The 115343-nt window shown below is 41.4% G+C and carries 108 protein-coding genes and 1 tRNA gene (1 of these 109 running past the window's edge); 68 read left to right on the plus strand and 41 right to left on the minus strand.

The annotated features are described in order from the left end of the window. Both FTU79_RS05515 and FTU79_RS05520 read left to right on the plus strand, forming a co-directional pair. A partial coding sequence (locus FTU79_RS05515; protein WP_179994364.1) for a zinc ribbon domain-containing protein occupies positions 1 to 110 on the plus strand: 110 nt, incomplete at its 5' end. Between the two features lie 204 nt (positions 111 to 314). Beyond that, a complete protein-coding gene (locus FTU79_RS05520; protein WP_180049157.1) occupies positions 315 to 1286 on the plus strand; it encodes a cation diffusion facilitator family transporter in 972 nt (323 codons plus the stop codon). A 25-nt stretch (positions 1287 to 1311) separates the two neighbouring features. Here FTU79_RS05520 and FTU79_RS05525 read toward each other — a convergent pair whose 3' ends face one another. The 4 genes from FTU79_RS05525 to FTU79_RS05540 all read right to left on the minus strand — a co-directional run bounded on the left by FTU79_RS05525 (position 1312) and on the right by FTU79_RS05540 (position 3945). Next, positions 1312 to 1653: a hypothetical protein gene (locus FTU79_RS05525; RefSeq protein WP_078189395.1), complete on the minus strand. Its 342-nt coding sequence runs from the start codon at positions 1651 to 1653 to the stop codon at positions 1312 to 1314. Positions 1654 to 1807: 154 nt separating this feature from the next. Then, positions 1808 to 1883: transfer RNA gene (locus FTU79_RS05530), tRNA-Glu, on the minus strand. A gap of 91 nt (positions 1884 to 1974) precedes the next feature. Beyond that, positions 1975 to 3483, minus strand: a complete 1509-nt coding sequence (gltX, locus tag FTU79_RS05535) for a glutamate--tRNA ligase (protein ID WP_180049159.1) — start codon at positions 3481 to 3483, stop codon at positions 1975 to 1977. A 168-nt stretch (positions 3484 to 3651) separates the two neighbouring features. Beyond that, positions 3652 to 3945, minus strand: a complete 294-nt coding sequence (locus tag FTU79_RS05540) for a hypothetical protein (RefSeq protein WP_180049161.1) — start codon at positions 3943 to 3945, stop codon at positions 3652 to 3654. 382 nt (positions 3946 to 4327) lie between these two features. Here FTU79_RS05540 and FTU79_RS05545 point away from each other — a divergent pair, with 382 nt between their 5' ends. The 9 genes from FTU79_RS05545 (at position 4328) to FTU79_RS05585 (ending at position 14803) form a co-directional block, all read left to right on the plus strand. Continuing rightward, the gene (locus FTU79_RS05545) at positions 4328 to 5335 is read left to right on the plus strand and encodes a sulfate ABC transporter substrate-binding protein (protein ID WP_180049163.1); all 1008 of its coding nucleotides are present in this window, start codon (positions 4328 to 4330) and stop codon (positions 5333 to 5335) included. A gap of 248 nt (positions 5336 to 5583) precedes the next feature. Beyond that, entirely contained in the window at positions 5584 to 6600 is a 1017-nt protein-coding gene (locus FTU79_RS05550) for a sulfate ABC transporter substrate-binding protein (protein ID WP_078189545.1), read from the plus strand. Positions 6601 to 6785: 185 nt separating this feature from the next. Further along, positions 6786 to 7697, plus strand: coding sequence for a 16S rRNA (cytosine(1402)-N(4))-methyltransferase RsmH (gene rsmH / locus FTU79_RS05555; RefSeq protein WP_180011304.1), 912 nt, complete (start codon positions 6786 to 6788; stop codon positions 7695 to 7697). Between the two features lie 10 nt (positions 7698 to 7707). Then, on the plus strand, positions 7708 to 8040 hold the full coding sequence (gene ftsL / locus FTU79_RS05560; RefSeq protein ID WP_078189390.1) for a cell division protein FtsL: 333 nt from the start codon (positions 7708 to 7710) through the stop codon (positions 8038 to 8040). Positions 8041 to 8052: 12 nt separating this feature from the next. Continuing rightward, positions 8053 to 9879, plus strand: a complete 1827-nt coding sequence (ftsI, locus tag FTU79_RS05565) for a penicillin-binding protein PBP3 (protein WP_168378186.1) — start codon at positions 8053 to 8055, stop codon at positions 9877 to 9879. 10 nt (positions 9880 to 9889) lie between these two features. Next, complete coding sequence (locus tag FTU79_RS05570; RefSeq protein WP_180049165.1) at positions 9890 to 11386, plus strand: UDP-N-acetylmuramoyl-L-alanyl-D-glutamate--2,6-diaminopimelate ligase; 1497 nt, start codon at positions 9890 to 9892, stop codon at positions 11384 to 11386. Positions 11387 to 11395: 9 nt separating this feature from the next. Next, positions 11396 to 12805, plus strand: coding sequence for a UDP-N-acetylmuramoyl-tripeptide--D-alanyl-D-alanine ligase (murF, locus tag FTU79_RS05575; RefSeq protein WP_180049167.1), 1410 nt, complete (start codon positions 11396 to 11398; stop codon positions 12803 to 12805). Continuing rightward, a complete protein-coding gene (gene mraY, locus FTU79_RS05580; protein ID WP_078189386.1) occupies positions 12805 to 13923 on the plus strand; it encodes a phospho-N-acetylmuramoyl-pentapeptide-transferase in 1119 nt (372 codons plus the stop codon). Before murF ends, mraY begins: the two co-directional genes overlap by 1 nt. Positions 13924 to 13999: 76 nt before the next feature. Then, positions 14000 to 14803 (plus strand): putative RNA methyltransferase, encoded by an 804-nt coding sequence (locus FTU79_RS05585; RefSeq protein WP_180049305.1) that lies wholly within the window; start codon positions 14000 to 14002, stop codon positions 14801 to 14803. Between the two features lie 54 nt (positions 14804 to 14857). On the opposite strand, the gene ponA is transcribed toward FTU79_RS05585, so the two are convergent. After that, positions 14858 to 17398, minus strand: a complete 2541-nt coding sequence (gene ponA / locus FTU79_RS05590) for a penicillin-binding protein PBP1a (RefSeq protein ID WP_180049169.1) — start codon at positions 17396 to 17398, stop codon at positions 14858 to 14860. Positions 17399 to 17563: 165 nt separating this feature from the next. Between ponA and FTU79_RS05595 the strand changes: the two genes are divergently transcribed. The 16 genes from FTU79_RS05595 (at position 17564) to FTU79_RS05670 (ending at position 39553) form a co-directional block, all read left to right on the plus strand. Beyond that, the gene (locus tag FTU79_RS05595; protein ID WP_078189383.1) at positions 17564 to 18622 is read left to right on the plus strand and encodes a pilus assembly protein PilM; all 1059 of its coding nucleotides are present in this window, start codon (positions 17564 to 17566) and stop codon (positions 18620 to 18622) included. Then, entirely contained in the window at positions 18622 to 19308 is a 687-nt protein-coding gene (locus tag FTU79_RS05600) for a PilN domain-containing protein (protein ID WP_078189382.1), read from the plus strand. The genes FTU79_RS05595 and FTU79_RS05600 overlap by 1 nt, the downstream gene beginning before the upstream one ends. Continuing rightward, positions 19305 to 20027: a type 4a pilus biogenesis protein PilO gene (locus FTU79_RS05605; protein WP_078189381.1), complete on the plus strand. Its 723-nt coding sequence runs from the start codon at positions 19305 to 19307 to the stop codon at positions 20025 to 20027. The genes FTU79_RS05600 and FTU79_RS05605 overlap by 4 nt, the downstream gene beginning before the upstream one ends. Beyond that, entirely contained in the window at positions 20024 to 20551 is a 528-nt protein-coding gene (locus tag FTU79_RS05610) for a pilus assembly protein PilP (protein WP_078192530.1), read from the plus strand. The genes FTU79_RS05605 and FTU79_RS05610 overlap by 4 nt, the downstream gene beginning before the upstream one ends. Before the next feature lie 61 nt (positions 20552 to 20612). Next, positions 20613 to 22736 (plus strand): type IV pilus secretin PilQ family protein, encoded by a 2124-nt coding sequence (gene pilQ / locus FTU79_RS05615; RefSeq protein WP_180049307.1) that lies wholly within the window; start codon positions 20613 to 20615, stop codon positions 22734 to 22736. 36 nt (positions 22737 to 22772) lie between these two features. Next, a complete protein-coding gene (gene aroK, locus FTU79_RS05620; protein ID WP_078189378.1) occupies positions 22773 to 23318 on the plus strand; it encodes a shikimate kinase AroK in 546 nt (181 codons plus the stop codon). 15 nt (positions 23319 to 23333) lie between these two features. Beyond that, on the plus strand, positions 23334 to 24416 hold the full coding sequence (aroB, locus tag FTU79_RS05625; protein ID WP_180049171.1) for a 3-dehydroquinate synthase: 1083 nt from the start codon (positions 23334 to 23336) through the stop codon (positions 24414 to 24416). Positions 24417 to 24423: 7 nt separating this feature from the next. Then, positions 24424 to 25263, plus strand: a complete 840-nt coding sequence (locus tag FTU79_RS05630; RefSeq protein ID WP_180049173.1) for a hypothetical protein — start codon at positions 24424 to 24426, stop codon at positions 25261 to 25263. Positions 25264 to 25708: 445 nt separating this feature from the next. Further along, positions 25709 to 30184: a glutamate synthase large subunit gene (gltB, locus tag FTU79_RS05635; RefSeq protein WP_180049175.1), complete on the plus strand. Its 4476-nt coding sequence runs from the start codon at positions 25709 to 25711 to the stop codon at positions 30182 to 30184. Positions 30185 to 30253: 69 nt separating this feature from the next. Then, on the plus strand, positions 30254 to 31675 hold the full coding sequence (locus tag FTU79_RS05640; protein ID WP_078189374.1) for an FAD-dependent oxidoreductase: 1422 nt from the start codon (positions 30254 to 30256) through the stop codon (positions 31673 to 31675). 239 nt (positions 31676 to 31914) lie between these two features. Next, the gene (locus FTU79_RS05645) at positions 31915 to 32799 is read left to right on the plus strand and encodes a metal-dependent hydrolase (RefSeq protein ID WP_180049177.1); all 885 of its coding nucleotides are present in this window, start codon (positions 31915 to 31917) and stop codon (positions 32797 to 32799) included. 161 nt (positions 32800 to 32960) lie between these two features. Continuing rightward, positions 32961 to 33551, plus strand: coding sequence for a LemA family protein (locus FTU79_RS05650; RefSeq protein WP_078189372.1), 591 nt, complete (start codon positions 32961 to 32963; stop codon positions 33549 to 33551). Positions 33552 to 33580: 29 nt separating this feature from the next. Continuing rightward, positions 33581 to 34648 carry a TPM domain-containing protein gene (locus tag FTU79_RS05655; RefSeq protein ID WP_180049179.1) on the plus strand — a complete coding sequence of 356 codons (1068 nt, stop codon included), beginning with the start codon at positions 33581 to 33583 and terminating at the stop codon, positions 34646 to 34648. Continuing rightward, the gene (locus FTU79_RS05660; protein WP_180049181.1) at positions 34642 to 35202 is read left to right on the plus strand and encodes a TPM domain-containing protein; all 561 of its coding nucleotides are present in this window, start codon (positions 34642 to 34644) and stop codon (positions 35200 to 35202) included. Before FTU79_RS05655 ends, FTU79_RS05660 begins: the two co-directional genes overlap by 7 nt. 204 nt (positions 35203 to 35406) lie before the next feature. Then, positions 35407 to 35838, plus strand: a complete 432-nt coding sequence (locus FTU79_RS05665; protein ID WP_180049184.1) for a pilin — start codon at positions 35407 to 35409, stop codon at positions 35836 to 35838. Between the two features lie 67 nt (positions 35839 to 35905). Next, positions 35906 to 39553 (plus strand): fused MFS/spermidine synthase, encoded by a 3648-nt coding sequence (locus FTU79_RS05670; RefSeq protein ID WP_180049186.1) that lies wholly within the window; start codon positions 35906 to 35908, stop codon positions 39551 to 39553. A gap of 90 nt (positions 39554 to 39643) precedes the next feature. Here the strand turns inward: FTU79_RS05670 and bfr are convergent, their stop codons facing one another. The 6 genes from bfr to gmk form a co-directional block, all read right to left on the minus strand. Further along, a complete protein-coding gene (bfr, locus tag FTU79_RS05675) occupies positions 39644 to 40108 on the minus strand; it encodes a bacterioferritin (protein WP_180049188.1) in 465 nt (154 codons plus the stop codon). A 257-nt stretch (positions 40109 to 40365) separates the two neighbouring features. Continuing rightward, entirely contained in the window at positions 40366 to 40560 is a 195-nt protein-coding gene (locus FTU79_RS05680; protein ID WP_218945411.1) for a bacterioferritin-associated ferredoxin, read from the minus strand. 217 nt (positions 40561 to 40777) lie between these two features. Beyond that, a complete protein-coding gene (locus FTU79_RS05685; protein ID WP_078189365.1) occupies positions 40778 to 41161 on the minus strand; it encodes a RidA family protein in 384 nt (127 codons plus the stop codon). 52 nt (positions 41162 to 41213) lie between these two features. After that, positions 41214 to 43319 carry a bifunctional (p)ppGpp synthetase/guanosine-3',5'-bis(diphosphate) 3'-pyrophosphohydrolase gene (locus FTU79_RS05690; protein WP_180049191.1) on the minus strand — a complete coding sequence of 702 codons (2106 nt, stop codon included), beginning with the start codon at positions 43317 to 43319 and terminating at the stop codon, positions 41214 to 41216. A gap of 218 nt (positions 43320 to 43537) precedes the next feature. After that, positions 43538 to 43819, minus strand: coding sequence for a DNA-directed RNA polymerase subunit omega (rpoZ, locus tag FTU79_RS05695; RefSeq protein WP_067762989.1), 282 nt, complete (start codon positions 43817 to 43819; stop codon positions 43538 to 43540). Between the two features lie 76 nt (positions 43820 to 43895). Then, the gene (gene gmk, locus FTU79_RS05700) at positions 43896 to 44519 is read right to left on the minus strand and encodes a guanylate kinase (protein WP_078192517.1); all 624 of its coding nucleotides are present in this window, start codon (positions 44517 to 44519) and stop codon (positions 43896 to 43898) included. A gap of 133 nt (positions 44520 to 44652) precedes the next feature. Here gmk and ispH point away from each other — a divergent pair, with 133 nt between their 5' ends. The 12 genes from ispH (at position 44653) to rplS (ending at position 56087) form a co-directional block, all read left to right on the plus strand. Further along, a complete protein-coding gene (gene ispH, locus FTU79_RS05705; protein ID WP_078189362.1) occupies positions 44653 to 45603 on the plus strand; it encodes a 4-hydroxy-3-methylbut-2-enyl diphosphate reductase in 951 nt (316 codons plus the stop codon). Between the two features lie 164 nt (positions 45604 to 45767). Beyond that, positions 45768 to 46190: a Tfp pilus assembly protein FimT/FimU gene (locus tag FTU79_RS05710; RefSeq protein WP_180049193.1), complete on the plus strand. Its 423-nt coding sequence runs from the start codon at positions 45768 to 45770 to the stop codon at positions 46188 to 46190. Positions 46191 to 46206: 16 nt separating this feature from the next. After that, positions 46207 to 46695: a type IV pilus modification protein PilV gene (gene pilV / locus FTU79_RS05715; protein WP_111884162.1), complete on the plus strand. Its 489-nt coding sequence runs from the start codon at positions 46207 to 46209 to the stop codon at positions 46693 to 46695. A gap of 25 nt (positions 46696 to 46720) precedes the next feature. After that, a complete protein-coding gene (locus tag FTU79_RS05720; protein WP_373685650.1) occupies positions 46721 to 47680 on the plus strand; it encodes a PilW family protein in 960 nt (319 codons plus the stop codon). Further along, positions 47680 to 48366 carry a pilus assembly protein PilX gene (locus FTU79_RS05725; protein WP_180049197.1) on the plus strand — a complete coding sequence of 229 codons (687 nt, stop codon included), beginning with the start codon at positions 47680 to 47682 and terminating at the stop codon, positions 48364 to 48366. The genes FTU79_RS05720 and FTU79_RS05725 overlap by 1 nt, the downstream gene beginning before the upstream one ends. A gap of 17 nt (positions 48367 to 48383) precedes the next feature. Continuing rightward, positions 48384 to 52721 carry a pilus assembly protein PilC gene (locus FTU79_RS05730; RefSeq protein ID WP_180049199.1) on the plus strand — a complete coding sequence of 1446 codons (4338 nt, stop codon included), beginning with the start codon at positions 48384 to 48386 and terminating at the stop codon, positions 52719 to 52721. 133 nt (positions 52722 to 52854) lie between these two features. Next, positions 52855 to 53415, plus strand: coding sequence for a pili assembly chaperone (locus tag FTU79_RS16665; RefSeq protein ID WP_373684231.1), 561 nt, complete (start codon positions 52855 to 52857; stop codon positions 53413 to 53415). After that, positions 53415 to 53825 carry a type IV pilin protein gene (locus tag FTU79_RS05740; protein WP_180049203.1) on the plus strand — a complete coding sequence of 137 codons (411 nt, stop codon included), beginning with the start codon at positions 53415 to 53417 and terminating at the stop codon, positions 53823 to 53825. Before FTU79_RS16665 ends, FTU79_RS05740 begins: the two co-directional genes overlap by 1 nt. Before the next feature lie 144 nt (positions 53826 to 53969). Beyond that, entirely contained in the window at positions 53970 to 54227 is a 258-nt protein-coding gene (rpsP, locus tag FTU79_RS05745; RefSeq protein WP_078189354.1) for a 30S ribosomal protein S16, read from the plus strand. A 17-nt stretch (positions 54228 to 54244) separates the two neighbouring features. Then, positions 54245 to 54793: a ribosome maturation factor RimM gene (gene rimM, locus FTU79_RS05750; protein WP_180049205.1), complete on the plus strand. Its 549-nt coding sequence runs from the start codon at positions 54245 to 54247 to the stop codon at positions 54791 to 54793. 42 nt (positions 54794 to 54835) lie between these two features. After that, entirely contained in the window at positions 54836 to 55576 is a 741-nt protein-coding gene (trmD, locus tag FTU79_RS05755) for a tRNA (guanosine(37)-N1)-methyltransferase TrmD (RefSeq protein ID WP_180049207.1), read from the plus strand. 139 nt (positions 55577 to 55715) lie between these two features. Beyond that, a complete protein-coding gene (rplS, locus tag FTU79_RS05760) occupies positions 55716 to 56087 on the plus strand; it encodes a 50S ribosomal protein L19 (protein ID WP_078189351.1) in 372 nt (123 codons plus the stop codon). Between the two features lie 61 nt (positions 56088 to 56148). Here the strand turns inward: rplS and FTU79_RS05765 are convergent, their stop codons facing one another. The 4 genes from FTU79_RS05765 to FTU79_RS05780 all read right to left on the minus strand — a co-directional run bounded on the left by FTU79_RS05765 (position 56149) and on the right by FTU79_RS05780 (position 60745). Further along, positions 56149 to 57114: a triacylglycerol lipase gene (locus tag FTU79_RS05765; RefSeq protein WP_180049210.1), complete on the minus strand. Its 966-nt coding sequence runs from the start codon at positions 57112 to 57114 to the stop codon at positions 56149 to 56151. Between the two features lie 201 nt (positions 57115 to 57315). After that, a complete protein-coding gene (locus FTU79_RS05770) occupies positions 57316 to 58326 on the minus strand; it encodes a triacylglycerol lipase (RefSeq protein ID WP_168378161.1) in 1011 nt (336 codons plus the stop codon). 367 nt (positions 58327 to 58693) lie between these two features. After that, complete coding sequence (locus FTU79_RS05775; RefSeq protein WP_257224257.1) at positions 58694 to 59638, minus strand: triacylglycerol lipase; 945 nt, start codon at positions 59636 to 59638, stop codon at positions 58694 to 58696. Between the two features lie 78 nt (positions 59639 to 59716). Continuing rightward, complete coding sequence (locus FTU79_RS05780; protein WP_180049214.1) at positions 59717 to 60745, minus strand: lipase secretion chaperone; 1029 nt, start codon at positions 60743 to 60745, stop codon at positions 59717 to 59719. Positions 60746 to 60898: 153 nt separating this feature from the next. On the opposite strand from FTU79_RS05780, the gene truB reads away from it, so the two are divergent. The 3 genes from truB to FTU79_RS05795 all read left to right on the plus strand — a co-directional run bounded on the left by truB (position 60899) and on the right by FTU79_RS05795 (position 63192). Continuing rightward, positions 60899 to 61807, plus strand: coding sequence for a tRNA pseudouridine(55) synthase TruB (gene truB, locus FTU79_RS05785; protein ID WP_180049217.1), 909 nt, complete (start codon positions 60899 to 60901; stop codon positions 61805 to 61807). Between the two features lie 24 nt (positions 61808 to 61831). After that, a complete protein-coding gene (locus FTU79_RS05790) occupies positions 61832 to 62605 on the plus strand; it encodes a TSUP family transporter (RefSeq protein ID WP_180008735.1) in 774 nt (257 codons plus the stop codon). 125 nt (positions 62606 to 62730) lie between these two features. Further along, the gene (locus tag FTU79_RS05795; RefSeq protein WP_180049219.1) at positions 62731 to 63192 is read left to right on the plus strand and encodes a hemerythrin domain-containing protein; all 462 of its coding nucleotides are present in this window, start codon (positions 62731 to 62733) and stop codon (positions 63190 to 63192) included. A 143-nt stretch (positions 63193 to 63335) separates the two neighbouring features. On the opposite strand, the gene FTU79_RS05800 is transcribed toward FTU79_RS05795, so the two are convergent. The 3 genes from FTU79_RS05800 to serA form a co-directional block, all read right to left on the minus strand. Next, positions 63336 to 64205 carry a DMT family transporter gene (locus FTU79_RS05800; protein ID WP_180008737.1) on the minus strand — a complete coding sequence of 290 codons (870 nt, stop codon included), beginning with the start codon at positions 64203 to 64205 and terminating at the stop codon, positions 63336 to 63338. A gap of 241 nt (positions 64206 to 64446) precedes the next feature. Beyond that, positions 64447 to 65316: an EamA family transporter gene (locus FTU79_RS05805; protein ID WP_180004763.1), complete on the minus strand. Its 870-nt coding sequence runs from the start codon at positions 65314 to 65316 to the stop codon at positions 64447 to 64449. Between the two features lie 117 nt (positions 65317 to 65433). Continuing rightward, complete coding sequence (gene serA, locus FTU79_RS05810; RefSeq protein ID WP_180049221.1) at positions 65434 to 66666, minus strand: phosphoglycerate dehydrogenase; 1233 nt, start codon at positions 66664 to 66666, stop codon at positions 65434 to 65436. A gap of 373 nt (positions 66667 to 67039) precedes the next feature. Between serA and FTU79_RS05815 the strand changes: the two genes are divergently transcribed. The 4 genes from FTU79_RS05815 (at position 67040) to FTU79_RS05830 (ending at position 71719) form a co-directional block, all read left to right on the plus strand. Next, the gene (locus tag FTU79_RS05815) at positions 67040 to 68449 is read left to right on the plus strand and encodes an FAD-binding oxidoreductase (protein WP_078189543.1); all 1410 of its coding nucleotides are present in this window, start codon (positions 67040 to 67042) and stop codon (positions 68447 to 68449) included. Positions 68450 to 68641: 192 nt separating this feature from the next. Continuing rightward, entirely contained in the window at positions 68642 to 69013 is a 372-nt protein-coding gene (locus tag FTU79_RS05820) for a hypothetical protein (protein ID WP_180049223.1), read from the plus strand. A gap of 344 nt (positions 69014 to 69357) precedes the next feature. After that, positions 69358 to 70239, plus strand: a complete 882-nt coding sequence (locus FTU79_RS05825) for a pirin family protein (RefSeq protein WP_180049311.1) — start codon at positions 69358 to 69360, stop codon at positions 70237 to 70239. A 250-nt stretch (positions 70240 to 70489) separates the two neighbouring features. Continuing rightward, positions 70490 to 71719: an MFS transporter gene (locus FTU79_RS05830; protein ID WP_180049225.1), complete on the plus strand. Its 1230-nt coding sequence runs from the start codon at positions 70490 to 70492 to the stop codon at positions 71717 to 71719. 79 nt (positions 71720 to 71798) lie between these two features. Here the strand turns inward: FTU79_RS05830 and FTU79_RS05835 are convergent, their stop codons facing one another. The 6 genes from FTU79_RS05835 to FTU79_RS05860 all read right to left on the minus strand — a co-directional run bounded on the left by FTU79_RS05835 (position 71799) and on the right by FTU79_RS05860 (position 77682). Next, positions 71799 to 72098, minus strand: coding sequence for a DUF3817 domain-containing protein (locus FTU79_RS05835; protein WP_078189335.1), 300 nt, complete (start codon positions 72096 to 72098; stop codon positions 71799 to 71801). Between the two features lie 142 nt (positions 72099 to 72240). Continuing rightward, the gene (locus FTU79_RS05840) at positions 72241 to 72807 is read right to left on the minus strand and encodes a hypothetical protein (protein WP_180049227.1); all 567 of its coding nucleotides are present in this window, start codon (positions 72805 to 72807) and stop codon (positions 72241 to 72243) included. Positions 72808 to 72825: 18 nt separating this feature from the next. Next, positions 72826 to 74976 (minus strand): YccS family putative transporter, encoded by a 2151-nt coding sequence (gene yccS / locus FTU79_RS05845; RefSeq protein ID WP_373685648.1) that lies wholly within the window; start codon positions 74974 to 74976, stop codon positions 72826 to 72828. A gap of 124 nt (positions 74977 to 75100) precedes the next feature. Next, entirely contained in the window at positions 75101 to 75649 is a 549-nt protein-coding gene (gene sodC / locus FTU79_RS05850; protein ID WP_180026077.1) for a superoxide dismutase family protein, read from the minus strand. Between the two features lie 116 nt (positions 75650 to 75765). Next, a complete protein-coding gene (locus FTU79_RS05855) occupies positions 75766 to 76887 on the minus strand; it encodes an AI-2E family transporter (RefSeq protein WP_180049315.1) in 1122 nt (373 codons plus the stop codon). 150 nt (positions 76888 to 77037) lie between these two features. Beyond that, entirely contained in the window at positions 77038 to 77682 is a 645-nt protein-coding gene (locus FTU79_RS05860; RefSeq protein ID WP_180021560.1) for a ParA family protein, read from the minus strand. A gap of 132 nt (positions 77683 to 77814) precedes the next feature. Between FTU79_RS05860 and FTU79_RS05865 the strand changes: the two genes are divergently transcribed. Both FTU79_RS05865 and FTU79_RS05870 read left to right on the plus strand, forming a co-directional pair. Next, the gene (locus FTU79_RS05865; RefSeq protein WP_078192492.1) at positions 77815 to 78285 is read left to right on the plus strand and encodes a Holliday junction resolvase-like protein; all 471 of its coding nucleotides are present in this window, start codon (positions 77815 to 77817) and stop codon (positions 78283 to 78285) included. 55 nt (positions 78286 to 78340) lie between these two features. Then, positions 78341 to 78934, plus strand: a complete 594-nt coding sequence (locus FTU79_RS05870; protein ID WP_180049229.1) for a hypothetical protein — start codon at positions 78341 to 78343, stop codon at positions 78932 to 78934. 47 nt (positions 78935 to 78981) lie between these two features. On the opposite strand, the gene FTU79_RS05875 is transcribed toward FTU79_RS05870, so the two are convergent. Then, positions 78982 to 79608 (minus strand): class I SAM-dependent methyltransferase, encoded by a 627-nt coding sequence (locus FTU79_RS05875; protein ID WP_180049231.1) that lies wholly within the window; start codon positions 79606 to 79608, stop codon positions 78982 to 78984. 304 nt (positions 79609 to 79912) lie between these two features. On the opposite strand from FTU79_RS05875, the gene FTU79_RS05880 reads away from it, so the two are divergent. Both FTU79_RS05880 and FTU79_RS05885 read left to right on the plus strand, forming a co-directional pair. Then, a complete protein-coding gene (locus tag FTU79_RS05880) occupies positions 79913 to 80473 on the plus strand; it encodes a hypothetical protein (protein WP_078189325.1) in 561 nt (186 codons plus the stop codon). Positions 80474 to 80546: 73 nt separating this feature from the next. Then, entirely contained in the window at positions 80547 to 80978 is a 432-nt protein-coding gene (locus FTU79_RS05885) for a protease inhibitor I42 family protein (RefSeq protein ID WP_257223984.1), read from the plus strand. 89 nt (positions 80979 to 81067) lie between these two features. Here the strand turns inward: FTU79_RS05885 and FTU79_RS05890 are convergent, their stop codons facing one another. Further along, positions 81068 to 81400, minus strand: coding sequence for a HopJ type III effector protein (locus FTU79_RS05890; protein ID WP_078189323.1), 333 nt, complete (start codon positions 81398 to 81400; stop codon positions 81068 to 81070). Positions 81401 to 81568: 168 nt separating this feature from the next. Between FTU79_RS05890 and crcB the strand changes: the two genes are divergently transcribed. After that, a complete protein-coding gene (gene crcB / locus FTU79_RS05895) occupies positions 81569 to 81952 on the plus strand; it encodes a fluoride efflux transporter CrcB (RefSeq protein WP_078189322.1) in 384 nt (127 codons plus the stop codon). Positions 81953 to 82073: 121 nt separating this feature from the next. On the opposite strand, the gene FTU79_RS05900 is transcribed toward crcB, so the two are convergent. Together FTU79_RS05900 and FTU79_RS05905 are read right to left on the minus strand one after the other, a co-directional pair. After that, a complete protein-coding gene (locus FTU79_RS05900; RefSeq protein WP_078189321.1) occupies positions 82074 to 82328 on the minus strand; it encodes a type B 50S ribosomal protein L31 in 255 nt (84 codons plus the stop codon). Between the two features lie 107 nt (positions 82329 to 82435). Further along, complete coding sequence (locus tag FTU79_RS05905) at positions 82436 to 83734, minus strand: AarF/ABC1/UbiB kinase family protein (RefSeq protein ID WP_180049233.1); 1299 nt, start codon at positions 83732 to 83734, stop codon at positions 82436 to 82438. Between the two features lie 201 nt (positions 83735 to 83935). Here FTU79_RS05905 and FTU79_RS05910 point away from each other — a divergent pair, with 201 nt between their 5' ends. Beyond that, complete coding sequence (locus FTU79_RS05910; RefSeq protein WP_078189319.1) at positions 83936 to 84148, plus strand: DUF1737 domain-containing protein; 213 nt, start codon at positions 83936 to 83938, stop codon at positions 84146 to 84148. Here FTU79_RS05910 and FTU79_RS05915 read toward each other — a convergent pair. From FTU79_RS05915 to FTU79_RS05925, 3 genes are all read right to left on the minus strand, one after another. Continuing rightward, the gene (locus tag FTU79_RS05915; RefSeq protein ID WP_180049235.1) at positions 84145 to 84576 is read right to left on the minus strand and encodes a hypothetical protein; all 432 of its coding nucleotides are present in this window, start codon (positions 84574 to 84576) and stop codon (positions 84145 to 84147) included. The genes FTU79_RS05910 and FTU79_RS05915 overlap by 4 nt on opposite strands. Positions 84577 to 84699: 123 nt before the next feature. Beyond that, the gene (locus tag FTU79_RS05920; protein WP_368856480.1) at positions 84700 to 86058 is read right to left on the minus strand and encodes an MATE family efflux transporter; all 1359 of its coding nucleotides are present in this window, start codon (positions 86056 to 86058) and stop codon (positions 84700 to 84702) included. A 41-nt stretch (positions 86059 to 86099) separates the two neighbouring features. After that, positions 86100 to 86558, minus strand: coding sequence for a DMT family transporter (locus FTU79_RS05925; protein WP_180003411.1), 459 nt, complete (start codon positions 86556 to 86558; stop codon positions 86100 to 86102). A 125-nt stretch (positions 86559 to 86683) separates the two neighbouring features. On the opposite strand from FTU79_RS05925, the gene hemW reads away from it, so the two are divergent. Beyond that, on the plus strand, positions 86684 to 87838 hold the full coding sequence (hemW, locus tag FTU79_RS05930) for a radical SAM family heme chaperone HemW (protein ID WP_180026074.1): 1155 nt from the start codon (positions 86684 to 86686) through the stop codon (positions 87836 to 87838). Positions 87839 to 87971: 133 nt separating this feature from the next. Beyond that, entirely contained in the window at positions 87972 to 88379 is a 408-nt protein-coding gene (locus FTU79_RS05935; RefSeq protein ID WP_180026073.1) for a hypothetical protein, read from the plus strand. A gap of 43 nt (positions 88380 to 88422) precedes the next feature. Here the strand turns inward: FTU79_RS05935 and FTU79_RS05940 are convergent, their stop codons facing one another. Both FTU79_RS05940 and FTU79_RS05945 read right to left on the minus strand, forming a co-directional pair. Beyond that, the gene (locus FTU79_RS05940; protein ID WP_180026072.1) at positions 88423 to 88725 is read right to left on the minus strand and encodes a hypothetical protein; all 303 of its coding nucleotides are present in this window, start codon (positions 88723 to 88725) and stop codon (positions 88423 to 88425) included. Between the two features lie 344 nt (positions 88726 to 89069). Then, positions 89070 to 90893, minus strand: coding sequence for an acyl-CoA dehydrogenase C-terminal domain-containing protein (locus FTU79_RS05945; RefSeq protein WP_180049237.1), 1824 nt, complete (start codon positions 90891 to 90893; stop codon positions 89070 to 89072). A gap of 230 nt (positions 90894 to 91123) precedes the next feature. Between FTU79_RS05945 and FTU79_RS05950 the strand changes: the two genes are divergently transcribed. Next, on the plus strand, positions 91124 to 93634 hold the full coding sequence (locus FTU79_RS05950) for a hypothetical protein (RefSeq protein ID WP_180049239.1): 2511 nt from the start codon (positions 91124 to 91126) through the stop codon (positions 93632 to 93634). Positions 93635 to 93720: 86 nt separating this feature from the next. Here FTU79_RS05950 and aroE read toward each other — a convergent pair whose 3' ends face one another. From aroE to hemF, 3 genes are all read right to left on the minus strand, one after another. After that, positions 93721 to 94509: a shikimate dehydrogenase gene (gene aroE / locus FTU79_RS05955; protein WP_180049241.1), complete on the minus strand. Its 789-nt coding sequence runs from the start codon at positions 94507 to 94509 to the stop codon at positions 93721 to 93723. Between the two features lie 102 nt (positions 94510 to 94611). After that, on the minus strand, positions 94612 to 94833 hold the full coding sequence (locus tag FTU79_RS05960; RefSeq protein WP_078189308.1) for a hypothetical protein: 222 nt from the start codon (positions 94831 to 94833) through the stop codon (positions 94612 to 94614). A 231-nt stretch (positions 94834 to 95064) separates the two neighbouring features. Then, positions 95065 to 96006 (minus strand): oxygen-dependent coproporphyrinogen oxidase, encoded by a 942-nt coding sequence (gene hemF, locus FTU79_RS05965; RefSeq protein WP_111884196.1) that lies wholly within the window; start codon positions 96004 to 96006, stop codon positions 95065 to 95067. A gap of 277 nt (positions 96007 to 96283) precedes the next feature. Here hemF and hemN point away from each other — a divergent pair, with 277 nt between their 5' ends. Beyond that, positions 96284 to 97657 carry an oxygen-independent coproporphyrinogen III oxidase gene (gene hemN, locus FTU79_RS05970; RefSeq protein WP_180049243.1) on the plus strand — a complete coding sequence of 458 codons (1374 nt, stop codon included), beginning with the start codon at positions 96284 to 96286 and terminating at the stop codon, positions 97655 to 97657. Positions 97658 to 97751: 94 nt separating this feature from the next. Here the strand turns inward: hemN and ribA are convergent, their stop codons facing one another. Beyond that, positions 97752 to 98354, minus strand: coding sequence for a GTP cyclohydrolase II (gene ribA / locus FTU79_RS05975; protein ID WP_180026067.1), 603 nt, complete (start codon positions 98352 to 98354; stop codon positions 97752 to 97754). A gap of 311 nt (positions 98355 to 98665) precedes the next feature. Here ribA and dxs point away from each other — a divergent pair, with 311 nt between their 5' ends. The 8 genes from dxs to FTU79_RS06015 all read left to right on the plus strand — a co-directional run bounded on the left by dxs (position 98666) and on the right by FTU79_RS06015 (position 107423). Next, positions 98666 to 100576, plus strand: a complete 1911-nt coding sequence (dxs, locus tag FTU79_RS05980) for a 1-deoxy-D-xylulose-5-phosphate synthase (RefSeq protein ID WP_180049245.1) — start codon at positions 98666 to 98668, stop codon at positions 100574 to 100576. 112 nt (positions 100577 to 100688) lie between these two features. After that, on the plus strand, positions 100689 to 101519 hold the full coding sequence (locus tag FTU79_RS05985) for an inositol monophosphatase family protein (RefSeq protein ID WP_078189303.1): 831 nt from the start codon (positions 100689 to 100691) through the stop codon (positions 101517 to 101519). Between the two features lie 457 nt (positions 101520 to 101976). Continuing rightward, positions 101977 to 103788, plus strand: a complete 1812-nt coding sequence (locus FTU79_RS05990; protein ID WP_180003429.1) for a DEAD/DEAH box helicase — start codon at positions 101977 to 101979, stop codon at positions 103786 to 103788. Positions 103789 to 104195: 407 nt separating this feature from the next. Next, positions 104196 to 105014 carry an ABC transporter ATP-binding protein gene (locus FTU79_RS05995; protein WP_218945413.1) on the plus strand — a complete coding sequence of 273 codons (819 nt, stop codon included), beginning with the start codon at positions 104196 to 104198 and terminating at the stop codon, positions 105012 to 105014. Further along, complete coding sequence (gene mlaE / locus FTU79_RS06000; protein WP_078189301.1) at positions 105011 to 105790, plus strand: lipid asymmetry maintenance ABC transporter permease subunit MlaE; 780 nt, start codon at positions 105011 to 105013, stop codon at positions 105788 to 105790. The genes FTU79_RS05995 and mlaE overlap by 4 nt, the downstream gene beginning before the upstream one ends. Beyond that, complete coding sequence (locus FTU79_RS06005) at positions 105790 to 106470, plus strand: outer membrane lipid asymmetry maintenance protein MlaD (protein ID WP_180003431.1); 681 nt, start codon at positions 105790 to 105792, stop codon at positions 106468 to 106470. Before mlaE ends, FTU79_RS06005 begins: the two co-directional genes overlap by 1 nt. A gap of 17 nt (positions 106471 to 106487) precedes the next feature. Then, entirely contained in the window at positions 106488 to 107123 is a 636-nt protein-coding gene (locus FTU79_RS06010) for an ABC transporter substrate-binding protein (protein WP_180003433.1), read from the plus strand. Between the two features lie 12 nt (positions 107124 to 107135). Next, entirely contained in the window at positions 107136 to 107423 is a 288-nt protein-coding gene (locus FTU79_RS06015) for an STAS domain-containing protein (RefSeq protein WP_180003434.1), read from the plus strand. A 78-nt stretch (positions 107424 to 107501) separates the two neighbouring features. Here FTU79_RS06015 and FTU79_RS06020 read toward each other — a convergent pair whose 3' ends face one another. Further along, entirely contained in the window at positions 107502 to 108515 is a 1014-nt protein-coding gene (locus tag FTU79_RS06020; RefSeq protein ID WP_078189297.1) for a CorA family divalent cation transporter, read from the minus strand. A 155-nt stretch (positions 108516 to 108670) separates the two neighbouring features. Between FTU79_RS06020 and FTU79_RS06025 the strand changes: the two genes are divergently transcribed. Both FTU79_RS06025 and FTU79_RS06030 read left to right on the plus strand, forming a co-directional pair. Beyond that, on the plus strand, positions 108671 to 109276 hold the full coding sequence (locus tag FTU79_RS06025) for a TIGR00730 family Rossman fold protein (RefSeq protein WP_180049247.1): 606 nt from the start codon (positions 108671 to 108673) through the stop codon (positions 109274 to 109276). Further along, positions 109276 to 109683, plus strand: a complete 408-nt coding sequence (locus FTU79_RS06030; RefSeq protein ID WP_180021593.1) for an NUDIX domain-containing protein — start codon at positions 109276 to 109278, stop codon at positions 109681 to 109683. Before FTU79_RS06025 ends, FTU79_RS06030 begins: the two co-directional genes overlap by 1 nt. A 43-nt stretch (positions 109684 to 109726) precedes the next feature. Here the strand turns inward: FTU79_RS06030 and FTU79_RS06035 are convergent, their stop codons facing one another. Then, positions 109727 to 110359, minus strand: a complete 633-nt coding sequence (locus FTU79_RS06035) for a ComF family protein (RefSeq protein WP_180049249.1) — start codon at positions 110357 to 110359, stop codon at positions 109727 to 109729. A 146-nt stretch (positions 110360 to 110505) separates the two neighbouring features. After that, on the minus strand, positions 110506 to 112551 hold the full coding sequence (gene recG, locus FTU79_RS06040; protein WP_180003443.1) for an ATP-dependent DNA helicase RecG: 2046 nt from the start codon (positions 112549 to 112551) through the stop codon (positions 110506 to 110508). Positions 112552 to 112610: 59 nt separating this feature from the next. Here recG and FTU79_RS06045 point away from each other — a divergent pair, with 59 nt between their 5' ends. Together FTU79_RS06045 and FTU79_RS06050 are read left to right on the plus strand one after the other, a co-directional pair. Continuing rightward, positions 112611 to 113390, plus strand: coding sequence for an NAD-dependent epimerase/dehydratase family protein (locus FTU79_RS06045; RefSeq protein WP_180021597.1), 780 nt, complete (start codon positions 112611 to 112613; stop codon positions 113388 to 113390). Between the two features lie 198 nt (positions 113391 to 113588). Next, positions 113589 to 114137, plus strand: coding sequence for a methyltransferase domain-containing protein (locus FTU79_RS06050; protein WP_373685651.1), 549 nt, complete (start codon positions 113589 to 113591; stop codon positions 114135 to 114137). A gap of 87 nt (positions 114138 to 114224) precedes the next feature. On the opposite strand, the gene plsB is transcribed toward FTU79_RS06050, so the two are convergent. Beyond that, positions 114225 to 115343, minus strand: the 3' end of a protein-coding gene (gene plsB / locus FTU79_RS06055) for a glycerol-3-phosphate 1-O-acyltransferase PlsB (RefSeq protein ID WP_180010517.1). 1455 nt of this gene lie beyond the right edge of the window; 1119 of the gene's 2574 nt are visible here — the last part of the coding sequence; the start codon falls outside the window, past its right edge; the stop codon is at positions 114225 to 114227.

The following is a 115343-nucleotide window of genomic DNA, read 5'->3' on the forward strand; positions in this document are numbered from 1 at the left end:
AATGGGAGTGCATGAGCTGTGGTACAGCTCATGATCGAGATATAAACTCAGCTCTAAACATTCTTGCGCTTGGGCATAAGCGTCTAGCTGTAGGAATCACCCTCTTTTAAGGGGGTGAGGATGTCAAAAGTAATTTCAGTCATCTAGATCGCGAAAAATTAATTTGAATAAATTGAAAGTAGATGCTGAAAAAGCAGTTTTAAAGTTTGAAGGTAAAACGTAATACTGAAGGTTGAATGATGTAATTTTATTACGTTTACTGCACCTGTTAAGCTCAAGACTGAAGAACATATAATTTATAAGGTCAGAAAATAATGAGTGAGCATCATGGGCATGACCACAGCCATGCCGTTGTCACAGAAGGGAATGTCAAAAAATTAAGTTTTGCCTTAGCACTGACCACGACGTTTTTGATTATTGAAGTCATTGCTGGATTTATGACGCAAAGTTTGGCGCTATTGTCAGATGCGGCACATATGTTCACCGATGCTGCAGCCCTTGCCATAGCATTGGTCGCGATCAAAATTGGCAAGCTTCCTGCTGATAACAAACGTACCTTTGGCTATCAGCGTTTTGAAATTTTGGCAGCCTTGTTTAATGCCTTGATGCTATTTGTGGTTGCGATTTATATTTTGTATGAGGCCTATCAGCGCTTTTCAACGCCGCCGGAAATTCAAAGTATGGGCATGATGATTGTGGCCGTCATCGGTCTAATCATTAACTTAATCTCGATGCGTATTTTATTTTCCAGTTCACAAGAAAGCTTGAATGTGAAAGGGGCGTATCTAGAGGTGTTAAGTGATGCCCTAGGTTCGATTGGTGTAATTATTGGTGCAGCGATTATTTATTTTACGGGCTGGATGTGGGTCGATACACTAATTGCGGTGCTCATTGGCTTTTGGGTTTTACCAAGGACTTGGATTTTACTCAAACAAAGTATCAATATTTTATTAGAAGGCGTGCCTGAAGAAATTGACATAGAAAAGTTACGCAATGATTTATTGGCACTCAATGGGGTAGAGAGTATTCACCAGTTAAAGGTCTGGGCAATAACATCAAAGAATGTGCATTTGACAGTTCATCTCTTTGCACCTGAAGCCGATCGTAATGCCTTGTATTTTGAGGCGATTGAAATGTTGCAACATGAACATGGAATCACGGAGATGACATTACAAATCGAAGAAGATGAATGTGTGGTACATCAACATACCCAAAAGTCTGATCATGCACATGGGTATCATCAAGATGATCACGCGCATTCTCATGATGAATCACATCAGCACTAATGCTGATGTAATTTAAATGGCCGGCTTAGATTTCCCACTCATGATTACATTCGCGGCATTTCCATTTTTTCTGTGATTGCATAAAACCTTGCATTGAAATTTTAAAATCTGGCAGGTCGCGGTAGAACATGAAGCCTGCAATCAAGCAAGCAATAAATACAACAACAGTCGCAGTTTGTAATGTAGTGCCTGCACCGTCGCCAAAAATCCACATTGCGATGCTGATAATCACCAACAGTAAAAGAATAAATACCGCAGGGATGAGGATAATCAGGCTTTTAGGCACGACAGGACGAGCAACAGGCTGGCCTGCTTGCGCAAGAGGCATAATTTTAGGGCTTTGACATTTAGGGCAACGGTATTGCATTGCAACTCCATAATTTTAATCTATGGTTTATTTTAATCAGAATGACGCAGAAAGCAAAAATACCGTAAATTTAAATCAGATAAAATTTAGGCAATAAAAAACCCAAGTCATAATGCTTGGGTTTTTTATAAGATGATTTGCATCACCTTGAATATGGCGTCCCTACGGGGATTCGAACCCCGGTTACCGCCGTGAAAGGGCGATGTCCTAGGCCTCTAGACGATAGGGACAATTTGAGGCAACTTAGAGTTGGTTGACACCATCTCTCGGTATGGGCGCTATATTAGGGGGATAACGCCCATCCGTCAACTAAAAAATCAATTAAGCTTCATCAACTGCATCATTTTTCGGCAGTTTTAGGCTTTCATTGAGTTTTTCCCATGCTTTTGTTTCTTTTTTACTCGGACCGCCCACAATTTCAAGTGCATGACGTAAGCGAGCAAAGGTTAAATCAGGACCAATGGTTACCATTGATTGCATAACCGGTGTCGAAGATGTCGAACCTGCAATAGCAATAAAGAAGGTTGGCATGAAGTCACGAAGTTTAATGTCCATTTGGTTCGCCAAATCCATCAGAGTTTGGCTGACGGTGTCATTGTTCCAAGTGAACATGCTTTCTAGACGCCAAATGGCAAATTGAAGGCTTTGACGAACTTGTTCTTCGGTCAATTTTTTGCTTTTAAACTGTTCTTTGCTGAGTGTTGGGAATTGGTTGAAATAAAAACCTGCCCAATTCACTGCTTCAGACAATAAATTAATACGCGGTTGAATCGCAGCAGCAATTTCTTCCAAGGTATTACGATCAGATTTCCAAGCCAGTAGGGTATCGAGCAATTGACCCGGTGTTAAACCTTTAATCCATTGACCATTTAACCAGTTTAGCTTTTCAACATCAAAGATTGGACCGCCTAGTGATACACGTTGAATGTCAAAGTGTTCAATCATTTCAGCCAAAGTGAATTTTTCACTTTCATCCGGCATTGACCAGCCCATGCGGCCTAAGTAGTTCAACAAGGCTTCTGGTAAAACGCCGATGTCTTTGTAGTAGTTAATTGATGTTGGGTTTTTACGTTTAGACAGTTTTGATTTATCTGGGTTACGTAACAGCGGCATGTGGCAAAGCACCGGCATGTCCCAACCAAAATATTTGTACAATAATTGGTGTTTAGGCGCAGAGGGAATCCATTCTTCACCACGAATCACGTGAGTGATTTCCATTAAATGGTCATCAACTACGTTTGCCAAGTGATACGTCGGTAAACCATCGGTTTTCAGTAGAATTTGCATGTCGACTTGCGCCCAAGGAATTTCGACTTCGCCACGCAGTAAATCGTTAAATTTACAAATCCCTTCTTCAGGCACTTTCATACGAATGACATGCGGTTCACCAGCAGCCAAACGCTGCGCCACTTCTTCCGTAGTGTGTTTTAAGCCACGTCCGTCGTAACGCGGTGATTCACCACGCGCTTGTTGTTCCGCACGCATTTGATCGAGTTCTTCTGCTGTTGCGAAGCAGTAGAATGCATGACCTTTTTCAACCAGTTCCAACGCATATTGTTTATAAATGTCCATACGTTCAGATTGGCGATATGGCGCATGAGGGCCACCTACATCTGGACCTTCTGACCAGTTCAAACCTAACCAACGCAATGAATCTAAAATCATTTTTTCAGATTCTGGGGTAGAGCGCAGTTGGTCTGTATCTTCAATACGAAGAATAAATTCACCGCCATGTTGCTTCGCAAAACATAAGTTAAACAATGCAATATAAGCAGTCCCAACATGCGGGAAACCAGTAGGAGAAGGTGCGATACGAGTACGAACAGTCATAATCAGCTTTTAATCAGAATGTAAATTGGGATCTATTATAACGAAAAAGCCTGATCACTTAATGCTTAATTCAACATTGAGTGATCAGGCGTTTTTAGTGTTTTTTAGACGACAGTGGGGGAACTGGTCTAAAACAATAGCTTGGACAGCATCAATATGCTGATGTCGTTATGAGTTGCTACCAGAGAAAATGGCTTGAACAAAACGAGAAAAACTTTGGTTTTGTGATGCAAAGAAACTTTGAGTCGGTGCAGCTTTAATAGACGTAAGTACTTTTAAATTATCGTCTGTATGGCCTTTGCCTTCAGATTTTTGCTGATTAATCGCTTTTTCGATCAATGAGGTACGTTCAGCAGGCATCGTAAGTTTGTTATTCGATGCGGTGCTGGTTGCAGCACAAAAAGCAGTCTGTGCAGTCACGCTTAAACTTAAGCCTAGGCATAGTGCGTATGAAAATTTCATGTCCAAATCTCCCCCTAGTTTTGGTGATGGAACTTTTTATTTGCAAAATAGTTTTAATATTTAGACTACGATTTAACCATCTTTCGTAATTAAAAAGTAGAACTACGTCACAATTTTTACAAAAAAACTAAAAAAGTCTGTATTAGGATTACCTAAAATAGACTGTTTTCTCCAGATTTTCGGATGTTTTAGCAAACAACTATGAAGATAGCATGGAGATCGCTTCTGATTGTTGCTGTATTAGCAGAATTAAAGCTTTAAATACGTTATTTTTAGATATCTTTAAAACAGAAATAGATTTGAATTTATATTATAGATGGCTGATTGTTAAAGTTATTTTTGATTTATATAGTGCTCTCAAGATCAATTTGAGTTTGAGCAGATGAAAAAAATAATAGCATCGGGCATTTTCGCATTGTTGGGTGGGGTGGCGGTACAGGTGTATGCCGCAAAAGATTTCTTGAATGTTTCTTATGACCCAACACGTGAGTTTTATCAGGAATATAACCAAGAATTTGGACAATATTGGAAAAAACGTACAGGACAAGAGATTAATTTTAAACAATCTCACGGTGGCTCTGGCAAACAAGCTCGTGCAGTGGCGACAGGTTTGCAGGCAGATGTCGTGACTTTGGCATTGGCCAATGATATTGATGAAATTGTGGCGACTGGGCAAATCAATAAAAACTGGCAAAAACAATTTCCACATAATTCTGCACCGTATACCTCAACCATCGTATTTTTGGTGCGCAAAGGTAACCCGAAAAAAATTAAAGATTGGAATGACCTGACCAAACCGGGCGTTGAAATTATTACACCAAATCCAAAAACAGGCGGCGCACCGCGTTGGATCTATTTATCAGCTTGGGGATATGCATTAAAACAGCCGGGTGGAAATGAGGCCAAAGCCAAAGAATTGGTAAAAAAACTCTATAGCAATGTCAAAGTATTGGATTCTGGTGCACGTGGTTCACTCACGACCTTTGCTGAGCGTGGCATTGGAGATGTCTTACTGTCTTGGGAAAATGAGGCACTGTTGGCGACTCAGGGCCTAGGCAAAGATAAATATGACATTATTTATCCGTCTATTTCGATTTTAGCTGAACCTTCAGTAGCTGTAGTAGATAAAACTGTCGACAAAAATGGTAATCGAAATTTGGCGAAGGGTTATTTGAACTATCTATATTCACCTAAAGGCCAAGAGCTGGCAGGTAAATATTTCTTCCGCCCTCGCGATGCAAAAGCCACTGCAAAGTACGCTGCTCAATTTCCGAAAGTTCAAACCTTTACCATTGATAAAGTGTTTGGCGGTTGGGCTAAAGCGCAAAAAACACATTTTGTGAATGGTGCGATTTTCGATCAAATTTATAGTGAAAAGAATAAAGAGTAAAACGATCCACCATAATGGGCGTTGTAAAAACGGATAATCTGGATTATCCGTTTTTCGCATATGTAATGCATAAAAATCTATATATAGGGAATAAGTAGATTGTATTTGTGTATTTTAATATGAAAAACAAACAATTAAATTCGCTGCGTTAGCTGTATCCAGCAAAGGGTCTAAACTTGCTGCAATTGCGATTTATGACTTTATTTCATATATTTAGCAGTATTGAATATAACTTTATGCTGGCTGTTATGAAAACTCAATTTAAGGCGTGGCTCAGTGCTGCGTTGCTTGCCACAGGTGTTGCTTTCTCAGCGTCTGCTCAGGCCGCTGATCGTGAATTTTTAAACGTTTCTTATGATGCAACGCGTGAATTTTATGACGAATTTAATAAGTCATTTGGCGCATATTGGAAAGAGCGTACGGGTAAAACGGTCGCATTTAAACAATCACACGGTGGTTCAGGTAAACAAGCCCGTTCTGTGGTTGACGGTTTAAAAGGTGATGTCGTGACTTTGGCATTGGCCAATGACATCGAAGAAATTGTGAAGTCTGGACAGATTCAGCCGGGCTGGCAAAAAGAGTTTCCACATAACTCAGCGCCATATACGTCAACGATTGTCTTCATGGTGCGTAAGGGCAACCCGAAACATATTAAAGATTGGTCTGATTTAACCAAACCGGGTGTACAAATTATTACCCCGAACCCGAAAACTGGCGGTCTCCCACGTTGGGTTTACTTGTCAGCTTGGGGTTATGCTTTGAAACAACCGGGTGGTAATGAAGCGAAAGCCAAAGATTTCGTGGGTAAAATGTACCATAACGTAAAAGTGATGGACTCTGCGGCACGTGCTTCGATGACTACTTTTGCTGAAAGAGGCATAGGTGATGTACTGTTAACTTGGGAAAACGAAGCTTTAGTTACTCAAAAAACTTTGGGTAAAAACAAATTTGATATCGTGTATCCATCGATGTCGATTTTGACTGAGCCTTCAGTGGCAATCGTGGACAAAACTGTCGATAAGAATGGTAATAAATGGTTAGCTCAAGGCTATATCAATTATCTTTATTCTCCATTAGGTCAAGAGATGGCAGCTCGTCATTTCTATCGCCCACGTAATGCAGCAGTTTTAGCAAAATATAAATCACAGTTCCCGCCATTAAAAACCTTTACCATTGATGAAGTGTTTGGTGGTTGGGCAAAAGCACAACAAACACATTTTGTGAATGGTGCGATCTTCGATCAGATCTATAATAACAAGCGCTAATACATCGAAATCTATGATTTGAGATGTACAAGGACCTCCTTCGGGAGGTTTTTTAATGGATGGCAAAAAATAAAAACGGTTTTCTCTATGGAAAGTAATATTTCTGTACAAAAAGACGTTTGGAGCTTTGCTAAAACAAGGTAATAATGTGCAGTTACATTTTTAGCTGTGTTGAACGAACCCTTATGTCGCATATTTCTGTATTACTTCATGAAACTGTTGATGCTTTACTGGCAGATCGCAATACAGGAATTTTCGTAGATGGTACATTTGGGCGTGGTGGTCATACGCGTTTATTACTGTCTAAATTAGATGAAAACGCACGTGTTTATGCCTTTGATAAAGACCCGCAAGCGTTGGCTGTTGCAGCAGAATTAGAACAAGAAGATGCGCGTTTTAAAATCATTCACGCCAGTTTTGCCGATTTAAAAGAGGAACTGCGTAGTCGTGGTATCGACTTGGTAGACGGTATTATGGCGGATTTAGGGGTGTCATCTCCGCAGCTAGACCAAGCAGAGCGTGGCTTTAGCTTTATGAAAGATGGCCCACTCGATATGCGTATGGACAATTCACAAGGTCCAACAGCCGCAGAGTGGTTGGTTGATATTGAAGAAGAAGATTTGGCCAATATTATTTTTAAATATGGTGAAGAGCGTTATAGCCGCCGTATTGCCAAAGCGATTAAAGCGGCAGGGTATATTGAAACCACAGCTCAATTGGCCGAAATCGTGAAAGTTGCCCACCCGAAATGGGAAAAAAATAAACATGCAGCGACACGAACTTTCCAAGCAATTCGTATTGCTATTAACAAAGAACTCGACGATATTGATATCTTCTTACCTCAAGCGGTGGAGATGCTGAAACCTGAAGGCACTCTGGCAGTGATCAGTTTCCACTCTTTAGAGGATCGTTTAATTAAACAATTTATTCAAAAAGAATCTACACTTGCAGAAGACACAGGCTGGGGTTTACCACAAAAACGCGAAGATACCCGCCGCTTAAAAAAAGTGTCACGAATTAAAGCAAGTGAAGAAGAAGTTAAAGCCAATCCACGATCTCGTAGTGCTTGGCTTCGTGTGGCAGAGCGTTTAGCTTAAAAGGCAAAGAATGAAAACCGAAGCAATCGAAAAAAACTCTGATCAATCGCAGTCAAAGAAAATCATTACATACGGCATTTTATTGCTCTTGGTTTTTGTGAGTGCGATTATGGTGGTGTTTCAAGTCTTTGAATATCGCCAAGATTATCGTCAATTGAGTACCTATATGCGTGAAAGGGATGACCTCAACGCAGAATGGGGACGTTTGCTGATCGAACAACAAACTTTCGGTGCAACAGCCCAAATTGGGACACGTGCAGTTACCCAGTTACGCATGTATTCGCCTCCTATTGCACAAACCGTTGTTATTTCATTGCCACAAACTCCAGAACAGAAAAAATAGGCTGCCGGTCACATGGTTGAAAAGAGAAACAAACAAACTCCGCGTAAGAAACAGCAGTCTGTTACTGGCCGTACAGCCATTTCGGTGGAGATGTGGCGCTATCACTTGATGTGGGCGGTGGTTTTGCTGTGCTTTATTGCATTGGTGGGGCGGGCTTTTTATGTACAAATCATCAATAAAGACTTTTTACAAAATAAAGCCAATGCCAAAATTTTAAGAACTGAAACCTTAAAAGCCATGCGCGGTGTCATCTATGACCGTCACGGTGTGCCTTTAGCGATTAGTACCCCGATCATGAAAATCGTGATCGATCCACGTGATTATTTTGACAATAAAAAACTCTTTGAAGAAATTACGGCTGAATTGGCTAAAGATCCAAACAACCGGAAGTTAAAACGTCAATTACCTGATAAAAATCTGAATTTAGATGAACTCGCTGATGCTGTAGGGATGGATCGTGCTGAACTGAGACGCAAAATGAATGAGCGTCCACGTTCTCGTTATTTAGTTTTAAAGAAAGAAGTGCCACCACAACAAGCTGAATTGATCATGAAACGTGACTTTCAGGGCGTATATACAGAGAAAAACTATAAGCGCTACTATCCACAGCCTCAGCCAAACTCACAAATTATTGGCTTAACCAATAGTGAGGGTATGGGCATCGAAGGTTTAGAGATGCAATTGAATGAACGTCTTGCAGGCGTAGATGGTGCGCAGCAAATTGTCCGAGATAAAAAAGGCAACCGCGTTAAAGACCCTGAGATCGTGAAAGAGGTTGAGTCGGGTGAAAATATCACGCTGAGTATTGATTCACGTTTGCAATACATTATGTATCGTGAGTTGACTGCAGCCGGCGTAGCCAATAACGCACGTTCTGCAACCGCGATTGCCGTGGATGTCAAAACAGGTGAAATTTTAGCGATGACGTCTTGGCCGTCGTACAACCCGAATGATAAAAAAGGTGTCTTAAATAAAGATGCTATGCGTAACCGTGGTGCGATTGACTCCTTTGAGCCAGGTTCAACCATGAAGCCAATGACCGTGGCAATGGCATTGGAAAGCGGTAAATACACGGCAAATACGGTGGTAAATACCACACCGGGTTCTATGCGTGTAGGGAATCATACTATCCGAGATACGCATAACTATGGCCCTCTGACTTTGGGCGGCATTATTCAAAAATCGTCTAACGTCGGTGTGGCAAAAATCGCTTTATCTCTCCCTTATGAAACATTACCAACGTTCTATCAACGTCTTGGCTTTGGTCAACGTTCAGCGGTGAAATTCCCCGGTGAAAGTGCTGGTCTGATTTTGCCGAAGAGCAAATGGAACGTGTCTGAAGTAGCAACCATGGCTTATGGTTATGGTTTGAACGCTACAGTGCTCCAACTGGCTGATGCTTATGCCATGATTGCCAACAAAGGCGTCAAAATGCCACTGAGCTTGTACAAGCTTGAGGAAAAGCCGAAAGGTGAGCAGATGGTTGACCCTAAAATTGCTGATCAAGTGCTTTTAATGATGGAAGCGGTGACCTTGCCGGGTGGTACGGCACGTCAAGCCAATATTCCGGGTTATCGCGTGGCGGGTAAAACTGGTACAGCACATAAATTACGTGCAGACCGTAAAGGCTATTCGACTTCAGAATATCGAGCACTCTTTGCCGGTGTTGCACCAGTGAGTGATCCACGTTTGGCCATGATTGTTGTGGTGGAAAACCCGACAGGTCAGTATTACGGTGGTCTGGTGGCTGCACCCGTTTTTGCTCGTGTAATGCAAGAATCTTTACGTTTAATGAACGTACCATTAGATAAACCTTTAGACACTCCTAAGATCCAGTAATAGGTGATGAATGAAAATTACGTTTCAAGATCTATACACCGTTGAACAGCCCGCTGAATGGATGTCGCAATCCTTTCAGGGCTTCAATCTGGATAGTCGCAAAGTTACAGCAGGGCAAATATTTATTGCCCTGACTTCGTTTTCGCAACCTGAAAAAACAGCACAATTTGCATGTACAGCGTTAGAAAATGGTGCGTTGGCAGTTATTTCCGAAACTGATTTGGGCTTGGATCAAAGTGTCGTAATCGCTGATGTGCGTCAATTGATGGGGCAGTGGCAAAAGCAATATTTACAGGCGACTCAACCGGTTCAAGCTGCACGAATTTTGGCAGTGACGGGTACCAATGGTAAAACCACGATCTCACGCTTAATCGCTGAATTACTCATGCTGCAAGGCAAAAAATGTGCAGTGATGGGAACTACCGGGAACGGAATTTTACCGAATTTAGAAGCCTCTTCTCACACCACTTTAGATGCGTTGCATATGCAAAATGCGTTGCATACCTATGCACTTGAAGAAGCAGAGTTTGCTGCCATTGAGGCAAGTTCGCATGGATTAGAACAAGGTCGATTAAATGGTTGTGCTATTGAAATTGCCGCTTATAGCAATTTAAGTCGTGACCATTTGGATTATCATAAAACCCTTCAAGCCTATGCTGAAGCGAAATCACGTTTATTTCAGTTTCCATCGCTCAAAGTTGCAGTCATCAATCTCGATGATGAACATGCCGAAGTGATGATGAATGCTGCACGTCAAAATCCGGCTCAGCCTAAAATTTTGACTTATTCAACGCGTCAGGCTGCGGATTATCAAGTGACCGATATTCAATACAGCTTAACGGGCGCACAATTTAAATTGCGTACTGCTCAAGCTGAATTTGTGGTGCAAAGTCCATTATTGGGGCACTTCAATATTGAAAATATTGTGGCCAGCTTAATTTCAGCGGAGCAAGCAGGTTTTGATTTATCTGCCTTGATCGCAACTGCGCCCGAATTAAAAGGTGCACCGGGCCGTATGCAAGTGATCCGTGATGATGAACGCTTGTTTGTGGTGGATTATGCACATACACCAGATGCCTTGATTCAAGTGTTACAGACCTTAAAACGTCATGTATCGCAACAGTTATGGGCAGTGTTCGGTTGTGGTGGTGATCGTGACCGTGGTAAGCGTCCATTGATGACACAAGCGGCATTAAACCATGCAGATGTTGCGTTGATTACCTCGGATAATCCACGTACTGAAAACCCAGAACAAATTTTTGCAGATATGAAGGCTGGTATTGATTTTACTGGAAAAACTGTCCATGAAATCCATGACCGCCGTGAAGCGATTAAATTCGCAGTCAACCATGCGCAAGCGGGTGATATTGTGGTGATTGCTGGTAAAGGGCATGAAAACTATCAAGAAATTAATGGTGTTCGACATTGGTTTGATGATGTGGTGGAAGTGAAATCAGCAATTGATTCACAGCATCACAACACTGACTCTGCTTATCCAGCGCAATAGGAAACAGATATGCATACTTCAACGACCAGTACGGTTCCGTTAGAACCTTGGACTGCCGAACAGTTGGTTCAAGCGACACAAGGGTACTGGCATAACAATCAAGCGCCGACAGGTTCTGTAAAACGAATTTTGACCGACTCACGTCATGCAGAGCAAGGCGATGCTTTTCTTGCCCTGAAAGGTGAACGCTTTGATGCGCATGACTTCCTTGCTCAAGTGGCTGAAAAGGGTTGTGAAATTGCCATTGTGAGTCATCCAGTCGATGTGGATATTTGTCAGTTGGTGGTTGCAGATACACGTTTAGCACTTGGACATTTAGGTGCATTTCGTCGTGCCCAAAACCCAGCCTTAAAAGTGATTGCCTTGACAGGAAGTAGTGGTAAAACCACAACCAAAGAGATGCTCGGGAGTATCCTTTCTCGTCTTGCACCAACGTTAATTACGCGCGGTAATTTAAATAATGACCTTGGCGTACCGATGATGTTACTTGAGTTACGTCCAGAACATCAGTATGCCGTGATGGAGCTTGGTGCCAGTCATAAAGGTGAAATTGATTACACCTCAAATTTGGTACAGCCTCAGGTTGCCGGTATTTTAAATATTGGCACCGCTCATATGGGGGAGTTTGGTGGGCGTGATGGTATTTGTCGTGCCAAGTCTGAAATTTATGCACATATAGCGAAAACAGGAACTTCGATTGTCCCTGCGGCAGATGATTTTACAGATGCCATTCGTCAAGCGGTGCAAACTGAGCAAGTAATGAGTTTTGGTCAGGGTGGGGATGTCTTTGCGACTGAAACTGAACTTCAGGCTCAATCTTCACGATTTATCTTAAATACGCCACAAGGTGCACGTCCAGTTCAACTGCCATTTGCTGGTGAACATAATGTGCAAAATGCCACTGCAGCCGCAGCTTTTGCGTTGTCGATTGGTGTGAGTTTAGATGATATCGTTGTGGGTCTTGAACATGCGACAGGAGCCAAAGGTCGTCTAAACTTTATTCAACACAAAGATTATTTGTTTATTGATGATACTTACAATGCAAATCCAACCTCAATGCGCGCTGCTGCTGATGTGCTTGCGCAGCAAGATGGCATCAAAGTCATGGTCATTGGGGATATTGGTGAGTTAGGTTCATCTGCTGCACAGCAGCACTACATGTTGGGACGTGACCTTGTGTCACACTCTGGTCTTCAATTTGTTGTTGCTGTCGGTGAGTTTTCACCTGCCGTGCAAGAAGGCGCGCGCAGTACCCAATATGGTAAAAAATTACAGGCCTTTCTTTCTCAAGAACAGGCCTTACCGTTATTAATTAGTCTAGTCAAAACACATCAGCCTCAGTCCATGAGTTTCCTGTTTAAAGGTTCTCGTTATACCCACATGGAAACTTTGATGGCTGAATTGATGGAGAAACTTTAATGCTGTTATGGTTGTTTGAGCAGCTTGCGGGTTATCACAGCTCGTTTCAGGTTGTTCGTTATTTAACGCTTCGTTCGCTACTCAGTGTCTTAACGGCATTGGCCATTGGTCTGTTGCTTGGACCTGTGATGATCCGCAAATTGCAAGCTCTCAAATATGGTCAGGCAGTCAGTTCATTTGCACCTGAAAATCATGCCAAAAAAATGGGCACACCGACTATGGGCGGTGTGTTGATTTTACTGTCTATTGGGATTTCAACCTTACTTTGGGCCGATCTTTCAAACCCTTATGTATGGATTGTACTTGGCGTGATGGTGATCTTTGGTGCTGTGGGTTGGGCAGATGACTGGATTAAAATCCGTTATAAAGACAATGCCGGTCTGCCTGCGAAGAAGAAATTCTTTTGGACTTCTGTGGCATCGTTAGGCGCCGGTATTGCGCTCTATGTGATTGCGACACAGCAAGCAAACCCAGTACATACCTCAAATATGTTGGATCTGTTGATTCCATTCTTTAAAGAAATTAGCATTCCGCTGTCCATTATTCCACTCGGTATTGGCTTTATTGTCTTTACTTATTTGGTGATTAACGGTGCATCTAATGCTGTGAACTTAACTGATGGTTTGGATGGTTTGGCAATTATGCCAATCGTTCTGGTTGCCGCAGGTTTAGGTGTATTTGCTTATCTGGCTGGTGATGTCCGTTTTGCTGATTATTTGCATATTCCTTATGTGAAATATGCATCTGAACTTGTCGTGATCTGTGCGGCGATGATCGGTGCTGGTTTAGCATTCTTATGGTTTAACGCGCATCCTGCTCAAGTCTTTATGGGTGATGTCGGTGCTTTATCTCTAGGTGCGATGCTCGGTACGATCGCAGTCATGGTTCGTCAAGAAATCGTTTTTGCCATTATGGGCGGTGTCTTTGTGGTTGAAGCTATTTCTGTCTTCTTGCAAATTGGCTCGCTGCGTATGCGAAATAAGCGCGTATTCTTAATGGCACCGCTGCACCATCACTATGAGAAAAAAGGATGGCGTGAAACTCAGGTGGTGATTCGTTTCTGGATTATCACAATTATGCTGGTAGTTTTGGGTCTAATGACTTTAAAATTACGTTAAGCAAATAAATAAACGAAACCGGCATTTGCTCCCACAGATGCCGGTTTTTTTATTTCAAAATATAGTGGAGTAAATGATGAACCTGTTGATGTGTCCTGTATGCCGTGAAGCATTAAAACTCACAGAGCGGACATGGCGCTGTGAAAATAATCATAGCTATGATGTTGCAAAACAAGGCTATGTCAATTTACATGTGGTTCAGCATAAACACAGTAAAAACCCAGGCGATACGCCAGAATCTGTACAGGCGCGTCGTGCGTTTTTGAGTGCCGGTCACTATGCACCTCTGCAACAGGAAGTGGTGGCTTTGATTCAAAAATTAAGGGTTGAAAACTTGTTGGATATTGGCTGTGGTGAAGGCTATTACACCGATGTGATGCAAGCTGAAGTACTACAGTGTGTGGGTGTCGATATTGCTAAAAATGCAGTACAAGTGGCTGCTAAACTGAATAAAGAGGTGACTTGGGTGGTAGGCACAGGGGCGACCTTGCCTGTGTTGGATCATTCGATTGACTTGTGTACGAGTTTATTTAGTCCTATTCCGAAAGAAGAAATCCTTCGCGTTTTAAAGCCTGAGGGGCATTTGATGGTGGTTACACCTGCACCAGAGCATCTTTATGCAATGCGTGAAGCCCTGTTTGAAGAAGTAAAACCACATGAACCGCATAAATTTGTGGAACAACTGGCGAATGATTTTGAACTGGAAAGTGAGCAAGTGGTACAAGCGAACATGTCACTTTCTCAGCAGGATCTCAAAAACTTAATTGCAATGACGCCTTATGCCTATAAAGTCAAAGCTGAGCGTCGAGAAGCTCTAGAAAAAAATGAACAATTTGAGTTGCAAGCACAATATCAAATTTATCTCTTTAAAAAGAAATAATGCATTGGAAGTGATAAAAAAAGCCCTCGTTTGAGGACTTTTTTTATGCAGCATTTACTGAACTTGATCGATGAGATGATCAAGTGCGTCCGTTTTATGCTCTGCACCTTGTGGTTTAGGCTGCATTGGCGGAGGCGCAGTTCGAGTCGGTGCAAGATTGGTTTCAGTAGACCCAGGAAGGTCGTCAAAATCATTTTGCGAAGCCTGAGGCTTCGGTGCAACAGGAGCAGGACGATACAGCGGTTGAGCCATTGGTGGCGTTGCTGCACGATCTTGTTCAGGTTGACCTTGAGTCGCTTTAGCCGAATTACGGTTGATTGGATTCTTGGCATTGGTGTCTAAACGCACCCAAGCTTCAGGTGTGCCTTTAAGTGATTTCGCCATAAAATCTGACCAAATAGGCAATGCTGCAACACCACCATATTCACGGCGACCTAAAGTAGAGGGTTGGTCAAAACCGACCCAAGCCACAGTGACCAATTTTCCATTAAATCCAGCAAACCACGCGTCTTTTGCATCATTGGTTGTACCGGTTTTACCGCCTAAATCACCGCGACCAATTTTTAAAGCCGCACGACCTGTACCGTGTTGGATCACGTCACGCAAGATGTTCGCCATATCAAAGGCTGAACTTGACTTCAAAATCCGCTGAGCTTGTTTATAGTTTGCTGCTTCAGTATCGGAAATTTTTGATTCAGCGGGCTTGTTATCCTGATTGGTGACTTCAATCACTTCATCATCCGGCGTGGTCGGATCTGCAGATTCAACTTCGTCCTTTTGATTGATACATTGAATACATGCATATTCAGGATTGGCTTGATAAATGACTTTGCCATAAGCATCTTCAATACGGCTAATAAAATGGGGTTGAATACGATATCCACCGTTGGCAAAAGTCGCATAACCTGTCGCCATTTGAATCGGCAACACCTGTGGGGTACCTAAAGCAATGGTGTAGTTACGTGGAATTTGGTTTTCTTGTAAGCCAAAATCCATAAATAATTGGCGAGTACGTTCAATCCCGACGACTTGTAATAAGCGTACTGAAACTGTGTTACGTGATAAATAGAGGGCACGGCGTAGAGGTATCATCCCTAAATAGCGACCGTCAGAGTTTTTAGGCGTCCACTTGCCAATCGTAATTGGATTGTCATTGACCATGGAATACGGAGTCATGCCACGTTCAAGTGCTAAAGCATAAACAAAGGGTTTAATGGTTGAACCCGGCTGACGCCAGCCTTGTAGAGCACGGTTAAATTTAGATTGATAAAAATTATAACCACCCACAATGGCTTCAATACCACCATTATTGGGATTAAGTGCAATTAATTGACCTTGCGCTTTGGGAATTTGCACCAAAGCCCATGAGCTTTTGTCCGCATTCGGACGTAGGCGAATAATATCTTTTACTTTTACAATTTGAGAGGCTTTGCTAGGCGCATTGCCTACACTATTGGCATTGCGATAGGGGCGTGCCCAAGATAAACCTGACCATGGAACTGTCACACTACTGCCGTCTTGCATCAACACTACGATACTGGTGTTGTTGACTTTGGTTACTTCGGCAGGATAGGTGTTGGCATATGGAATAAAGTTTTTTAAGGGTTCATCATGTGCTTCTGCACCACGCCAACCATGTCGTCTATCGTAAGCTTCGAGACCCTCTTGTACAGCCTGCTCAGCATAGGCTTGGCGTTGGCTGTTGATAGTGGTGTAGACTTTATAGCCAGAATCCGTCGCTTGTTCACCAAACTTTTCTACGAGCTCAGAGCGAACCATTTCCCCGACGTAGGGGAATTTGTTGCTGACCCCGCGGTCAGGCATATCGAGATTAATCGGTTCAGCAATCGCTTTTTGATATTCAGATTGATTGATATACCCCAATTGCAACATACGGCCTAAAATCCAATTACGACGCTCTAAAGCACGTTTTGGGTTGGCTACAGGATTGTATTTTGAAGGTGCTTTAGGTAAGCCTGAAATCATTGCCATTTGAGCCAAACTTAAATCTTGCAGGCTCTTGTTATAATAAATTTTTGCTGCTGCTGCGATCCCGTAGGCATTTTTTCCTAAAAAGATTTTGTTGACATACAGCGTTAAAATTTCTTCTTTACTTAGATTTTGTTCAATTTTTCGAGCAAGGAAAACTTCGGTCAGTTTACGTTTTAAAGTACGCTCTGGAGTCAGATAATAGTTTTTTGCAACCTGCATGGTAATGGTTGAACCACCGGTTTGCACATCGGAACCGGTAATACTTTCACTGACGGCACGCCCCAATCCTTTGAAACTAATGCCGCTGTGTTCAAAAAACGAAGAATCTTCCGCAGCTAAAAAGCCATGAATGAAATGAGACGGGATTTGGTCGTACTCTACAGGGACCGAAAGTTTGCCACCATATTCTGCAATCAGCTCATTATCAGCACTATAAACCTGTAATGGTTTTAATAATGGAGCCTTTTTTAAGATGGACATTTCAGGCAAAGACGGGGCAATATAGAGATACATGCCATAGAAACCCATTGGAATTGCGACCAAAATAATAATAATGGCCAAAAAAAATGGATGAACAAGGCCTGAACAAGATAGCTTTTTCATAACAAGTAAGTTTTAATAAGAGCTAATGGCAAACTAATTGGTGGTCAGTATATCCTTTCGATATACGGATTGTTAGATGAGTTATTGTATCTGTATAAAATTATAGACCAATGCTAATTAGTGGGTTAATTTTTTTGGGGATAAAAAAATAATAGGAATTATATTGTGCTCAGGTTATATCGTAAGCCAAATAAGGGGTTAATAGGAGTAGATATTAGTTCGACTTCTGTTAAGGTTTTGGAACTTTCTGTAAAGAGTGGGCGGTATTGGGTAGAAAGCTATGCTTTGGTCCCATTACCAGAAGGAAGTGTTGTTGAAAAGAACATATTGAATCCGGAAGCTGTCGGTGACTGTTTAGAGCGCGCAATTAATTTGGCCAATACACAGACGACCAATGCAGCTTTGGCAGTTCCAACGTCGATGGTGATTACAAAAATCATCGAAATGGACGCAGATATGAACGATGATGAACGTGAAATTCAGATTCGTGATGATGCTGAGCAATATATTCCTTTCCCATTGGATGAAGCGAGCCTTGATTTTGAGGTTTTGCCGGATCGCCTATCCAATCCAAATCGTGTCAATGTTTTGCTTGTCGCTACACGTATTGAAAATGTCGAAGCGCGTGCGGAAGTTATTCAGCTTGCTGGTCTTACACCAAAAATTGGCGATGTAGAAAGCTTTGCAATTGAAAATGCATTTAAAGTTTTCTCAGATACTTTGCCAATGGGTGTAAATACCGTGGGCATTTTAGATATTGGTCATAGTATGACGACCTTATCTGTCATGCAGAATAACAAAGTGATTTATACCCGTGAGCAAGTGTTTGGTGGCAAACAATTGACACAGGAAATTCAAAATCGCTATGCATTGTCTTTCGAAGAAGCGGGTCGTGCGAAAAAAACACGTGCTTTGCCAGATGATTATGATGTTGAAGTCTTAGAACCTTTCTTAGAAGCTGTCGTGCAACAAGCAGCGCGTTCTTTACAGTTCTTCTTCTCATCTTCACAGTTCAACGAAATTGACCATATTTTATTGGCAGGGGGGAATGCCAATATTCCGGGGCTTGCAAAACTACTTCAACAAAAATTGGGTTACCGCGTCACGATTGCCAATCCATTCTTACAAATGGGTTTTTCACCTCAAATTGATATTAAAAAAATTGAAAATGATGCCTCATCACTCATGGTGGCATGCGGTCTAGCATTGAGGAGTTTTGATTAATGGCAAAAATTAACTTGCTCCCTTGGCGTGATGAGCTAAGAGAGAAACGAAAAAAAGAATTTATTGCACTTTGTATTGGGGCTTTCTTAATTGGGGTAATTGGGGTTGGTTTAACATGGTTGTACTTTGATCACAAATTAAAAGATCAAGAACAAGCGAACCAATTGATTATCAGTCATAACCAAAATTTAGATGTTCAATTAAAGTCTTTAGATGGTTTGCAAGAACAGCGTAATGCCATTATTGAACGCATGAAGTTGATTCAAGGCTTACAAGGTCAACGTCCAATCGCGGTACATCTTGTAGATGAATTGGTTCGTGTGACACCTGCCAATATGTACATCACAAAATTTGAGCGTAATGGCGACAAATTTATGATCGAAGGGCGTGCGGAAAGTCCAAATACTGTTGCCGATTTACTGCGTAATTTGGAAGCATCACCTTGGTATCGTAATGCCTTCATGAGCTCATTCCTTGTGGCTGAAGAGAAAAAAGACAAAGCGCCGACGTCAGTGGTTCCTCGCGTAGAAGAATCTTATGGTGCATTTACTGTGACTGCTGATTTGGAGCAAATTGCGCAGCCGACCATTAATGATCCAGCAGCAAATGCAGGACAGTCAGCTTCATCGGCGCAAACATCTGACGCACAAACTGCAGCAACACCAACTCCGGAGGCTGCAAAATGAGTCGTGATGAATTTGAACAATTGAATCAAGATGCTGTTGTCATTCCGAAAAAGAAAATGACTTTTGATAAGTTTGTACAGCAGTTCAATACGCTAGATCCAAACAATTATGGTAGTTGGCCAATTTCAGTCAAAATTACCTGCTGGATTTTTATCATTATCCTTGTGGCAATTTTGGGCTATTTCTTGGCGATTAAAGGCAAAATTGAAGCCATTTCAAGTGCCAATGCACAAGAACAAAATTTGTTGAATGAGTTTCGTGAAAAAGATTCAAAACTACGTAATTTGCAACAATATCAATTGCAGTTGCAGGATATGGAAGCACGTTTTAATCAACAATTAGAACAATTGCCGAAAGAAACTGAAATTCCAGGTTTGGTTGAAGATATCAACTTAACAGGCGTGAATTCTGGACTGAAATTTAAAATTATTCGTCTTGAGCCTGAAGTGAAGCAAGAGTTCTTTACGGAACAGCCAATTCATATCGAAGCAACGGGTGATTACCATGCCTTTGGTTCATTTGTTAGTGGTATTGCTGGGCTTTCACGGATTGTGACTTTGCATAATTTAACGATTACAGCAACTGAAAATAAAGAAAAGAACTCAGATATTCCAAAAATTGATTATGTAATTTCTGCGAAAACATATCGTTACGAAGGAAATACTGAAAGTGCTGCGAAAGCTGCAGATTCAGCAAGTACACAGGAGGCTCCAAAATGAAAATGAATAAATTGGCACTTTCTGTGATGGTTGGATTTGTATTAGCAGGTTGTGAATCACGTATTGATGTGGTCAATCAAGAGATGGCAAATATACGCAATCAAGCGCCACTAGCGATTGAGCCTGCGCCAGATTTTGTGCCTGTCGAGACTTTTAATTATGCAGCGCATTCATTAAAAAGTCCGTTCTTGCCAAGTTCATTGGCAGCAGAACTTAAAATCATGGCGGGTAAGCGTGTTTATCCAAACTTGAGTCGTCAGCCTCAACCTTTGGAAAGTTATGCACTCGAAACCCTGAATATGAAGGGTAGTATGCGTAACCAATCTGGGCAAATTTTAGCCTTGATTCAGACGCCTGATGGTGAAGTTGAACGTATTCAACGTGGAAGTTATATGGGGCTCAATCATGGTCGAGTGGTAAATATTACCCCGACTCAAATTGATTTGATTGAGATTATTCCGGATGGGCGAGAAGGATATGTAGAGCGTCCTAGAAGTCTCATATTAATTGGACCAGCACCTTAAGCTTAAAGGAATAAAAATGAAGAATAGTGTACAAGATTTTATTTTTGGGGATGGCAATACAATGAATCATGTGTTTCGTCAGTTTTCGATGGGGGCTGTTGCAATGGCGATGATGCAAGTTGCCAATGCTCAGGTGAGTGTAACCAATGTGGTACCAATGCAAATTCCAGGTCAAGGGACTGAAATTCGCGTGATGTTTAATGGCTTGCCGCCGCAACCACAAGCTTATCAACTCGATCAACCATCACGACTGGTTTTAGACTTTGATAAAGCACAGCAAAATTTAAAACAAAGTTCAATTCCTGTGGCAACGGCTGAAGCGAGCACTGTGGATGTGAGTTCGGATGCACAACGTGCGCGCTTAACTGTGAATTTGGCCAATGCGGGTGCTTTTACCACGCGTGTTGAAGGTAATACCTTTATTTTAAAAATTAATTCTGCACAAGCTACTAGTTATGTACAGCCTGTAGCACAACGTCAGCAACAAGGTATTTCAAATATTGGTTTCCACCGAGGTTCTAATGGTGAAGGTCAAGTTGTTGTGGATTTACTGGGTGGAAATACCCCTGTTGATGTTCAACAACAAGGCAGTAAAGTGGTGATCCGTACTTTAGGTAATAAAGTACCTTCACATTTGACGCGCCGTTTAAATGTCAATGATTTTGCAACACCTGTTGCTACGGTTGATGCACATAATGATGGCGGTAATGGGGTGATTACCATTCAGTCGACGGGCAGCTATGAATATATGGCGTATCAAACCGATAATAAATTAACGGTGAGTTTGAAACGTCCGGAAGATAAGAATCCATTACGTCCTAAAGCCGCAAATCATTATACCGGTAAGAAGATTTCATTAGACTTCCAAGATATTGAAGTACGCCGCGTGCTGCAACTCTTGGCTGATTTTACCGAAATTAATATGGTTGCTGCTGATACGGTACAAGGAAATATTACACTTCGTTTGAAAGATGTGCCTTGGGATCAAGCACTAGACATCGTGTTGAAAACCAAAAATTTAGATAAACGTCGTAATGGTAATGTGATTTGGATTGCGCCTGTTTCTGAGTTGATTAAAGCGGAAGAAGAAGAAGCTAAAGCTATTGCACAAAGTGTTAAATTGGCACCGTTACAAACTGAGTATATTCAACTTAGCTATGCTAAAGCCGTAGATATAGAAAAGTTAATTACCGAAGGTCGTAATTCAAAAAACTCGAACTCGAACTCGAACTCGAATAATACCGAGCTTTTAGGGGATAGTGTTGGTTCTTTATTAAGTCCGCGTGGAACAGTTTCTGTAGATCCTCGTACTAATATGCTTATCATAAATGATACATCACAGAAAATTGATCAGATTCGTAAAATGGTAGATTTACTTGATGTGTCAGTCAAGCAAGTTATGGTTGAAGCACGAATTGTAAAAGCCTCTACCGACTTTACCAAAGAAATGGGTGTGAAATGGGGGCTCTTGTCTCAAGGGATTAACCAAAATGACCACTTATTGGTGGGTGGTAGTGATACAACGCTGTGGGACTTAAAAACACCGGATGATGATGGGAAATATACCATTCAGCGTCCAAGTAACTTAAACGTGGACTTAGGTGTGACTACTGCAGGTGCAAGTCGAATTGCTTTTGGCTTGATTAGTCTTTCTGATTTTATGTTGGATTTAGAGCTTTCTGCTTTACAAGCGGATGGTTATGGTGAAGTCATTTCTACACCAAAAGTACTGACAGCGGATAAACAACAGGCCAAAGTTGCATCAGGTCAAGAGATTCCGTATCAAACCACAACAGGTACGGGTTCAAATGCAACATCATCAACTGAATTCAAGGATGCTTTATTGAGTTTGGATGTGACACCAAGCATTACTCCTGATGGGAAAGTACAAATGAAGCTAAATATCAAGAGTGACTCTCCAGCAGGTTATGCACAAAATGGTGAAATCATCCTGAATAAAAATGAAATTAATACTGATGTCTTAGTCAACAACGGTGAAACTGTTGTGCTCGGCGGTATTTTTGAACAGCAAAATACATTGAGTCAAACTAAAGTACCATTCTTAGGAGATTTACCATACTTAGGTCGTCTTTTCCGTAAAGATACAAAGTCGGACAAAAAGACTGAACTTCTAATTTTTGTTACTCCGCGAATTGTTAATGACAGTGTTACCAGAAATCATTAATATATTTTCAATTTAACAAAAGAAATAGGTGACTCCTTGCCAAGCAAAGAGTTTGAAACCCTACCAAATATTTATTTGGTAGGGCCAATGGGGGCAGGAAAAACAACCGTAGGGCGACATTTAGCAGAATTGTTAGGACGTGAATTTCTAGACAGTGACCATGAAATTGAACGTAAAACAGGTGCGACCATTCCTTGGATTTTTGAAAAGGAAGGGGAAAAAGGCTTTAGAAGTCGTGAAACGAATGTCATTGATGAGTTAACTGCAAAAAAACAACTGGTCTTGGCGACTGGTGGTGGAGCAGTGACTCAGCCCCCAAATCGTGAATTTTTAAAACAACGTGGTATTGTTGTTTATCTATATACTCCGGTGGAAATTCAGTTACAACGAACCTACCGCGACAAAAATCGTCCACTTCTACAAGTGGAAAATCCAGAGCAAAAGCTACGAGATTTATTGGCTGCCCGTGATCCTCTTTATCGTGAAGTCGCGCACTATATTATTGAAACCAATCAAGGTGCCGCGAGAGATCTTGCGCAAAAAATTTTTAATTTAATTGTTTCACAAAATATATCTCGTTAGAAAAAGGTTAAATTCATGCAAACCTTACATGTTGAACTTGGTGATCGTCGCTACCCTATTTTTATTGGGAGTGACCTCAATCCACAAACTTTACTTGAGCCTTATATTCAGGGTAAACAAGTAATGATTGTTTCTAATACCACAGTTGCTCCGCTCTATTTAAAACATTATGTAGATGCAATTGGGGCATTAGGGAAAACCGTTGCAACATGTATTTTGCCTGATGGTGAAAAGTATAAAAATTTAGACCATTTGAATTTAATTTTTGATGCCTTGCTCGAAGCAGGCTTTAACCGCGATTGCACGGTTTTGGCATTAGGTGGGGGTGTCATTGGGGATATGACCGGTTTTGCCTCTGCATGCTATCAACGTGGTGTGTATTTTATTCAAGTGCCGACGACTTTGCTTTCTCAAGTGGATTCAAGTGTCGGCGGAAAAACGGGGATTAACCATCCACTGGGTAAAAACATGATTGGTGCTTTCCAGCAACCCCAAGTGGTCCTTGCTGATATGGCGCAATTAAAAACTTTACCAGCGCGTGAACTTTCTGCAGGTTTGGCCGAAGTGATCAAATATGCATTGTTAGGTGATGTTGAATTCTTGGCTTGGCTTGAGCAACATATGGATGCATTGGTCGCAGGTGATGCAACCTTGTTAGCTGAAGCCGTATATCGTTCATGTGCGCATAAAGCGCGTATTGTGGCCAATGATGAAAAAGAACAAGGTGAGCGTGCGTTATTAAACCTGGGTCATACCTTTGGTCATGCGATTGAATCGTACTTAGGATATGGTGAATGGTTACATGGTGAAGCCGTTGCAACAGGGATGGTAATGGCTGCAGATTTGTCCCATCGTATGGGCTGGATTACAGCTGAAGATTTAGAACGTACAAAAAAAATCATTTTACGTGCACAATTACCGATAGTTTGCCCTAAAATTCCGCTAGAGGAATTTTTGGCGTATATGTCCCATGATAAAAAAGTATTGAATGGGCAATTACGACTTATTTTACTGAAATCATTAGGTCAGGCCATCATCACCAAAGAGTTTGATGTTGAGTTAATGAAACAGGCAATTTTGGCAAATCAGGCAGAGTAGGTACATCATGGCAGCGCGGCAGTCTCAATGGCAAAAAGTTCATCACTACGCATGGTTGGTGGGTGGAGCTGTGTGTCTGTTCGCTGCATTGGTTTTCTGGGCGATTACAGATACCAAAGAATTGGTTGAAGTTGAAAAACAAGCAGAAACTGAAGTGGATTTGCAAATTCAGCCCGAGAAAGTGGCGGCAATGTCCCATCTTGGTGCGTTAAATGAAGAAGTGCGTCCACTTGATATGACGACCCGTGTGGTTGCTACAGCTCAACATGAGCCAGAATTTCGCGGCACTAAGTTTATCAATGATTCTGCCAAACTTTATGGTGTTGAATTATTTCGGGTTTCTGAAGAAGATATATTAAAAAGCTTCTTACGTAAGCAGCCTGAGCGTCACAAATTTATTTATCTACGTCTTTCTGGTGAAGACCATCCTGAGCAATACGTCATTTTAACTGGACCATATTCGTCGCAAAATGATGCCAAAGCTGCAATGTCGAGCCTTAACATTGCTTTGCCTGCTTCAATTAAACCTGAAGTTGTGGAATTTAAACAATATCAAGCATATGTGAATGACTTGGGCACGGAAGAAATGTCGTCGAGTCAAAAGTTATATGCTGTTAAATTAAAGTCTGTGCCTTTACCGAAAATTGATGAAGCTCAAATCGCAGCACGAAAAGCAGCGGCTGCAGCGTCGGTAACAACTCCAGCTAATGCAACAACAAGTACTACGGTGACTCGCCGTGATGCTGAAGGGAATGTGATTGATGTGCAAAAATCACAAAGTAGTGTAGATGCACCACGTCTAAAACCTGCACCGGTAGAGCAAGAAGTAACCGATCCATTCAATTAGTTCTAAAATAGCGCAAGATGTCTTAGGAAAAGTCTAAACTGCACAGAAAAAGTGCATAAAATTATAAAAGAACAATTTAAATTATTTGTTATAACTAAAAAATGTTTGTAATCAGCCATCTTAGGAGAAAATGCATCAAGTTGGCATGTATATTGCTTAATTGGTGCGTAAATTGAACTTTTCTCCCTGTTTTGGCGCGAAAATGATTCGATAAAAGTGCGAAGTCATTAATCCAGTCGTTATCCCTGATCTGAACTGCAAAAGCAGAAAATTTGACTTTTATTCATGCATCTAAGATGAATTCGGTTTATCTTAAGGGTGTGAATAAGAAATAATTTTGCTCGACAGAACAATTCATGTGAGTAAGTTAAGACGAATCGCAACAAGAAATTAGTTTGTTAAGTGCTCGAAAGAGCTGTAAAGAAAAGAAGGGTACGCTATGCACATGCCATCGCCTAATACTGTAGCTCCCGCTCAAGGTTTATACCAACCGGATGAGTTTAAAGATAACTGTGGTTTCGGTTTAATCGCCCATATGCAGGGTGATGCAAGCCATGATCTCGTCAAAACCGCAATGCATAGTTTAAGTTGTATGACCCACCGTGGTGGTATTGCCGCAGATGGCAAAACCGGTGACGGCTGCGGTCTACTCCTTGCTATGCCCAAAGAATTTTTCCGTGAAGAAGCGAAAAAACTCAGTGACATTACATTGAGTGAAATCTTTGCTGTGGGTACGGTATTTCTAAACCTAGACCCTGCATTAGCCGCACATGCAAAACAAATTTTAACCAAAGAAATCGAAGACGAAGGTTGTAAAGTCATCGCTTGGCGTGTTGTGCCAACCAATAACGATGCGTTGGGTTCAATCGCGATGCAGTCATTGCCTGCATTTGAACAAATTATCGTAAATTGCCCAATGGGTGTTTCAGAGGTTGAATTCAACCGTAAGTTGGTGATGGCACGTCGTCGTGCAGAACAACAGCTGACTGCTGACCCATACTTCTATGTAACCACTTTATGCTCAACTGTGATCAGCTATAAAGGTTTGATGATGCCAGCAGCCATTGCTGATTTCTATACCGATCTTGCTGATGAGCGTTTAAAGTCACACATTGTTGTATTCCATCAGCGCTTCTCAACCAATACCTTGCCTCGTTGGCCATTGGCTCAGCCGTTCCGTTACTTAGCACATAATGGTGAGATCAATACCATTACCGCAAACCGTAACTGGGCGATGGCACGTACACCAAAATTTGAAAACCCATTATTGCCGGGTTTAACTGAGCTGAATCCAATCGTAAACCGTACAGGTTCGGATTCTTCAAGCTTAGACAATATGCTGGAAATCCTTGTTGGTGGCGGTATGGATTTGTTCCGTGCGCTGCGCATGTTGGTTCCACCAGCTTGGCAAAACGTTGAAACTTTAGATGCGGATTTACGTGCATTCTATGAATTCAACTCAAAACATATGGAAGCTTGGGATGGTCCAGCAGGTCTGGTAATTCAAGATGGTCGTCATGCGATTTGTATGCTTGACCGTAATGGTTTACGTCCAGCACGTTGGGTGATTACCAAAAATGGTTACATTACTTTGGCATCCGAAATTGGTGTTTGGGGTTATGAACCAGAAGACGTTGTGTCTAAAGGCCGTGTCGGTCCGGGTCAAATCTTGGTGATTGATACCTTTACCGGCAAAATGCTCGATACTCAAGATGTGAGTAATCACCTCAAACGTATGCGTCCGTACCGTCAGTGGTTACGTGAAAACTCAGTACGTGTACAAGGCAGTCCAGAGCTAGAAGAATATTTATGTGATCAAGGCTTAAAAGGTGATGACCTGAAAGCTTCACAAAAAATGTTCATGGTGACCTTTGAAGAGCGTGACCAATTGCTTCGTCCAATCGCTGAAAGCGGTCAGGAAGCCGTGGGCTCAATGGGTGATGATACGCCAATGGCAGTATTGTCTCGTCAAGTGCGCCATGTGTCTGACTACTTCCGTCAGCAGTTCGCTCAGGTTACGAATCCGCCAATCGATCCATTACGTGAATCGATCGTAATGTCGTTAGAGACATGTCTCGGCCGTGAACAAAATGTATTTGAACAAGGTCCAGAGCACGCAGATCGTCTGATCATTTCAAGCCCAGTATTGTCAAATTCGAAAATGCATCAAATTCGTACCCTTGGTCGTAAAGGTTATGAAATTGCAGATATTGACCTGAACTATGCAGAAGATGAAGGATTAGAAGCTGCTATCGCGCGCATTTGTGAAGAATCTGCACAAGCGATTCGTGATGGTAAAACACTACTCGTATTGTCTGATAAGAAAATCCGTCAAGGTTTCTTACCTGCAAATGCATTGATGGCAACAGGCGCGGTTCACCACTATTTAATCAATGTGGGTCTACGTACCGATGCCAACATCATTGTGGAAACTGGTTTGGCGCGTGATGCACATCAGTTTGCGGTGATTCTTGGTTTCGGTGCGACTGCGATCTATCCATACTTGGCTTATGACGTGATCAATGACTTGATTGCAAAAGGCGAGTTGTTGGGTGACCCAATTCATGCACAAGCGAACTTCCGTAAAGGCATTGAGAAAGGCTTATTGAAAGTACTTTCTAAGATGGGTATTTCTACAGTTGCCTCTTACCGTGGCGGTCAGTTATTTGAAGCAGTCGGTCTTTCTGATGAAGTGGTTGCAAAATGCTTTACTGGCGTACCGAGCCGTATTAAAGGCGCAACATTCTCTGATCTAGAAAATGACTTGAAAAAATTGGCAGATTTGGCGTGGAAATCACGTAAGCCAATCGATCAAGGCGGTATGTTGAAATTTGTATTCGGTAAGGAATATCACGCCTTTAACCCAGACGTGATCAATGCGCTGCATAAATCTGTGCGTTCTGGTAATTATGCGGACTTTAAAGAATACGCAGAGCTAGTGAATAACCGTCCAATCGCGACGATTCGTGACTTATTCAAGTTAAAAACTGACAATTCGATTGCTTTGGAGCAAGTTGAATCCGTGGAAGAAATTCTGCCACGTTTTGACTCGGCTGGGATGTCTTTAGGCGCATTATCACCTGAAGCGCACGAAGCCATTGCAATCGCTATGAATACCATTGGTGGTCGCTCGAACTCAGGTGAGGGCGGCGAAGACCCAGCGCGTTACGGCACAATCCGTAACTCGAAAATCAAACAAATTGCATCTGGCCGTTTTGGTGTGACCCCTGCATATCTTACTTCTGCAGAAGTCCTTCAAATTAAAGTGGCGCAAGGTGCAAAACCAGGTGAAGGTGGTCAGTTGCCGGGCGGTAAAGTGAATGGCTTAATTGCACGTTTACGTTACTCAGTACCGGGTGTGACATTAATTTCTCCGCCGCCGCATCACGACATCTACTCAATCGAAGATTTATCACAGTTAATTTTCGATTTAAAACAGGTTAACCCACAGGCGATGGTGTCCGTTAAGCTGGTTTCTGAGCCGGGTGTTGGTACGATTGCGGCAGGTGTAGCAAAAGCATATGCAGACTTCATTACCATTTCTGGTTATGACGGCGGTACAGCGGCTTCTCCACTTTCTTCAATTCACCATGCAGGTTCTCCATGGGAGCTTGGTCTATCTGAGGCACATCAGGCGCTTCGTGTGAATGACCTACGTGGCAAAGTCCGTGTACAAACCGATGGTGGTTTGAAAACAGGTCTAGACGTTGTGAAAGCAGCGATTCTTGGGGCAGAAAGTTTCGGTTTCGGTTCTACACCGATGATCGCATTAGGTTGTAAATACCTACGTATTTGCCACTTAAACAACTGTGCGACCGGTGTTGCAACACAACAAGATCATTTACGTCAGGAACACTATATCGGTGAGCCTGAAATGCTGATCAATTTCTTCCACTTTATTGCGGAAGAAACACGTGAATGGTTAGCAGCGCTAGGCGTTTCAAGTCTGAAAGATTTGATTGGCCGTACAGATTTACTGGAAATGCTTCCGGGTGAAACTGAAAAACATGCACACCTTGATTTGAGCGCATTGCTCCAATCGCATCCTGCGGCTGAAGGTAAAGCTCAGTACTGTGAAGTACAAGGCAATGCACCATTTGATAAAGGTCTCTTGGCTGAAAAAATGGTGGCAGAAATGCTGCCAGCGATTGAGGCAGGTACAGGCGGTGAATACGGTTTCACTATTGGTAACTGTGACCGTTCAATTGGCGCGCGTATTTCAGGTGAGATTGCAAAACGTTATGGCAACCTCAGTATGGAAGCACACCCTGTTAAAGTTAAATTAACAGGGACTGCAGGTCAGTCATTGGGTGTTTGGAACGCAGGTGGTTTACACATCAGCCTAGAAGGCGATGCGAATGATTACGTGGGTAAAGGTATGGCTGGCGGTCGTATCTCGATCTTCCCACCTAAAGGTTCACCGTTCCAAACGCAAAATACTGCGATCATTGGTAACACCTGTTTATATGGTGCAACAGGCGGTAAATTGTTTGCTGCAGGTACAGCAGGTGAGCGTTTTGCAGTACGTAACTCAGGTGCGTTTGCTGTGATTGAAGGTGCAGGCGACCACTGCTGTGAATACATGACAGGTGGTATCGTGACTGTATTGGGTAAAGTGGGTCATAACTTTGGTGCGGGTATGACAGGCGGTTTCGCTTATGTGCTCGACCTCGACAATGACTTTGTAGACCATTACAACCACGAACTGATTGAATTGAACCGTATCTCTACAGAGTCGATGGAAGAACATAAAGAGTTCTTGTGCCGTATCTTAGATGAACATATTAAAGAAACAGGTAGTGCTTGGGCGTATAAGATCCGCAACGAGTTTGACTTCTATAGCCGCAAATTCTGGCTTGTGAAACCAAAAGCTGCTAATTTGCAGACTTTGTTGAAAACAACTCAAGCTGATCCACAATAATTCCACTACTGCAGATTTGATAGGCAGGTGTAAGTCCAAACATGCTTACACCTACCCACGGAGAGAGACATGGCAGAGCGCCTAAATAATGACTTTCAGTTCCTGGATGTAGCACGCCAAGATCCAGAGAAAAAAGATCTAGTTGTCCGCAAAGCAGAATTTGTGGAAATCTATAAACCGTTTACAGCTGAAGTTGCAAAAAACCAAACGCACCGCTGCTTAGGTTGCGGTAACCCATATTGTGAATGGAAATGTCCAGTACATAACTACATTCCAAACTGGTTAAAACTAATTGCAGAAGGTCGCATTTTCCAAGCGGCTGAATTGTGTCATCAAACCAACACCTTGCCTGAAGTTTGTGGTCGTGTGTGCCCACAAGACCGGTTATGTGAAGGCGCGTGTACGCTAAATGACGGCTTTGGTGCAGTCACCATTGGTAATGCTGAAAAATACATTAACGATACAGCCTTTGCATTGGGCTGGCGTCCAGATATGTCACACGTTAAGTGGACAGACAAGAAAGTTGCGATTATTGGTGCAGGCCCTGCTGGCCTTGGCTGTGCCGATATTCTTGTACGTAATGGTGTGAAACCAGTTGTATTTGACAAACGCCCTGAAATTGGTGGTTTGCTGACATTTGGTATTCCAGAATTCAAAATGGAAAAAGATGTGATGAAACGTCGCCGTGAGATTTTCTCTGGCATGGGCGTTGAATTCCGTCTAAATACTGAAATTGGTACAGATGTGACCATTGATCAGCTATTGGCTGATTACGACGCTGTATTCATGGGTATGGGAACCTATACTTACATGAAGGGCGGTTTCGCGGGTGAAGACCTTGTTGGTGTGCATGATGCACTGGATTTCTTGATTGCCAATGTGAACCGTACGCAAGGTTGGGAAAAAGATCCATCTGAATACATCAGCATGGAAGGCAAAAAAGTGATTGTTCTGGGTGGTGGTGATACCGCGATGGACTGTAACCGTACCTCGATCCGTCAAGGTGCCGAATCCGTTGTCTGTGCCTACCGTCGTGATGAAGAAAACATGCCGGGTTCACGTCGTGAAGTGAAAAATGCACGTGAAGAAGGTGTGGATTTCCAATTTAATCGCCAGCCAATTGAAATTGTGGGTGAAAATGGCAAAGTGACGGGTGTTAAAGTTGTGACTACACAGCTTGGCGCGCCTGATAGTCGCGGTCGTCGTAGCCCTGAGCCAGTTCCAGGTTCAGAAGAAATTTTACCAGCAGATGCAGTATTGCTTGCCTTCGGTTTCCGTACCAGCCCTGCAGATTGGTTTACTACATCAAACATCAGTATGGATGGTTCAGGTCGCGTCATTGCTGCTGAACAGCAAGAATTTAAGTTCCAGACATCGAATCCGAAAATTTTTGCCGGCGGTGATATGGTCCGTGGATCGGACCTTGTGGTAACCGCAATCTGGGAAGGTCGCCAAGCTGCAGAAGGTATTCTTGACTACTTAGATGTTTAAGTCATGACATGCCAGTGATTGCATTGGATTTATTCAAAAAACTCGCTTCGGCGGGTTTTTATTTTTTGGAATTTACCTCAAATGACAAGTAAATGGATTTTGCAGATAAATACGCTGAAAAGTTGTCAGACAGCGCTTTAGAATGGTGAATTATGCAAGTGTGCTAGCACATTTTGCCATGTGTGAAAGAGCTTAGGAATTACATACTGCGATCATGATCTAAATTTTAGGAAGCGACCATGACGCAAGTGACGACACAAAAAACATATCTAAATCGTCCTAAAGCCATTGGCATTACGGTACGTCGAGCACAATTCAATCCTAAAGCGATTCGCCGGCATTATTTTGCCAACTCACCGGTGATGTCGCATTTATTGACGGCATTGTCATCGACCTTTCCCATTGGTGAGCAATTCTTTGTGCATAGCGTGCGTAATGTACGCGATCAAGTCAGTGATGAAAAATTGCAAGCTGAGATCGCAGCATTCATTGGGCAAGAAGCGATGCATTCCAAAGCCCATGCTGAATTTAATGATGCTTGGCGCAGTGAAACCTATAATTTAGATCGTTTCCAAGCATGGCTGGCACGTAAAGATAGCTATGTAAAAAACTTACATCCAAAGATTCAACTTGCAATCACCTGTGCTTTTGAACATTTTACCGCTTTACTTGGTGGCTATATTTTAAGACATCCAGAAGTGCTCAGTACTTTAGATGATGATGCAGTGAAACTTTGGGTGTGGCATGCGATTGAAGAGATTGAGCATCGTGCGGTAGCATTCGATGTATATCAGCATGTCTATGGAGATGACAAAATACGTCGCATGATTATGCGCAGTGTGACCACGGGTTTTGCAAGTCTTACGTTTTATTCTGCAACGAAGCTATTTATGCAGGATAAGAAAAAAAGTTTGCCGAAGGTTGGTGGAAATATATTCGGGGCATATTTATTGGCAAAAATGTTTATTCAACTAGCGCCTGAATATTTGTCATATTACAAAGCAGAATTCCATCCGAGCGAAATTGATTACAGTCAGATCGTGAAATATTGGAAAGAACGCCTTGCTGATGAATATCAAATGGAAAGTTTTCAGACTGAAATTACACCGCAATTGTATAGTTAATTCAAAATGTTAAAAAAGCCCGAGTTGTGGGCTTTTTTTTATGCTAAATATTTTTCGAGTAGATCAGTTTAATCACAAAGAAAATACATAATTCATTCGAAAAATAAGGTTAGAATGAATTTATTTAAACAATTACAAATAAATACTTGAGGTTAAGGGTTATGAATTCAATGAAAAAAAGCATGCTCGCAATCGCATTAGTCAGTACGTTGACCCTCAGTGGTTGTGGCTATAACACATTACAAGTCAAAGACGAGGCCGTTACAGCAGCATGGTCTGAGGTGCAAAACCAATATCAACGCCGTGCAGATTTGGTACCTAACCTTGTCAATGTGGTTAAAGGTTACGCGAAACATGAGGAACAAGTACTGACCGAAGTGACTCAAGCACGTGCCAATGTTGCGGGCTTAAAAGTGGATAAGGAAGTTTTGGAAGATCCAGCACTGTTCCAAAAATATCAAGAAGCTCAAGCGCAGATGACCAGCGCACTTTCTCGTTTAATTGCAGTATCGGAAAATTATCCAGACTTAAAAGCCAATGAGCAATTCCGTGATTTACAGGTTCAATTAGAAGGCACTGAAAACCGGATCGCTGTCGCACGTAATCGCTACATTACTACGGTACAAGACTTTAACGGCTATGCACGCCAGTTCCCGCAAGTGATGACGGCTAAAGTCATCGGTATGGATACCAAGCCTAACTTTAGCGCAGAGCAAAGTGCACAAACTGCACCGAAAGTTGATTTTAATTAATTGGCATCACTGCATTGTGAGGTGGGCTGATGGTGGATTTTGAGCTAAAACATACAGGTTTGTTGTGGCTGCAGCGCATGGTTTTAGCATGCTTATTGTGTGTGGTGAGTTTCACACATTCAGAAACTGCCACCGCTACAGATGTAGATGCTGAAACAGTTGTTGTCGGTAAAATATTAAAAGATCAGCAGTCAGCTACACAAAAAGAAACAACAGCACAGCCTGAAATCAAAATTCAGCAGCCGAATATCGCCAATGATATGGCAGATGGCGAGTCGATTCGTGGCTTGCCGACGCTAAATGAACCGGTAGTTGATCAGGCAAATTTACTTTCGGCTGCTGAAAAGCAAGCCATTAGTCAGAAAATTCTACAGTTGCACGAACAAGGTAAGGCACAAATTGGTGTCGTGATTGTGCCAACCACAGGTCAAGAAGATATTTTTGATTATGCCATGCGTGTTGCAGAAAAATGGCAACTCGGTTCTGCAAAACGTGACAACGGGATATTGATGGCGATTGCTGTGAATGATCGTCGCATACAAATATTAACGGGTTATGGGTTAGAAGGAATCATGCCCGATATCATCGTTAGTCGCATAATTCGTAATCAAATCACACCGTATTTTAAGCAAGCCCAATATGCTCAAGGCATAGATGCTGGCTTAACGGAAATAACACGTATTTTAAATCAAGACCCTGAAGTTGCAGCTCAGGCAGCCCAAGAGTTAAAAGAACGCCAAGAACAAGCCTTACACGAGCAACAAGCCAAAGAGAAAACGTTTACAACGGTTCTCATCATTTTGGTGATTGGTATTTTTGCATCCTTTATTGTCGGTAAGCGTTTAAGTGCCTCAACTGCTGCAGTAGCAGGCACGGTCGCGGGACTGGTCAATGGTGCAGGTCTACTCACCAGTCTGTTGATGGGTGGAGCAATTTTCTTTCTACTGATTACTGCTATTGCTCAAACCATTTTTCAAATGTTCCTTGCTGGTGGTGGGGGCGGTGGAGGCCGTAGCGGTGGTGGTGGTTTTGGTGGCGGTGGCTATAGCGGAGGCGGTGGTGGCTTCGGCGGCGGGGGAGCATCAGGTTCATGGTAACGAAAACAGAAACAACAGAAATTGTCACTTGTCCTAAAACACAGGAAACACAACAACCAAGTTTTAAACGCTGGTTGAAGCACTTCTTTTATATGCCTGCAGCAAACCGCTTTTTTAATAAGCAAGATCAGCAGGCCATTGCTCAAGCGGTAACAGAAGCTGAACATGGCCATGTGGGCGAAATACAGGTGGTGATCGAAGGGCATATTCCGTCAAACCAAGCCTATTACCAAAATACCCGCGCACGTGCTGAGCAGCTTTTTGCTGAACTGGGTGTGTGGGATACGGAATTTAATAGTGGTGTTTTGCTTTATTTAAACTTGTGTGAACGTCAGGTTGAAATTGTCATTGATCGCGGGATGAGACAGGCAACCGATGCCCAAGTGTGGCAGGATATTTGCGCGCGAATTATCCAAAACATGCAAAATAAACAATACCGAATAGCTTTGACGGTTGGTGTAAATGAGATTGGTGAAGTGATGGATCACTTTTATGCAGGTAAGTCTGTAGATCGAAAGAATGAAATCGCAAATGCACCCATAATTCTGCGCTAAAAAACGGTGATAAAGTGACACAAATCGTCACTTTTAAACACAAAAAGAGACGTAATGATTACAAAAAATAAAAATATTTTTTTAAAGTGCTGTTTTTTCTGTTATTTTAACTATAATAAATCTTGGCACGCTCTGTGCTATTTATAAAACAAGCTACATAGCTTTATTAAATAATTAAATTAAAAAACATTTGTGGAGAATGTTATGAAATCAGTTCAAAAAGGTTTTACCCTTATCGAATTAATGATCGTTGTTGCAATTATCGGTATTCTTGCTGCGATTGCGATTCCTGCTTATCAAGATTATATTGCTCGTGCACAAGTAACAGAAGCTGTAACTTTGGCTAGTGGTCAAAAAGCAGCAGTAACAGAAGTACGTGCTAATACTGGCGCTTGGCCTACTTCTAATGCAGAAGCAGGTATTGCAGCTTCTACAGATATTACAGGTAAATATGTATCCTATGTTGAAGTTGGTGCTAGTGGTGTAGTCACTGCGACACTTCGTGGTTCAGGTGTTGCATCTCCAATTGCATCAGGTACGGTTGTATTAACACCAAAAGAAGAGAGTGGTGCATATACGTGGGCTTGTTCATCAAGTCTATCTGCGAAATATTTGCCGCAAGCTTGTCGTTCATAATAATGATGATTTGAAAAAGGGAGAGAATTCTCCCTTTTTTGTTATTTTAATTAAAGAGAAGAGTTGGATGACTGAATTAATAAAAAATCTAAAATCATGGTTAATCTTGATTATTCCAGTGACATTTATAATACAGTTATTTTACGGGACATTATTTGGTGTGTTTTCGCCATTACCAAATTTTGTAGAAATGAATTTTATAAGACTTTTAAATCAGATGGGGGGGTATTTGGGTGTTACAGCTTTTATAGTTGTTATTGCGAATAAAAATATTTTAAATATAAAATATATAGTTTTTTGTTTATCCATTGGTTTTATTAGTTTTATCTATTTTTTATTTTTTCATATAGAATCAACTTCTTTAAATCCGGCTGCAAATTTTATTACAATTTTAGCACCCTTAGGAATCTTAGTTTTTTTGCAACAAATTAAAAATATTGCAACAAAACAGAATAAAGAACATGCTCAAGTTTATTTTTTATTTATTGCCTTGTTTACATTAATGTCCTGGGCAACCTCTTCAGCTTTAGATATTACAAAAATTATTTTTCCACATGTCCATGATTATAATATATATAGGATTGATGCGGCTTTTGGTAATGTAACTAATAGCATGATGACTTGGTTTAATAGAACACATGCAGTCTTGCAAATTTTTATTTCTGAAATGTATGCCATATTGGGCTTACTACTTTTTTTTGTTGTCGCTCTTAATATTCGTTATGGTTATACAGAGCAGTATAATATTTTAAGGGTGCTTATTGTGCCATTTGGTTTGGCTTTCGTTTGTTATAGCATTATCCCTGTTTCTGGACCTATATACGCATTTTTATCAGAATATTATCCAAGTAATATGCCATCTACAGATACTATAGAGGGAGGGGTAAAGTTTTTAGGACCAGTACCTCGTAATGGTATGCCGTCTATGCACTTGACAGGTGCTTTACTAATTTGGTTATTGACTGCAAATTTGCCAAAAAAAATCTATTTTGTTTTTGCTACTTTTTTTGTTATTGCAACTGCACTTGCAACTATTGTATTGGGTGAACATTATCTTCTAGATTTAGTTGTAGCGTTACCATTTGCTGGATTTGTAGGTGTAGGATTAGCAAATCCTAATAATTTTATTTTTAAAAATAAAAAAGTTACAACCCTTTGGGTTGCAACAGGTATAACATTCATTCTTTGGATGCTCATGCTATTAACATCAGCAGAATGGCTATCCAATAATTTATTATTTGTACAAATATTTGCCATTTGGAGTGTATTGATAGCAACTATTTTATTTAGTATATATATCAAATATGTATGGAATGATACTGAACTAAAAATTCCTAGCTTAGAAATAGAGGATACAAAAAAACTAAAAACATCTACTATCCCTCGCTGGGTGATTGGTGTATTTGTTGCTTCGGGTTTTGCAGGTTTATTGTATGAAGTAGTTTATGCAAAAAGTTTAGCAGTTACATTTGGTAGTACCTCTTTAGCTTCATATACTGTTTTAACAACCTATATGTCTGGTATGGCTTTAGGTGCTTGGTTGGGTGGGTATATTGCTGATAAAGTAAAAAAACCACTTTTGTATTATGCAGGCATAGAAGCATTTATTGGTCTATATGCAGTTATTACCCCATTTTTATTTAAGGTCATTCAGAATATTTATGTTGTGTCTGTCACTGGATTATCCGCAGATGACCCTTATGTAACATTTTTACGAGTGGCGTTGGGTGTGATTGTTTTAGGTATTCCTACTATTTTGATGGGTGCAACTTTACCCATCATGTTTAAATATTTAAAACAACTCAACATTCAAAGTGATACAGCAATTAGCCGACTATATAGTGCAAATGTGATTGGTGCTGCATTAGGTTCATTTATTGGTGGGTATTTCTTTATTTCTGCAATAGGTCGAATCGGTGCGACGAATTTAGCTGCCGTTTTTAGTTTGATGATCGCCCTCTATACCATAGAGCAGTTTAAAAAACAAAAAAAACAAACTCAGGAAATAAATGATGACAAATCTATCATTTCTAAAGTTTATGTACCAAAAATATTTGGCATAGTAGCACTAATTGTATTAACTGTTGGTGGAGCAGTTACGCTAGGCCTAGAAGTTGTTTCAATTCATATGCTAGCAGTAGTGGCTGGTAATAGTGTTTATGCTTTTGCCTTAATGCTTGCGGTATTTTTATTGGGTCTAGGTTTAGGCTCAATCTTTGGTAAAAAAGCACTTAACTATATAGATAGAACAACATTAATTGTTCTTGCCCAATGTGGAATTGCTGCATCTATTATTATTACAGCATTATTATGGGATAGAATTCCTGCTTATTTTGCTAGCTTTGGTGAGATGCAAAACTATATCCATTTAGGATTTTGGGCAAGAGAGATTTTAAGGGGGGCAATTTGTGCTTTGGCCATGCTTCCAGCGACACTCTTCATCGGTGCAAGCTATCCTGCAGCAATGAGTTTAGCTGCGGATTGGCTGGGACAAGGTAATGCAAAAGGTTTAGGTATTTCAAGTGCATTAAATACTATTGGTAATATATCTGGAGTTTTATTGGTTGGATTTTTATTGTTACCATTAATGGGTTCAAATAAGGTTTTTTTATTACTTGCTGTGATTTCATTAATTTTAGCAGTACTAGTATTAGTATCCGTAATTAAAGTAAATTATAAATTTAATCCTTATACTGCTGGAGTGGTAGTATCAACTCTGGTACTTTTCCTAATCTACCCAAAAAATTGGAATTTTACCAGCTTGGCACAAGGGGCGAATGTTTACTTCATGCCGTCATATTGGGGAGATGTAATAGATCATACTGAAAGTATAGAAGGTGGCGTGACTTCCGTTACACGTAGTTCTGATGGTAAATATCTAACCTTATTAACTAATGGTAAATTTCAAGGGAACAATTCAGGTGAAACTTTAGCACAGGAATCTTTTGCGTTAATTCCTCTTCTGCATAATGCTGAACGTAAAAGCGCTTTAGCTATTGGTTATGGTACAGGTATGACTGCTCGTGTATTACATGAACAGGGATTTCAAGCCCTTGATGTTGTTGAGTTATCTAAAGATATTGTATTTATGGCAAATAAATATTTTGCTGATATTAACCATAATGTAATAAGTCAGTCAGGGGTCAATTTAATTTATACGGATGGGCGAAATTTTTTATTAACCCAAGATAAGAAATATGACTTAATTAGTTTAGAAATTACAAGTATTTGGTTTGCTGGTGCAGCAAATCTTTACAATAAAGAATTCTATGAGTTATCTGAAAAGAGATTAAATAAAGAAGGGGTTCTACAACAATGGGTTCAACTACATCATATGCATCCGATTGATTTAGTGTATATTTTAAATACAGTTCGCTCAGTCTATAAACATGTATGGCTTTATTCTGTGGGGGGGCAAGGTATCATTGTTGCCTCGAATAGTGATGAGGCCTTAAAATCGCATAGCTTAAAATATCCTTATAATGACTTAACGATTGACGAATTAAAGCATAAAGAAAAAACCTTTAAAGATTCTGTCGTATTGTCACCTAAAGGAGTAGATAATCTTGCAAATAATACAGATAAGACATTAAGCCGATTGATTTCGACTGATAGTAATTTATATTTAGAATACGCAACACCAAAAGGTAATGCTATTATGAGTGATAGTCTAAAGAGTAATTTAGAATATCTTTCTAAATTTGAAATAAATTAATATTGATAGGTTTAAATATAACTGTTAAAGAAATAGTTGATTATAATTCAGATAATAAAAAACCCGCATCCGCGGGTTTTTTTAATAAGTTTAAATATGACTCTGAATATAATTCTCTATACCCACAGACTCAACAAGGTCTAACTGAGTTGTGGCCCAATCCAACCATTCTTCTTCTTTTTCTAAAATTTCCTGAGCTAAATCACGGGTTACATAGTCTAGTTGTTCTTCTGCTAGTTTAACTGCAGTTTGAATGGCTTCAATGTTCTCTTTGACTTTACGTACATCACAATTTAAAACTTCAACGGTATGTTGTCCAATGTAGAGCTTACCGAGGTGTTGTAAATTGGGTAAACCTTCTAAAAATAAAATACGTTCAATAATTTTATCAGCATGTTTCATTTGACGAATTGATTCTTTATATTCCGCAGAGCCCAGTTGCTCAATACCCCAGTCATTAAACATCCGTGAATGAAGAAAATATTGATTAATTGCAGTTAAATGATGATAAAGCACCTGATTTAACTGATTAATTACATCACGATTGCCTTTCATGTCTGACTCCTTAACCACAATAAAGCTCGAATTAAGCAATATAAATTCGATATTAGAATAGAAATATCTTAAACAACAAAGTGTAATTTAGCGAGTGTTTTATAGAACAGCAAATGAAAATCACAATCAAAACAAGGCGCTAATTTTCAGGGCTTTAATAAATAAAAACCCGCTTAGAGTCAGAAGCGGGGGAGGAGGAATGGTCTGAGACCATTGGTTTTATAATTATGATTGTTGAGGAAATTTAAAAGCTTGGTTTATGCAGCAATTGCGATACGGGCAGCAATTTGCGCAATTTCATCACTGATGATCATACGAGCTTCAGGAGCACAACGGCCACAACAGGTGCCTAAATCGAGCATATCGCGAACTTCACGATAGCTTTCTGCACCATTGGCAATTGCATCTTTAATGTCTTGATCAGTAATACCACGGCACAAACAAACGTACATGAAATCAAACCAAGTGAATAAATGGGATAAGTAATATTATTGATAATTATTATCGTATGTCAATAAAAATCATTTAAAAATGCTTTTAAGGTGATTGAGTTTTTGAATAAAAAATGTCATTTAAGCGGAAATCTGAGTAATGCTCAGATTTCCTTATGAGGCTTCTGTTCTTTTAGTATGAGATATTTCGTGAAAGGCTTAATCGGTGTTTTCAAACTTATTGATTAATAATCACCACACCATCCATTTCTACTAAAGCACCTTTTGGTAGGCTAGCAACACCAAGTGCTGCGCGTGCAGGGTAGGGTTGAGCAAAATATTCGCCCATAATTTGGTTGACCAATTGGAAGTTAGAAAGGTCAGTGAGGAAAATATTCAGCTTAGCAATATCTGCTAGCGTACCACCTGCAGCTTCACATACCGCTTTTAAGTTGTCGAATACACGGCGAATTTGAGCTTCAATGCCTTCTACCAGCTCCATGCTATATGGATCTAAGCCAATTTGACCTGATAAATACAAAGTGTCGCCCACTAAAATGGCTTGTGAGTAAGTACCAATTGCAGCGGGTGCATTTTCAGTATGGATTACCTGGCGGGACATCTATTTCTCCTATTATCATCACAGACACATCACATATACATATGGTGTCAGGTTAGCTGGCAACTTTCGCAGGCTCAGCAATGGCAACAGGTTGTGCCAAACGACTGATGCGTGGGAAGCCAAAATGCATTCTTAAATTACGGATAATTTCGGCAATTTGTTTACGGTTATGTACAACGATATTCACATAGGTTTTTTCTTCATGTGAGCGGACAGTTTCTACACCTATTTTTTCTTTACGGCATAGATAGATCAGCTCTGAAATTTGTTCATCATTTAACAGCATGTTTAAGCATAAATAGGCTGTAAAACTAATGTCTTCACTGTCTTCTGTAGTCCAGTGTAAAGGCATGATATTTTCAGGATGTAAATGTTGTTCATGCAATAAGTTGTGACAACGTGAACGGTGCACAATCAAACCACGACGTGATAAATGCCCTTGTATTGGATCACCTAAAACAGGGTTACAGCAGTGCGCATATTTAACGTCGACACCGTCAGTACCCAAGATTAAGCGTGCAGAGTTTGAATTCTGAATGGTATCTTGAGCATATAAATGATTGGCAACCAATTGCGGTAATAAGTCACCCACGGCAATGTGTTCAAATAATTGTTCTTTATCATTTAAATGACGCCAATTCAGCACATTTTCCCAATCCGCTAATGTCAAATCACTTACAGAACGGTTAAAGAGTTTTAATGCGCGATTTAAAGCTTGCTGACCAACTAAACGTTGTTCATCTTGGTCTTGGTCGCGGAGGATATTTTGTAATGCGCGGCGGGCTTTTTGGGTATTAATAAAGCTTAGCCAGTCAGGGTTTGGTGTTGCAAGAACATCAGTGATAATTTCAATCACTTGACCACTCAGTAATGGTGTTGAAAGGGGCTTGGTTTCCCCATCAATTTTCGCACCAACGGCATGGTTGCCCAAAAATAAGCTTGCTGAATAAGCGAAATCAACCGCTGTGGCACCCTGAGGGAGTTCATGCAAATGACCGTGTGGGGTATAAACCCAAATTTTCTCTTGATGTAGATAATCGAGTAATTCACTAAATGTGGTCTTGGCACATGCGCCATCGACTAACACATTTAAATTTTGCATGGAGGCTTGGATCGCTGAGCGACAAGCTTGTGGTGCATTTTCACCAAGAACCACACCAAAGCGCGCCGCTTTACGCATCAACTCCGTTTGGATAGTCAGAGATAAAATGGTCTTTTCACCTTTTAAGCGCATCATCAGTGACTGGTTGCCACCAGGGAGTGGGCGACGGATATGATCGGCGTAATTAAGGACTTTAAAGCTTTCTTTGAGGATGTCTGCAAGTCGGTCACAGTCTGCAATGCTTTGTAAAATAATTTCAAAGGCGTGACTATGGGTAAGCTCTTGCAGATCGATATCGTTTTTTACAAAGTGACGAAGTAATTCAATATTATTATTCTTCTTTTTAATTCGACCTGAAATATGGTGTTGTTCTAGTAAGGCGGTGAGGTTATTTTCCCACTTGGTTTGGTATTCGCAGCGTTTCGGTTTGGTTTGTAATAACGCTTCTTGAACATTGTTATACATATCTAAGTCGAGATTTTGATAACACAAATGTTCAAGGTTGTCGGCCATTTCATTCATACCGACAAGACGTGCCATAGGCACAAAAATTTCAAAGGTTTCTTGGGCAATACGAGCACGTTTGTCAGGGCGTAAAGCACCTAGTGTGGTCATATTGTGATAGCGATCTGCCAGTTTAATAATAATGACACGTGGGTCTTGTAGTGTGGCTTGCAGAATTTTACGGAAGGATGCGGCTTTATTATATTCTTTATCACTAGAGTGGCTGAGTTTAGTGACGCCGTCGACGAGTTCAGCAACGGTCAGACCAAATTTTTCAGTAATATCTTGTTTGGTAAATTCGGTATCTTCAATGACATCATGTAGTAAAGCGGCCATTAAAGTTTCCGCATCAAGACGCATATGCGCCAAAATACAGCTCACCGCAATCGGGTGAAGGATGTAGGGTTCGCCACTTTTACGAGTAATGCCATCATGGGCAATATCCGCATAGTCGCAAGCTTCAAGCACGCGTTCGACATCACTTACTGAAAGGTAAGCGTCGATAATCACATTTAACTGTTGCTTGGCTTGGCTGACCATTGGGCCTGGCATAGAACACCCTTTTACTACTGATTTACAAATGAAACGGTTAATACTTTAATGAAATGCATATTGCATGACTTGTCAATTTTTTAGTTTAAAAAAATGAAAATCTTTTTCGCCTGCTTTGCACTTCTTAAGCTTATGTTATAACTGTTCTGAGTAAAATATTAAAGAGAATCCATAAAAAAAGCCTAGTTAAAAACTAGGCTTTTAAGGTCAGGTTTATCTTATTGGAAAGAAAAACCGTCTAAGTTTAGGTTATTTGCAGAAAGTGCAAGGTCTAAACTTGAAGTTTGGTAGTCTTGTTCACGTTGTTTCAAAATGTCTTTAGAAACGTGACCCGCTGCGATTTCACGAAGAGCAACAACGGTTGGTTTGTCATTGTCCCACTCAACAGTAGGTTCGATACCTTGACGTGCCAATTGACGCGCGCGTTTGCTTGCCACTAGTACAAGCTCAAAGCGGTTGTCTACATGGTCTAAACAATCTTCAACGGTTACGCGTGCCATAAGAATTCTCGTTTGAATATAAAATTTTAACAGACTGTGCAGTATAAGGTGCTTTGTCTATAGACTCAAGTTTTAATCACTGCTCCGTAGGGGTGATTAATTTCTCAATCAGTTTTTCATGGCGCATAGCTTGTTGTTTTAAAACAAGACGATTGGCAATAATCACGGACTCTAAGTCATGCAGTGCTTTATTAAAGTCATCATTAATAATGATATAGTCAAAATTAACGTATTGCTGCATATCTTCTACGGCACAGCTAAGACGATGTTCAATTACTTCAACAGAGTCTGTACCACGATTGGATAAACGTTGACGTAAATCGAACTGACTCGGAGGAAGAATAAAAATTTGTCTAGATTCAGGAAAAAGTTTACGAACCTGTTCAGCACCTTGCCAGTCAATTTCAAGTAAAACGTCATGACCTTTGGCCAATTGTTCTTTTACTGTGCGCTGTGCAGTACCGTAATAATTACCAAAAACTTCTGCATATTCAATGAAGCCGCCTTCATTTACCAAAGATAGAAAATCTTCTTTTTTAGCAAAATGGTAATGTACGCCGTCTAATTCGCCAGGACGCTGACCACGAGTGGTATGAGAAACAGAGACATGTAAATTGTTTACACGTTCAAGCAGGGCTTTAACGAGGGATGTTTTGCCTGTTCCCGAAGCAGCAGAAACGACAAACAAGAGACCCGACATGATATTTTTCCTGATATGATAAAATATCTTCTCTATTTTAGAGCAGACGCGCGCCAAACAAAATAGTCAGACGTCTATTGTTTACATTTATTTCAAGTGATACCCGTAAAATTGAGTGGGCATTGAGGATTCTATGGAAATTGTTTTAGCTAATCCACGTGGTTTCTGTGCAGGTGTTGATCGCGCCATCGCGATTGTGAACCGTGCACTGGAATGCTTTAACCCACCCATTTATGTACGTCACGAAGTGGTACACAATAAATTTGTGGTAGACGACTTGCGTCAACGCGGTGCGATATTTGTAGATGAACTGGATGAAGTACCAGATGACAATATCGTGATCTTCAGTGCGCATGGTGTATCTAAAGCGGTACAGCAAGAAGCTGAACGCCGTGGCTTAAAAGTTTTTGATGCGACGTGCCCTTTGGTGACCAAGGTGCATATAGAAGTGACCAAGTACGCTCGTGAAGGTGTGGAAGCGATTTTGATTGGTCATGAAGGTCACCCGGAAGTTGAAGGGACAATGGGCCAATATGACACCAAAAATGGTGGTTCGATTTATTTGGTTGAAGATGAACAAGATGTTGCTGATCTAAAAGTGGTGCATCCTGAAAAAGTAGCGTTTGTAACTCAGACAACGCTTTCTATAGATGACACAGCAAAAGTCATTGATGCTTTACGTCAGAAGTTCCCTGAAATTCAGGGGCCACGCAAAGATGATATTTGTTATGCCACTCAAAACCGCCAAGATGCCGTACGTGATCTGGCTGAACAATGTGATGTTGTATTGGTTGTGGGTTCACCGAACTCTTCGAATTCGAACCGATTACGTGAATTGGCTGAACGGATGGGTAAGCATGCGTATTTGGTGGACAATGCAGATCAGTTGCAGCAAGAATGGTTTAATGAACAGACTAAAATTGGTGTAACTGCAGGAGCATCTGCACCTGAAATTTTAATTAAACAGGTAATTCAGCGACTACAAGATTGGGGGGCAAAAGCGCCTCAAGAGCTTGATGGTCGTGAAGAAAATATTACATTTAGTTTGCCAAAAGAGTTACGTATTCCTGTAACTCAGGCCTAAAGTGTTAATGGCTTAACATTCTGAATTTTTTTAAGAATTGACAGATAATTGCTTTTTGGCAATTATCTGTTTTTTTATGCCTTTTATCCTGATTTGTGTTTGTTTTGTAATTTAATTGGATATTATTTTTAATAGGGTAAAGTTTGGCGCGCCTTGGGGGGAGTATGCAGAAAAATAATGGATTTACGTTAATTGAATTGATAGTGACGATTGCTGTGATAGCGATTATCGCGACTTTGGCTGCGCCTTCATTTATTCAATTAGTTCGAAATTATCAATTAACCACAGATACTCGTGATTTTATTGACTTGTTAGCTGAAACTCGCTCGGAAGCAATTTTTAAGCAGAAACCACAAATTTTAGCCGTAAATACAACGGTTGCTGATGCATATAAAACGTGGGTACCGTCTCATATACAAAAAGATAGTGGTGAGATGTCTTTAACATTTAAACGCTTAGGTCAAATAGATAATGCAGAGTGCTTTATTTTTTCGCATAAAAGTGATTCAACATTAAAGGCTTATGTTTATGTACAAAAGGGTGGAACAGTTGTGTACAACAAATCTTTAACCAGTTGCCCAACCTAAAATTAGGGAAAATATAATGATAAATTCTCAAAAAGGTGTTGGTTTGATTGAGGTGTTGGTCGCGCTCATACTGCTAAGTATTGCTGTATTGGGTTTTGTTGCATTACAGATTAGAGCGGTTACAGCAACGACTGAAGCCAGTATGAATGTTCAAGCGACTAATATTGCCCGTGATTTGGCAGAAAGAATGCGTATGAATCGGGATGGTCTACTTGAATATAAAAGTGATGCGAGTGCGGCAACGAAATGTGCTTCAGAATTTTGTACACCTAAAGAAATGGCTCAATACGACTATGCGCAAGTAAGTAAACATGCTACCGATTTAGGTATGAATATGAATGTTTTAAATTGCCAAGGCTCAACATTGGTTCGTAAATGTGTATATGTTGCATGGGGCGGTACTACAGCAACAAATGGCACGGCAGCAACGGACTGTACAAACGGTGCGGCATATATCCCAAATGCACAATGTATCATTATGGAGGTCTATAACTATGGAAGCTAATAGACATACGACTTCTTATCACCCGATCAACGGTAATAGAGTAAATGCTGGTTTTACCTTAATCGAGCTCATGATTGCATTAGCATTGGGTCTAATTATCGTTGCTGCAGGATTGGCTATCTTCTTAAGCAGCTCAAGATCCTTAAATTTACAAAATAGCATGGGCGAATTACAACAAAATGCGAATTTTGGTTTATCTGTAGTTACGCATGATATTCGTCATACAAACCTAAATACATTGTCTTCTCAGCGCGTAAACAATATCACTAATGGTTCAGGTGTTATTTTTACTAAAGAAAATCTTCCAACCACTTTAGCTGCTTTTAGTGATTTAGAAAGTAAATACGCAACTGCACAAGATAAAGATGCTGATAATACTTCGGGGAATAGTGACCAATTTACGATGCAGTATGTTCCAGTGGAAGAAACAATTACAGATTGTGAAGGAAATAATATTGATGATGCTTCATCAAAGATTATTGTACAACGCTATTTTGTGGCTGAAACACCACAACAAGTTGCGGGAGAGCCAACGTCTTATTCTTTATATTGTGATGCAGGTTATTACGAATCGACTAGCACAACGATAGATGGTTTGGGAGTGAATGCACAACAGATTATGCAGAGAGTGGATGCATTTAAAATACGTTTAGGTGTTAAGAACCCGGCTGGTAATTTAAGATACATGACCATAAACGATTATAAAAAAGACATGGATGATATTCTAGATGCTGAGCCTTGTGAGGCTGATAAATATGCTACGTCATGTACAAGTACTTATTTAAATGTGGTTTCAATTGATGTTGGCGTGCTATCTCGTTCAACTGGAACAATAGGGGCAGATGCAAGTCTAAATACAAAAAAGACGTTTGATGTGGCGGGGCAAAATGTGACTTTAACAGGTGATGAAGCATTAAATAAAAAATATCTTCGCCAAGCTGTAAATCAAGTCGTTGCTATTCGTAATACATTGGGGGCATCGTAATGAATCAACAAAAAGGTGCGACATTAATTACAGTATTAATTATTTTGGTTATTATTACTTTAATAGGAACAATTGCGGTGAAGTCAGGAATTTTGGGACTTAAAATCGCAACAAATAGCCAAGTTAATTCACTACTTATGGGAAATTCTGACTCAGCATTATTTAATATTGAAAACCCAGATCAAATTGCAAGACAAATGGCACTTGATGGGATGTTTGCTTATTTTAACTCTGCTGCAAATGCAAAGGATGAATTGGTTTTTTGCTATAGAGCAAGTGAAAGTAGTTTTTTTAAACTGTCTAAAGCAAGTGCAATCTCAGCAGATGGTTCAACGACTAAACAAGGTGTTAGTGGGTTTTGTAAAGCCAATCAGTTTTCAATGGGGCGTTCAGCCGTTATTTCTCAAATTTATTTAATGAAAAATACAACAACTGAAACACCGTTTAGTAGTGTTCCTAAAGGTACCAGTATTGGTCAAAGTTCAGTTCCATCAAGCACCAATAATATTGGTGCGACAGTAATTTCTATATTACCAAGTTTTTCTGCTGCATCTAAAGCTGAAATCGAGGCTTGCTTTAAAAAGAAAAGTTCTGAAGTGGCGGCGTGTTTTGAAAATTTAAATATTCCATACAATATGCAACATTCTGATTATGTCGTTGGCGGTCAGCCGAAATTGGTATCGTAAGGAAAGAGGATTTAGTGATGAAAAAGTTATATCAAAAAAATATACTTTCGGCTTCGGTATCAATGATGATGACTTTGGCACTATGTCAAAGTGTGGCAACGCAAGCCAGTGATATTGATATTTATACAAATGCGACTGGGGGGCAAACTTCTATTTTACTAATGTTAGATACTTCAGGGAGTATGGGGATTAGTTCTTTAGTTATGCCTAAGAATTATCTTTGGGGAAGTCCTGGAGATGTTGATGGGGCATCTTTATGTAGTAGGACAGATGTTTCAGAAACAGGAAGTGGCACTAGAAATTTTAAAGCTTGGACTTATAATTTAGCAGGATTTCAAAATTCTATTCCTGTAATGGCGGAAACAACCTCTACAAATGCTACTGCAATATCTAAAACTGTCACTATTGTAAATTCTAAAAACTCTAACGAGAGTACTACAATTACATATTATCTGCGTGGTTGTACTAATGGTGTTAATTGGCAGTATGATCGGTTGTCGCGTTTAAAGGATGCAATAATTCCTTTATTGGCTGGTAATGATTTATCAGATAAGGTCGTAATGGGTTTGGGGCAATTTTCTGCAAAAACTGAGCTAAATGTATCTGGTTCTGAATTAAAGTTAATTGACGGACATTCAGGTGCTATTTTAGTAAAAAACCATGAGCTTGATTATGGCCATCGTGTTGAGTTGGCTAAGAAAGTGGCATCGTTTCAATCGTTGGATAATAAAACATATGGTAATGGGAGGCAAAAGGTAAGTTTGGGTGTAGATGGTGAGACATATATTTCTGCAACTAGTGATACAAAATACGTATCAAATATCTTGCGTAAATCTAGTAATTTATATCCTTTAGGAACTAAGCAGTATAAAACTGCTGGCGGTACACCTGCTGTTCAAGCTTATGCTGAAGCTGGAGCTTATATGATGGGTACCACAACGGGGGTTAATAATTCACATTCATCTTTAAATGCCATAGAGTGGATATATGATGGTTCAATGACTATGCAGAATGTTAATTCTCCATATGATCAAGTGCATTTTATTTGTGTAGAACTTACAACAGGAGCGAATGCCTTAACTTCTTCTGATTTTAAAATTTCAGGTAAAGCAAATGATGTTAAGCAATGTATTAATAATTGGCCAAGTGTAGATGCTGGCAATAAAACAGTTAGTGCCAATGTTGTAAATGGCGTTTATCAAAATAGTAATCAAAGTGGAACGGTTTTTAGACCAGATGGAAATGGTGGTTGGATTCAAATTGTAGGGCAGACTAATTTTAAAAATGCTTTAAAAGCGGCTGGTGTCTCTAGTAATGGTGAAATGACTAGTGGTTGGGAGACATTAAGTAAGTTGCCTGCAGGTTGGCGTTATGGTGGTTGGATGAAGGTGGATCAAGAGCCATTGGATATTGAGCCGATAGTAGGTAAGGTTTGGGGGCCATATGCAAACAATTCGGCGTATGGCATTGTTGCATATAGGAGTAATCCATTTGCTTTAGTTGAAAAAGCAAGTACTAATTTAGCAGATTCTTACACTGATAATTTGGTAGGTGGTTACAGGTACTCAGTCGAAAATAGTAAGGATATATCTAAAGGTAAATATTATCCAGCAGGAAGTGCAAATACATGTAATGGTAATGGGATTTACTTTTTGACAGATGGGGCTCCTAACTCAACAAAAGATAATATGGCACAAGCCATTATGAATACAACTCTAAGTTCAGCGGATTATGAATTTAAAGGTAAGCCATCTGGAACTGGAACGTTAATTTCACCTAGGTTAAAATCAAATCTATTTTTTGGTGAAACAGGTGGTTGGGAATATATTGGTGAATACTCGAAGAAGATTTTAGATCCAACCAAAAACCCTGCCAAAATGAAAATTAAAACGGCTGTTGTCGGTTTTGGTTCTTCTTTTTCAGGTTTAACAAAAAATACAGATGGTACATATAATTGTGCAAGTGCGCCCAATGATGATGCAAAAAATGCATGTTTATGGGGAAGCTCAGCTTATGGTGATGGTGGTTTCTACTATGCTGAAGATGCTGATGATATTAAAAATAGCATTATAAAATTCGTTACGAATGTAACACCTGACTTTGAACCCATTGCAACAGGTTCACCTACATTACCTCAAGATGCTTTAAATCCATTAACGATTCAACCTTATGGTTATTATGCGTCTTTTACACCAAAGCCTCAGGCGCAATATCGTTTGTGGATGGGTAATCTTAATAAATACAATGTCTATAATGGTGAACTGTATAATAGTTCCAACACTATTAAATTGATTAAAGACGATGGTTCACTTAACTCAAATGCCAATGGTCTTTGGAGTGGTGGTGTGCTTGGTCAGTTGGCTTTAGGTACTGCACTTAATTCTGATAATGAAACTTATGTTCGACGGACTATTTTTACCAATAGAGAGATTAGTTCGTCGACGCCATATACTGCAACTGAAACAAATTCTTTAAAAGAATTAAATGTAAATGCATTGTTTGGAACAGGTGCGAATGCTTCTTTTGTTAATGATCCGCAAAAAAATTATTGGTTGAATTTATTGGGTTACAACGTTGCTGCTGATGCAACGGGGATTACCTTAGATAGTTTATCTTCTGCTGCTGAACTTCGTCAGTTTGGTACAGTAATGCACTCAACACCAATATTACTTACCCAACGTGGTGCAATTAAAGTTGATGTTGCAACGGGCGCGTTAGATACAACAGATCGTGATGATTATTTACTCTTTGGCAGCTCACAAGGGCTTTTACATGTTGTAGATGTTAAAACAGGTAAAGAAAAATTTGCATTTGCTCCTCATGAGATGATGGAAAGACAGCGAGATGCATTTTTAGCTGAGAATTCGACCACTGGTGGATCTGCTAATTTGTTTTATGGGATTGATGCACCATGGACTGCGTATACTCAATATGTTTCAAAAGAGGATGGTTCATTAACAGTACAAGCATCGGATAAAACAAGTGATGGTAGTACGGACACAGATTTAGCACTCAAAGGCTTACAATGGGTATATGGTGGTCTGCGCATGGGTGGTAACAGTTACTATGCATTGGATCTTACTAATTTAGATACGCCGAGCTTGAAATTCCATATTGATCCAAAATTAACTGACTCAAAAATTTATAAATCTGGCTCAACAGTGTCTGTAGAAGCGCTAGATTACATGGGGCAAAGTTGGTCTAAACCGACGCTGGCTTATGTAAACTTTGGGGGGGAAAAACGTCCAGTGATGTTTGTAGGTGGTGGTTATGATGCAGGTTATGAAGCTGCTGATTACAATCAAACTACAACCAAAGGTGGTGGTGCTGGTGTTTATATGTTTGATGCAGATACTGGTGATTTACTGTGGTGGACAAGTGCAAATGCTACAAAAGCCTTAGGAGCTCAAGCATTCACCGATGCGAGCGACGCAAATATCAATATGAAATACAGTGTTGTGAGTCAGATTAATGCAGTCGATCGTGATAATGATGGTTTAGTGGATAATCTTTATTTTGGCGATTTAGCAGGGCAAGGCTTCCGTGTTGATTTAAATAATCTTGCAACGGGTACAGATGAAAATGCTAAAAAAGCTAACTTTGCTAAACGTGTTGTTCGCTTGTTTGATGAGCATGCAGCGGGTGGTGCAAGCCCACGTTTCTATGAAATGCCAAGTGTTTCTATTCATGAAAGTAACGATGGTTATATCGCCGCAGTTGCTTTTAGCTCTGGGAATAGAAGTAAGCCTTTAGTAGGTGCTACAGGAACAAACCATAATGGTTCAACGGTTAGTGCAGATGATGGTGTATTTGTTGTTTACGACAAAGATGTTGCTAAACCAGCACTATATGGTGAATTGACACTTGTAACGAATAATATAGCCTTAGAATCGTTAAATGATGTAATGGATGAAGGTGTTCCTGTCTCCGATAACGATGGTTGGAAGTATACTTATTCTGACAAGGCAGGTGTGTATAAAGGTATGAATGAACTTTATGCACTGGATAGCATGCTATATGTAAACGTATTCCATCGCGATGGTACGGGTATTGGTGGTAATTGTGGTGCTGGTGTTAAAGGTGATTCCTATGTGTATCAGTTCTGCTTACCAACAGGTAAATGTCCGTTTGCAACAACAACCTCTGGTGAGCCGAATAAAGCTAAAATAGGTGCTGGTATTTTAGGTTCTGGCCTTGGATTGGGTCATAACAACAATAAAAATAATACTGGCTTAGTAGTAACTCGTCCGGATAGTGTGGATTGTGATGCGACTGCAAATAAAAACTTACCTGAATGTCAATTGTTTAGTACGACAGCAAATTTAAGACAATTGCGTTGGTATGAAACACGCTAGGAGTAAAGAGATGAACTTTTTTTCTAGTTTAATACGAACGTATGTTACGGAGCTGGCTGTTTCTTCTTCAGATGCACAGTTAAATTCGGTAGCAAAATTTAAAAAGGTAAAAGGTTTTACATTAATTGAACTGATGGTCGTGGTTGTTGTTGTTGCAATTGTGGCAGCAATTGCGATTCCAAGTTACAGTCAATATATAGAACGTAAAGATCTTGCTGTCGCTCGCCAGGAAGCATTGCGTCTGGCAGGAGAGCTTGAGCGCTTTAAATCTAAAAATTTTAGTTATAAAGGTTTTGATGCAACATACTTATATGGTTATCAAGGTACTGATTCCGATGGAAACTCTACCAGTGAAAGCTATTATGATAAAGCTACAGGGAAATTATCATTGCCTTTAGGGGCGAGTGGCTCAGATGTTAAATATATCATTACCTTAGTTGATGGTGGTACTGACCATAAACCTTTGACAATTGAAAAAAATAGTGAAGGTGCAGAAACAACTGATTCTGAAAGCGTTAATGGATTGAGTTGGGCTATTTCTGTGGAACGTGCTAAAGACGGCACTGAGCCTAAACAACCACGTAATTATGATTTGCTTTTAACTAATGCAGGCCTTCGCTGTATGACCAAAGTAAAAAATGTTGTGACAACATTCGTAGACTGTGGTGATGAAGATAATAGTGAGTCATGGTAATGAAGAGTGTGAAAGGATTTACATTAATTGAGCTAATGATTGTTGTGGTTATTATTGCAATTCTTGCAGCAATTGCTTATCCCTCATATCAAAACTATGTACAGAGAACTAAACGTGCTGATGCACAAGCCGAAATGATGCAAATTGCACAAAAAATGCAGAGCTATTATGTCATCAACCATAATTATTCGTCCGCAACGATAGATGGTTCAAATACTACAGTAGATTTCCCAAGCCATGATGCACTGTACTCTATAGATTTAGATGCTGGGGATCAAACTTGGACACTCACAGCGGCTCCTAAAAATACTAGCGCTATGAAAAATACAGGTAGCTTAACGTTAGATAGTACCGGCAAACAATGTTGGGAAAAAACTTCTGGCGCTTGTGAACCATGGGACGGCAAATAACCTCAAATTCAAAATTGTGGATAAACACTTTTTGATCTTTCATTCAGGGCAAATTTCACGTAAAATATTGCCCTCTATGAAAGGGGTTTGAAATGTATCGATGGTCGGTACAGGGATAATCCGTAAAAACTATAAGGTTCTATCATGGTTGTTATTCGTCTTGCACGCGGTGGTGCTAAAAAACGTCCGTTCTATCAAATCATTGTGACTGATAGCCGTAATGCACGTGACGGTCGTTTCATCGAACGTATCGGTTTCTTCAACCCTACAGCTCAAGGTAAAGCAGAAAAACTTCGTTTAGATGCTGACCGTTTTGCTCACTGGGTTTCACAAGGTGCTCAACCTTCAGAACGTGTTGCTTCTTTAGCTGCTGAAGCTAAGAAAGCTGCAGCTACTGCTTAATTAGTAGTAGGTTACCCATGACACCAACACAGAATGTTCCCGAAGATCGTATTCAGATTGGACAGCTACGTTCAGCATATGGATTAAATGGGTGGCTCTGGGTCTATTCCAATACAGAACCTATGAGCAATATTTTTGACTACCTCCCTTGGTACATTGAGACCAAAGCAGGTTGGCAAACAGTAGATGTAAAACGTTGGAAACCACATGGCAAAGGCTTAGTTGTTTCGCTAAAAGGTGTGAGTGATCGTACCGCGGCAGATAACTTGGTTGGCGCAAATATCTGGATCTCTAAATCGCAACTGCCTCAAGCAGGCGTGGATGAGTACTACTGGTCAGATTTGAAGGGCTTGACAGTGTTAGGTCTTGGAGAAGATGAGCAAGAAGTCAACCTTGGTCAAATCCACGAATTGTTTGAAACAGGTGCTAACGACGTGATGGTAGTTCGCGCTACTGCTGAGAGCGTCGATAGCGAAGAGCGAATGATTCCATGGCATAAAGATGTGGTACAGCGTGTTGATCTCGAAGCTGGTCGTATCTACGTAAATTGGGGCGTAGATTATTAATCCTTTAAGGATTGACGCAGCAGGAAAATAGAGGAGTCTGCGATGTTTTTTGCAGTCATTACGCTTTTTCCTGAAATGTTTGAAGCGATTACAGCCTACGGTATTAGCGGGCGCGCAGCAAAACGTGACATTGTGCAAGTTCATTGTATCAATCCACGCGAATTTGCTGAGGGCAACTACAAAAGAGTGGATGAACGTCCATTTGGTGGTGGTCCTGGTATGGTGATGATGGCTGAGCCATTAGCGAAAGCAATTCATCGTGCCAAAGAGCTTGCCAAGCAAGTGGGTGCTATTCATGTCCCTGTGGTGTATATGTCGCCGCAAGGAAAAACCTTAAATGAACCTGCGGTACAAGATTTCGTCAAATATGATGGATTGATTGTATTGTGTGGTCGTTATGAAGGTGTAGATGAGCGTTTGATCCAACAATATGTTGATCAGGAATGGTCAATAGGCGATTACGTTTTATCTGGTGGTGAACTCCCTGCGATGGTTCTATTAGATAGTGTGATTCGGAGACTTCCGGGTGCAATGTCTGATGAGCAATCACATGTGCAAGACTCATTTGTGGATGGTCTTTTAGATTGCCCACAATATACCAAGCCAGACCATTTTGAAGGTTTAGATGTTCCTGAAGTATTAAAATCGGGACATCATGCCAATATTGAGAAATGGCGGTTTTTGCAGCGATATCAACGCACTTTAGAACGCCGACCTGAGTTGGTTGAAAAAGTTGAATTGACCAAGCAGCAAAAGAAATGGCTAAAAGATTCCAAGGTTTAAATTTTTTAAATCTTATATTAGGCTCTTTATGCATTGAAGCGGTCAAGCATAAAGGGAAAGTCAATCGGGTCTATGCGCTTTAGCCTCTAGCCCCAGCGATGATTAGACCTCTTCTAACTCGCATAATCGGAGATACCCCATGAGCGGTAAACATCCTTTAGTACAAGCTGTTGAAAATGCACAGTTGAAACAAGACATCCCTGCTTTTGCTCCTGGTGACACAGTAGTTGTTCAAGTTAAAGTAAAAGAAGGTGAGCGTGAACGTCTTCAGGCATTTGAAGGTGTTGTAATTGCTAAGAAAAATCGTGGTTTGAACTCTGCGTTCACAGTACGTAAAATTTCTAGCGGTTTCGGTGTTGAGCGTGTATTCCAAACTCACTCACCAATCGTTGCTGGTATCGAAGTGAAACGTCGTGGTGACGTTCGTCGTGCTAAACTTTACTACCTACGTGAATTGTCTGGTAAAGCTGCACGTATTCGTGAAAAATTACCAGCTCGTAAAGCAAAATAATTTGTTTTACAACGCTGTAAAAAATGCGCCTTTTGGCGCATTTTTTATGCGAGAAAGAAAATTATAAACCTTGAGATTTTAGGCGGTTTGCATGTTGACGATAGACATCGACAGGATCTGGTGCAAATAGCGCTTTGAGACCAAGCACTTGGTTGACTTCATCTAAATGGTTCCAGTTGTAGTTGTCACGAATGGTTTTACCAAACTTGGCACTACAGCGTGATACGAGGCCATCATTGTCTTTTCCGCCATCGATCAGTAATGCAGTCACTTTTAGGGCTGAGTCTAAATCTAAAATATTGGTGATTTGGCCCACACCTGTAAATGAATAGTTATAAATGCCTTTTTCGACGCTATTACCGTCTGCACAATTGGATTTAGGCAAGCCTAGAGGGAATGCGGCATTATACTTTGCAGAACCCGCCAGCGTTAAACTTGAACCACCTGCCAATGCGTCATGAGGATAAGTCGTTGGATCTAGACCTTGCGCCCAAACGATGGCTTTAGAGACAAAATTCACAGCTCCAACCAAGGGTGCTTCCACAGCGGTGCCTTCAGCTTTTAAAATTAAGTCTGCAACAGGGGAGCCTTGATGAGGTCCTGCAACACTGGTTAATGAAGCCACGACATCTGGGCGAACACCGGCAACATAACGAATCGTTGGTCCACCATGGCTATGTCCAATTAAATTCACTTTATCTGCACCAGTGAGTGCTCGGATTTCAAGGACTTGTTGTAGAAGCTGTTCGCCACGTACTTCGGTGGAGTTAAACGGCGATACGCGCGTTGCCCAGACATTTGCACCATTGCGGGCAAGATCAGGCAGGATTTGATACCAATAGTCGAGTCCAAATGAGTCCGTACCGACGGTAATGAAACCACCCATACCATGGTTAAATACGATTGGATATTTGGTCTTTGCATAGCTAGAACTAGCTTTGGCGGTGACTTGGGTTGCTTGCGATGCAGATACATTACCGATGAATGTAGCTGCAATTAAACCTGCTAAAAATGGTCCGTATTTCATGAGCGATCCTCAATGTATTATTGTTTTATGACAATATTTATTGTCACTTCTAATAAAGCAATAAAGATCACCTGTTGCAAATTGAAAAAGATTAACTGCGCCGCTAAATGTAACAAAATAAAAGATCAAGAACTTCAGATTGATAAAAGTAAATAAGAGGGCCGAAGCCCCCTTAGTGAATTGAAACGTCAACGATAAAAATTAAAGTCCTTGCAGTTTTAAACGGTTAGCATGTTGACGGTACAGTGCCACAGGATCTTGTGCAAATAGACCCGTTAAGCCGAACATCATATTGGCTAAATCGGTATGGTTAAGTTTGTAGCTGTCGTTAATGACTTTACCGATATAAGCACTACAACGTGCAACCATACCGTCATTGTCTTTATTGCCATAAGACAATGGCCCGAGTTGCATCAGGATCGTGTCGATATCAAGTAGGTTCGTGGTTTGCGCAACACCGGTCCATGAATAGTATTGAATGCCTTTGCTGTCGACTTGCTTTAAGTTCTTACTGCAATTTTCTGAAGATGCCAAAACACCGTCAGCTACAGCAGATTTTGCAACCGTACTGTTAAATGTAGCAGAACCTTTTTGTGATAATGATTTCATTGAAGCATCGAAATCAATTTCAAGCTCTGGTTTTGCCTGACCTAAAGCAATCAGTGGGCCGACAATATAATCACCTAAAATATTGAAGGCAGTACGAGAAAGTGAGTTGCCTTGAATATCATCCGCTACTTTAGAGCCGTGATAGGTCCCTGCAACACCTGTAATAGACGCAATGTACTGTGGTTTTGTTTGAGCCACATACAATACAGTTGGACCACCATGAGAGTGACCGATTAAGTTAAGTTTTGGCTTCCCTGTAATAGCCAAAACATCTTCAACTTGTGCAATTAACTGCTCGCCACGATGTGCTGTGGTATTTGCAGGAGATAATTGCGCTGCGAATACGGTTGAGCCATTTCGTGCCATATCGGGCAAGATTTGGTACCAATAATCCAGTCCGATGGTGTCGGTGCCGATACGTGACCAACCGAGCCAACCATGCACCATTAAAATTGGATATTTGGTTTTTGCGTAGTCAGATTTTGCCGTTTCCTTCACCTGAAGGACGCTAGGCGCAGCTTGAGTGCTTGCCGATATACTCATCGCTAAGCCTGCAACTGCAGCTACAGAGGCCATCTTGGCCGTGTTTACTAAAGATCGCATAAATGTTCCTTGATCTGATGTTGTTTTTATTACTTTTTAATAATGAAAATACTCTCTGTTTTTAAGCAACATCTTTGTGATTGGCTAGGCCATATCTTTGATTTTAGAGAGTTTGAATAGACAAAGATGCCTTGTCATTTTTTCATGCTCGGTTTGAAATTCCATGTCATTTTGGGACATGGGCTGCATTCACATGATATGTTTATTTATATACATCTGTCTTTTATTTTGATCGTTTATTTTAGTTGTTATTATTGAATAACTTATTGAATTAATTTGTTAAATGCTTACAAATAAAAACATTGTAAACAAAAAAGGACGTCCAAAGACGTCCTGTTCAGTGCTGAAAGGGAACCAACTTTTGAGGTTACAGTCCCTGTAATTTTAAACGATTGGCATGTTGACGGTAGAGCGCAACTGGGTCAGGTGAAAATAGGCTGCGTAGGCCAAAGACCATATTCACTTCATCTAAGTGGTTGTGATTGTAGTCATCACGGATTACTTGTCCGATGTGGGTGCTACAGCGTCCAACCAAACCGTCATTGTCACGATTTCCATAGGCCAAAGGGGCAAGCTGACTAATCACTGTATCTAGTACATCTAATACATTCGTGGCTTGCGCTGTACCCGTCCATGAGTAGTAATACACGCCATTGTCGACTTTGGCACCCGACTGATTGCAGTTCGCAGCCAGTGCTGTGGTTGGAAATTTTGCATTAAATTCAGCCGAACCTTTTTCACTGATCGCGGTAAGTGATGCATCAACACTGTTAGGTAGACTCGAGTTGCCTTCAGCCCAAGTAATAATCGGTGCTAAGAGTTGATCGCCAAGGACCCCAAAGACTGAATTAATGGTTTTATTCGCTTGGATTTTATCGGCGACTAGAGAGCCACGATAAGTGCCTGCAACCCCAGTCACCGAAGCCACATACTCAGGTTTGATCGCTGCAATATAGCGAGTCGTTGGTCCACCATGTGAATGACCAATGAGGTTCACTTTAGGTTGGCCGGTCAGGGCAAGGACTTCTTCGACTTGAGAGAGCAATTGCTCACCACGGACTTCTGTCGACTCAAGTGGAGAAACTTGGGCAGCAAAGGTATTGGCCCCATTACGAGCTAAATCTGGCAAAATTTGATAAAAATAATCCATGCCAAAGCTGTCAAAACCAATGCGAGTAAACCCGAACATACCATGGGTAAACACAATCGGATATTTGGTCTTGGCATAGTTTGCCGAGCTGTTGGCGGTGACATGTTGGAGTCCTGCTGCAGCTTGGGATTGTGTGCTGGCGATCACTGCTGATGCAGCCATGATTGCGCATAAAAGAGCTTGTGGTTTTTTCATCATTTCATCCTGAAATTGAAGTTGTTTTTAAATTGTTGTTTGCAGTTATTCTGCGAAAGGTAATTTTCCACCTTGATCATGTACAGATTCAAAGGTACTGACGCGGAGCTGATCTTCCTTCGATTTAAAATGCTGATTACGGAGTTGCTGCACCGCTTGTTGTTTCGCACTGTCACTCATATTGCTTTTCACAATGCTGTCACGCTCTGTGAGGTATTGATTTACGCTAGATTTCCAAGAGCTGCGCTGGCTGTCTAGATTTTCAAGGCGCTGAGTAGCTTCTGGACCCACTAAATTTAACCGCATTTGATGGATTTCTTCGCTTGAACCACCACGGGCTTTAATGTCTGCTGTGAGCTTGCGTAAATCTTCAAGTTTATTGATTTGTTCCAGATTTTCTTTCCAATCTTCTGGGAGTTCATCAAACAGGGCTTTTAGTTTTTTGGCTTTTTCTGATTCAGACAGTTTTTTGTCATTTACTACTTCCATCCGTTTCAGCGTGTATTCGTGATAAGTATTTTCCTTGCCAAATAAACCTTCAATTTCATAATCAGAAAAGAACTGTTTTCTTAAATTCTGGGTGCTGCTGTAGATCGAGCGATAGTATTGTGGTGATTCTTTGTCGTCGCTTGGTGGCTGTAAATGACCTAACTGTTCACGATATTTCATATAACGATCCCACAAATCATAAATTTGGGACAGCGCCGGTTCTTTATGACCTTGTGCAATATAGGCTTTAAAATCCTTTTTAATTTGATCTATCGACTTTTCACCATACTGAGTAATGAAATATTCAAAGCAATTCCGTGTTTGTTCATTCACGATCAAACGGTTTGAACCATCCATACTGATTTGACAGTTAACTTCCGTGTCTTGTTGACTTGGACTGAGCAGCGAAGAACCGCTTGTTGCTTGAGCCGTAGAGGTTTCGCCCTGAGCTAAAGGCGTATTTTGTTGTTGAATCGATTGATCTGAAGGATCATTTTGTGATGCTTTTGGCGCAAGCCAATATATGAATGCAGCAACTGCGATAACGACCAAGGCAATGATGAGCCAAAGTTTATTTTTTTGCATATCCCAATGCACCTTTATTCCGTTTTTAATTGTTTTAGAGTTCTAAATGCGAACTCAATATGACATAAAATGCAGATAAAAACATAGAAGAGTTGTAAACGTTAGATGTGGGTTGTTACCATTGCGCTGTTCCTGTATTAGCCAAATTTTGACATGAAAAAAGCCTCTCCTAAGATCCAACGTCGTCCTGTACATGGTGTATTTCTTTTGAATAAGCCATTAGGTATTAGCTCGAATGCAGCCTTACAGAAGGTGCGTTGGTTGTTTCGTGCACAAAAAGCAGGACATACTGGTGCGCTTGATCCACTGGCTTCAGGTTTATTGCCGATTTGTTTGGGTGAAGCGACGAAATTTTCACATTTCTTGCTCGACTCGACCAAGCGTTATCAAACCACGGTCTTTTTAGGACACAGCACCACGACGGGTGATGTGGAAGGTGAGGTACTGATGGAACAAGCCGTACCTGTTTTGACGGAAGCCACGATTCAGCAGGTGTTGGCACAGTTCGTGGGAGATATTCAACAAATTCCACCGATGTATTCTGCGCTGAAAAAAGAAGGTCGCCCGCTGTACGAGTTGGCGCGTAAAGGCATAGAAATAGAGCGTGAAGCACGTCCAATTTCGATTTATGCCATCGAGTTATTATCATTTAATGAGAATAGTATTACACTCGACATCACCTGTTCCAAAGGCACGTATATTCGTGTTTTAGGCGAAGATATTGCCAAAGCATTAGGTACTTTTGGACATTTGACCTATCTACACCGTACGCAAACGGGGCATTTTGACCTTAATCCAACTTACACCATTGAATATTTGGAAAGCTTGACTGAAGTGGAGCGTGAAGCATTATTGCTGCCGGTGTATTCACCCGTCGATCATTTCTGCAAAGTGCAAGCGCCAGAAGGGCGTGCAGAATATTTCAGTCGTGGCATGGAAAGTAATATTGAACATGAGGCAGAAGCGCAGGTCTTGGTATTTGAAGGTGAGCGTTGTTTAGGGCTGGCTGAAATTACAGACCGTAAACGTTTGGTGCCTAAGCGTGTGTTAAATCTAGAGTAGCTGATACAGCATTGAAGAGTTCTTATGGACATTGAAATTATTTTAAGCCTCTTATTTTTTGCATTTTTTGCCGGTGCAATTGATGCAGCAGTGGGGGGCGGAGGATTAATTCAAATTCCAGCCATTATGAATGCCATGCCGCACTTATCTCCGGCGACGGTGTTTGGCACCAATAAGTTGTCTTCGATCTTTGGTACGGCTTCAGCGTCCTATTCCTTTTTACGCCAAGTTAAACTACGTTGGAAATTACTTGCGGTCATTGCAAGTTGTGCATTCGTTGCCTCCTTTGTGGGCGCAGCTTGTGTATCGATGATTCCAAAAGAAGTCTTACGGCCTTTTGTTTTGGTCATGTTGATCGTGATTGCGATCTATACCTTTGCCAAAAAACAATTTGGTCAGGTGCATGTACGCCAAGAACTGACCCCTAAAATTCTCGGTCTTGCCGCTCTTGGTAGTTTGGTGATTGGCTTTTATGACGGCATTTTTGGGCCAGGCACGGGTAGTTTCTTTATCTTCTTTTTTATTCGTTATCTACAAGCAGACTTTTTACATGCCTCTGCTTTGTCTAAAGTGGCTAACTTAACCACCAATTTGGCTGCATTGAGTTTTTTTGCGCCCACAGGCCATGTGTTATTTGCTATAGGCTTAATGATGGCTGTGGCGAATATATTAGGCTCGATCGTTGGTGTACGTGCGGCGATTAAATACGGCAGTGGCTTTATTCGAATTCTATTTTTGATTTTGGTGAGTATTTTGATTGTACGGCTAGGGTATCAAACCTTTACGGGACAAGCTTAAAACAAAACTTAACAGAGCTGCGCTGTATTCTGATGCGGATATGTTTAGTATAAAAATGAAGCACTTTATTTTGCTGAATTAAAAAAATACTCAGCTATCGCTAAGCATCAGAGGGCATCATCAGAATGAATATTTTTGAAGCTTTACGTCAAAGTCATGAACAACAAAGAGCGCTTGCAGAACAATTAGTACAAACTTCTGGTGATAGTCCAGAACGTCGGGATTTGTTTGACCGACTTAAAAATGAATTATTCGCGCATGCTGTCGGGGAAGACCGATATTTTTATATTCCTTTAATGATGACCGATTCGGGGCTGAATATTACCCGTCATGCCTTGGCTGAACATCATGAAATGGACGAACTTTTAGAGCAGTTGACTGAGACTGAATTTAGCAATCCGGGCTGGCTGGCCATTGTCAAAAAACTTTCAGAAACTGTGCATCATCATTTACAGGAAGAGGAACACGGTTTCTTTCAACAAGCCGGTAAAATATTGGATGATAAGCAAAAAGAAGCTTTGGCTAAACAATACTTAGCCGAGTATAAAAAATATAAAAAAGCAGATAAAGACAGCCTGACTGGTTAAGTCCTTTATAGAAGCTAGACTTTTTCGAACCTTGTATTTAAAAGCCTTGTATTTAAAAGCTTAGATGTAGGAGTTCTTAGACAAGGTGTTGAAAAATGGCGGCAATCCCGCCATTTTTATTTAACTATTTTGCCTTTAAAAATTTAGTTGGCTGTTTCCGATTTAGAGGAACGCATCGTCACCCCGACTGAGGCGAGCATAATACACAGCAGTGCGATCCATTGCCACATGCCGATACGTTCTCCCAATAAAACCATACCCGTAATAGCTGCCAAAGCAGGTGAGATACTCGACAATGTGCCATAGCTTAGCTTGCTTAGAATCTTTAAGGCTTTGAGGTCTAGGGCATAGGGAATCGCTGTGGCTAAAATGGCAATCAACAGTGCTTTAGGCCAATATTGTGTGTCCATTAAAGCTGCTGCGTTGTTATAGAGGCCGATAGGTAATAAGGTCAATGCCGATAAACTAATGGCAATGGTCAGTGCATGCATGCCAATATTTTGGTGTACCACTTTTTGCCCGAAATAAATATAAAAGGCCCAACAGAGTCCGGCAGCCAAGGCACACGCCGCACCAATCAGTGAGAAATTGCCGCTTTGAGCCTGTCCCCAAGGCACCATCAACGCAATCCCTAAGATCGCCAAAAATACCCAGATATAGTCGCTACGATTTTTTATCGACAGCAGCGCCAAACCTAGCGGCCCAATAAACTCCAGTCCAACGGCAATGCCTTGAGGGAGTTTGCCCAGTGACATATAGAATAAGACATTCATGAGGCACAGGGCTGCGCTATAGCAGAGTAAATCACGCCATTTTAAAAATGAAAGTCGTTTTAAAATGTGCCAAGAGCGAAACATCAAACAAATAATAATCGAGGCAAAACACAGCCTTAAAATGGTCACGCTCAGTGGGTCTAGTACCAAAAACAGTTGTTTGGCAAAAGAAGCACTGATCTGATAGGAGATCATGGAGAGCACCATGAAAACGACAGCAAGAAGTTGTGAATTTGGCATGTGGCACACAGTTGTTGGGCGGTGTTGAGCCCTATTTTTGAGTCAGTACAGTATAGCGGGTAATGCTGACAATTGAGTGAATTTTAACATTTGATCAAATCATGATGGATTTTGAATTTAAAATTCTATGGCTCGGCTGATGTAAGAGCAGGACTGAGCACGTCATGATTCAATTTGAATTCAAAAAATTGAGTCTGAGATTCATGTAGTTCATCCATTGTCATGGGAACATATTTTGAATTTAAATGGCTTTGGCTTTTTGCGTGGTATAGGTACAGCCAATCGAGGCACAGATAATGACAGCAAGGGCTAACCACTGGGTCCAAAGTAATTGTTCATTTAAAAAGACAAAACCAGAGAGTGCCGCAATTGCAGGTTCTAGGCTCATAAGCGTTCCGAAACTGAGCGCCGTTAAATTGCGGAGTGCAATCATTTCTAAGCTAAAGGGGATGGCACTGGCCAAGGTGGCTAAAGCAAGAAAATAGAGGAGACTCATCGGTTCAAAGGCATGCGCAGGAATCCTTACAAATAATGCAATCGGCATAAGCATACACATGCCGACAAACATACCTAAACAAACTGTATGGTTGCCTGAAACGCCAGAAGGTTTCTGACCTGCCACGATATAGAGTGCCCAGCAGGCACCTGCACCAAGGGCGAGGGCAATGCCAACGGGATCAAGTCTTTGTGCAGCTTGGTCAAAAGGAAAAAGTAGGATAAGGCCTAAAATAGCCAGTCCGACCCAAATAAAGTCAAATTTTCGGCGTGCAGCAAATAGTGCGACACTGAGCGGGCCAATAAATTCAAAAGAGACGGCAATGCCGAGCGGGAGACGATCAATCGACAAGTAAAATAATACATTCATCCCTGCTAAGGCACAGCCATAGCTGAGGATCGACGACCATTTCACTTGTTTAAAATTGATCTGCCAAACTTTAAAAATAATCGCCAAAATCAAAGCGCCTAGCATTAATCGCATGGCCGAAACGGTCAGTATGGGAAATTGACTGAAAAGATATTTGGCAAAGGAACCGCTGCTTTGCATGCTGATCATGGCAATAAGCAAGATCAGCGGTGCTTGGACAGCCGGTGCAACTTTAAAATTTGGCATAAACTAAATTTGTTTCGATGACTCGAAGAGCGGGAGAGTGGCACTAGCCAGATTTTAAAAGTTTATAACAATAAAAAAACCACAGCCCGAAGGCTGTGGCTTCAGTGTCTAATGCGATTAGAACAATACGCGAACTCGGATTGTACCTTCAACTTCGTGAAGTGTATCCAATGCTTCTTTAGAAGCAGTTGCGTCAACGTCCATCACTAAGTAACCCACATCACCTTTAGTCATTAAAGACTGACCAGAGATGTTGATACCGTGTTCAGCAAACAAGTTGTTGATTTTTGAAAGAACGCCCGGCACGTTTTTGTGGATGTGAAGTAAACGGTGTTTACCTTCAGTCAACGGTAACGCGATTTCTGGGAAGTTCACTGCAGATAAAGTCATACCTTTATCAGAGTAAGCAACGAATTTTTCAGCTACTTCTAGACCGATGTTCGCTTGCGCTTCCATCGTTGAACCACCCACGTGAGGAGTCAAAATCACGTTGTCTAAGCCACGAAGTGGAGAAACAAATTCTTCACCGTTTGCTTTAGGTTCTTTCGGGAATACGTCTACAGCTGCACCAGCAATATGACCAGATTTGATTGCATCAGCAAGATCTTCAATGATGACACATGTACCACGTGCAGCATTGAGGAAGATTGCGCCTTCTTTCATTTGAGCAAATTGGTCTTTGCCGAAGAAGTTGCGAGTTGATGGAACGTCTGGAACGTGTAGAGATACGACGTCTGCATTGGCAAGAAGTTCACCCATAGAACCGACTTGACGTGCATTACCCATTGGAAGTTTAGTTACGGCATCGTAATAAATTACGTGCATACCTAAACTTTCAGCAAGTACAGAAAGTTGCGAGCCAATCGAACCGTAACCAACAATACCTAAAGTTTTACCACGAGTTTCAAATGAACCGACTGCAGACTTGTTCCAACCACCACGGTGAGTTGAAGCAGATTTTGCAGGAACACCACGAAGTAATAGAATCGCTTCAGCAAGTACTAGTTCAGCAACTGAACGCGTATTTGAGTATGGTGCGTTAAATACTGGAATACCGCGAATCATTGCAGCATTTAAGTTCACTTGGTTTGTACCGATACAGAAACAACCCACAGCAATCAGTTTGTTCGCCGCTTCAAATACTTCTTCAGTTAATTGAGTACGTGAACGAATACCAATGAAGTGAGCATCTTCAACCGCTTCTTTCAACGCTTCACCCTCAAGCGCAGTTTTACGGTAGTCAATGTTGGTGTATCCAGCAGCATTTAGAGTGTCGATTGCGTTTTGGTGAACGCCTTCTAACAACAAGAAACGAATTTTATCTTTAGGTAAAGAAAGATGTTGGCTCATTACGGCTCCGCTACAAAGGCCAAATTTAGTGCGCATATAATAGCATAGGAAGTCGCCTGATATACATTTCCTTTATGACCGACGTCATGGCTATTTTGGCGAATGATGAGTCAATATTTTTTAGATTTGGTCTAATTAACTTGGTCATATTCCTCGTGACATTTTGAAATCACGTTTTTCTTTGGGTTTTGTCAAAAAAAGCCCAGTTATAGCTTATAATGGTGCCGCTCAAAATCATCTTGAACAATTCCCTGACATTTTGATGCGCTCTGTTTCAGGCTTTTTCCCTTGAAATATGCGTTACCGCAGTTTTGACTGAATGAAGTCTGGACCTTTAAAAAAACTTGTTTACTTCTTGCAAGGTCTGAAAACGATGAATGCTCCAGTCGCTTTAACCCCAGAGTTATTGACCCAATTGACCGCTATTGTTGGCGAAAGCCGAATTAAAACCGATGCGGATAGTCTCCAAAATTGGGGTCGTGACCATACTAAGCACTTCGATCCAAACCCGTCGGTCGTCGTTTTCCCTTCAAGCACAGAACAAGTTCAACAGATTGTAAAACTTGCCAACCAATTTAATGTCGCGATCACACCAAGCGGCGGTCGTACAGGTTTGTCTGCGGGTGCTGTGGCTGCCAACGGTGAAATCGTGGTGAGCATGGACAAGATGAACCAAATCTTGGAATTCTTCCCAGCTGACCGTATGGTTCGTGTACAAGCAGGTGTAGTGACTGAACAATTGCAAAACTATGCAGAAGAACAGGGCATGTACTATCCAGTTGATTTTGCATCTTCAGGTTCATCACAAATTGGCGGTAACATTGGTACCAATGCCGGCGGTATTAAAGTGATTAAATACGGCATGACTCGTAACTGGGTGTTGGGCATGACTGTGGTTACAGGTAAAGGTGACATCCTGCGCTTGAACAAAGGCATGATCAAAAACGCGACTGGTTATGCGCTTCAACATTTATTTATTGGTGGTGAAGGTACTTTAGGCCTCGTGACGGAAGCTGAAATCAAACTTGAACGCCAACCCCATGACTTACAAGTATTGGTTCTTGGTGTGCCTGATTTTGATGCGATTATGCCTGTTCTACATGCCTTCCAAAAGAAAATCGACCTGACTGCATTTGAGTTCTTTGGTGAACTTGCGATGCAAAAAGTATTGGACAATGGTCATGTTCAACGTCCATTTGAAACACCATGTCCGTTCTATGTATTACTTGAGTTTGAAGCACCATTTGAACCGATCATGGATGCGGCAATGGAAATCTTTGAACATTGCATGGAACAAGGTTGGGTACTGGATGGCGTGATGAGCCAAAGCTTAGACCAAGTACATAGCTTATGGCGTTTACGCGAAGACATTTCAGAGTCAATCGCACCGTTCACACCATACAAAAATGACATCTCAGTTCTGATTACACATGTGCCTGCATTTATTAAAGAAATTGATGCAATTGTGGAAGCGAACTACCCAGACTTTGAAATTTGCTGGTTCGGTCATATTGGTGACGGTAACTTGCACTTAAATATTTTGAAACCTGCGGATTTAAGTAAAGATGAATTCTTTGCAAAATGCCAAGTGGTGAACAAATACGTATTTGAAACTGTGAAAAAATATGACGGTTCAATTTCTGCAGAACATGGCGTGGGTATGACTAAGAAGCCTTACCTCGATTACACACGTTCAGCAGAAGAAATCGAATATATGAAAGCATTGAAAAAAGTATTCGATCCAAATGCAATTATGAACCCAGGTAAATTGTTCGATCTTTAATTTTTTAAAGACGTACTAGAACGCATCTTCGGGTGCGTTTTTTTATGGCTATAGCACGCCTTTTTAGCCGCACATGGATGAGAAACAGCACGTTGATTTTGTGGAGTGAGGAACTTCTTTTACATTGCTTAAATAGTGTTTTGGACAAATGTTCGGCATGATAGGACTGAATAATAAATTTGAGTTGCTTCTATGTATCGTTTAATTGCTGTGTCTGCATTGTGTGTGGGGATGTTGGCGGGTTGTGCGACAACGCAGAAAATTGTGTCTAAAGTCGGTTCTTCTGCTACGCCACTCGATCAGGTATTAAAAGAACGTCCTGATTTGCGTAAAGAGCTGTCGACTGTGGAAATTCGTCAGTACTTTAACCGTGTTGAGTCGCCAAATGCGGGGCAGGTAAAAGTGACGGAAACGGGTTTGATGGATGATTCAGTGAAATCGGTTCGTACTATTTATAGTTTTAGATTGGTGGATGGTGACTGGCAGCGTGTAAATACGCAAAAGGAATATCAGTGCCAACGTGGTAAAAATACCAAGACTTTCCAAGCGGCGAAGTGTCCTTAAATTATAAAAAGTTAAGGTCTAAATTTCTTATTAAATATTCAGCATGACGGGGTCCTTTCATTTTAAATTCGATGATTGGAGCTCGTATCTACTTTTGTTTCGGCAAAAGTAGCAAAACTATCTTTCATCCGCAAAACTCGTCAAATACCATCTTCAATTGTGTAGGTCGCAGAAACTTTACATATTGAATGTGTCCTGACTCGGACAGTTGCGGATGAGTTTCCGCGTATCTTAATTTTCATCCTAAACATAGAATATTCAATCCTAAAAATATTCTCGTGAGTTCGTATAGTTTTTAATAATATTGAATCGAATTCAAATCATGATCAGATTTCAAATTTATGATGAAAACCCTCGCTTTTATTCACGTCAATGACTCAGGCTCACCTGTCGGTGACTTTGCTCCAGTGACTTCAGTTTTTTCCCATTATGAGTTGGGCAATACCGTTTCGCCTTTTTTATTGCTCGACCATTTAGGGCCTGGGGTACTGAAACCAACCAAACTGAAAAAAGGCGTGCTGGAACATCCACATCGAGGGTTTGAAACCGTCACATTAGTGTTTAAAGGCGAACTCGAACATCATGATACGGCAGGTGGCGGTGGCGTCATTGGTGAGGGCGATGTGCAGTGGATGACTGCTGCTTCAGGCATACAACACGAAGAAGTCTTTAGCCAAGCCTTTGCACAGCAGGGCGGAGCATTTGAAATATTGCAATTGTGGGTCAATTTACCTGCTAAAGATAAAATGAATCCTGCGCGCTATCAGAGCTTAGCCAAAGCCAGTATTCCAAAGATCAATTTAGCCCAAGATGCAGGTTATGTACGGGTCATTGCAGGGCAATATTTAACAGCCCAAGGCCCCGCAGAAACACATACACCTATACAAGTATTTGATGTCTTTGTCAGAGCAAATCAAAGCATCACCCTGCCTGCACAAGAAGGGGATACCACACTTGTGTATTTACGTTCGGGCAAGCTGAAATTTACTGAAACAGATGAACAGTTAAATGCACAGCATATGGCAGTCATGTCGAGCCGAGGTGAAAATGTCGAATTGACGGCAGTTGAAGATAGCCACATGTTGTATTTATCGGCGCAGCCTTTAAATGAACCCATCTATGGGCGAGGTTATTTTGTGATGAATCATTTTGCAGAAGTCATGCAAGCCTATGAGGACCTAAAACAAGGTCGCTTTATCCAAAAAGCAGACAATGAAAAACCATAAAAGCGGTAGTTTAAAAAGACCAATACAACGCCAGCAAACACTGTTAAAATAGTCGGACTCAAACCGACAGATCGGTTCGTTGAAGTTCATTTTATCTCTATCTAGCGTCTTGTGAATACGACGCACATATGGCGGATACGCCGCAAATTCATTTTTAAAATTAATATTACAGTGCTCGTCATTGGGCTGAAGTGTCTCTCCCTATTTGTCATTTCAAGCTCGACAGCACATATTTGATATGTAGATAACAATGCAAAACGTACAAACCACAAAATTAAGTCGTGCCACCTTCATGTTTCCCTTGGCACTGGTTTTATTTGAATTTTCTGTTTATATCGGCAACGACTTAGTCCAACCCGCCATGCTTGCGATTACCCAAGAGTTTGGTGTGAGTAGTGCATGGGCACCCTCGTCGATGTCATTTTACTTATTGGGAGGTGCTTGTGTCGCTGCAATATTAGGGCCATTGTCAGACCGATTAGGCCGTAAAAAAGTCCTATTGGGTGGTGTAGCGTTCTTTAGCTTATGCTGTCTAGCGATATTGCTCACGCATAATATCGAAAGCTTTTTAACGTTGCGTTTTTTACAAGGTTTTGGTTTGTCGGTCATTTCTGCCGTGGGCTATGCTGCTGTTCAGGAAACTTTTGAAGAGCGTGATGCCATCAAAGTCATGGCGATCATGGCCAATATCTCACTACTGGCACCACTGATCGGCCCTGTCCTCGGTGCTTTTATGATTGATCACGTGTCATGGCATTGGGGCTTTATAGGAATCGCATTTCTATCTTTTCTGAGTTGGTTTGGTTTAAAGGCCAAGATGCCGGCTCAGCACATCAGCATCCCCAAGCAACCGGTGGGCTATATCATTGATGACTTTATACAGGTATTAAAAAACAAACGCTTTTTGGCGTTGACACTGGGCCTACCGATGGTGGCAATGCCTTTGATGCTCTGGATTGCGCTATCTCCGGTGATATTGGTGGAGCAGCTAGGACTGAGTAGCATGCAATATGGCATGGCACAGTTTCCTGTTTTGGGCGGTCTGATCCTCGGTAATATTGTCCTGATTAAAATCATCGATAAATTGCCTCTAGGTCAGTCTGTGATGATCGGGCTACCGCTGATGTTACTCGGGACGAGCCTCGTGGTGATTGGGACGATGACTGAAAGTTATTTTCTGACCTTTCTCATTCTTGGTATGAGTTTGGTCAGTTTTGGTGAAGGGATTAGCTTTTCTGTGCTCTATCGTTTTGCCTTAATGTCGTCTGAAATGTCGAAGGGCACAGTGGCTGCGGCAGTGTCTGTAATCATGATGCTGACGTTCTTTGCCGTGATCGAAATCGTGCGCGTGCTGTATGAAAACTTTGGCCTTTGGGCCTATAGTTTGGCGGGATTTACCCTCATTATCTTGTGGTTCAGCCTACCACGCTTGGTGGTGCGAGATATTATGCGGCAGCGCAAATTGACGGGTGAATTTTAAATTCGAGTTCATGCCATCATAGAAAAAGCCCAATGCTGTGTAGAACAATATTGGGCTTTTTTATTTGTTGTAGACCGTCTTAATTTGATGTTGCAGGTTGTTCTGCATTTTTTAATTTGCGATCGAAAATGAACGGGCCAAAAGGCAAAATCGATGCAATTAAGCCCATTAGAAATACACTGAGTGACCATTTTTGTTTTTCACAGACCACAAATAGCACCACCAAGAAGGCAATAAACAAGACGCCATGTCCCATACCGACGTATTTGACCAATATTGGATTATCCATCAGGTACTTCATTGGCATAGCAATGAACAACAATAATAAAAAGGAGATGCCTTCGAGTAGGCCCACAAAGCGTAAAGTCTTGATATTCATGCGAATTCTAAATTCAAAGTGATTTCAGTCTTGAGTGTACCTGAAAGCACAGCAGGAACGAAGCGTTCCTGTTGAAATAATTGATCCGCATATTAAATCTAAGTAAATGTTTTTAAAGTTAATTCTGAGTCGTCTGCTCGGGTTAATCCTCAAGATCCGCTAAGGCATCCTCAATCGAACCCTGATCAAATTCATAGTTACAGCCGAGTAAAATCATCGGGCTTTTTCCGGTCATTTCAGACAGGCTTAGTTTGTGATTGATCGCATGCAGATCATCCGTTTCAGCTTCCGTACGTAGGATTTTTTCACCACGGAAAAACGGCATATTGGCAAACATCGGATGCTGTTCAATGCCATATTTTTGGGCAAGTTTTTTCACATCGGCTTGGCGATAGATCGCGAATACTGCATTTGAAGACAGGCCAATTTCTTGGGTCGGCATGCCAAAAAATTCAACAGCCTGCTTATTTTTATAGATATAAATAAACGGTTGATGTGGGTCATCATGGCGTTTCCAACCCAATTGCCCCAGAGCCTTATCATAGTCGAGCAAAGTATCATGATAAGTGTCGTAATCGGCCTGACATTCCAGAATACGCTTCAAATCTTGTGCTGTCGGTGCTGCAAAAACAGAAGAAGCAGCTAAACATGAGGTCGCCACAATCGTGGTTAATATGAGGCGTTTAAGACCGAAACTAAGCATTTTCATCAAGAGTCCCAAATGATTTTATTTAATTTCCGCCTGAATTAGCTGTGTTCTGAGCTGAATCAGTTCGGCTAATGTTTCTAATAATAAACTGATCTGCTTGAGCACCAGTTGTAGGTGATTAGACCGCATTTCTTCAGTGCTGAGTGTTTGAATTTCGAAAAGTTTTTGCTGAATTTTCTCAGGGTTGAGCGGTTTTTGCTGAATTAAGACCTCGTCTAAGGTGCTTTGACACCATTGCAGCAGTTCAAGGACTTGTTGGTCTTGTACCTGTTCACGGTGGCTCCCCAGAGCAGAAATATAACTGAGCTGACTATGGCTATAGACCAAATAGCGAAAAGCATGTTGAATCAAAGTTTGGTCGGGTTCAGGCTCGGTACTTAAACTTGAAATCATGCTCGATAGTTCAGTCTGAGCATTATGGGCTGAACGACGGGCACGCCGATAATCAATGCTATTGGTTTTCCCATGGAGATATTGCTCAACCACGGCATCAAAATAATGCAGGGTCGCAGCAGAGCTTTTTTGAATGGTCTTGGAAATATTGCGAAAGTCCCAATCTGGCCAGATCACATTCACCGCGAACCATGCAATAAAACAGCCGAGTAGGGTATCAACGATACGTGGTAAAATGACCGCATAACCAGCGCCTTTTAAATTAAAAATCAGCAAGACCATTAAGGTTGCCATGAGGGTCGCCATGGCATATTTTTTGGCACTCAGATAGAAAAAGCACACGCCAAAAATAATCGTCAGTAGTAATTGACCTTCGACACTCGGCACAAAATACAAAATAGGAATGCCAAGTAAGACCCCTAATATGGTTCCCAAAGTCCGCATTTTTAAACGACTTTTGGTCGCAAAATAGCGCATCTGACAGACAAATAAACTGGTCAATAATATCCAGTAGCCATTTTTGGCAAAGGGCAAGAGGGAAATGGCATAGCCCATCGCAAAGACAAAGGCGATGCGAACGGCATGGCGAAATAAGGCAGACTCGGGACTCAAATGCTGTTTCAGTTTGAGCCATAAATCATGCCAGCCGTGAATGTCCTCATCGAGTAAATTGAGGTTGTCAATATGCTGCTGATAGGCCTGTTGCTGTGAATGATCTAAATCCTGCACATGCGAAAAACGTTCTTGCACACTGTCCAAATTGCTCAAGATCAGCTGTAGGTTTTTCACTTCTATATTTTGCGGATTATTGGCCATCCACTCCTGCAAAGAGGCATGCAAATGTGCCAGTGCTTGCGCAGTAATGGGATCAGGCTGATAGGGCTGCCGATGCAAAATACAGTAGGCCAACTGTTGGCAAGCCTGCGCTTGTAATCGAATATTTTTTTGAAAACGAAAAATTAAATCGGTACGGCTAAAATTTTGATGAATTTGTTCGTAGTGTAAATAATTCGCACTGGCCTGTTCGTGAATATCTTGTGCCAAGAAATATAAATTCAGCCAGTAGATGGTATTTTTATTGGCTCTTGAGGCTTTTAAACGGGTGAGTAAAGAAGCTTTGGTCGTGTTTAAACTCGGGATGACATCACTGTTTTTGAGCGATAATTCATACAGTAAGTGTTCCACATTGTTGACATTATCTGGGTCAAATAAGCGTGCTTTTGCATTCAGTACTTCGGCGATTTGTAAAAAACAACGCGAGAGATTGTCCTGTACGGGTAGGGTGGGTTTAATCAGGTAAAAGAGAATCGAGGTCAGGCCATACCATAAGGCCCCTAGAACAAAGCAACTGGGTTGAAAATACCAGGTGTCATATTCGCCCAAGCCGAACATGGTGTAAATCGACAGTAAAATCGTGCCAAAAGAAATCGTGGCATAGCGTTGCCCCAAAGCTCCTAATAAAATAAATCCTGCACTGGACAGTGAAAGATACAAGATAAACAGCAGCTTATTAGGATAGAGAAAATCTAAAATACTACTGACACTAAAGAAGAGTACGCAGACATAGAGCAAATTACGCAGTCGGATGCTGAGCCGGTCATCAAAGTCGGTGAGTGCGGTGGCAATCGCACCTAAGGTGACGGGAACAATAAAACTATGAAAACCGAGAAAATATAATCCGAGCGTGGTGCCACTCAAAACAATACAAATTTGCAGGCAATACATAATGATTGCACTGGATTGAAACTGTTGAAACCAAGAGAGTCGCGTGTTCACAGAGTTCTGTAGTATTCGAATGATTTTGTAAATTAGACTGAGCTTTTTTCTGTGAACTGTCAATTTTTATTCAATAGAAAAGCGGACTTAAAGTCCGCTTATTCAAATCTATGTGCAAGGTCGATTATTGAATCACACCACAGGCAATACGGTCACCGCCACCGCCTAGAGGTTTAGGGTCATCTGAGTAATTATCACCACCAGCATGGACCATGATGGCTAAGCCTTGTACATCCGCCAATTTCAAACGCGGTGCAATTAAATTCACTTTTGCTGTTCCGTCCGTTTGAACTTGAAGGATCGGTAAGTCACCCATGTGACCGGTTAACGGTGTACCGTGGTGAGGTGCCGCTTTAGGGTTAAAGTGCCCACCCGCAGCGAGTGCAGCACCCGCTTTTCCATCTTTTTCAGCTGGGGCACAAGAGCCTTTTTCATGAATATGGAAACCGTGTGGACCCGGAGGAAGCTGGGTTAAATTGGTATGAATAACCAAGCCAGCAGGGCTATCAACCAAGTTAATTTGACCGATGCTTTGACCAATACCTTGAGCAGTCACGGCATTGACCGTCACGGTTTTTGCATTCAGACCTGTTGAAGTCGAGGTACTCGCACAGCCTGTAAACATCAGGGCACTGACCGCAGCAAGCGCACCGAATTTAAATAGTGAAGACATGTTTGGCATCCTGTCTGTTTTTATGGAGTCTCAACCATTGAAACAGATGCGAATACAGGATGACAGATAATTTAAGTATTTGATTGTAATATTTGTTTAATGAATTCAAGCCTGAATTAAGGTTGTTCAGGCTTATCATCTATATTGTCTAAGTTATGTGCCAACGTTGCTTTGGGCATCATGACGGCTTCAATTTGGGTTTCATGCAACCATTCACGCCAAATGGCTAACAATACAGCCAAGATCACTGGCCCGATAAATAAACCAACAAGACCGAAACTGGCGATACCACCTAAAACACCGAACATGATTAATAAGAATGGAATCTGCGTTGCCCCTGAAATTACTAAAGGACGAATCACGTTATCGGCCGTACTCACCACACAAACACCCCAAGCCATGACGCCAATTGCTTCAATGGTTTGACCTTGTGAAAATAACCACAACGACACAGCGGTATATGAAATTGGTGGGCCAAACGGAATCAGTGCCAACATGAAGGTAATGATGGTTAATAACATTGGGTTAGGCACATCGGCGACAAAATAGCTGAGACCGGCAAGTAAAGCTTGGGCAATGGCGGTGAGACCGATGCCATACACTACGGCACGTGTAGTATCCGAAATAGTGGCAAGATAATGATGAATACGTGGCCCAATGACCATTTCGAGGGCTTTACTGACCTGACTTAAAATGGTTTGACCATCACGATAGAAGAAAAATAAAGACATCACGGCAAAACACAGCTTAAAGATATTTTTACTGACTTCGCCGACCAAAACTTTACCGTAGTTCAAATGCCCCTGAATCCAAATTTGTACTGATTGAATAATACTGTTTGGGTCATTGTTCAGCTCATGTAGGGTACGACTGACTTCTTTACCAATAAACGGCAGTTGGCGAATAAAATCAGGCACATTGACATGACCAGAGAAAACTTGCTTTTGTAATTCAAAATACAAGTTACGGCCTTCATGTTGTAGCAAGAAGATCGCAAAAATCACCGGCAGACCCACCACGAGCACCACCAGTAAGATCATCAGCGCCGCACTTAGATTTGCACGATTGCCACAAAAACGATGCACCGATTGATACAGTGGCCAAGTCATATAAGCAATAATCGCTGCCCAAACGACGGGCACAATAAAGTATTTGAGTACGCTAAAGCTCAAAAAAATCAGGATAAAAAATAATCCGAACAATAAGACTTTTTGTAATGTAGGTGCGAACGTTGGCAATGCGTGCTCTGATTTTTTCATCATGTTGTGTTCAATCTTAACCGAAAAAAAAGCTCCCGAAAACGAGAGCTTGTTAACTTATGGTGAATATCTTTCAGGCTAGATCCTTGCAAGATTGACCTTTATATCAGCAAAATGTGGAATGATGGGTTAAAACCACTCGGCTTCGTCTTCAATAATGGCATTGAGCACAGGTTGCCATTGTTGCTGCATGCCGAGGTACATTTTTTGCGTTTTATCAAAAACCGAAAGACCTTGCATGGCAAGTTGACCATAAGCGGTACGTTCAGAAATCCAAGCAACGGGCTGCTGTTCAACTTTATTGAAAAAATCTTGAATTTCTTTGGAATGAGCAGAATTGGGTTTGACACGATTGGCCAACAATAGGATTTGGACTTTACCTTTACGAATCCGTTTAATTTCTTGCAAATGCTTTAAAAAACGACGGGTCGAGTCGATGTCGAAGAAAGATGGTTGTAGCGGGGTAATGATGGCATGAGCTTCACTCACCAACTGATCTGCATGTTCACCCGATAACGCACCCGGTGCATCGATAATTAGATATTCAATCCCTTTCGGCACATCACCAATCGATTTTTCATGACGCCAATCTAGGCTCTGAATTGGGGCTGCAGTCTCTGGGCGCTGTTTGAGCCATTGACGTGCAGACTTTTGATTGTCAGCATCTGCCAAGGCCACTTTATAACCTTTTTGCGCAAGTGCAGAGGCTAAACTGATTGCTGTGATGGTTTTGCCACAACCACCTTTTTGATTGGCAATTAATATCGTTTTCATCGACCTAAATAGATTTTATTCTGCTCATCCCTAGCATATCATTGTTTAATGCGGGGAATATAACAAAGAACCAAAGTCTAAGTTTTTTCTATACGTTTCGCTGTAATATATTAAAAAGATTAGGAATTTTAAATGTCTGTCTGGATGGCCATGCTCATTGGCGCGTGTATTGGGATTGTACTGACCACCTTAATTTTAAGTGGCAGTCGCAATGGAAGGATTAAGGCAGAATACGAGCAATATATTGCAGAACTAGAATTGGAACATCAGCAGGCCTTGGCCCATGCACAAAAACGCAGTGTAAATACCAGTCGTGCTGTTTTAAAAGGCAAAATGGCCGAACAAATGGCGCCGATCATGCCTGAATTTCAGTATTTACCTAGCGATGCAAAGTTTCTCGGTGACCCGATCGATTATGTGGTTTTTGATGGCTATACCGACTTTCGTGATGGTGATGGACTCGCTGAAGACATCGAAGTGGTGCTGATTGATATTAAAAGTGGTGGCGCACGTTTGACCAAAGGGCAACAAGCGATTGCTCAAGCCATTGCCGAAGGGCGAGTACGTTTTGAAACCATCCGAATTGATTTTGAGCATATTTAAGCTCGCGTGACTCAGCCTCAGAACCGTCGAAAAGCAATAAGGACAGAATATCCACATGGAAAAACTCTTAGCGACTGCAGCCGTTTTTGCGCTCATGCTGTGGATATGGTCTGAATATTTTCGTGCCATTCCACATTTAGAGCAGACTGGTGTGCTGAAAAATTTTCAGGTCACAGCGACTCAGGCATTTTCCGGTGAATATTTGCTGTTGGATAAACGCTACTACAGTGCGAGTAGTCGTACATTACATCCGGCCGCACCGACCGTGGTGGGTGGCTTTCAAGACTTGGCGTATGTCAGCAATATTGATCTGCTACTGAGTTCAGGCGCAAATGATATCCAGTCTTTAAAATATCATCTTGAGTGGTCTCAGCAGAACCGCTGTTTTAGCGTGCAAGCGAAAGACGTGCCCTCGACACAAATTGAAAAGCTCAAGTCTGAATTGCAAAATGTCAGTGTGATTGCTCAATCCGAAGACGTCGCAAATCGTATTCGGCGTTTGAAATCAGGGGATCGTGTGGAGATTTTGGGTGCATGGGTGGATGTACATTCCATCAAAACAGGTAAGTCGTATAGCACTTATAATGTGTTGAATAAAAAGCCCTGTCATATCCTAAAAATTAATGCCATTCGACTAATCAAAGACTAGGTACTTTTAACTAGATTTGATTGTGCTTAAACATGGCCTTGGACGCTTTAACTCAACTTCTGTGCGCGGGCGAGCAACATGCGCTGTCCAATTTTTGGAATGCCTTCAGCATCAAAATACTGCGTTTCAAAACATTCAAACTGGGCATCTTCAAGCAACTTTTGCATATGACGATCCAGATGACAGCCATCCGCGACTTTCTTTTGAATGGGCGTCAATAAGTGTTGTAACTGCTTAATTTTCCCATTTTCATTGTGTTGTACATGCTCAACCAAATGAAATGTTCCTGTTGGTTTAAGGACACGGTAGATTTCTTCAAGCGCAGTTTCAATATCGGCAATGCTGCATAAGGTCCATGTACTCACGACATGATCTAGACTTTCATCTGCAAAGGGTAATTTTTCAGCACCGGCTAAAATATGCTGTACCTCAAAGGGTGCCGCATGTACACGTTCAGCAGCTAAATGAAAAATATCAGGATTGGGCTCAAGGGCAAAAACCGTATCAACATTTTGATAAAACGCTAAATTCAAACCTGTACCAAAGCCAATTTCGAGTACTTCACCAGACACGGCTAAAAGGAGTTCGCGTCGTTTATCCATCAGGCTCGGTACTTGCATGACTTGATTTAAAAGATGCGGAAAAATGTGTTGTTGATAAAATTTATAAATCATAGCGGGTATTGTTGTTGGCTTTTTTTAAAGTGTAAATCATGTCTTTTTAATTTTAAATCATGTGGTAGGGCGTGGATATGGGCCAATTGACTGAATAACAGCATTTTGTTACCAAGTTCATAAGGTTTATGCAGACTGTGTGCGTAATATAGAGTTACAACTAGTAAAAACAACATTCATCACGCTCAACCTACGGGATTTTAAGCTCATGTTCAGGTTGGGGCATTATGAATAGATGAAGTCGGCTCAATTGCAGAATTAAAATTGAGTAATGTGAAGTATTACAGGGTAAGAGGATAACGCGATGATCAAGCGAATTGCATTAAGTACTGTGCTTGCAGGCTTTTTATTGAATGTCGGTGTCCAAGCGTCTTCAGATTATAATATTGCCAAAGGCTTAGCACCTGCTGCCAAAGGCCAGTCGATTTCTACCTTGAAAGAATTTAAAGGTGATTTCCGAATTTTAGGTTCTAAAACCTATCAAACAGATGAACAAGCAAAATTTTCTCCGATCGATTATGCGGTCAGTTGGGGCTTATTTGCAGAGCCAGAAATTGCTCGTACGATTTCAGTCAATCAATATGACCGTTTCTTAAATTGGAAAATGGATCGTGTTCCTGTACCGCAAAAGCAAGCCATGATGATGGTGTCGAATATGCACATCATTCCTGCAAACCCGCAAATTGCTAAACAAATTACTCAAGTAAAACGTGGCGATCTTGTGCGTTTAAAAGGGGATTTGGTTGAGGTGAAAGACAAAGATTTGGTTTGGACTTCATCTTTGACCCCAACAGATACGGGTGATGGGGCTTGTGAAGTTTTTCGTGTCAGTTCTATTCAGTGGATTGAAAAAGTTAAAGGCTAAACTTCGATTGCATCGAGATCGTATTTGAAATCGGTGTGCATTAGATTCAAGGTAAAATAATTTGATGATGAAAATGACGATAAAGAAAAAGTTTATTTTGAGTCTAATGTTGGCGAGTGGTTTAGCGCTTGGTGGATGTACCAGTATGAGTTCAACTGTAGATGGGAAAACCCATGTATTTACTGAACAGCAAAGTTGTCCGACCTTGCTTGAGATGGATCGTGGACAAACTTTAGAAGTACTGTTAAACGAAAATCCAAGTACCGGATATGTATGGTCTTTGGCTGAGCAACCGAAACTTTTTAAAGTTGAAGAAGTGTTTCAATCAGCTCAACAACAACAAGCTGCTGCTGCAGATGCGACACCAGTGCTTGGTGCAGGCGGTCAAAAAACTTATCGTTTTACCGCAACGACTGCAGGTGAAGAATTACTACATTTGAAGCATGCACGAGCTTGGGAAAAAACCGCGATGGCTGAATGGACTTGTAGAGTACGAGTGTCCTGATTTGAACTGATGATGAACGATAAAAAAAGCCAGTATTTGTACTGGCTTTTTTATTGCAGACGAACTGATTTAGAACGTCCATCTAAGCATTATTTCGCGCTGAGCGCTTGACCGTCAAATTGAATACCTTCCCAACCATTTTGCATAAATTGGCGAATGTTTTGGTGGTCAGTTGCGTCTGGTGTTGCCAATACAGCAGCATAATGTTCAGCAAAAAGACTTAAGGTTTCAGCTTGGTTTAGACCATTCAATTGGGCAAAAGAAAATACTTTGGCACTGCCTTGGTTTTCAGTTGCTGCATTGGCTTGTTTGCCATTGGTAAAAGCGGTTGCTGTGTGGTTATAACGCGCTTCAATAAATGCAATCACATCTGAAAATTTCGCAGTCCCTGCTTGAAGTTGATCTAATAATTCCTGAGCCATAATGTCCTCTTTCAATAAAAAATACCGCAAAGTGTTGCAGACTATAGCAAGCTTTGGCCCAAACATTTAACACTATTTGCGTAAATTAAATGCGTGTATATTGAAGGGCGACCTTAGGCAGTCTGTTGCCTAAATTGTAGATACCAATGATGTTGAAGTAGGACAACTATGAACTGGCTTTTGGTCGCATGTGGCGGCGCAATTGGGGCAACACTTCGCTATGCAGCAGGACTGTTATTGGCCAAGCCAACCGTGCTCTTTCCGTGGGCAACATGGTGGGTGAATATTTTAGGTTGCTTTTGTGCAGGTGTGTTTTTTGCATTTAGCCAAAAATATCCCGTTCTACAAAATGAAGCACGCTTATTGCTTATGGTCGGGATCTTAGGTGGCTTTACCACATTTTCAAGTTTCGGCTTAGAAACCTTCCAACTGCTTAGACAAGGGCAAAGTGGGCTGGCATTTAGTTATGCCATTTCCAGTGTGGTGATTGGCGTCATCGTATTGGGATTGGGATATTACTTATTTCAGTCGATTTTAAAAATAGATGTTTAAAACAACGCTTGAAATCCACAAAATTTCAGACATAAAAAAAAGAAGCTCAGGCTGGAGGAGGGGAACCCTGAACTTCTTCAATGCTTTAATTTTAAAAGCAAAACCTTAATCGAAACTGAACTTATTGTGAGCGTTTGAAACGCGCAAAGCGTTTATTAAAGTTCGCAATACGTCCTTCGTTATTCACTTGACGTTGTTCACCTGTATAAAAAGGATGTGATGCACTTGAAATATCGAGTGTCACATAGGGATAAGTTTTGCCTTCAAACTCTTTGGTTTGATTGGTGCTTAAGGTACTGCCAATGACAAAAAAGGCATTGGCATTGGTGTCATGAAAGAGCACTTCACGGTATTCGGGATGGATGTTGGCACGCATTCTTCTGTTCCTTAAACTTATTGATTAAAGAAATGTTATAACATAACAATATAAAATGCAAATATTGCCCGAAATTCATCGGGCAATCATCAGCGCTTTACGCTCCCTTAAGCGCTAGGTGGGACCAACTCATCAAAGAGATCATTGAGATTGTCATTCACTTTCAAATGAATCAAATTCCAATAATGCCCTGAAACAGTCCGGTTCACCATCAAGGTATCCGGTGACGGTTTAAACACATCCCAGTATTTAAGAGAAGGTTTAATTAATTCTACCCCGTCATGGTGCGCTGAGTTTTCAGCAAAGTCGTATTGTGTGGTCAGTGGACGCATCAGTACTTCAAGCCATTGTTCATACAACTCCGCAGGGAATTTACCGAGTTCATTGAGGGAATGTAGGGCATCGAGTTGCTGTTCCATCAGTGGAATATCGTGCTTGCGTGCAGCATTAATCAATTGCTTAAAGTGTGACACGATTTCAGGAGACAGGGTTTTCACACCGCCGTAGTCATACACGATGACTGAACCATCTTCACGAAAGGCGAAGTTGCCCGGATGTGGGTCACAGTGGAAACGTTTAAGGAAGAAAATTTCACGGCCAATGGCACGGAATAACCGTCTTCCCAAGGCATTTCGGGTTTCTTGTGACCATGTGCTGGCAGTTTCTATACTGTCGCCAAGCTCTAGGCTTAAAGTCAATATATGACGTGAAGAATAATCTTTATAGACCTGTGGAATGATGATTTTGTCATCCAGCGCACTATGAAACGCACGGGCCACATTTAAGTTTTGCGCTTCAATTTCGTAGTTCAGTTCGTTGTCCAAACTGTCCTGAATTTCACGAAATAGCTTGTTTTGTAACTTCCGATCAATTTTCAATACGCCCATCAGACGAAGGGCAAGGCGAACTTGTTTTAAGTCACTTTCACAGGCTTCTTCGACACCCGGATATTGCACTTTCACCACCACCTGCTGACCATTAGGTAACACGGCTTTATGCACCTGCCCAATGGATGCAGCGGCAAAAGGTTGTTCTTCAAAACTTTTAAAAATTTGCGCGAGGGGTTTGCCGAGTTCTTGTTCTACTTGGGCCTTAATTTCAGCAAAAGGCATGGCTGGCGCTTGGCGTTGTAATTTACTGATCGCTTTTGCGACTTCAGGTGGAAAAATGTCTTTGTACTGCGAGGCAATTTGTCCGACTTTCATCACCGCACCTTTCATTTCACCCAAAGTGTCTGCAATTTGCAGACCGATGTCCTGAAAAAGTTTACTGCGAGATGCATTTTTCTGTTCTTCATCGGCAGTGATATTGCGGATGGAATTGGAAACGGTTTTAGTAGCAATGCTTGCCGTCATACTGGCAAGTTTCATAAAGCGACGACCCGGTGTGCTAGCCGTTTTTGCCATGTGATGTTCCTCAAGATCATCATTTATTATCTAATACCGATCATAGGCGACAAAACACAAACTGCCTACTTTAAATTGTTAAGACTTTATTTGCATTGATAAAATGATGGGCAAAAATGTAAATACTGAAAATAATTCAGGCAAATTTAAGCCACGTGCTGAATGGTTTAAAATATCGCGTCGCTAGAAGAGAACTGAACGATGAAAGTGTATCGCTATTTAACCGGTAAAGATGATGTCAATTTCTGTGCCCGTGTGACCAAAGCTTTAAATGAAGGCTATGAATTGTATGGCTCACCGACCATGAGTTTTAATGGGACAGATGTGATTGTCGGGCAGGCGATCGTGAAAGACGTAGAGGACGACAGCCAAGTGCCACAAGGTTTAAAAAATGCCATCGAGGCGCTTAATTAGTTGGTTTTTGCTGCTTCGCTCGATTCAGTTTTTTCCAGTTCTAAATGTGGACTGAGATATTTACTGCATTGGTTATGGTGTAAATTTTCATTCAAGGTGATGAGGTTTTGCGTCACGATAAAATCCTGATCATCCGCAGAGGTAAACTTTTGATTGGCCTTGATGAAGTCCTGATAGGTATACGCCATACCAGACTGCTGACAACTTAATTTTAAACGTGCGGTATATGAGTCAGCCTGTTGTTCATGATAAAAGCGAAAGGCTGTCCAAAGTGCTTGATTGATGTAATCAAATTCGGGTTGTGATTGGACTTTAATGGGTGCGTGATATAAAGGAAATTCATGTCGGTTGATCGTTTGTTCAGCTTGTAGTGACATGGAAAAGCCTAAGCTCAGACAGAGACTGATCGAGCGAAATACATGGGACATGTTTATTTTCCTCTTCTTCATGCTTTTTATTTATGGCATTGCTATGCAGGGTGTTAATTTGCATTAATCTTCTGCATAGCGTAGCCGTATTTTTAAGTAACTTTTTAGATGATTTTTAAGGGCTTATCCCGCTTGAGCTAAACGTTTATTCATCATAAATAAACGTGTAAGTAGCAGTATACAGGCGACAGTCAGACCCACAATTAGGCCAATCCAAACGCCTGCAGCACCAGTCGTGGTGAAGCGTGCAAGATAGATCCCGACAGGGAAGGCAATGATCCAATACGCGATCATGGTGATCCACATTGGTCCTTTGGTGTCTTGCATACCGCGTAAGCACCCTGCGGCACTGACTTGCCATGCGTCCATCAACTGATAGGCAATCGCGAACAACACCAAGTACACCGCAAGCTGAGTCACATCATAGTCATTGGTATACAGTGACACAATTTCATTACGTAAAAGCCAAAGCAGCAACATGGTAATCAGGGCAAATACCGTCCCTGTCAACATACCGACTTTCTGGACTTTTCGCATAGCCAGCCAGTTCTTTTCCCCATAATAAGTACCGACCCGAATGGTCAGCGCAATCGCTAGTGACATTGGAATCATAAACAATTGCGAGGTAATCGAAATGGCGACTTGATGCGCTGCAATGGTGACTTCGCCCAAGGGACTCAACACAATAGCGGCTGTACTAAAAATACTGACTTCAAAGAAAATGGCTAAGCCAATAGGAAAGCCGAGTTTTAAAATACGTTTGATCCATTCACTGTTCATTTTTTCAAAAGCAGCGAAAGGTTGGGTTTTTTGATAGGCCGATCCTTTGAAAACGTACATCGCCAAAGCAAAGAACATTAACCATTGCAAAATCGCGGTGGCAAAACCACATCCTGCTGAACCCAGTTCAGGGACTGGGCCTAAACCATACATAAAAATAAAGTTCAGTGGAATTAACACCAATAAGGCCAGCAGACTCAGCACAGTGACTGGACGTGGATGCCCCAATGCTTCTGAGTAACCACGTAAAGCTGCGTACATGGTGACAGCAGGCATACCTAAACTAATGGCGTGTAAGAATAAGCTCGCCTTCGGAAGTAATACTTCAGGGACACCCAATAACGGTAAAAGCAGCGGCATAGCTTGTAAGACTAATGCGGCAATGATCCCTAAAAATAATGCGACCCACACAGACTGACGGGCGATGGTGGCAATTTTTTCAGGCGTGCGAGCACCATTGGCTTCTGCCACTAATGGGGTGGTTGCAATCATAATGCCGCTGAACAGCAGCATGACCGGTATCCATAAACCGACCCCGACCGCAATGGCTGCAAGGTCATTGGCGGACATGTGTCCAGCCATGATGGTATCAATGAGACCAAATCCCGCTTGCGCAAACTGCGTGATCAATATCGGGATCATTAAATGAAACAGTTGTTTTAATTCATACTTGCTGCTTGTTACAGCCGTGACAGTAGACACAGAATGTACTCATTTCTTGTGAGGTGCTTAGGAATGAGGTCTTAGCGTTGGAAAGTGAGAAGCACACCAATAAAAATCACCACGCCACCCAATAAGCGTTGCCAGTTAATCGGGGTTTTTTCAGTGCCGAGCAAGCCAAAATGGTCAAATACCATCGACATTAAGATCTGTCCAAAAATAATCAGACCGGAGAGGGATAAAAAACCCAGTTTCGGTGCGGTATAAATACTGATACTGATGGCATAAACACCCAAACATCCCCCCAGCCATAAATACCAAGGGATTTGAGCAAAACTTGCAAAGTCCGGTTTTTCGGCCGATTGAAAAAACACCATAAAGGCGAGGACTATTGTACCAACCAAAAAAGAAAAAAGGGCAGCTTGCAGCGGTGAATATAAATATTCACGCAATTGGCTGTTGATCGCTGTTTGAATGGTCATAGCGATACCAACACCCATCGCGAGCGGCAGTAAGTACAATAAATGGCTGCTTATTTTCATCTTCTAATCATCTAATTCTTCTTTAATTTTATTAGTCTACTGTATTGTGGATGAGTTTTCATAAGCGCTCTGATGCAGTCATGTTAAAATGCGCTTACTTCTTTTGTTCCTTTTGAGCATTTTCCTTGGCTGAATTAAATCCTGCAGTTGTTCCGTTATCTTTATACATTCACATGCCGTGGTGTGTGCGCAAATGTCCATACTGTGACTTTAATTCGCATGCGGTGCCGAATGGTGAATTGTCTTTGGACTTAGAACAAGAATATTTACAGGCGTTGGTTGAAGACTTTAAAACCCAAGTCGATTTTGCTCAGGGTCGCCTGATCCATAGTGTATTTATTGGTGGTGGGACACCATCTTTGATTTCTGCCCAAGGCTATCAATGGTTATTTGCTCAGCTCAAAGCGTTGCTACCGTTTGAAGCAGGTTGTGAAATCACCTTGGAAGCCAATCCCGGTACGGTTGAGCACGATCCTTTTTCCGGTTATTTAGATGCAGGGATCAATCGTCTATCTATCGGTGTGCAAAGTTTTAATACCGACCAGCTGAAAAAGCTGGGGAGGATTCATTCGAATGATGATGCGATTTCTGCCATTCAGCATGCAAAAGAGGTGGGTTTTGAACGAGTAAATGTCGACTTGATGCATGGCCTGCCTGAACAAACCATTGAGCAAGCGCTTTTGGATTTAAAACTTGCTGTGGAAAATGGGGCAACCCATGTGTCGTGGTATCAATTGACCATTGAACCCAATACAGTTTTTTTCCGCACAAAACCAATTTTACCTGTCGATGATGTGCTTGAAGATATTCAAGAACAGGGCGAAGCCTATTTAACAGCGCAAGGCTTTATCAATTATGAAGTATCGGCATGGCGTAAAGAAAAGCCGTCGGCACATAATTTAAATTATTGGCAGTTTGGCGATTATTTGGCGATTGGCGCAGGCGCACATGGTAAAGTGACCATGCCAGACGGGGTGTATCGTTTCCAAAAAACCCGATTGCCGAAAGACTATTTAGCCAAAGTACCTGCTGAACATCTTCAGTTTAAGCGCATCGAAGCAGCCGATATGCCTTTTGAATTTATGATGAATGCACTTCGTTTAAATCATGGGGTGGAAGCCAAGCTATATAGTGAGCGTACAGGGGAAAGTTTAGAGCCAATTGCCGAGTTATTGAACTCATTACGTGAACGTAAATTGATGGTCAGTGATCCAACACTTTTGTCTTGTACCGAGCAGGGACATATCTTTTTAAATTCAGTATTGGAAGAATTCCTGTAATGAAAGCTATGTCAAACTTGTTTTAAAATTTGAGCGACAAGTAATTTTTCATATTTCGAATGTAATTTGCAGAATGTGTATGAAATTATTCAGTTGATAATTGAATTTACATGGCATAAAGGAACTTCAGAAAATGAAATATATTTTAACTACGACGTTATTAACTATAGCTTTGGTGGGTTGCACCGATAAAAAAGCACCATCAGAACAAAATGTTGCAACAGAGGCAACGATCGCAACTACACAAACAAACGATGTTGCAGTAGCTCAAGATGAGCAAGTGATTCACTTTACAGGGCCACAAGATCTAAGCCTTGAGTTAAAAACCAAAGATAATTTTGAAACCGCACAATTGACTGATAATTCTGATCGTGTGTATGAATTGAAACGAGCAGTTTCAGGAAGTGGTGTACGACTTGCCAACGACCAAGGTGTTTCAATTCACTTTAAGAACTTTAATGGTGTGAATGAAGGGACAGTTGAGTTGGTAAAAGATAAACCCATAGAGATTAAAGAATTTATTGCTGATAAAGCAAAGTAAATATTAAAAAAGACCGCATTCGCGGTCTTTTTTTGAGTTTAACTTAACGATGTTTCGGTGGCATAGGCGGTAACTTATGATGCGGAACAGGCTTGGGTTGACTAGCTTTAAAAGCTACTGCTTTATGATTTTGTTTGGCAAATTTTGCATGAACTTTTTGATGCTCTTTTTTCACCATGTGGGGCCCAGCAGATTTGTGATGTATTGCTTTAGGCGGTACAGGTTTTTTATCAAAGTGTGGAGCAGGTGGTGGATTTTTATGATCGAATGCAGGCGCTGCCATTGCAGACATTGTCGCAGTTGTTGCAATCAGACCAATCATTAATGAAGACATCAATTTTTTCATGGTTACGCTCTTTATGAATCAATGAAGTCATCATAGGGGGAGGCTATGGAGAAGATATGAAGTTGTATGAGATACAAATGTAAAGCTAAAATTATGGAGTTAAATTTACTTTAAGTATTTAATATTTATTAAATACAATTATGTTTTGGTGATAAAGTGTTCTATTTTTTTTGAAAAATACAACAATATTTCTCCATATAAAGTTCATCTTTATACATTGTTATTACCTCATGAAGAAATTAAGAATACTACTCGTAATTCCTATAGATCAAAATTAAAAGAGAAGATAATAAAAAGACCGCTGAAGCGGTCTTTTTATTGAGTCATTTAACTCGGTTTAAAGCTTAGTAGTCAAAGCTAAAGTGTTCAGGTGCCAAAGAAGTCATGGTCTTCGATGGGTTGACCATTGCTTCAGCGTGACCTTGTGAGCGTGGTAATAGACGTTCAAAGTAGAAGTCTGCCACTTTGATTTTTGCTTTATAGAACTCAGGAACTTCTACACCATTGCCTTCTGCTAATTTTTCAGAAGCTACGGCAGCTTGTTGTGCCCAGAAATAAGCCATCATCACGTAGCCAGAGAACATCAAGAAATCTACAGATGCAGAAGATACGATGTCACGGTCTTTACGTGCTGCAAGCATGATACGAACCGTTAATGCATTCCATTGTGCGCAAAGCTTCGTTAAGTCCCACGCAAAACGACGCATGTATTTGTTACGTGCATGTTGACCACAGAACTTCAAAATTTCAGCTGTGTAGTCACGAATCACTTTACCTTTAGAGGTCAACAGAACTTTACGACCAATCAAGTCTAGTGCTTGAACACCGGTTGTGCCTTCGTAGAGAGTAGAGATACGTGAGTCACGAACAATTTGTTCCATGCCCCATTCTTTAATATAACCATGACCTCCGTATACTTGCATACCATGGTTTGCAGCTTCATAACCCATTTCGGTTAAGAAACCTTTGAGAATCGGGGTGTAGAAGCCTAAGTGGTCATCATGTGCTTCAAACGCTGCTGTATCACCGCGGGTTAAAGCATCAGTCATTTTGTCCGCAATTTGAGCTGCATAGTAAATCATTGAACGGCCGCCTTCAGCGATCGCTTTTTGAGTTAAAAGCATACGACGTACGTCTGCATGGTGAATAATCGCATCGGCTACTTTTTCAGGATCTTTTTTACCTGAAAGTGTGCGCATAGACATACGTTCTTTGGCATATGGAAGAGCGCCTTGGAATGCCAATTCAGCATGTGCAATGCCTTGGATCGCTGTACCAATACGTGCAGTGTTCATAAAGGTGAACATTGCGTGTAGGCCTTTGTGTTTTTCACCGATCAAGTAACCAATGGCATTGTCAAAGTTCAACACAGCTGTTGCTGAAGCACGGATCCCCATTTTGTGTTCAATCGAACCACAAGTCACAGGGTTGCGTTCGCCCACTGAACCGTCTGCATTCACAAGGAATTTTGGAACGATGAACAATGAAATCCCTTTAGTACCTGCAGGAGCATCTGGAAGACGAGCAAGTACGATATGCACGATGTTATCTGTTAAATCATGCTCACCCGCAGAGATGAAGATTTTTGTACCAGAAATTGCATAGCTACCGTCAGCTTGAGGTTCCGCTTTGGTTTTTACCTGACCTAAGTCGGTACCGCATTGAGGTTCAGTTAAGCACATGGTGCCTGACCAAGTTCCAGCAACAAGGTTCGGTAAATATTGGTTTTTCTGTTCTTCTGAACCAAATTGTAGAATGGTGTTGATACAACCTACGCTGAGACCCGGATACATTTGGAATGACCAGTTTGCTGTACCCATCATTTCAGATTTGATGAGATTCAACGACTGTGGCAAGTTTTGACCGCCAAATTCTTCAGGGAAAGACAGACCTTGCCAGCCACCCTGTACAAATTGGTCATAGGCTTCTTTAAACCCTTTTGGTGTTTTCACATCACCATTTTCAAAATGACAGCCTTCTTCATCACCCGTTTGGTTCAAAGGCGAAAGGATATTTTCACAAAAATCCGCTGCACCTTCTAAAATCATGTCGACAGTGTCTGCATCAGCAGCTTCACCATTAGACAAAGTTTTGTAATGTGCTGGGTAATCGAGTACTTCATTCATTAAGAAACGAATATCGTGTAAAGGCGCTTTATATGCAGGCATAATCTTAATCCTAATATCTAAATTTTTTTGGATTATCTGTATTGATGATTTGATTATTCATAATTTCATCTAAAAAACATTGATGAATACGCCCTTAAAAAATGTCAGAAAGGCGAATTGTAATATTTAACCAACATGTGAAAAATAAACTTCTGATAGACTTGATGTTGATCTTTTGATCATTTTTTTCTTTTAATAAATCATAAAGAACGTAGGTCTTTCGTACAATTATGCGATTAAAATATATAACACTTTGTTTACTGGGTTTGAGTATTACTGGGTGTGCTCAACATGTCATAAAAACCAATTCAACGGATCAGTCTCTCGGGCAACAAGCCACTCAAGGCTTAAACGCAATGTTTGAAAATGCCAGTTATGACATGAAAGGGCAATTTTCAATTCAAACCGATATTCAGTTCGATGAAAAAAAGCCTGAAACCAAGTCAAAGCCTGCGATAAGCACACAGCCAGAGCTGGATCCTAAACTTAAAAAACAACTGGATCAGTTGATTAAAACCCAAAATATTCCGTTTAGCCAAAAAGAAAAGAAACAGCTCTATCAAGCCATTGCCAATGAATCGATCCCACCATCAGCGCGCTATAGCGATGAAGAGGATGGCGTTTCTCCGCAATCTAAAATTGCTCAATCACTGCTGAATGTATTGAATGATTTACAGTTTAGCTATAGCGGTTCAGTACATTTTAGAGAAAAACTTGCTGCCTTAACCTTGCAATTGAGTTATCAAAAACCGACCTTGCAGGTGAATGCACAGTTGCCGATGATCATTGATTTTAATCAACATAAATTTTATACCAACTACTTTGCGTTCATGCCGTTTATGGTGAATCGCGAAAGCCAAAGCAGCTTGGCTTATGTGGATTTTTCAAAACATAAAGACACGATTGCTCAGTACGATTTGAAAAAATTTGCTGACTATTTAAAACAAATGAATGCTTTGCCCTATGTCTTGGCAGAGCCGAATCAAGTGCAAAATGTTGCTTTAACACGTGATGAAAAAAATGCAGGGCTGACTAAAAAAATCCGCTATGTGGGTGATCTCGATGCGCTTTACACCCAGCTTGAACTTTTTGATTTTGTGAACGCCAACTATTACACCACGCAAATCAAAGGTCAGCGCAATAGTGACGCTGAGCAAGATGACTCTGTGGACGCAGCTGTGCATCTTAGTGCTTCCGAAGAGGCGATGGCTGCGGCTGAAGCGGCGGGAGGGACTGCAGTAGCGGCAGCAGCTGAGGATGAAGATTATGATGCGGCTTATGCATCTGTAGAACGTGTGAATGAGCTGCTCAATGCGAAAATGCATGGCCTGATGTATCACCAACACGAAACGGAAGACGAACAAACGTCTTCTGCCGCTGAATCTGCTGAAGAGGCGATTAATACTGCAAGTGCATATGCGGAGGCAACCGCGGGTGATGACGAAGAAGCCTATAGTTCGGATACTGAAGTAACCGAAGTTTATGCGGCTTCCGAAGAAGATGATGAAACAGCGAACTTATCTGAGGAAGTCTGTCAGGCCTTGATGAACACCAAACAGGTGCCGATTGGTAAAGTCACGCTGTGTCAGGATTATCAAGATGTTCGGGTGATACCGCTGCAAACAGATTCTGTACCATCGGCCTCTGATGCGGACGCATCCAACACAGATTCTGAGATTTCGGATGCTGTTGAGCAGTTAAAGCCAGTATTCCAGCAATATCAAAGTGAACAACTTATCGATGTCCAACAATTCCAGCAATTATGGCAAAAGCATCAAGCTGAAATTACACAGGTGCTGAATGCACAGGATAAAGCATCTTCGAATGTCGTGATGGATTTAGGCTTAGATCACAAAGGCCGAGTCCAAGCAATGGACTATCAATTGGCCTTTAATGAGCCACGTTTAGGTCAATTAAAGCTGAAAAGTAGTAACCAAATCTTGAATTATGGCAATGCGACTAAAATTGATCGTCAAGCCATGAAACAGGCAAAATCCATTGAGGAAGTCAGTAAAGATTCACTCTTTGAAAATATGTTGAAAGGCCTGCTTGCGCCAATCACGGGAAATGATCCTCTGCTTGCTGAAGCAGAAACTGCATCGGTCGATGATGTCCGTGCTGCAAATGAAGAAATCGAACTTCCTGAATATCTCAGTACTGTGGCATTGCAAAGTTATAAACGTCATCAATCTGAAGTGAAAGCCTATCAAGCGGCATTTGTCGTGGCATTTGCTAACTATCGCGCTCAGTATGTGCGTTATTACTCAGCCAATGATTTGAATGAAATTGCAGAAGTTTATGCATATCGATTTGTTGATGGCTTAAAAGAGCCAACAGGCAATGCGCTGAAACGTTTAAATCAATTACGTGATAAGCATGCTTTGCATCGCTATCAAGACTTTGATGACTTAGGTTCTTCAGTCAATCATTATGTGCAGTCGGGGATTGGTGAGTACAAAGCTCAGGTTGAATGGAAGCAGTTGCAAAAAACCTATAAGACTGATCAGGCGATTTTTGCACATTTATATCAACAAAACTTTTTAGCCAGTTATGAACTGGAAGGAACTGAAAAAGCGCATTTGGTGAAAGCATCAAAAATCTATGCGCAAGCCTTTGCTGATGATATCAAAGGAAAATTATCAGAAGCGTCATTGCAAGGCCTAGCAGCAGAACACGAAGAGTTGTTCAGCCAATCGGCTTATTATGAGACTTATAAGGCGATACAAAAACACAAGAACTAAGTTGGATCAAAAAAAGAACCTCAATTGAGGTTCTTTTTTTAGGTGTTTCGACTGCTCAGAAAGTGAATTGAGCAAATCATTTTGAATTATAGAAAGTCTTTTAGATCAGGTTTAATGCCATTCCAAATGGAAAAAGATTCAATCGCTTGACCAACCAACATGCCAAAACCTTCTGAGGTTGGAACATGGCGTGCTTTGGCTTGATCCAAAAATGTCGACGGTTTGCCATAGGCCATTTCATAAGCATGTGTAAATTGTAAAGCTTCAGGCAAAATCAGTGCATCACCCGTTAAACTGGCCGATGTTGCGTTAATCACCAGATCAAATTGACCTGCTAAGTCGGCGAGGGCAATGGCTGCAAGTTCGGCATTCGGTACGGCAGTTTTTAAGTCAGCGACCAATTGTTCAGCACGCGCTAAAGTACGATTGGCAATGACGATTTTTTTGGCCCCAGCTTGTACCAGTGGGTAAATCACGCCACGTGTCGCACCGCCTGCACCAATGATCAATATATCGGTCTGTTCTAAATTCCAATCTAAGGCACGGATGGCATCGACTAGGCCTTGTCCATCGGTATTATCGCCATGGAGTGTGCCATCTTGCATCCATAGTGTATTGACCGCACCTGCAATTTTGGCACGTTCAGTAAGGACGGCACATTGTGCATAGGCTTGTTCTTTAAACGGAACAGTGACATTTATACCGATGCCACCTTCGGCAAAGAAGGATTCGACACTGTGCTGAAAACCATCGAGTGGCGCAAGTCGTTTGCTGTACTGAATGTCGAGGCCTGTTTTTTCAGCGAAGGCATGATGAAGTTCAGGTGAGCGTGATTGTTCAATCGGGTTGCCAATCACGGCAAATTGTTTGCTCATTGCACAGCGTCCATGTAGATGTGAAAGAGCAGACAATATACGCCAAAACCGAGGATGGCTAAAGTTCGGGCAGTCTTAAAATCGTGAAATAAAGGCGGAAAATTAAGGATTACAAATATCTAGGACGCTTTGAATCAAGATGCTCGCTGCACTGATGACTAAACCAATCAAGGCAACCACCATGAAGCCAATAGCCAAATTATCATTCAAAGACGTTTCGGAAAAAATATTAGTACTGATAGCGCTGATCAGCACAACAGCAAAGCTCCAAAACACCAAGGCAGTAAGACTGACTGCTTTTTTATTGAGTGTTTGATGTGTCATGTGCGTTGTACTCCGTACAAGAAAGTTACAGCCATGAGTTTATTGACACATTGTGCAATGACATAGCGTAAAGCTGTTTAAAAGATGTGTCATTGTTGAGCAATATGATTACAAAGTAAATGCTTAAAAAATTTATTTATGCATCAAGATATTACCTAGAAATATAAATACTTTAATTAAAAGGCAATGAAAAGCCCCTGATGGACAGAGGCAAATACATGTCTATCTATTTTATTTCAATATATTAAGCCAATCATGCGGTTTTAAATAAAAGTCGGTGAGCTTTTTCTCGGCAGAATTTTCTTCCCATTCAGGACGATATGACCAGCCCGCCAAAGGTGGCATACTTACTAAAATGGATTCAATACGCCCACCAGTTTGTAAACCAAATAAGGTGCCACGGTCATACACTAGGTTATATTCAACGTAACGACCACGACGGTAAAGTTGGAAGTCTCGTTGTGCTTCGGTATAGGCTTTGTCTTGGTTTCTTTGGAAGATCGGTAAAATTGCCTCTAAATAACCATTACCGACGGCCTGCATATATTTGAAACAGGTTTCAAAGTCCCATTGGTTGAGATCATCAAAGAATAAACCACCCACACCACGTTGTTCATCACGGTGTTTGAGATAGAAATAGTCATCACACCATTTCTTATGTTCATCATAGAGCGTATCGCTAAATGGGGCACAAAGATCATGGGCAGTTTGATGCCAAGACAAGACATCTTCATCATTTGGATAAAATGGAGTGAGGTCAAAACCACCGCCAAACCACCAAATCGGATCTTGTCCTTCTTTTTCCGCGACAAATAAACGCACATTGGCATGTGAGGTTGGGACGTTGGGGTTTTTCGGGTGAATTACCAATGACACGCCCATGGCTTGCGCTTTTGCACCTGCAATAGCGGGATGGCGTTCAGTCGCTGAGGCAGGTAATTTTGAAATGTTGATGTGCGAGAACATCACACCACCTTTTTCAATCACCGTCCCATTTTGTAGAACACGTGAGCGACCACCACCACCTTCAGGGCGCTCCCAGTCATCGATCGCAAATTCGGCACTTCCGCCACCAGCACGTTCTTGCTGTTCCAATGCGGCACAAATCCGTGCCTGTAAATCGCGAAGGAATTCATCTACACGTTGAATATCGGCTGAAGTTGGATTCTGCATGGTGACCTTTATTAAAATAATTTAAAGATAATTGTCATCAAAGCATAAATTACGTGAAAACTTAAGGCATTTTTCCCGATACTCAGCATCGGATCTTTGCTTTAAATCTAGATATCTAGTGATTAAACCAAAAGATCATGCAAAGTTAGCAGCAATTGCTCCGGCTGAAATTGAGCCTATTCCGACAAATTTGCTAGGTTGAATTCACATCTGAAGCTCAGCACAATAATCATCAGGTAGATTTAAATTGAATCTCATTGATTGAAATGGTGCATCGATGTCTCAGCAGGCGAGTTCTTTAATTCAAAAATACAATGTACCAGGTCCACGCTATACCAGTTATCCAACCGTGCCGTATTGGGAGGAAGCTGAATTTTCATTGCAACAGTGGAAACAGGGATTGAAGCGTTCATTTGATGAGACTAATCACAGCGAAGGCATCAGTCTGTACATCCATCTACCCTTTTGTGAAAGCTTATGTACGTTTTGTGGTTGCCATAAAAAAGTTACGAAAAAACATGAGATGGAGCTGCCTTATATTCAGGCGGTGCTGAAAGAATGGGACTTATATTGTCAGCTCTTGGTCGATCGACCGAAGATTAAAGAAATTCATTTGGGCGGGGGAACGCCTACTTTCTTTTCTCCTGAGCATCTCACCCAGTTGATTCAAGGCATTCTAGCGCAGGCGGATATTGCCGATGCACATGAATTTAGCTTTGAAGGGCATCCGAACAATACCACACGTGAGCATTTACAAGCCTTGTACGATGTTGGGTTTCGACGTGTGAGCTATGGGGTACAGGATTATAATGAGAAGGTGCAAAAAGCCATCCACCGTATTCAACCCTTTGCACATGTTGAGCAGGTGACACAGTGGGCACGTGATATTGGCTATACCTCTATTTCACATGATTTGGTTTTTGGTCTGCCATTTCAGGATTTAAACGATGTGTTGCATACCATTGAACAGACCACTCGTTTGATGCCAGATCGTCTAGCCTTTTATAGCTATGCGCATGTGCCGTGGATTAAGGGCAATGGGCAACGTGGTTTTAAAGATGCCGATGTGCCGAAAGATGATTTAAAGCGTCAATGCTATGAAGAAGGTAAAAAACAGCTACTGGCGCAGGGCTATCATGAAATTGGGATGGATCATTTTGCATTAACCCAAGATCCGATGTATCAAGCTTTTCAGCAGGGCAGTTTGCACCGTAATTTTATGGGCTATACCGCATCGAAAACCCAAGTGATGATTGGTCTCGGCTTATCTTCGATCAGTGATAGTTGGTACAGCTTTGCACAAAATGAAAAGAAAATTGAAGACTATTATGCACGTTTAGAAGCGAATGAAATTCCAGTCTATCGGGGGCATGTGCTGACAGATGAGGACTTAATCATTCGTAAACATATTCTCAATTTGATGTGTACCTTCCAAACTTCTTGGGCAGGTCCAGAAATGCAATTTCCTGAGCTTGATGAAGTATTAGCGCAATTGGCTGAAATGCAAGAAGATGGCTTGCTCGAGATTTTTGATCAGCACATTCAGGTGAGTGATGCAGGCAAGCCTTTTGTCCGTAATATCTGCATGGCTTTTGATTTACGATTAAAACGTCGTGTTCCTGAAAATCGTATTTTTTCGATGACGATTTGAATTTTCCCTAACCCCTCTTTAATAAAGAGGGGGAAGCCTCCCTTTTGTAAAGGGAGGTTTGGAGGGATTAATTTATGGAGAATTTAAAGGATTTTTAAAAATCATCCTTTTGATACATATGCGACATACGATCATGTTTGGTTTTTAAATATTGTTCGTTAAAGGGATTTAAACCCACAGTCAGCGGAACACGATCAACGACATTCACCCCTTGCTCTTGGAGCGCTTCAATTTTTAAAGGGTTGTTGGTAATGAGACGCACCGCAGTAATGTTGAGATGATTCAATATGATAGGACACATATCATAACGACGTGCATCGGCAGGAAGATCCAATAATAAATTGGCATCCACTGTGTCATGGCCTTGGTCTTGTAGGGCATAGGCACGGATTTTATTGGTTAAACCAATACCGCGACCTTCTTGGCGTAAATATAAAATCACCCCTTGACCCGCTTCATTAATTAATTTTTGGGTGGCTTGAAGTTGTGGGCCGCAGTCACATTTGAGTGAAGCAAAGGCATCACCAGTCAGGCATTCGGAGTGGATACGTACTAAAACAGGTTCAGTGGGAGCTTGTTCTAGTCCTTTAGAGAGTGCGACATGTTCTTCACCGGTTTCAGGATCCTGAAAAACCGTAATATTGAATTCACCAAAAGCGGTCGGTAATCTTGACGTTGCGACAAATTCTATAGGCACTGCTTAACCCGTTTATTCGATTATAAATTGGCTAAAGTATAGCGTAATGCTTGGACATTGGTAGAATTGCAACGACGAATTTATGCAGAACATTTTCTTTTTTGTATAAAGCGAACGATAATAGTTGATAAATAGGAAGATTATTCAGGATAATCTGACTCATTCAAAATCTCCCCAACGAGATCATTGCTAAAAATTACATCGCTACAAGTTTGGCTGATTGTAAGGTGATACAATTCGACGATATGATCGAGTTACCCATTTAGACCGAGCTTAGGAATTTGCCAGGCTTTAGAAGGCTTTGCCACATTATGCTGTATAAAGAAATACCATCTCAACGCCCTGTAACACCGTTGCTGGATACGATTAACCATCCTCAACAACTTCGTTTACTCGAGCGCAGCCAATTAGAGCAAGTGGCGGATGAGTTACGTCAATTTATTTTGTATGCGGCCGGACAAAGTGGTGGGCATTTTGGTGCCAATCTTGGGGTGATCGAATTAACCGTGGCATTACATTATTGTTTTGAAACGCCACGTGATCGTTTGATTTGGGATGTGGGTCATCAAGCTTATCCGCATAAAGCCTTAACCGGTCGTCGTGAACAATTAGTGACGATTCGTGCCAAAGATGGTTTGGCTGCGTTTCCTGCCCGTGAAGAATCTGAATTTGACACCTTTGGTGTAGGCCATTCATCAACAGCGATTTCTGCTGGTCTTGGGATGTCATTGGCACGTCGCTTCAAGCAAGATCCCTGTCATGTGGTTGCAATCGTGGGTGATGGCGCGATGACAGCGGGCATGGCTTTTGAAGCCATGAACGATGCGGTGGCACACAATGCTGACCTCATGGTGGTATTGAACGACAATGATATGTCGATCTCATGCAGTACCGGTGGTTTTGCCAAACATTTGGCTGCGATTTGGGAAAGTGGTCAATCGGTTAATATTTCTGAAAATGGCGAAGCCTATATTCAACCGCATCCTGAATGGGCGTATAACTCACGCCTACATTGTGCTGCGACCGATGCTGCAGATAACTTATTTAAAGCCATTGGCTTTAACTACTTTGGTCCTTTTGATGGGCACGATGTTGAACAATTAACACATGTGTTTGAAGCCTTAAAAAAACGCACAGGCCCACGTTTAGTGCATGTCTATACCAAAAAAGGTAAAGGCTTTGCACCTGCCGAAGCAGATCAAATCAAATACCATGCCATCAGTAAAGTGAATGCACCCGTTGCAGTGGCAACTGCACCGAAATATTCAGATGTTTTTGGTCAGTGGTTATGTGATGAAGCTGCACAGGATGATCGTTTATTGGCGATTACTCCAGCGATGTGTGAAGGCTCAGGCATGGTGCAATTTGCCAAGCAGTTCCCTGAGCGCTTCTTTGATGTTGCCATTGCAGAACAACATGCGGTGACTTTGGCTGCGGGTATGGCCTGTGAAGGGGTAAAACCGGTTGTTGCAATCTATTCAACCTTCTTACAACGTGGTTATGACCAGCTGATTCATGACGTCGCTTTGCAAAATCTTGATGTGACATTTGGTATCGACCGTGCAGGTTTGGTTGGTGAAGATGGCCCAACGCATGCCGGTGCATATGATTATGCCTTTATGCGTACCGTGCCAAACATGGTGATCATGGCGCCGAAAGACGAAAATGAATGTCGTCAAATGTTGCATACGGCTTATTTGTATAAAGGCCCAGCGGCGGTACGTTACCCACGTGGTAATGGACTGGGTGTTGAGATTCAGCAAGAGATGATTGAGCTTGAAATTGGCCGTGGTGAAATTGTTGCAAACTTCAATGATCAGCAAGATGACACCATTTCTATACTGGCTTTTGGTAGTCGTGTTCAAGCGGCACTAGAGGCAGGGCAGGCTTTAGCGACAAAGCTAGATGTGGCTGTACGTGTGATTAATATGCGCTTCGTGAAGCCATTAGATACACAGTTGATCGATCAAATCGCAGCAAGTACGCAACTATTTGTGACAGTTGAAGAGCATGCAGTCATGGCGGGTGCGGGCAGTGCAGTAAATGAATATTTAGCCCAAGCAGGCGTGGTTAAGCCTGTGCTGAATTTAGGTTTGGCTGACGAGTTCATGCATCAAGCAACACATGCTCAAATGTTGCATCAGGCTGGACTGGATGCTGAAGGCATTGGCGCTTCAGTGACACAGAGCTGGCTAAAACATAAGCAAACAGTGGTTTGTTGAATTTCTAATTTTTAGAAACATTTTTTCCCTAAAAGCCCTTATATTTGATAAGATATAAGGGCTTTTATGCATTATTCTTTATCAGTATCTTCAAATTTGTAGTGGGTGTTCAATGGAACCTATGGTGGTTATGGCTGCGCGTGCGGCTCAATTAGTTGGTCAAGAGCTTTTAAAAGCGCATCAAAATCGTCATAAACTCGATCTACAAGTCGAAGAAAAAGGAATTGATGGTCCAGTAACGCGTGTAGACCGTTATTTGGAACAATTGACTATCGATACCCTACGTAAAAGCTATAAAAATCACAGTTTCCTAGGCGAAGAGTTTGGTCTTCAAGAAGGCAAAGGTCACGACGCTGATTGGTGTTGGATCATCGACCCACTTGATGGCACATTAAACTTCGTTAATGGTGTTCCACATTTCTGTATCTCTATCGCAGTTCAACATAAAGGTGTAACTCAACACGGTGTTATTTATGACCCTGTGAAAGATGAGTTGTTCTCTGCAAGCCGTGGTCGCGGTGCGATGATGAACCAACGCCGTATTCGTGTAAATGTAAAAGACAGCTTAGAAAACACTTTCCTTTCAGTGGGTCATGCGTATCGTAAAATTCGTAATGGCGAAGTGGTTTCTTATGCGAAAAACCATTTCAACTCATTGTTAAATGTGACTGAAGCCGGTGCTCAATACCGTCGTTCAGGTTCTGCTGCTCTTGATCTAGCATATGTTGCTGCCGGTCGTTTCGATGGTTATTTCGAACTTGGTTTGAAACCTTGGGACATCGCTGCAGGCGAACTTATTGTGAAAGAAGCGGGTGGTACTGTGGTTGATGCTCGTGGTGGTAACGACTCAATGGACAATGGTCAAGTACTTGCATGTTCTATGAAAATGCTTAAACCGCTTATGCAAGCTGTAGTTCCAGCTTGGGGCGAAGCTGCTAAATAATAGAACGCTTAGTTCGAGTTTATTGACAGAATAATGAAATAAAGCCCTCTTTATGAGGGCTTTATTTTTGTCTAATCGGTCAAAAATAATGGCTTAAACACCTATAACTTAAAGCTTCTTACAAAAAATATTCTGAAGTTGACTAAAACAGGTGACATTTAAAAACTTTCTGCTATAATCCCCGCACGCACTAAATTTCGTTCATTACCTGAACATTCTCTTCTATCATTGTGTATGCGCGTTCCGGTCCAAAGAGAGGACGATATTTCGCGCCCCACCCAATCGCTAAGCGATTCCTTCAGGTTGCGGCTGTAATCATGTGTGCGTTATACGCATCGTCGTTCTCGGATCGCCGCTGATTCTATATTTTCAGCGTCTTTTGCTGTGCCGCTTTTTGCCGATGTCCATCTGAATTTATATTTTTAATGGAGCACCCATTTTTGGGGTGAAATACTCTATGAGCAAAACTTTTGCTGATTTTCCTTTACATGAGTCGTTACAACTAGCATTACAAGGTCTAGGTTTTACTACTCCGACTCCAGTGCAAGAACAATCAATTCCAGCTGCATTAGAAGGTAAAGACCTTCTTGTATCAAGCCAAACTGGTTCTGGTAAAACTGCTGCATTCTTACTCCCAACTGTGAATGCTTTGGCTGGTCAAGACACATTGATGTCTTTCAAAGAGCGCATGAAAGCGGTAACTGCACCGTCTATTCTTGTACTTTGCCCTACACGTGAATTGGCTCAACAGGTTAGCCAAGACGCAATTGCTTTAGTACGTCACATGAAAGGTGTTCGTATTGCTGCAATTATGGGTGGTATGCCTTTCGGTAAACAAATCCAACAGCTTAAAGGTGCACAAGTTGTCGTAGCGACTCCAGGTCGTTTACTTGACTTGGTTAACCGTCGTCAAATTAAACTAGACAACGTTGATGCGTTAATCGTTGACGAAGCTGACCGTATGCTTGACTTAGGTTTCTCTGAAGACCTAGAAGCGATCAGCGACTTGGCTGCTAACCGTAAACAAACATTAATGTTCTCTGCAACATTTGCGCCGCGTATCATTACACTTGCAGAACGCATGATGAATGATCCACAGCGTATTGCGATTGAAACTGGTCATTCTACAAATACTGACATTGCTCAGACTCTTCACTGGACTGACGGTTTCGAACATAAGAAAAAACTTTTGACTCACTGGTTATCTGATGAGTCTGTAGATCAAGCAGTTGTATTCGCATCTACTCAAGAAGATACAGATATGCTGGCTGAAGAACTTGCAGAAGCAGGTCACTCAGTTGTCGCTCTTCACGGTGCAATGCCACAAACTGTACGTAACCGTCGTTTACGTAGCATTCGTGAAGGTCGTGCAAAAATCTTAGTTGCGACTGACGTTGCTGCACGTGGTCTAGACGTACCAACAATTTCTCACGTAATTAACTTCGGTCTTCCAATGAAGAACGAAGACTATGTACACCGTATCGGTCGTACAGGTCGTGCGGGCCGTACTGGTAACGCGATTACTTTAGCGACTTACCGTGAACGCGGTAAAATCCGTGCTTTAGAAGACTTCTTAGATGCACGTTTAAATGTGTCTGAAATTGAAGGTCTTGAGCCATCTCCACCTCCTGCACGCGGTAGCCGTGATGGCGGTCGTGGTCGTCGTGATGGCGGTCGCGGTGGTCGTGGTGGTTTCGGTGGCGGTCGTCGTTTTGAAGGTGAATCAAACTTCAAACGTCGTGAAGGCAACCGTGATGGCGAACGTCGTTCATTCGGTGGCGAAGATCGTCCACGTCGCGAATATAACAACGATCGTCCACGTCGTGAAGGTGGTTTTGAAGATCGTCCACGTCGCGAATTTAACAATGATCGTCCACGTCGTGAAGGCGGTTTCGAAGATCGTCCACGTCGCGAATTTAACAACGATCGTCCACGTCGTGAAGGCGGTTTTGAAGATCGTCCACGTCGCGAATTTAACAGCGATCGTCCACGTCGTGAAGGTGGTTTTGACCGTCGTTCTAACGATGACAACCGTGGTAACCGTGTAGATTACAAACCAGCTCGTGAAGGTTATGGCGATCGTCCAAAACGTTCATTTGGTGAAGATCGTCCACGTCGTGAATTCAACGGTGACCGTCCTCAACGTTCATTTGGTGAAGATCGTCCAAAACGTTTCGGCGATGACCGTCCAAAACGTTTCGGTGATGATAAACCACGCGGCGAACGCACTTTCGGTGAAGACCGTCCACGTCGTAAATTCAATGACTAATTGAATTTCGAGAGAAATATCGAAAAAACCGGTGGAAACACCGGTTTTTTTTATGGATTTAAATTAGCTTTTTAATCAGAAAAATGTATACTTGATCAAACTTTATGTGTTTAATGATAATTAATATGAACGGAAACGCGTTGGCAAATATGCGTACAGTGATGATCGAGGTACTTATGCCTTATATCGGTTTGACACTCTTATTGTGTAATATCGTTTACTATATATACAATTATTTTAACTAAATTCTTCTATTGGGTTGAAAGCAGCCTCTATAAAATCGCATTAATAATAAAAAACAATTTACCTGATGGAATGCAGGGATATGCGCTCATGCAATGGTAACATTTTAAACTTCAATCCTTTATAGTATGCATGCTGAAAAAAATGCAGGAAAATCCTCAGCTATGAATAATCAAACGTCTTCTCAGACTCAGGCACTGATCGAAGTGAAAAACCTGAGTTTTAAGCGAGGAGAGCGCGTCATTTATGACAATGTCAGTTTAAAAATTCGTCGTGGTCAGATCACTGCAATTATGGGTCCATCTGGTACAGGTAAAACGACTTTACTCCGTTTAATTGGTGGTCAATTGACTCCCGATAATGGAGAAGTGTTGCTTGATGGGCAGGACATTGCACAGATGTCACGTCAGGAACTCTTCGCTGCGCGTGCGCGTATGGGGATGCTGTTTCAGAGCGGCGCATTATTTACCGATATGTCGGTATATGAAAACGTAGCCTTTCCAATTCGTGCGCATACCAAGTTGCCAAAGCATTTGATCGCTGAAATTGTTGCGTTGAAATTAGAGTCTGTTGGTTTACGTGGTGCAGAAAAAATGATGCCCTCTGAACTTTCAGGTGGTATGAATCGTCGTGTGGCTTTGGCCCGTGCAATTGCACTCGATCCTGAGCTGATCATGTATGACGAACCCTTTGCAGGGCAAGACCCGATTGTGATGGGGGTTTTAACTCGCTTGATTCGTTCGCTACGTGAAGCTTTAGATCTAACCACGATTATTGTTTCGCATGATGTGGCTGAAACATTATCAATTGCAGATTACATCTATGTTGTGGCTGAAGGGAAAGTGCAGGGCGAGGGAACACCTGAGCAGTTAAAAGCACATGCTTCGCCTTTTGTGAAGCAGTTCTTGACGGGTTCGGTAGAAGGTCCGGTCGATTATCAATTCAGTCATCAGCCCTATTTAAATCATGAGGTTCGTTCATGAATGCTATTGCCGCATTAGGTAGACGCGTCATTGAACGTGTTCGAGGAATCGGCGTAGCAACCATTATGTTGCTGCAGATTCTTTTTTCCATGCCGACTTTACTTGGCGTGAAATTGTTTATTTATCAGATGTACCGTGTTGGTGTGCTTTCATTACTAATTATTGTGGTATCTGGCTTATTTATTGGCTCGGTACTGGGTTTGCAGATGTATAGCATTCTGTCGACCTTTGGTAGTGAAGCGATGCTCGGCACCGCAGTTGCGCTGACTTTATTGCGTGAACTTGCACCTGTGGTTGCGGCTTTACTCTTTGCTGGTCGTGCAGGTTCTGCTTTGACGGCTGAAATTGGTTTGATGAAAGCCACTGAGCAGTTGTCGAGTATGGAAATGATCGGGGTCGATCCATTAAAACGTGTGATCTCGCCACGACTTTGGGCCGGTATTTTTAGCTTGCCAATGTTGTCGGTGATTTTCGCTGCGGTCGGCATCATGGGCGGTAAATTGGTGGGTGTTGATTTTCTAGGTGCAGATGAAGGCTCTTATTGGAGTGGCATTGAGAACAGTGTGCAATTCTTTAAAGACGTCTTTAATGGCACCATCATCAAAAGTTTTGTTTTTGCATTAATTTGTACTTGGATTGCGGTCTATCAGGGCTATGCCTGTGTCCCAACTTCAGAAGGTATTGCAACGTCGACCACACGTACTGTCGTGTATTCTTCGTTGTGTGTTTTAGGATCAGATTTCGTGTTGACTGCGGTCATGTTCGGAGGTATTTAATGAAATCACGTACGAGTGAACTGGCCGTCGGTTTTTTTGTCATTCTTTTTGCTATCGCTATTTTCTTCTTGGCGATGCGTGTGAGTGGTTTGGTCGGCAATAACATCGAAGACAGTTATGAATTGACCGCGACATTTGAAAATGTAAACGGGATTAAACCCCGTGCCAAAGTCACCTTAAGCGGTGTCAAAGTCGGTCAAGTGGAGTCGTTGAAACTCGATCCTGTGACGCGCTTAGTGACAGCACATCTGATTATGGATGGCTCATTAACCTCTTATAACGCAGAACAATTAAAAGAAGTGCAAAAGAATGCACTCGAAGAACTGCGTTACACATCAGATTATGAAGCAGCAACACCTGCGAAACAAAAAGAAATGGAACAGCAACTGATTGCTAACATGAAATCCATCACCAATATCGATGAAGATGCTTACATTATGGTGGCAACCAATGGTTTATTGGGTGAGAAATATTTGAAAATTGTACCGGGTGGTGGTGTCAACTTCTTAAAACGTGGTGACCAAATTGGTAATACCCAAGGTACGATGGAAATCGAAGATTTGGTGTCTAAATTTGTGACCGGTGGTGCAGGGAACAAATCTGACAGCACAGCAGATACTGAACAAAAAACAGAAGCTGCTGACACAACAACGGCAGACGAACCTGCATTTGTTGAATAATTTTTAGGAGAAATTAAGTGAACACATTGTTAAAACATACGCTTACAGCAAGTATCTTATCAACTATGATGGCAGGTACAGCTTTTGCTGCTCCAAGCGAAGCACCACCTGCATTTGTAAAAAAAGTGGCTGATGGCCTCATTACACGTTTAAAAGCAGACCACGCAAAACTACAAAATAACCCTGCGGCTGTGAAAGCGATTGTTCGTCAAAACTTAGACCCGTACATCGATTCACAAGCGTTCACACGTATCGTGATGGGTACGTATGCAACGAATCAATACAGCTCAGCGGCTCAACGTGCACAGTTTGAACGTAACTTCCGTGCAACACTGATCGAAAACTATGGTTCAGCTTTTGCCAAGTTTAGTAACCAAACGTATAGCATGCGTCCATATAAGGCGTCGAACAGTAAGAACCCTGTTGTAACGATTGATTTCCATAACAACGGTGAAAAAATTCCAGTCTCTTTCCAGTTGGCAGATAAAGGTTCACAATGGAAAATCCGTAATATCAACGTTTCGGGTATCGACCTAGGCTTACAATTCCGTAATCAGTTTGCGGCAACTGTAAAACGTAATGGCGGTAACATTGATAAAGCAATTGCGAACTTCAAACCTGATGCTGATGCAGCATTAGACAAGAAAAAATAAGATAGGTGATGTGTGATTAAACTTCATCAACAAGAATTGATAGTTTCAGGCAAAATCGATTACAACAATGCCGAATTGTATTATCAAGACGGCTTGAAATTGATTCAACAACAGCAAGCTTTTCCCTTAGTGGTCAATCTTGCTGAGCTTGAACATGGCAGCACTTTGGCTTTAGCTGTTTTGGTCCGTTGGTTACGCCAAACGCCAAAAGCGCAAGGTTTGCAGTTTAAAGCAGTCCCTGAAAAAATGATGAAGATTATTCAAGCCTGTCATCTTGAGCATGACTTGCAATTGATCTAAATAAAAAAAGCACCATAAGGTGCTTTTTTTATTTTAGCGGGACAAGAAACTCTCGCAAGTCCGCGCAATAGGAAAGCACTAAATCCATTTCTTCCAGCGGAAGTACATCAATGGGCCAATAAAGAATGCTACGATGATTAAGCTGACCACGATAAAACTGGTTGTACCATGTGCGAAGGGCAGTACATCGGTGTTCATCCCATAGACACTGGCCACTAACATCGGTGGCGCAAGCATACTTGGTAAAATCGAGAATCGACGAATCGTATCATTCTGTTCGGTGTTAATGAACCCAGAGGTGGTATCCAGTAAGAATCGAACCTTTTGGAACAAGAAAGCATCATGCTCAACAAGAGAGCGCACGTCTTCACTGAGTTCTCGGATGTCGGCATCATAAATATGACTGCCCAAGGCGCGAGGACGTGACAGGAAGGTGAGAACACGACGTAAGTCGATCAGACACAGCTGAGCTTTCCCGAGCATATCTTCTAAATGCGCAAGTCGGGTAATCATGTCATCTAAGTCTAAAATCATCTCACGATGACGGTTATTCAGCACTTCTGTGGAATACTTTTCTAAGTCCTTGTGGATATCTTCCAAGATATCCGCAAGCTCATCGAGTTTGGCTTCTAAAAGACCCAATAAAATCCAAGTTGGATCTTTATAGTCAATTTCATAGTCATTACGACGCGCACGGGCACGAAAGGCACGGAAAGCCACCAGCTTTTCACCCCGTAAAGTGAATAAGCGCTCTTTATGCAAAATAAAGGCAACTGTCTGCACGGTAGCTAAGGTGCTGGCATTTTCTTCGGGTTCGCCATCGACCTGAAAATTTTTATTTTTCGTTAAAAAATAGGTGCTGATGTGCAAAATACCGTCGTCATCACGGTAGAATCGTGCACTCGACGAAATATCTTCTAATGATTTTAATGTAGGTAAATTTTGATCATAGGCATCCATAATCCATTGCTGCTCTTCCTGAGACGGGGCAATGAGATCGAGCCAGACTAAATCCTGATGTAAATCGAAGTCACCATTGATGGTGACATCTTCCAGGCTACCGCGCTCTGTGGCGTAAAAGGCTTCAAGCATGTTGTCTTTTCCCCTTGCGCAGTAAGTTAAAAATGAATGGGTGTATTTTAGACAAGGATTTGCTGAAAAACACTGTTCTAATGCTTATTTTATGAAAAAATCTGTTTAAAGTTGATTTTTCCAGCATAGCGTTCCTGATCTGATGGTGATTATAAATGAAATCTATCGCAATTTTCTGTGGTTCCGCCCTTGGTAACAATCCTGCCTATTTACAGGTGGCTGAAAAAGTCGGTCGTCATTTAGCGGCACGAGGCATCACACTGGTCTATGGTGGTGGTCGTTCAGGTTTGATGGGTGTTGTGGCAGATAGTGCTTTGCGTGCAGGTGGGCAAGTCATTGGGGTGATTCCAAAAGTCTTGGTCGATAAAGAATTGGCACATCCAGATTTAACCGAATTGCATGTGGTAGAAAATATGCAACAACGGAAAACCAAAATGTCTGAACTCTCGGATGGTTTTGTGGCGATTCCAGGTGGAGCAGGGACTTTAGAGGAAATTTTTGAGCAGTGGACGTGGGCTCAATTGGGCATTCATTTAAAGCCATGTGCCTTTCTCAATGTAGATGGTTTTTATGACGATTTATTGAATTTTCTAAAAACAACTGCAGAAAAAGGCTTTACCCATCCGCGTTTTATCGAAGGCTTAATTGCAGAAGATAATATTGAAACGATTGTTGAAAAGTTTCAACATTTCACTGCGCCAGAGCCGAAATGGGGCATGGTTGAACGTACAGTCTTTATCACCGATTTGGAACAAGATTGATGAAAACTATCACTGTTGCCGCAGCCATTATTCTAAATGAACAGCATGAACTTTTAGTGGTTCGTAAAAAACACACGGCATTCTTTATGCAAGTGGGTGGCAAGTTAGAACCCAATGAAGCCCCTGAAATCACCATGCTACGTGAAATTCAGGAAGAAATTGGCTGCGCTGCGCAGATTGAACAATTCATTGGTCGTTTTGAAACGGCCGCTGCGAACGAAGCCGATCATCTACTGGTGAGTTATGTCTATCTGGTCCAGTTGCAAGGTGAACCGAAAATTGATGCAGAAATTGCAGCGATGCAATGGGTCAGCTTAGATGATACACAAACAAAACTCGCACCTTTAACACGTGAGGTGGTGATTCCTTGGGTGAAGCAGCAGGCGCGATCTCTTGCTGAAAGCTAAACTGCTTCGCTTGTTCATTTTCTTTAGAGGTTGATGTTTGAAACTAAGGCTGTGCCGCAGCAATGCATGCGGCATATACCTGCGTGCAATGTAGCTGATGTAACAGCGTACTTAATGCATGGATTGAACTCCCCGTGGTCACCACATCATCGATAATGAGGACTTTACGGAAACGGTGTTTTTCAGTTGGGTCGATAATAAATTGCTGTTCGATATTTTCTAGGCGTTCTAGCCGACTTAAACCTTTTTGAGCGTGCTGTGCTTGACGAATCACCGGTTGCCAAACAGGGATGCGCAATTGCTTTGCCATCATCTGTGCAACGAGCAGCATTTGGTTATACCCACGGTCTTTAAGGCGTTCTACTGAAATAGGCATGGGGACGATGGCTTGAACCCTAGCTAAGCGCAAGCTTAAAAGGCTCTGTGCCAGTAAATTTTGATAGTGCAATTGTTGCTCATACTTATAGCTTTGAATGATGCGATCTATAGGGAAATCATAGTAAAAGGCACAAGAGATGCTGTGTTCATGGCGATCAACCGCTTGTTTAAACCAAGGCAGTTGTGCCCAGCAGTCGGTACAAAGCGAATGATGTTGTTGTCGATCGATACCGCAGAGCAGGCAAGGGGAAACGCTCTGTATTCCTTTTTGGATGAAGTGTTGGATAGATTGGAGCATGTTTTTATTCTAATCATTCTTTTTTGAGTATTTTGCACAGTTCGTGGTGAAGTGCAATCACAACACCACAGCAACCTGTTCGACAAGCTTATTGGTTCAAGCCAATCTGTATAATTAGGATGATCGATCTGTCATCCTAATAATTATTATACATAGGCGTATCGAGGAGCTTCCGGCAGCCATCGTTTTAAAAGCGCTTGAGCCTGTGCAGGATAGTCATTCAGGACTTGTTGAGCCACATAGTGAGCCTGATTGAGTAAATGGTCATCTCGCTCTAATTTTGCTACACGAAAGCCCATATCGCCCGTTTGTTTAGTGCCGAGGAGCTCACCGGGGCCGCGAATTTCCAAATCTTTTTCAGCAATAATAAAGCCGTCATTGGTCTCGCGCATAATGCGTAAACGCTCTTGCCCATTTTGCGACAAGGGATTTTTATACAGCAAGGCACAGAAACTGGCTTTGGCACCACGCCCTACACGACCACGTAGCTGATGTAGTTGTGAAAGCCCTAGGCGTTCTGCATTTTCAATCACCATGATTGAGGCGTTCGGGACGTCAACACCGACTTCAATGACGGTGGTTGCAATTAGTAATTGCAATTCATTATTTTTAAATTGCTGCATCACTGCTTGCTTTTCATCGGCCTTCATTTTGCCGTGAACCAGACCAATATTGAGGTCTGGGAAGCGTTCTTTAATTTCATTAAAAGTTGCTTCAGCGGCTTGAGCATCTAAGGTTTCGGATTGTTCCACTAGGGTACAGACCCAATAGGCTTGTTTGCCTTCAGCACAATTGCTGGCAATCCGCTGTAGCACTTCTTCACGACGATCCAGTGGAATGGTGACCGTTTGAATCGGTGTACGACCGGGTGGTAGTTCATCAATGACAGAGGTGTCTAAGTCGCCATAAGCCGACATCGCCAAGGTACGAGGAATAGGGGTTGCTGTCATCACCAGTTGATGTGGTGTCATGCCATTGAGACCTTTGTTCCGAAGTGCCAAACGCTGATCGACACCAAAACGGTGTTGCTCATCAATAATCACTAAACCCAATTTGGCAAATTGAACATTGTCTTGAAATAAAGCATGTGTGCCGACCACTAAATTAGCAGAACCATCTTGAATACTTTGTTCTGCTGCAGCTCGAGCTTTACCTTTTTGCTTGCCTGAAAGCCAGGACACGGTCAGTCCCATAGGCTCAAACCATTTTTTGAAATTTAGATAATGTTGTTCGGCCAAAATTTCTGTTGGCGCCATCATGGCCACTTGCCAACCTTCCTCAAGCGCATGACAGGCTGCAACGCCTGCAACCAAGGTTTTACCTGCACCTACATCGCCTTGTACGAGTCGCAGCATAGGTTTGTTCTTTTTCAGATCGACCGCAATTTCTTTGGACACGCGTTTTTGTGCGCCGGTCATTTCAAACGGTAGTGTACTTAAAAGCTGTTTGGTGAAGTTCTTACTTGCAGAGAATGACGGTGCTTCGATTTGTTGAATATAAGCACGGCGGCTGAGCAAACTGACCTGATGGGCAACCAATTCTTCGAAAATTAAACGTTGCTGTGCAGGATGAGAACCTTGGCTGAGTTGCAACATATTGGCATCGACAGGGGGGTGATGAATATAGTCCAGTGCTTGTTTTAGGGCATAGCCATTGGTGAATTTTTCTGGCAATAATTCAGGTAAGTCATCACTATATAACTGTAGTGCTTGTTTGACGTATTCACGCAGTTTGGGCTGTGTTAAGCCTTCAGTTGCAGGGTAAATCGCAGTGAGTTGGGTTTGAGGTAAAGGCGTGTGTTCAGTAATCACCTGTAGTTCAGGATGATACATTTCTAAGCCACGAGCACCAACACGGACTTCACCAAAAATCCGTAAACGATTTCCCGGTTTTACCCGATCAGTAATGCCTTTGTAGATATGGTAAAAACGTAAAGTGACTTTGCCACAATCGTCATCCAAAAGGGCGGCCATCGATTTACGCTTACCGGGTGGGAAGTCGATATTTTTGACCGTGCCTTCTAGTAAATAACTGCGGCCCACGGTTAATTGGTTCATGGGGATGATCGTGCTACGATCTTCATAGTCGCGTGGCAGATGAAACAAAAGATCATCTGTCGTGAAAATATTTAGTTTTTCAAGTAAAGCAGCGGCGGCATTGCCAACCCCTTGCAATTGATGGACGGCAGCCATGTCCCCTCAACTTCGGTTTATATGATCTAAATGGATCAGTTCTGAGAATAGGTCGTTTGATGCATATTCTATTTATCGGTTATGGTAAAACATCGCAACGTGTTGCTAAACAATTATTTCAGCAAGGTCACCAAATTACCACAGTGAGTCGTAGTGCGAAAGAGGATGATTTTGCAGAACATTTAATCCAAGATGTTCACCAACTGGATTTGTCGCAGGTTCAACCGATTGATGTAGTCTATGTTCTTTTGGCTCCTGCACGTCATGCTCAACTCAATGCTGTGGATGCTTACCGACACACTTATGTCGATTCTGTACAGCCGATTGTTCAAGCATTAGCACATCATCCAATACAACGTTTAATCGTGGTGTCTTCCACTCGTGTCTATGGTGAACATGCGGGGGAGCGGATTGATGATGACACTGTGCCACATCCGATCGATGAGCAGGGCATGTTGTTACTGGAAATGGAGCATCGCTACACACAAGCATTTCCTAACGAATGCGTGATCGTACGTCCCTCTGGGATTTATGGCACATCGACAACACGAATGCAGAAACTGGCAGAAACGACTCATCGCTATCCCAATATTCATTGGTCAAATCGAATACATATCGATGATTTGGCAAAATTTCTGTGTCATCTACTTCACGTGGAACATCCTGAAAAATCATATATTTGTACTAATAACCAACCTCAACCTTTGCATGAGCGAATCTTGGAATTGCAAAGAGCTATGCATTTACCCGAATTGGTTTTAGAGAGTGAAGTAGAAACAGGTAAAAAGATTTATGCAACGCGGATGATGGAGAGTGGTTTTAAGTTAGCGCACGATTGATTGTGATGTGTATGTAAAATTGGCGTGACGTATAAAATTCAGAGCAGCTTTGTGAGTATTAAAAGAAATTCTATAAATGAATAAGATAGGTCTTTTACAACATGTATTGTTCAAATTTTCGGATGGATCTCAAAGGATAAAAATTAAATAATGACAAAATCATTTGCTGAACTTACTTAGAATCTACCCCATAGACCGATTCTGGAAAAAGCTTTGAGTTATTTTGAAAATTTACCAAAGATCTCGATTGATTGTGGTTGTGGTGCAGGAAATGAATCATCATTTCTACTCCGTCATAATTTTAAAGTATATGCATTTGATCCAACTGTTGAAGCTAAAAATATCTGTCTAAGTAAATTTAAAGACAATAAGAATTTTTTATTTTCTAATCAGGCCTTTGAAGACTATAGCTTTCCTAAAGCTAGTTTAATTATTGCTTTATTCAGTTTATTTTTTTGTTCTACGGATTCGCTTGAAAGTGTTTTAAAGAAAATGCAGGAATCCTTAAGTGAGCAAGGCATTTTACTCATACAACTATTAGGGAAAGATGATGATTGGGTAAATAATTTTTCTGAAAAATTTATAGGTTTTGAACAGGAAGAGCTTAAACAATTGTTTGATGCGGACTTTGATATTATTTATATCGATGAATTTAAAGGCAATAAACCGCTAGCCAATGGAAATCCAAAATTTTGGCATGTACATACCTTAATTTTAAAAAAGAAAATATTAAATACTTTTGTATAGTCCAAAAAATAGAGACAAGCTTTTTACAACTTGTCCCTAATTTTGCTCAAATTCTTTTGCTTTTATAGTGAAAAAAATCAGAACTGTTTATTTTTTCTTACGTTTCAAGCGCTTTTTAGCTTGTTCCGCAGCAACTTTATCTAGTGCTTCTTTTAACTCTTCATCACTAAAGGTTGTAATGTGCTGCAACATTTGCAGGGTCACATCATCCAAAACGAGGTTGGCATACTGCGCAACATTTTGGAAATTTTCATCAAACACAATGGCGTTGTTTTCATTGGTGCTGATATAACCTTGTTGGGTTAAGACTTTAATAAAGCTTTGGAATAAGGCCTTATCAAAGAACTCAGGCGAGTTAAATTCATACAACACAGATAGACGTTGACCAACCAAGTGACTGAGTTCTTCAACCTGACGCGTAGAGATATTGCCCGAACCACGTTGTGTGATTAAGGCCAAAGTCATGTAGTAACGCTCAAGACTTTGCATCACGGGTGCAGCTAAGACCACTAACTGATTGTGCTGCTCTGAGTTAGGCGCAGGGGAGATCAGGTTGCCTTCTGCATCTTCAGAAATTAGCTTGGCTTTGATCAGTACTTCTGCATACGCACAGATCTGATCTTTAAGTTCTTCATCATTCCATTTAAGGAACAACTCAGCTTTTAAGAACGGATACAGTGTACGAATGACATTAATTAAATCACCACGGCGAATAGAACCATTATGTTCAACCAAAGCGGCAATGAGTGATGGCAAAATAAATGCGTGCAGGATGTTGTTGCGGAAGTAGGTTAACAGCACCGCTTGATTATCAGCAATGGCAATAATATCGCCAAGGACATGATGAACACGTTTAATCAGCTTGAGTTTTAAACCATAAGCAATGATTTCTTTACCTGACAGCGGTGTTACTTGCATGCGCTCATCGTAAGGTAAGGCAGTTAAAAGATCACGATAGGTATCTAACTGCTTAATGCAAATCTCTTCATCTAAAGTATGTTTAGATGTTGCCAATAAAATCAGTGAAAGCAATGAAACTGGGTTCACCACTGCTGCACGGTTAATATTTTCTAAAATCACGTGTGCAGAACTGTTAATGGCATCCGAAACTTCTGGCGGAATTGGGTCGTCATTTTTCTCGATTTTGATGTTGCTTGCATTATGCTGTTTCAACATATCATCAAGGAAAACCGGCTCACCAAAGTT

It is taken from the genome of Acinetobacter sp. YH12144, from assembly GCF_013418345.1.
Taxonomy (GTDB): domain Bacteria; phylum Pseudomonadota; class Gammaproteobacteria; order Pseudomonadales; family Moraxellaceae; genus Acinetobacter; species Acinetobacter amyesii.

Coding starts and splice junctions, on each gene's coding strand:
- FTU79_RS06045 (WP_180021597.1), top strand. CDS start 112,611: ATGCATATTCTATTTATCGGTTATGGTAAAACATCGCAACGTGTTGCT.
- rplS (WP_078189351.1), top strand. CDS start 55,716: ATGAGCGGTAAACATCCTTTAGTACAAGCTGTTGAAAATGCACAGTTG.
- FTU79_RS05910 (WP_078189319.1), top strand. CDS start 83,936: ATGAAAGTGTATCGCTATTTAACCGGTAAAGATGATGTCAATTTCTGT.
- ponA (WP_180049169.1), bottom strand. CDS start 17,398: ATGAAAAAGCTATCTTGTTCAGGCCTTGTTCATCCATTTTTTTTGGCC.
- FTU79_RS05805 (WP_180004763.1), bottom strand. CDS start 65,316: ATGCCAAATTTTAAAGTTGCACCGGCTGTCCAAGCACCGCTGATCTTG.
- FTU79_RS05960 (WP_078189308.1), bottom strand. CDS start 94,833: ATGACACATCAAACACTCAATAAAAAAGCAGTCAGTCTTACTGCCTTG.
- FTU79_RS05790 (WP_180008735.1), top strand. CDS start 61,832: ATGGACATTGAAATTATTTTAAGCCTCTTATTTTTTGCATTTTTTGCC.
- rsmH (WP_180011304.1), top strand. CDS start 6,786: ATGTCGCATATTTCTGTATTACTTCATGAAACTGTTGATGCTTTACTG.
- mlaE (WP_078189301.1), top strand. CDS start 105,011: ATGAATGCTATTGCCGCATTAGGTAGACGCGTCATTGAACGTGTTCGA.
- FTU79_RS05935 (WP_180026073.1), top strand. CDS start 87,972: ATGAAATATATTTTAACTACGACGTTATTAACTATAGCTTTGGTGGGT.
- hemF (WP_111884196.1), bottom strand. CDS start 96,006: ATGCAGAATCCAACTTCAGCCGATATTCAACGTGTAGATGAATTCCTT.
- FTU79_RS05875 (WP_180049231.1), bottom strand. CDS start 79,608: ATGATTTATAAATTTTATCAACAACACATTTTTCCGCATCTTTTAAAT.
- FTU79_RS05670 (WP_180049186.1), top strand. CDS start 35,906: ATGACTGAATTAATAAAAAATCTAAAATCATGGTTAATCTTGATTATT.
- trmD (WP_180049207.1), top strand. CDS start 54,836: ATGTTTTTTGCAGTCATTACGCTTTTTCCTGAAATGTTTGAAGCGATT.
- mraY (WP_078189386.1), top strand. CDS start 12,805: ATGCTGTTATGGTTGTTTGAGCAGCTTGCGGGTTATCACAGCTCGTTT.
- gltX (WP_180049159.1), bottom strand. CDS start 3,483: ATGACTGTTCGTACTCGTATCGCACCTTCTCCTACTGGTTTCCCGCAT.
- FTU79_RS05765 (WP_180049210.1), bottom strand. CDS start 57,114: ATGAAATACGGACCATTTTTAGCAGGTTTAATTGCAGCTACATTCATC.
- FTU79_RS05605 (WP_078189381.1), top strand. CDS start 19,305: ATGAGTCGTGATGAATTTGAACAATTGAATCAAGATGCTGTTGTCATT.
- FTU79_RS05710 (WP_180049193.1), top strand. CDS start 45,768: ATGCAGAAAAATAATGGATTTACGTTAATTGAATTGATAGTGACGATT.
- gltB (WP_180049175.1), top strand. CDS start 25,709: ATGCCATCGCCTAATACTGTAGCTCCCGCTCAAGGTTTATACCAACCG.
- FTU79_RS05685 (WP_078189365.1), bottom strand. CDS start 41,161: ATGTCCCGCCAGGTAATCCATACTGAAAATGCACCCGCTGCAATTGGT.
- FTU79_RS05585 (WP_180049305.1), top strand. CDS start 14,000: ATGAACCTGTTGATGTGTCCTGTATGCCGTGAAGCATTAAAACTCACA.
- FTU79_RS05610 (WP_078192530.1), top strand. CDS start 20,024: ATGAAAATGAATAAATTGGCACTTTCTGTGATGGTTGGATTTGTATTA.
- FTU79_RS05680 (WP_218945411.1), bottom strand. CDS start 40,560: ATGTACGTTTGTTTGTGCCGTGGTATTACTGATCAAGACATTAAAGAT.
- FTU79_RS05690 (WP_180049191.1), bottom strand. CDS start 43,319: ATGCCAGGCCCAATGGTCAGCCAAGCCAAGCAACAGTTAAATGTGATT.
- bfr (WP_180049188.1), bottom strand. CDS start 40,108: ATGAAAGGCAATCGTGATGTAATTAATCAGTTAAATCAGGTGCTTTAT.
- sodC (WP_180026077.1), bottom strand. CDS start 75,649: ATGTCTTCACTATTTAAATTCGGTGCGCTTGCTGCGGTCAGTGCCCTG.
- recG (WP_180003443.1), bottom strand. CDS start 112,551: ATGGCTGCCGTCCATCAATTGCAAGGGGTTGGCAATGCCGCCGCTGCT.
- FTU79_RS05795 (WP_180049219.1), top strand. CDS start 62,731: ATGAATATTTTTGAAGCTTTACGTCAAAGTCATGAACAACAAAGAGCG.
- FTU79_RS05820 (WP_180049223.1), top strand. CDS start 68,642: ATGTATCGTTTAATTGCTGTGTCTGCATTGTGTGTGGGGATGTTGGCG.
- ispH (WP_078189362.1), top strand. CDS start 44,653: ATGGAAATTGTTTTAGCTAATCCACGTGGTTTCTGTGCAGGTGTTGAT.
- dxs (WP_180049245.1), top strand. CDS start 98,666: ATGCTGTATAAAGAAATACCATCTCAACGCCCTGTAACACCGTTGCTG.
- FTU79_RS05995 (WP_218945413.1), top strand. CDS start 104,196: ATGAATAATCAAACGTCTTCTCAGACTCAGGCACTGATCGAAGTGAAA.
- FTU79_RS05890 (WP_078189323.1), bottom strand. CDS start 81,400: ATGGCTCAGGAATTATTAGATCAACTTCAAGCAGGGACTGCGAAATTT.
- FTU79_RS05740 (WP_180049203.1), top strand. CDS start 53,415: ATGAAGAGTGTGAAAGGATTTACATTAATTGAGCTAATGATTGTTGTG.
- rpsP (WP_078189354.1), top strand. CDS start 53,970: ATGGTTGTTATTCGTCTTGCACGCGGTGGTGCTAAAAAACGTCCGTTC.
- FTU79_RS05950 (WP_180049239.1), top strand. CDS start 91,124: ATGCGATTAAAATATATAACACTTTGTTTACTGGGTTTGAGTATTACT.
- FTU79_RS05840 (WP_180049227.1), bottom strand. CDS start 72,807: ATGAAAATGCTTAGTTTCGGTCTTAAACGCCTCATATTAACCACGATT.
- rpoZ (WP_067762989.1), bottom strand. CDS start 43,819: ATGGCACGCGTAACCGTTGAAGATTGTTTAGACCATGTAGACAACCGC.
- FTU79_RS06005 (WP_180003431.1), top strand. CDS start 105,790: ATGAAATCACGTACGAGTGAACTGGCCGTCGGTTTTTTTGTCATTCTT.
- FTU79_RS05665 (WP_180049184.1), top strand. CDS start 35,407: ATGAAATCAGTTCAAAAAGGTTTTACCCTTATCGAATTAATGATCGTT.
- FTU79_RS05915 (WP_180049235.1), bottom strand. CDS start 84,576: ATGTCCCATGTATTTCGCTCGATCAGTCTCTGTCTGAGCTTAGGCTTT.
- pilQ (WP_180049307.1), top strand. CDS start 20,613: ATGAATCATGTGTTTCGTCAGTTTTCGATGGGGGCTGTTGCAATGGCG.
- FTU79_RS05650 (WP_078189372.1), top strand. CDS start 32,961: ATGAATTCAATGAAAAAAAGCATGCTCGCAATCGCATTAGTCAGTACG.
- aroB (WP_180049171.1), top strand. CDS start 23,334: ATGCAAACCTTACATGTTGAACTTGGTGATCGTCGCTACCCTATTTTT.
- truB (WP_180049217.1), top strand. CDS start 60,899: ATGAAAAAAGCCTCTCCTAAGATCCAACGTCGTCCTGTACATGGTGTA.
- ftsL (WP_078189390.1), top strand. CDS start 7,708: ATGAAAACCGAAGCAATCGAAAAAAACTCTGATCAATCGCAGTCAAAG.
- ftsI (WP_168378186.1), top strand. CDS start 8,053: ATGGTTGAAAAGAGAAACAAACAAACTCCGCGTAAGAAACAGCAGTCT.
- FTU79_RS05630 (WP_180049173.1), top strand. CDS start 24,424: ATGGCAGCGCGGCAGTCTCAATGGCAAAAAGTTCATCACTACGCATGG.
- FTU79_RS05640 (WP_078189374.1), top strand. CDS start 30,254: ATGGCAGAGCGCCTAAATAATGACTTTCAGTTCCTGGATGTAGCACGC.
- gmk (WP_078192517.1), bottom strand. CDS start 44,519: ATGTCGGGTCTCTTGTTTGTCGTTTCTGCTGCTTCGGGAACAGGCAAA.
- FTU79_RS06025 (WP_180049247.1), top strand. CDS start 108,671: ATGAAATCTATCGCAATTTTCTGTGGTTCCGCCCTTGGTAACAATCCT.
- FTU79_RS05645 (WP_180049177.1), top strand. CDS start 31,915: ATGACGCAAGTGACGACACAAAAAACATATCTAAATCGTCCTAAAGCC.
- FTU79_RS05835 (WP_078189335.1), bottom strand. CDS start 72,098: ATGAATATCAAGACTTTACGCTTTGTGGGCCTACTCGAAGGCATCTCC.
- FTU79_RS05870 (WP_180049229.1), top strand. CDS start 78,341: ATGGAAAAACTCTTAGCGACTGCAGCCGTTTTTGCGCTCATGCTGTGG.
- FTU79_RS05885 (WP_257223984.1), top strand. CDS start 80,547: ATGACGATAAAGAAAAAGTTTATTTTGAGTCTAATGTTGGCGAGTGGT.
- FTU79_RS05900 (WP_078189321.1), bottom strand. CDS start 82,328: ATGCGTGCCAACATCCATCCCGAATACCGTGAAGTGCTCTTTCATGAC.
- FTU79_RS05540 (WP_180049161.1), bottom strand. CDS start 3,945: ATGAAATTTTCATACGCACTATGCCTAGGCTTAAGTTTAAGCGTGACT.
- FTU79_RS05775 (WP_257224257.1), bottom strand. CDS start 59,638: ATGGCTGCATCAGCAGTGATCGCCAGCACACAATCCCAAGCTGCAGCA.
- FTU79_RS05815 (WP_078189543.1), top strand. CDS start 67,040: ATGAATGCTCCAGTCGCTTTAACCCCAGAGTTATTGACCCAATTGACC.
- FTU79_RS05550 (WP_078189545.1), top strand. CDS start 5,584: ATGAAAACTCAATTTAAGGCGTGGCTCAGTGCTGCGTTGCTTGCCACA.
- rimM (WP_180049205.1), top strand. CDS start 54,245: ATGACACCAACACAGAATGTTCCCGAAGATCGTATTCAGATTGGACAG.
- FTU79_RS05925 (WP_180003411.1), bottom strand. CDS start 86,558: ATGAAAATAAGCAGCCATTTATTGTACTTACTGCCGCTCGCGATGGGT.
- FTU79_RS05990 (WP_180003429.1), top strand. CDS start 101,977: ATGAGCAAAACTTTTGCTGATTTTCCTTTACATGAGTCGTTACAACTA.
- FTU79_RS05800 (WP_180008737.1), bottom strand. CDS start 64,205: ATGCCAAATTCACAACTTCTTGCTGTCGTTTTCATGGTGCTCTCCATG.
- FTU79_RS05905 (WP_180049233.1), bottom strand. CDS start 83,734: ATGGCAAAAACGGCTAGCACACCGGGTCGTCGCTTTATGAAACTTGCC.
- FTU79_RS05570 (WP_180049165.1), top strand. CDS start 9,890: ATGAAAATTACGTTTCAAGATCTATACACCGTTGAACAGCCCGCTGAA.
- FTU79_RS05730 (WP_180049199.1), top strand. CDS start 48,384: ATGAAAAAGTTATATCAAAAAAATATACTTTCGGCTTCGGTATCAATG.
- FTU79_RS06020 (WP_078189297.1), bottom strand. CDS start 108,515: ATGCTTGAAGCCTTTTACGCCACAGAGCGCGGTAGCCTGGAAGATGTC.
- FTU79_RS05985 (WP_078189303.1), top strand. CDS start 100,689: ATGGAACCTATGGTGGTTATGGCTGCGCGTGCGGCTCAATTAGTTGGT.
- FTU79_RS05880 (WP_078189325.1), top strand. CDS start 79,913: ATGATCAAGCGAATTGCATTAAGTACTGTGCTTGCAGGCTTTTTATTG.
- pilV (WP_111884162.1), top strand. CDS start 46,207: ATGATAAATTCTCAAAAAGGTGTTGGTTTGATTGAGGTGTTGGTCGCG.
- murF (WP_180049167.1), top strand. CDS start 11,396: ATGCATACTTCAACGACCAGTACGGTTCCGTTAGAACCTTGGACTGCC.
- FTU79_RS05525 (WP_078189395.1), bottom strand. CDS start 1,653: ATGCAATACCGTTGCCCTAAATGTCAAAGCCCTAAAATTATGCCTCTT.
- crcB (WP_078189322.1), top strand. CDS start 81,569: ATGAACTGGCTTTTGGTCGCATGTGGCGGCGCAATTGGGGCAACACTT.
- FTU79_RS05655 (WP_180049179.1), top strand. CDS start 33,581: ATGGTGGATTTTGAGCTAAAACATACAGGTTTGTTGTGGCTGCAGCGC.
- FTU79_RS05830 (WP_180049225.1), top strand. CDS start 70,490: ATGCAAAACGTACAAACCACAAAATTAAGTCGTGCCACCTTCATGTTT.
- FTU79_RS05860 (WP_180021560.1), bottom strand. CDS start 77,682: ATGAAAACGATATTAATTGCCAATCAAAAAGGTGGTTGTGGCAAAACC.
- hemN (WP_180049243.1), top strand. CDS start 96,284: ATGTCTCAGCAGGCGAGTTCTTTAATTCAAAAATACAATGTACCAGGT.
- FTU79_RS05770 (WP_168378161.1), bottom strand. CDS start 58,326: ATGCGATCTTTAGTAAACACGGCCAAGATGGCCTCTGTAGCTGCAGTT.
- FTU79_RS05825 (WP_180049311.1), top strand. CDS start 69,358: ATGAAAACCCTCGCTTTTATTCACGTCAATGACTCAGGCTCACCTGTC.
- aroE (WP_180049241.1), bottom strand. CDS start 94,509: ATGAGCAAACAATTTGCCGTGATTGGCAACCCGATTGAACAATCACGC.
- FTU79_RS05545 (WP_180049163.1), top strand. CDS start 4,328: ATGAAAAAAATAATAGCATCGGGCATTTTCGCATTGTTGGGTGGGGTG.
- FTU79_RS05865 (WP_078192492.1), top strand. CDS start 77,815: ATGTCTGTCTGGATGGCCATGCTCATTGGCGCGTGTATTGGGATTGTA.
- FTU79_RS06030 (WP_180021593.1), top strand. CDS start 109,276: ATGAAAACTATCACTGTTGCCGCAGCCATTATTCTAAATGAACAGCAT.
- FTU79_RS05520 (WP_180049157.1), top strand. CDS start 315: ATGAGTGAGCATCATGGGCATGACCACAGCCATGCCGTTGTCACAGAA.
- FTU79_RS05940 (WP_180026072.1), bottom strand. CDS start 88,725: ATGAAAAAATTGATGTCTTCATTAATGATTGGTCTGATTGCAACAACT.
- FTU79_RS05600 (WP_078189382.1), top strand. CDS start 18,622: ATGGCAAAAATTAACTTGCTCCCTTGGCGTGATGAGCTAAGAGAGAAA.
- FTU79_RS06035 (WP_180049249.1), bottom strand. CDS start 110,359: ATGCTCCAATCTATCCAACACTTCATCCAAAAAGGAATACAGAGCGTT.
- FTU79_RS05780 (WP_180049214.1), bottom strand. CDS start 60,745: ATGCAAAAAAATAAACTTTGGCTCATCATTGCCTTGGTCGTTATCGCA.
- FTU79_RS16665 (WP_373684231.1), top strand. CDS start 52,855: ATGGTCGTGGTTGTTGTTGTTGCAATTGTGGCAGCAATTGCGATTCCA.
- FTU79_RS05945 (WP_180049237.1), bottom strand. CDS start 90,893: ATGCCTGCATATAAAGCGCCTTTACACGATATTCGTTTCTTAATGAAT.
- FTU79_RS05725 (WP_180049197.1), top strand. CDS start 47,680: ATGAATCAACAAAAAGGTGCGACATTAATTACAGTATTAATTATTTTG.
- FTU79_RS05660 (WP_180049181.1), top strand. CDS start 34,642: ATGGTAACGAAAACAGAAACAACAGAAATTGTCACTTGTCCTAAAACA.
- serA (WP_180049221.1), bottom strand. CDS start 66,666: ATGAGCCAACATCTTTCTTTACCTAAAGATAAAATTCGTTTCTTGTTG.